This window comes from Microlunatus sp. M237 (assembly GCF_056896895.1).
Genome location: NZ_JBXHBL010000001.1, coordinates 849,895 through 960,388 on the forward strand (window position 1 = coordinate 849,895; position 110,494 = coordinate 960,388).

The 110,494-nt window shown below is 69.1% G+C and carries 111 protein-coding genes, 3 tRNA genes, 3 pseudogenes and 1 riboswitch (1 of these 118 cut by a window edge); of the genes and pseudogenes, 58 read left to right on the forward strand and 59 right to left on the reverse strand.

Annotated features, from left to right (window positions below; all coding sequences use genetic code 11):
* On the forward strand, window positions 1-335 hold the 3' end of the coding sequence (locus AC1XX3_RS04010; protein WP_483319781.1) for a protealysin inhibitor emfourin. Its footprint begins 1,018 nt before the window's first position; 335 of the gene's 1,353 nt are visible here — the last part of the coding sequence; the start codon falls outside the window, past its left edge; it ends in the stop codon at window positions 333-335.
* A gap of 61 nt (window positions 336-396) precedes the next feature.
* Window positions 397-936, forward strand: a complete 540-nt coding sequence (locus tag AC1XX3_RS04015) for an NAD(P)-binding domain-containing protein (protein WP_483319782.1) — start codon at window positions 397-399, stop codon at window positions 934-936.
* Window position 937: 1 nt separating this feature from the next.
* Here AC1XX3_RS04015 and metX read toward each other — a convergent pair whose 3' ends face one another.
* From metX to AC1XX3_RS04035, 4 genes are all read right to left on the reverse strand, one after another.
* Window positions 938-2,110, reverse strand: a complete 1,173-nt coding sequence (metX, locus tag AC1XX3_RS04020) for a homoserine O-acetyltransferase MetX (RefSeq protein ID WP_483319783.1) — start codon at window positions 2,108-2,110, stop codon at window positions 938-940.
* Window positions 2,111-2,115: 5 nt separating this feature from the next.
* Entirely contained in the window at window positions 2,116-3,432 is a 1,317-nt protein-coding gene (locus AC1XX3_RS04025; protein ID WP_483319784.1) for a bifunctional o-acetylhomoserine/o-acetylserine sulfhydrylase, read from the reverse strand.
* Between the two features lie 113 nt (window positions 3,433-3,545).
* A complete protein-coding gene (locus AC1XX3_RS04030) occupies window positions 3,546-5,072 on the reverse strand; it encodes a flotillin family protein (RefSeq protein ID WP_483319785.1) in 1,527 nt (508 codons plus the stop codon).
* Window positions 5,073-5,156: 84 nt separating this feature from the next.
* Window positions 5,157-5,648 carry a hypothetical protein gene (locus AC1XX3_RS04035; RefSeq protein ID WP_483319786.1) on the reverse strand — a complete coding sequence of 164 codons (492 nt, stop codon included), beginning with the start codon at window positions 5,646-5,648 and terminating at the stop codon, window positions 5,157-5,159.
* Between the two features lie 278 nt (window positions 5,649-5,926).
* Here AC1XX3_RS04035 and AC1XX3_RS04040 point away from each other — a divergent pair, with 278 nt between their 5' ends.
* From AC1XX3_RS04040 to AC1XX3_RS04050, 3 genes are read left to right on the forward strand one after another with little or no spacing between them, the layout of a single operon-like run.
* Window positions 5,927-7,207 carry an ABC transporter substrate-binding protein gene (locus AC1XX3_RS04040; RefSeq protein ID WP_483319787.1) on the forward strand — a complete coding sequence of 427 codons (1,281 nt, stop codon included), beginning with the start codon at window positions 5,927-5,929 and terminating at the stop codon, window positions 7,205-7,207.
* Between the two features lie 2 nt (window positions 7,208-7,209).
* Window positions 7,210-8,184: a carbohydrate ABC transporter permease gene (locus AC1XX3_RS04045; protein WP_483319788.1), complete on the forward strand. Its 975-nt coding sequence runs from the start codon at window positions 7,210-7,212 to the stop codon at window positions 8,182-8,184.
* Window positions 8,181-9,080 carry a carbohydrate ABC transporter permease gene (locus AC1XX3_RS04050; protein ID WP_483319789.1) on the forward strand — a complete coding sequence of 300 codons (900 nt, stop codon included), beginning with the start codon at window positions 8,181-8,183 and terminating at the stop codon, window positions 9,078-9,080. The genes AC1XX3_RS04045 and AC1XX3_RS04050 overlap by 4 nt, the downstream gene beginning before the upstream one ends.
* Window positions 9,081-9,098: 18 nt before the next feature.
* On the opposite strand, the gene AC1XX3_RS04055 is transcribed toward AC1XX3_RS04050, so the two are convergent.
* From AC1XX3_RS04055 to AC1XX3_RS04065, 3 genes are read right to left on the reverse strand one after another with little or no spacing between them, the layout of a single operon-like run.
* Window positions 9,099-10,112 (reverse strand): zinc-dependent alcohol dehydrogenase, encoded by a 1,014-nt coding sequence (locus AC1XX3_RS04055; protein ID WP_483319790.1) that lies wholly within the window; start codon window positions 10,110-10,112, stop codon window positions 9,099-9,101.
* A 31-nt stretch (window positions 10,113-10,143) separates the two neighbouring features.
* Window positions 10,144-11,004: a fumarylacetoacetate hydrolase family protein gene (locus AC1XX3_RS04060; RefSeq protein ID WP_483319791.1), complete on the reverse strand. Its 861-nt coding sequence runs from the start codon at window positions 11,002-11,004 to the stop codon at window positions 10,144-10,146.
* A gap of 38 nt (window positions 11,005-11,042) precedes the next feature.
* Window positions 11,043-11,825 carry an IclR family transcriptional regulator gene (locus AC1XX3_RS04065; protein ID WP_483319792.1) on the reverse strand — a complete coding sequence of 261 codons (783 nt, stop codon included), beginning with the start codon at window positions 11,823-11,825 and terminating at the stop codon, window positions 11,043-11,045.
* A gap of 48 nt (window positions 11,826-11,873) precedes the next feature.
* Here AC1XX3_RS04065 and AC1XX3_RS04070 point away from each other — a divergent pair, with 48 nt between their 5' ends.
* Window positions 11,874-13,589 carry an IlvD/Edd family dehydratase gene (locus AC1XX3_RS04070; RefSeq protein ID WP_483319793.1) on the forward strand — a complete coding sequence of 572 codons (1,716 nt, stop codon included), beginning with the start codon at window positions 11,874-11,876 and terminating at the stop codon, window positions 13,587-13,589.
* Window positions 13,590-13,591: 2 nt separating this feature from the next.
* On the opposite strand, the gene AC1XX3_RS04075 is transcribed toward AC1XX3_RS04070, so the two are convergent.
* From AC1XX3_RS04075 to AC1XX3_RS04110, 8 genes are all read right to left on the reverse strand, one after another.
* The gene (locus AC1XX3_RS04075; protein WP_483319794.1) at window positions 13,592-14,503 is read right to left on the reverse strand and encodes a cation diffusion facilitator family transporter; all 912 of its coding nucleotides are present in this window, start codon (window positions 14,501-14,503) and stop codon (window positions 13,592-13,594) included.
* Window positions 14,503-15,261 carry a cation efflux transmembrane domain-containing protein gene (locus AC1XX3_RS04080; protein WP_483319795.1) on the reverse strand — a complete coding sequence of 253 codons (759 nt, stop codon included), beginning with the start codon at window positions 15,259-15,261 and terminating at the stop codon, window positions 14,503-14,505. The genes AC1XX3_RS04075 and AC1XX3_RS04080 overlap by 1 nt, the downstream gene beginning before the upstream one ends.
* Window positions 15,228-15,620 carry an ArsR/SmtB family transcription factor gene (locus AC1XX3_RS04085; protein ID WP_483319796.1) on the reverse strand — a complete coding sequence of 131 codons (393 nt, stop codon included), beginning with the start codon at window positions 15,618-15,620 and terminating at the stop codon, window positions 15,228-15,230. The genes AC1XX3_RS04080 and AC1XX3_RS04085 overlap by 34 nt, the downstream gene beginning before the upstream one ends.
* 21 nt (window positions 15,621-15,641) lie before the next feature.
* On the reverse strand, window positions 15,642-16,730 hold the full coding sequence (locus tag AC1XX3_RS04090) for an LLM class flavin-dependent oxidoreductase (RefSeq protein WP_483319797.1): 1,089 nt from the start codon (window positions 16,728-16,730) through the stop codon (window positions 15,642-15,644).
* A 63-nt stretch (window positions 16,731-16,793) separates the two neighbouring features.
* Complete coding sequence (locus AC1XX3_RS04095; RefSeq protein WP_483319798.1) at window positions 16,794-17,336, reverse strand: cysteine hydrolase family protein; 543 nt, start codon at window positions 17,334-17,336, stop codon at window positions 16,794-16,796.
* A 2-nt stretch (window positions 17,337-17,338) separates the two neighbouring features.
* Complete coding sequence (locus AC1XX3_RS04100; protein ID WP_483319799.1) at window positions 17,339-18,817, reverse strand: purine-cytosine permease family protein; 1,479 nt, start codon at window positions 18,815-18,817, stop codon at window positions 17,339-17,341.
* Window positions 18,818-18,960: 143 nt separating this feature from the next.
* On the reverse strand, window positions 18,961-19,953 hold the full coding sequence (locus AC1XX3_RS04105; protein ID WP_483319800.1) for a Gfo/Idh/MocA family protein: 993 nt from the start codon (window positions 19,951-19,953) through the stop codon (window positions 18,961-18,963).
* A 50-nt stretch (window positions 19,954-20,003) separates the two neighbouring features.
* Window positions 20,004-21,290, reverse strand: coding sequence for an MFS transporter (locus AC1XX3_RS04110; RefSeq protein ID WP_483319801.1), 1,287 nt, complete (start codon window positions 21,288-21,290; stop codon window positions 20,004-20,006).
* Window positions 21,291-21,537: 247 nt separating this feature from the next.
* On the opposite strand from AC1XX3_RS04110, the gene AC1XX3_RS04115 reads away from it, so the two are divergent.
* The 9 genes and pseudogenes from AC1XX3_RS04115 (at window position 21,538) to AC1XX3_RS04155 (ending at window position 32,333) form a co-directional block, all read left to right on the forward strand.
* On the forward strand, window positions 21,538-22,398 hold the full coding sequence (locus tag AC1XX3_RS04115; RefSeq protein WP_483319802.1) for a sugar phosphate isomerase/epimerase family protein: 861 nt from the start codon (window positions 21,538-21,540) through the stop codon (window positions 22,396-22,398).
* A 65-nt stretch (window positions 22,399-22,463) separates the two neighbouring features.
* A complete protein-coding gene (locus AC1XX3_RS04120; RefSeq protein WP_483319803.1) occupies window positions 22,464-23,630 on the forward strand; it encodes a Gfo/Idh/MocA family protein in 1,167 nt (388 codons plus the stop codon).
* 16 nt (window positions 23,631-23,646) lie between these two features.
* The gene (locus tag AC1XX3_RS04125) at window positions 23,647-23,952 is read left to right on the forward strand and encodes an HAD family hydrolase (RefSeq protein ID WP_483320210.1); all 306 of its coding nucleotides are present in this window, start codon (window positions 23,647-23,649) and stop codon (window positions 23,950-23,952) included.
* A 98-nt stretch (window positions 23,953-24,050) separates the two neighbouring features.
* Window positions 24,051-24,620, forward strand: coding sequence for a hypothetical protein (locus tag AC1XX3_RS04130; RefSeq protein ID WP_483319804.1), 570 nt, complete (start codon window positions 24,051-24,053; stop codon window positions 24,618-24,620).
* Between the two features lie 12 nt (window positions 24,621-24,632).
* Window positions 24,633-27,398: pseudogene (gene fdh / locus AC1XX3_RS04135) on the forward strand (formate dehydrogenase); the annotation flags it as partial.
* On the forward strand, window positions 27,395-28,369 hold the full coding sequence (locus tag AC1XX3_RS04140; RefSeq protein WP_483319805.1) for a 4Fe-4S dicluster domain-containing protein: 975 nt from the start codon (window positions 27,395-27,397) through the stop codon (window positions 28,367-28,369). The pseudogene fdh and the gene AC1XX3_RS04140, both read left to right, overlap by 4 nt.
* Window positions 28,366-29,571: an NrfD/PsrC family molybdoenzyme membrane anchor subunit gene (gene nrfD / locus AC1XX3_RS04145; protein ID WP_483319806.1), complete on the forward strand. Its 1,206-nt coding sequence runs from the start codon at window positions 28,366-28,368 to the stop codon at window positions 29,569-29,571. The genes AC1XX3_RS04140 and nrfD overlap by 4 nt, the downstream gene beginning before the upstream one ends.
* Window positions 29,572-29,588: 17 nt before the next feature.
* Window positions 29,589-30,905: an L-lactate MFS transporter gene (locus tag AC1XX3_RS04150; RefSeq protein ID WP_483319807.1), complete on the forward strand. Its 1,317-nt coding sequence runs from the start codon at window positions 29,589-29,591 to the stop codon at window positions 30,903-30,905.
* Window positions 30,906-30,938: 33 nt separating this feature from the next.
* Entirely contained in the window at window positions 30,939-32,333 is a 1,395-nt protein-coding gene (locus AC1XX3_RS04155) for a hypothetical protein (RefSeq protein ID WP_483319808.1), read from the forward strand.
* Window positions 32,334-32,427: 94 nt separating this feature from the next.
* Here the strand turns inward: AC1XX3_RS04155 and AC1XX3_RS04160 are convergent, their stop codons facing one another.
* The 3 genes from AC1XX3_RS04160 to treS are packed head-to-tail and all read right to left on the reverse strand — an operon-like array spanning window position 32,428 to window position 36,371.
* Window positions 32,428-33,063 carry an MSMEG_6728 family protein gene (locus tag AC1XX3_RS04160; RefSeq protein ID WP_483319809.1) on the reverse strand — a complete coding sequence of 212 codons (636 nt, stop codon included), beginning with the start codon at window positions 33,061-33,063 and terminating at the stop codon, window positions 32,428-32,430.
* Between the two features lie 11 nt (window positions 33,064-33,074).
* Window positions 33,075-34,079: a selenide, water dikinase SelD gene (selD, locus tag AC1XX3_RS04165; protein WP_483319810.1), complete on the reverse strand. Its 1,005-nt coding sequence runs from the start codon at window positions 34,077-34,079 to the stop codon at window positions 33,075-33,077.
* Between the two features lie 21 nt (window positions 34,080-34,100).
* Window positions 34,101-36,371 carry a maltose alpha-D-glucosyltransferase gene (treS, locus tag AC1XX3_RS04170; protein ID WP_483319811.1) on the reverse strand — a complete coding sequence of 757 codons (2,271 nt, stop codon included), beginning with the start codon at window positions 36,369-36,371 and terminating at the stop codon, window positions 34,101-34,103.
* Window positions 36,372-36,536: 165 nt separating this feature from the next.
* Here treS and AC1XX3_RS04175 point away from each other — a divergent pair, with 165 nt between their 5' ends.
* The 4 genes from AC1XX3_RS04175 (at window position 36,537) to selB (ending at window position 40,174) form a co-directional block, all read left to right on the forward strand.
* Entirely contained in the window at window positions 36,537-36,815 is a 279-nt protein-coding gene (locus AC1XX3_RS04175; RefSeq protein ID WP_483319812.1) for a hypothetical protein, read from the forward strand.
* Window positions 36,816-36,912: 97 nt separating this feature from the next.
* Window positions 36,913-37,008: transfer RNA gene (locus tag AC1XX3_RS04180), tRNA-Sec, on the forward strand.
* 70 nt (window positions 37,009-37,078) lie between these two features.
* Window positions 37,079-38,410, forward strand: a complete 1,332-nt coding sequence (gene selA, locus AC1XX3_RS04185; protein WP_483319813.1) for an L-seryl-tRNA(Sec) selenium transferase — start codon at window positions 37,079-37,081, stop codon at window positions 38,408-38,410.
* Window positions 38,411-40,174: a selenocysteine-specific translation elongation factor gene (gene selB, locus AC1XX3_RS04190; RefSeq protein ID WP_483319814.1), complete on the forward strand. Its 1,764-nt coding sequence runs from the start codon at window positions 38,411-38,413 to the stop codon at window positions 40,172-40,174.
* A gap of 8 nt (window positions 40,175-40,182) precedes the next feature.
* Here selB and AC1XX3_RS04195 read toward each other — a convergent pair whose 3' ends face one another.
* The 5 genes from AC1XX3_RS04195 to AC1XX3_RS04215 form a co-directional block, all read right to left on the reverse strand.
* Window positions 40,183-40,734: a DUF1697 domain-containing protein gene (locus AC1XX3_RS04195; protein WP_483319815.1), complete on the reverse strand. Its 552-nt coding sequence runs from the start codon at window positions 40,732-40,734 to the stop codon at window positions 40,183-40,185.
* Between the two features lie 43 nt (window positions 40,735-40,777).
* The gene (locus tag AC1XX3_RS04200) at window positions 40,778-41,830 is read right to left on the reverse strand and encodes an aldo/keto reductase (RefSeq protein ID WP_483319816.1); all 1,053 of its coding nucleotides are present in this window, start codon (window positions 41,828-41,830) and stop codon (window positions 40,778-40,780) included.
* Window positions 41,831-41,857: 27 nt separating this feature from the next.
* The gene (locus AC1XX3_RS04205) at window positions 41,858-42,001 is read right to left on the reverse strand and encodes a hypothetical protein (protein ID WP_483319817.1); all 144 of its coding nucleotides are present in this window, start codon (window positions 41,999-42,001) and stop codon (window positions 41,858-41,860) included.
* A 112-nt stretch (window positions 42,002-42,113) separates the two neighbouring features.
* A complete protein-coding gene (locus AC1XX3_RS04210; RefSeq protein ID WP_483319818.1) occupies window positions 42,114-43,325 on the reverse strand; it encodes a permease in 1,212 nt (403 codons plus the stop codon).
* Entirely contained in the window at window positions 43,322-43,570 is a 249-nt protein-coding gene (locus AC1XX3_RS04215; protein WP_483319819.1) for a zinc-ribbon domain-containing protein, read from the reverse strand. Before AC1XX3_RS04215 ends, AC1XX3_RS04210 begins: the two co-directional genes overlap by 4 nt.
* A gap of 127 nt (window positions 43,571-43,697) precedes the next feature.
* On the opposite strand from AC1XX3_RS04215, the gene AC1XX3_RS04220 reads away from it, so the two are divergent.
* Entirely contained in the window at window positions 43,698-44,255 is a 558-nt protein-coding gene (locus AC1XX3_RS04220; RefSeq protein ID WP_483319820.1) for a GNAT family N-acetyltransferase, read from the forward strand.
* A 41-nt stretch (window positions 44,256-44,296) separates the two neighbouring features.
* Here AC1XX3_RS04220 and AC1XX3_RS04225 read toward each other — a convergent pair whose 3' ends face one another.
* The 5 genes from AC1XX3_RS04225 to AC1XX3_RS04245 form a co-directional block, all read right to left on the reverse strand.
* On the reverse strand, window positions 44,297-44,686 hold the full coding sequence (locus AC1XX3_RS04225; RefSeq protein WP_483319821.1) for a universal stress protein: 390 nt from the start codon (window positions 44,684-44,686) through the stop codon (window positions 44,297-44,299).
* Entirely contained in the window at window positions 44,683-46,182 is a 1,500-nt protein-coding gene (locus AC1XX3_RS04230; protein WP_483319822.1) for a tripartite tricarboxylate transporter permease, read from the reverse strand. The genes AC1XX3_RS04225 and AC1XX3_RS04230 overlap by 4 nt, the downstream gene beginning before the upstream one ends.
* Window positions 46,182-46,751 (reverse strand): tripartite tricarboxylate transporter TctB family protein, encoded by a 570-nt coding sequence (locus AC1XX3_RS04235; RefSeq protein ID WP_483319823.1) that lies wholly within the window; start codon window positions 46,749-46,751, stop codon window positions 46,182-46,184. Before AC1XX3_RS04235 ends, AC1XX3_RS04230 begins: the two co-directional genes overlap by 1 nt.
* The gene (locus AC1XX3_RS04240) at window positions 46,748-47,725 is read right to left on the reverse strand and encodes a Bug family tripartite tricarboxylate transporter substrate binding protein (RefSeq protein WP_483319824.1); all 978 of its coding nucleotides are present in this window, start codon (window positions 47,723-47,725) and stop codon (window positions 46,748-46,750) included. The genes AC1XX3_RS04235 and AC1XX3_RS04240 overlap by 4 nt, the downstream gene beginning before the upstream one ends.
* 86 nt (window positions 47,726-47,811) lie before the next feature.
* Window positions 47,812-48,219 (reverse strand): hypothetical protein, encoded by a 408-nt coding sequence (locus tag AC1XX3_RS04245; protein ID WP_483319825.1) that lies wholly within the window; start codon window positions 48,217-48,219, stop codon window positions 47,812-47,814.
* 218 nt (window positions 48,220-48,437) lie between these two features.
* Between AC1XX3_RS04245 and AC1XX3_RS04250 the strand changes: the two genes are divergently transcribed.
* On the forward strand, window positions 48,438-49,382 hold the full coding sequence (locus tag AC1XX3_RS04250) for an LLM class flavin-dependent oxidoreductase (protein ID WP_483319826.1): 945 nt from the start codon (window positions 48,438-48,440) through the stop codon (window positions 49,380-49,382).
* Window positions 49,383-49,435: 53 nt separating this feature from the next.
* Here the strand turns inward: AC1XX3_RS04250 and mgrA are convergent, their stop codons facing one another.
* Window positions 49,436-50,467, reverse strand: a complete 1,032-nt coding sequence (gene mgrA / locus AC1XX3_RS04255; RefSeq protein WP_483319827.1) for an L-glyceraldehyde 3-phosphate reductase — start codon at window positions 50,465-50,467, stop codon at window positions 49,436-49,438.
* A gap of 134 nt (window positions 50,468-50,601) precedes the next feature.
* Here mgrA and AC1XX3_RS04260 point away from each other — a divergent pair, with 134 nt between their 5' ends.
* The 3 genes from AC1XX3_RS04260 to AC1XX3_RS04270 are packed head-to-tail and all read left to right on the forward strand — an operon-like array spanning window position 50,602 to window position 53,602.
* On the forward strand, window positions 50,602-51,216 hold the full coding sequence (locus AC1XX3_RS04260; protein WP_483319828.1) for a TetR/AcrR family transcriptional regulator: 615 nt from the start codon (window positions 50,602-50,604) through the stop codon (window positions 51,214-51,216).
* A complete protein-coding gene (locus AC1XX3_RS04265) occupies window positions 51,213-51,968 on the forward strand; it encodes an ABC transporter ATP-binding protein (RefSeq protein WP_483319829.1) in 756 nt (251 codons plus the stop codon). Before AC1XX3_RS04260 ends, AC1XX3_RS04265 begins: the two co-directional genes overlap by 4 nt.
* A gap of 2 nt (window positions 51,969-51,970) precedes the next feature.
* Window positions 51,971-53,602 carry a hypothetical protein gene (locus AC1XX3_RS04270; protein ID WP_483319830.1) on the forward strand — a complete coding sequence of 544 codons (1,632 nt, stop codon included), beginning with the start codon at window positions 51,971-51,973 and terminating at the stop codon, window positions 53,600-53,602.
* A gap of 74 nt (window positions 53,603-53,676) precedes the next feature.
* Here AC1XX3_RS04270 and AC1XX3_RS04275 read toward each other — a convergent pair whose 3' ends face one another.
* Entirely contained in the window at window positions 53,677-54,582 is a 906-nt protein-coding gene (locus AC1XX3_RS04275; RefSeq protein WP_483319831.1) for an NAD(P)-dependent oxidoreductase, read from the reverse strand.
* 87 nt (window positions 54,583-54,669) lie between these two features.
* Here AC1XX3_RS04275 and AC1XX3_RS04280 point away from each other — a divergent pair, with 87 nt between their 5' ends.
* From AC1XX3_RS04280 to AC1XX3_RS04300, 5 genes and pseudogenes are all read left to right on the forward strand, one after another.
* Window positions 54,670-55,071, forward strand: a complete 402-nt coding sequence (locus AC1XX3_RS04280; RefSeq protein WP_483319832.1) for a winged helix-turn-helix transcriptional regulator — start codon at window positions 54,670-54,672, stop codon at window positions 55,069-55,071.
* Window positions 55,072-55,160: 89 nt separating this feature from the next.
* Window positions 55,161-55,598, forward strand: a complete 438-nt coding sequence (locus AC1XX3_RS04285; protein WP_483319833.1) for a YciI family protein — start codon at window positions 55,161-55,163, stop codon at window positions 55,596-55,598.
* Window positions 55,595-56,854 carry an RNA polymerase sigma factor gene (locus tag AC1XX3_RS04290; RefSeq protein ID WP_483319834.1) on the forward strand — a complete coding sequence of 420 codons (1,260 nt, stop codon included), beginning with the start codon at window positions 55,595-55,597 and terminating at the stop codon, window positions 56,852-56,854. Before AC1XX3_RS04285 ends, AC1XX3_RS04290 begins: the two co-directional genes overlap by 4 nt.
* Before the next feature lie 8 nt (window positions 56,855-56,862).
* Window positions 56,863-56,997: pseudogene (locus AC1XX3_RS04295) on the forward strand (NUDIX domain-containing protein); the annotation flags it as partial.
* Window positions 56,997-57,179, forward strand: a complete 183-nt coding sequence (locus tag AC1XX3_RS04300; protein ID WP_483319835.1) for a hypothetical protein — start codon at window positions 56,997-56,999, stop codon at window positions 57,177-57,179. The pseudogene AC1XX3_RS04295 and the gene AC1XX3_RS04300, both read left to right, overlap by 1 nt.
* A 65-nt stretch (window positions 57,180-57,244) precedes the next feature.
* Here AC1XX3_RS04300 and AC1XX3_RS04305 read toward each other — a convergent pair.
* Window positions 57,245-58,128: pseudogene (locus tag AC1XX3_RS04305) on the reverse strand (DinB family protein).
* 133 nt (window positions 58,129-58,261) lie between these two features.
* Here AC1XX3_RS04305 and AC1XX3_RS04310 point away from each other — a divergent pair.
* Both AC1XX3_RS04310 and AC1XX3_RS04315 read left to right on the forward strand, forming a co-directional pair.
* Window positions 58,262-59,158 (forward strand): phenylalanine 4-monooxygenase, encoded by an 897-nt coding sequence (locus tag AC1XX3_RS04310; RefSeq protein ID WP_483319836.1) that lies wholly within the window; start codon window positions 58,262-58,264, stop codon window positions 59,156-59,158.
* A 96-nt stretch (window positions 59,159-59,254) separates the two neighbouring features.
* Window positions 59,255-61,522 (forward strand): hypothetical protein, encoded by a 2,268-nt coding sequence (locus AC1XX3_RS04315; RefSeq protein WP_483319837.1) that lies wholly within the window; start codon window positions 59,255-59,257, stop codon window positions 61,520-61,522.
* Here AC1XX3_RS04315 and AC1XX3_RS04320 read toward each other — a convergent pair.
* The gene (locus AC1XX3_RS04320) at window positions 61,519-62,088 is read right to left on the reverse strand and encodes a hemerythrin domain-containing protein (RefSeq protein ID WP_483319838.1); all 570 of its coding nucleotides are present in this window, start codon (window positions 62,086-62,088) and stop codon (window positions 61,519-61,521) included. The genes AC1XX3_RS04315 and AC1XX3_RS04320 overlap by 4 nt on opposite strands.
* A 134-nt stretch (window positions 62,089-62,222) precedes the next feature.
* On the opposite strand from AC1XX3_RS04320, the gene AC1XX3_RS04325 reads away from it, so the two are divergent.
* Complete coding sequence (locus AC1XX3_RS04325; RefSeq protein WP_483319839.1) at window positions 62,223-63,671, forward strand: Nramp family divalent metal transporter; 1,449 nt, start codon at window positions 62,223-62,225, stop codon at window positions 63,669-63,671.
* 12 nt (window positions 63,672-63,683) lie between these two features.
* On the opposite strand, the gene AC1XX3_RS04330 is transcribed toward AC1XX3_RS04325, so the two are convergent.
* The 4 genes from AC1XX3_RS04330 to AC1XX3_RS04345 are packed head-to-tail and all read right to left on the reverse strand — an operon-like array spanning window position 63,684 to window position 69,779.
* Window positions 63,684-65,465 (reverse strand): hypothetical protein, encoded by a 1,782-nt coding sequence (locus tag AC1XX3_RS04330; protein WP_483319840.1) that lies wholly within the window; start codon window positions 65,463-65,465, stop codon window positions 63,684-63,686.
* Entirely contained in the window at window positions 65,462-67,294 is a 1,833-nt protein-coding gene (locus AC1XX3_RS04335) for an outer membrane protein assembly factor BamB family protein (protein ID WP_483319841.1), read from the reverse strand. Before AC1XX3_RS04335 ends, AC1XX3_RS04330 begins: the two co-directional genes overlap by 4 nt.
* Window positions 67,295-67,308: 14 nt before the next feature.
* On the reverse strand, window positions 67,309-69,006 hold the full coding sequence (locus AC1XX3_RS04340) for a hypothetical protein (RefSeq protein ID WP_483319842.1): 1,698 nt from the start codon (window positions 69,004-69,006) through the stop codon (window positions 67,309-67,311).
* A complete protein-coding gene (locus tag AC1XX3_RS04345; protein WP_483319843.1) occupies window positions 68,994-69,779 on the reverse strand; it encodes an ABC transporter ATP-binding protein in 786 nt (261 codons plus the stop codon). The genes AC1XX3_RS04340 and AC1XX3_RS04345 overlap by 13 nt, the downstream gene beginning before the upstream one ends.
* Window positions 69,780-69,933: 154 nt before the next feature.
* On the opposite strand from AC1XX3_RS04345, the gene AC1XX3_RS04350 reads away from it, so the two are divergent.
* The 3 genes from AC1XX3_RS04350 to AC1XX3_RS04360 all read left to right on the forward strand — a co-directional run bounded on the left by AC1XX3_RS04350 (window position 69,934) and on the right by AC1XX3_RS04360 (window position 72,354).
* On the forward strand, window positions 69,934-71,103 hold the full coding sequence (locus tag AC1XX3_RS04350; RefSeq protein WP_483319844.1) for a sensor histidine kinase: 1,170 nt from the start codon (window positions 69,934-69,936) through the stop codon (window positions 71,101-71,103).
* Window positions 71,100-71,777, forward strand: a complete 678-nt coding sequence (locus AC1XX3_RS04355; RefSeq protein ID WP_483319845.1) for a response regulator — start codon at window positions 71,100-71,102, stop codon at window positions 71,775-71,777. The genes AC1XX3_RS04350 and AC1XX3_RS04355 overlap by 4 nt, the downstream gene beginning before the upstream one ends.
* A 91-nt stretch (window positions 71,778-71,868) precedes the next feature.
* Entirely contained in the window at window positions 71,869-72,354 is a 486-nt protein-coding gene (locus AC1XX3_RS04360) for an OsmC family protein (protein WP_483319846.1), read from the forward strand.
* Between the two features lie 71 nt (window positions 72,355-72,425).
* On the opposite strand, the gene AC1XX3_RS04365 is transcribed toward AC1XX3_RS04360, so the two are convergent.
* From AC1XX3_RS04365 to AC1XX3_RS04380, 4 genes are all read right to left on the reverse strand, one after another.
* A complete protein-coding gene (locus AC1XX3_RS04365) occupies window positions 72,426-73,166 on the reverse strand; it encodes a glycoside hydrolase family 16 protein (RefSeq protein ID WP_483319847.1) in 741 nt (246 codons plus the stop codon).
* Window positions 73,167-73,240: 74 nt separating this feature from the next.
* Window positions 73,241-73,762, reverse strand: a complete 522-nt coding sequence (locus tag AC1XX3_RS04370) for a P-loop nucleotide/nucleoside kinase family protein (protein ID WP_483319848.1) — start codon at window positions 73,760-73,762, stop codon at window positions 73,241-73,243.
* A gap of 47 nt (window positions 73,763-73,809) precedes the next feature.
* Entirely contained in the window at window positions 73,810-75,018 is a 1,209-nt protein-coding gene (locus AC1XX3_RS04375; RefSeq protein ID WP_483319849.1) for an SRPBCC domain-containing protein, read from the reverse strand.
* The gene (locus AC1XX3_RS04380; protein WP_483319850.1) at window positions 74,999-75,364 is read right to left on the reverse strand and encodes an ArsR/SmtB family transcription factor; all 366 of its coding nucleotides are present in this window, start codon (window positions 75,362-75,364) and stop codon (window positions 74,999-75,001) included. Before AC1XX3_RS04380 ends, AC1XX3_RS04375 begins: the two co-directional genes overlap by 20 nt.
* Window positions 75,365-75,485: 121 nt before the next feature.
* On the opposite strand from AC1XX3_RS04380, the gene AC1XX3_RS04385 reads away from it, so the two are divergent.
* The 3 genes from AC1XX3_RS04385 to AC1XX3_RS04395 all read left to right on the forward strand — a co-directional run bounded on the left by AC1XX3_RS04385 (window position 75,486) and on the right by AC1XX3_RS04395 (window position 78,477).
* Complete coding sequence (locus tag AC1XX3_RS04385; RefSeq protein ID WP_483319851.1) at window positions 75,486-76,484, forward strand: hypothetical protein; 999 nt, start codon at window positions 75,486-75,488, stop codon at window positions 76,482-76,484.
* A 25-nt stretch (window positions 76,485-76,509) separates the two neighbouring features.
* Window positions 76,510-77,205 (forward strand): alpha/beta hydrolase, encoded by a 696-nt coding sequence (locus AC1XX3_RS04390; protein WP_483319852.1) that lies wholly within the window; start codon window positions 76,510-76,512, stop codon window positions 77,203-77,205.
* Between the two features lie 780 nt (window positions 77,206-77,985).
* The gene (locus AC1XX3_RS04395) at window positions 77,986-78,477 is read left to right on the forward strand and encodes a hypothetical protein (RefSeq protein ID WP_483319853.1); all 492 of its coding nucleotides are present in this window, start codon (window positions 77,986-77,988) and stop codon (window positions 78,475-78,477) included.
* A gap of 41 nt (window positions 78,478-78,518) precedes the next feature.
* Here the strand turns inward: AC1XX3_RS04395 and AC1XX3_RS04400 are convergent, their stop codons facing one another.
* Entirely contained in the window at window positions 78,519-78,935 is a 417-nt protein-coding gene (locus AC1XX3_RS04400) for a restriction system modified-DNA reader domain-containing protein (RefSeq protein ID WP_483319854.1), read from the reverse strand.
* A gap of 193 nt (window positions 78,936-79,128) precedes the next feature.
* On the opposite strand from AC1XX3_RS04400, the gene merB reads away from it, so the two are divergent.
* Window positions 79,129-79,788 (forward strand): organomercurial lyase, encoded by a 660-nt coding sequence (gene merB, locus AC1XX3_RS04405; protein WP_483319855.1) that lies wholly within the window; start codon window positions 79,129-79,131, stop codon window positions 79,786-79,788.
* 9 nt (window positions 79,789-79,797) lie between these two features.
* On the opposite strand, the gene AC1XX3_RS04410 is transcribed toward merB, so the two are convergent.
* Complete coding sequence (locus AC1XX3_RS04410) at window positions 79,798-80,358, reverse strand: dihydrofolate reductase family protein (RefSeq protein ID WP_483319856.1); 561 nt, start codon at window positions 80,356-80,358, stop codon at window positions 79,798-79,800.
* Window positions 80,359-80,493: 135 nt separating this feature from the next.
* A complete protein-coding gene (locus AC1XX3_RS04415; RefSeq protein WP_483319857.1) occupies window positions 80,494-81,075 on the reverse strand; it encodes a dihydrofolate reductase family protein in 582 nt (193 codons plus the stop codon).
* Window positions 81,076-81,599: 524 nt separating this feature from the next.
* On the opposite strand from AC1XX3_RS04415, the gene AC1XX3_RS04420 reads away from it, so the two are divergent.
* The 3 genes from AC1XX3_RS04420 to AC1XX3_RS04430 all read left to right on the forward strand — a co-directional run bounded on the left by AC1XX3_RS04420 (window position 81,600) and on the right by AC1XX3_RS04430 (window position 84,186).
* A complete protein-coding gene (locus AC1XX3_RS04420) occupies window positions 81,600-82,196 on the forward strand; it encodes a helix-turn-helix domain-containing protein (RefSeq protein ID WP_483319858.1) in 597 nt (198 codons plus the stop codon).
* A 77-nt stretch (window positions 82,197-82,273) separates the two neighbouring features.
* Window positions 82,274-83,251, forward strand: a complete 978-nt coding sequence (locus tag AC1XX3_RS04425; protein ID WP_483319859.1) for an NAD(P)/FAD-dependent oxidoreductase — start codon at window positions 82,274-82,276, stop codon at window positions 83,249-83,251.
* A 77-nt stretch (window positions 83,252-83,328) separates the two neighbouring features.
* Window positions 83,329-84,186: a class I SAM-dependent methyltransferase gene (locus AC1XX3_RS04430; protein ID WP_483319860.1), complete on the forward strand. Its 858-nt coding sequence runs from the start codon at window positions 83,329-83,331 to the stop codon at window positions 84,184-84,186.
* 496 nt (window positions 84,187-84,682) lie between these two features.
* Here AC1XX3_RS04430 and AC1XX3_RS04435 read toward each other — a convergent pair whose 3' ends face one another.
* The 4 genes from AC1XX3_RS04435 to AC1XX3_RS04450 all read right to left on the reverse strand — a co-directional run bounded on the left by AC1XX3_RS04435 (window position 84,683) and on the right by AC1XX3_RS04450 (window position 87,290).
* Window positions 84,683-85,309 carry a TIGR03086 family metal-binding protein gene (locus tag AC1XX3_RS04435; RefSeq protein ID WP_483319861.1) on the reverse strand — a complete coding sequence of 209 codons (627 nt, stop codon included), beginning with the start codon at window positions 85,307-85,309 and terminating at the stop codon, window positions 84,683-84,685.
* A complete protein-coding gene (locus tag AC1XX3_RS04440) occupies window positions 85,306-85,455 on the reverse strand; it encodes a hypothetical protein (RefSeq protein WP_483319862.1) in 150 nt (49 codons plus the stop codon). The genes AC1XX3_RS04435 and AC1XX3_RS04440 overlap by 4 nt, the downstream gene beginning before the upstream one ends.
* A gap of 596 nt (window positions 85,456-86,051) precedes the next feature.
* Window positions 86,052-86,124, reverse strand: a tRNA-Lys gene (locus AC1XX3_RS04445).
* 179 nt (window positions 86,125-86,303) lie between these two features.
* On the reverse strand, window positions 86,304-87,290 hold the full coding sequence (locus AC1XX3_RS04450) for an alpha/beta hydrolase family protein (protein WP_483319863.1): 987 nt from the start codon (window positions 87,288-87,290) through the stop codon (window positions 86,304-86,306).
* Between the two features lie 99 nt (window positions 87,291-87,389).
* Between AC1XX3_RS04450 and AC1XX3_RS04455 the strand changes: the two genes are divergently transcribed.
* Window positions 87,390-87,665, forward strand: a complete 276-nt coding sequence (locus tag AC1XX3_RS04455; protein WP_483319864.1) for a hypothetical protein — start codon at window positions 87,390-87,392, stop codon at window positions 87,663-87,665.
* Window positions 87,666-87,706: 41 nt separating this feature from the next.
* Here the strand turns inward: AC1XX3_RS04455 and pdxR are convergent, their stop codons facing one another.
* Window positions 87,707-89,119, reverse strand: coding sequence for a MocR-like pyridoxine biosynthesis transcription factor PdxR (gene pdxR, locus AC1XX3_RS04460; RefSeq protein WP_483319865.1), 1,413 nt, complete (start codon window positions 89,117-89,119; stop codon window positions 87,707-87,709).
* 66 nt (window positions 89,120-89,185) lie between these two features.
* Here pdxR and AC1XX3_RS04465 point away from each other — a divergent pair, with 66 nt between their 5' ends.
* Both AC1XX3_RS04465 and AC1XX3_RS04470 read left to right on the forward strand, forming a co-directional pair.
* Window positions 89,186-90,232 (forward strand): aldo/keto reductase, encoded by a 1,047-nt coding sequence (locus AC1XX3_RS04465; RefSeq protein WP_483319866.1) that lies wholly within the window; start codon window positions 89,186-89,188, stop codon window positions 90,230-90,232.
* A 113-nt stretch (window positions 90,233-90,345) separates the two neighbouring features.
* Window positions 90,346-91,815: an MFS transporter gene (locus AC1XX3_RS04470; protein ID WP_483319867.1), complete on the forward strand. Its 1,470-nt coding sequence runs from the start codon at window positions 90,346-90,348 to the stop codon at window positions 91,813-91,815.
* 3 nt (window positions 91,816-91,818) lie between these two features.
* On the opposite strand, the gene AC1XX3_RS04475 is transcribed toward AC1XX3_RS04470, so the two are convergent.
* Window positions 91,819-92,280 carry a DUF3817 domain-containing protein gene (locus AC1XX3_RS04475; RefSeq protein WP_483319868.1) on the reverse strand — a complete coding sequence of 154 codons (462 nt, stop codon included), beginning with the start codon at window positions 92,278-92,280 and terminating at the stop codon, window positions 91,819-91,821.
* A 400-nt stretch (window positions 92,281-92,680) separates the two neighbouring features.
* Here AC1XX3_RS04475 and AC1XX3_RS04480 point away from each other — a divergent pair, with 400 nt between their 5' ends.
* Together AC1XX3_RS04480 and AC1XX3_RS04485 are read left to right on the forward strand one after the other, a co-directional pair.
* Window positions 92,681-93,586: a manganese catalase gene (locus AC1XX3_RS04480; RefSeq protein ID WP_483319869.1), complete on the forward strand. Its 906-nt coding sequence runs from the start codon at window positions 92,681-92,683 to the stop codon at window positions 93,584-93,586.
* Between the two features lie 93 nt (window positions 93,587-93,679).
* A complete protein-coding gene (locus AC1XX3_RS04485) occupies window positions 93,680-94,444 on the forward strand; it encodes a polyamine aminopropyltransferase (RefSeq protein WP_483319870.1) in 765 nt (254 codons plus the stop codon).
* Here the strand turns inward: AC1XX3_RS04485 and AC1XX3_RS04490 are convergent.
* Complete coding sequence (locus tag AC1XX3_RS04490; RefSeq protein WP_483319871.1) at window positions 94,435-94,878, reverse strand: hypothetical protein; 444 nt, start codon at window positions 94,876-94,878, stop codon at window positions 94,435-94,437. The two genes, AC1XX3_RS04485 and AC1XX3_RS04490, sit on opposite strands and share 10 nt — an antisense overlap.
* 121 nt (window positions 94,879-94,999) lie before the next feature.
* Between AC1XX3_RS04490 and AC1XX3_RS04495 the strand changes: the two genes are divergently transcribed.
* Both AC1XX3_RS04495 and AC1XX3_RS04500 read left to right on the forward strand, forming a co-directional pair.
* Window positions 95,000-95,551: a hypothetical protein gene (locus tag AC1XX3_RS04495; RefSeq protein ID WP_483319872.1), complete on the forward strand. Its 552-nt coding sequence runs from the start codon at window positions 95,000-95,002 to the stop codon at window positions 95,549-95,551.
* A gap of 98 nt (window positions 95,552-95,649) precedes the next feature.
* Window positions 95,650-96,465, forward strand: a complete 816-nt coding sequence (locus AC1XX3_RS04500; protein ID WP_483319873.1) for an SDR family oxidoreductase — start codon at window positions 95,650-95,652, stop codon at window positions 96,463-96,465.
* Between the two features lie 46 nt (window positions 96,466-96,511).
* On the opposite strand, the gene AC1XX3_RS04505 is transcribed toward AC1XX3_RS04500, so the two are convergent.
* The 5 genes from AC1XX3_RS04505 to AC1XX3_RS04525 form a co-directional block, all read right to left on the reverse strand.
* Window positions 96,512-97,369 carry an aldo/keto reductase gene (locus AC1XX3_RS04505; RefSeq protein ID WP_483319874.1) on the reverse strand — a complete coding sequence of 286 codons (858 nt, stop codon included), beginning with the start codon at window positions 97,367-97,369 and terminating at the stop codon, window positions 96,512-96,514.
* 72 nt (window positions 97,370-97,441) lie between these two features.
* Window positions 97,442-98,677 (reverse strand): nickel pincer cofactor biosynthesis protein LarC, encoded by a 1,236-nt coding sequence (larC, locus tag AC1XX3_RS04510; protein WP_483319875.1) that lies wholly within the window; start codon window positions 98,675-98,677, stop codon window positions 97,442-97,444.
* Window positions 98,677-99,360, reverse strand: coding sequence for a nickel pincer cofactor biosynthesis protein LarB (gene larB / locus AC1XX3_RS04515; RefSeq protein WP_483319876.1), 684 nt, complete (start codon window positions 99,358-99,360; stop codon window positions 98,677-98,679). Before larB ends, larC begins: the two co-directional genes overlap by 1 nt.
* Window positions 99,353-100,213 (reverse strand): ATP-dependent sacrificial sulfur transferase LarE, encoded by an 861-nt coding sequence (gene larE / locus AC1XX3_RS04520; protein WP_483319877.1) that lies wholly within the window; start codon window positions 100,211-100,213, stop codon window positions 99,353-99,355. The genes larB and larE overlap by 8 nt, the downstream gene beginning before the upstream one ends.
* Before the next feature lie 78 nt (window positions 100,214-100,291).
* Complete coding sequence (locus AC1XX3_RS04525; protein WP_483319878.1) at window positions 100,292-100,675, reverse strand: DnaJ family domain-containing protein; 384 nt, start codon at window positions 100,673-100,675, stop codon at window positions 100,292-100,294.
* A 99-nt stretch (window positions 100,676-100,774) separates the two neighbouring features.
* On the opposite strand from AC1XX3_RS04525, the gene AC1XX3_RS04530 reads away from it, so the two are divergent.
* From AC1XX3_RS04530 to AC1XX3_RS04545, 4 genes are read left to right on the forward strand one after another with little or no spacing between them, the layout of a single operon-like run.
* On the forward strand, window positions 100,775-101,473 hold the full coding sequence (locus AC1XX3_RS04530) for a hypothetical protein (protein WP_483319879.1): 699 nt from the start codon (window positions 100,775-100,777) through the stop codon (window positions 101,471-101,473).
* Window positions 101,470-102,357 (forward strand): EamA family transporter, encoded by an 888-nt coding sequence (locus tag AC1XX3_RS04535; protein ID WP_483319880.1) that lies wholly within the window; start codon window positions 101,470-101,472, stop codon window positions 102,355-102,357. Before AC1XX3_RS04530 ends, AC1XX3_RS04535 begins: the two co-directional genes overlap by 4 nt.
* Complete coding sequence (locus AC1XX3_RS04540) at window positions 102,354-102,737, forward strand: YidH family protein (RefSeq protein ID WP_483319881.1); 384 nt, start codon at window positions 102,354-102,356, stop codon at window positions 102,735-102,737. The genes AC1XX3_RS04535 and AC1XX3_RS04540 overlap by 4 nt, the downstream gene beginning before the upstream one ends.
* Window positions 102,734-103,057, forward strand: coding sequence for a YidH family protein (locus AC1XX3_RS04545; protein WP_483319882.1), 324 nt, complete (start codon window positions 102,734-102,736; stop codon window positions 103,055-103,057). The genes AC1XX3_RS04540 and AC1XX3_RS04545 overlap by 4 nt, the downstream gene beginning before the upstream one ends.
* A 21-nt stretch (window positions 103,058-103,078) precedes the next feature.
* Here the strand turns inward: AC1XX3_RS04545 and AC1XX3_RS04550 are convergent, their stop codons facing one another.
* Window positions 103,079-103,420, reverse strand: a complete 342-nt coding sequence (locus tag AC1XX3_RS04550) for a metallopeptidase family protein (RefSeq protein ID WP_483320211.1) — start codon at window positions 103,418-103,420, stop codon at window positions 103,079-103,081.
* A gap of 315 nt (window positions 103,421-103,735) precedes the next feature.
* On the opposite strand from AC1XX3_RS04550, the gene AC1XX3_RS04555 reads away from it, so the two are divergent.
* A complete protein-coding gene (locus AC1XX3_RS04555; RefSeq protein WP_483319883.1) occupies window positions 103,736-105,064 on the forward strand; it encodes an SH3 domain-containing protein in 1,329 nt (442 codons plus the stop codon).
* 123 nt (window positions 105,065-105,187) lie between these two features.
* A riboswitch (ZMP/ZTP riboswitch) is annotated at window positions 105,188-105,265 on the forward strand.
* 16 nt (window positions 105,266-105,281) lie between these two features.
* A complete protein-coding gene (locus tag AC1XX3_RS04560; RefSeq protein WP_483319884.1) occupies window positions 105,282-106,142 on the forward strand; it encodes a bifunctional 5,10-methylenetetrahydrofolate dehydrogenase/5,10-methenyltetrahydrofolate cyclohydrolase in 861 nt (286 codons plus the stop codon).
* Window positions 106,143-106,145: 3 nt separating this feature from the next.
* Here the strand turns inward: AC1XX3_RS04560 and AC1XX3_RS04565 are convergent, their stop codons facing one another.
* The gene (locus AC1XX3_RS04565) at window positions 106,146-106,334 is read right to left on the reverse strand and encodes a hypothetical protein (protein WP_483319885.1); all 189 of its coding nucleotides are present in this window, start codon (window positions 106,332-106,334) and stop codon (window positions 106,146-106,148) included.
* Window positions 106,335-106,459: 125 nt separating this feature from the next.
* On the opposite strand from AC1XX3_RS04565, the gene AC1XX3_RS04570 reads away from it, so the two are divergent.
* A tRNA-Glu gene (locus tag AC1XX3_RS04570) sits at window positions 106,460-106,535 on the forward strand.
* A gap of 387 nt (window positions 106,536-106,922) precedes the next feature.
* Here the strand turns inward: AC1XX3_RS04570 and AC1XX3_RS04575 are convergent.
* Both AC1XX3_RS04575 and AC1XX3_RS04580 read right to left on the reverse strand, forming a co-directional pair.
* A complete protein-coding gene (locus AC1XX3_RS04575; protein WP_483319886.1) occupies window positions 106,923-107,834 on the reverse strand; it encodes an SDR family NAD(P)-dependent oxidoreductase in 912 nt (303 codons plus the stop codon).
* Window positions 107,831-108,517, reverse strand: coding sequence for an NAD(P)-dependent oxidoreductase (locus AC1XX3_RS04580; protein WP_483319887.1), 687 nt, complete (start codon window positions 108,515-108,517; stop codon window positions 107,831-107,833). Before AC1XX3_RS04580 ends, AC1XX3_RS04575 begins: the two co-directional genes overlap by 4 nt.
* Before the next feature lie 12 nt (window positions 108,518-108,529).
* On the opposite strand from AC1XX3_RS04580, the gene AC1XX3_RS04585 reads away from it, so the two are divergent.
* Both AC1XX3_RS04585 and AC1XX3_RS04590 read left to right on the forward strand, forming a co-directional pair.
* On the forward strand, window positions 108,530-109,099 hold the full coding sequence (locus AC1XX3_RS04585) for a TetR/AcrR family transcriptional regulator (RefSeq protein WP_483319888.1): 570 nt from the start codon (window positions 108,530-108,532) through the stop codon (window positions 109,097-109,099).
* A gap of 356 nt (window positions 109,100-109,455) precedes the next feature.
* Window positions 109,456-110,310, forward strand: a complete 855-nt coding sequence (locus AC1XX3_RS04590; RefSeq protein WP_483319889.1) for an alpha/beta fold hydrolase — start codon at window positions 109,456-109,458, stop codon at window positions 110,308-110,310.
* Window positions 110,311-110,494: the final 184 nt, after the last annotated feature.

Here is a 110,494-nt window from a genome sequence, read left to right on the forward strand (position 1 = left end):
CCTGGGCCGAGGTCGGTGTGCCGGTCGCGGCGGAGTCGGAGCCGGCCCCGATTCCGGTGCAGCATGTCGCCGTGGACCATGTCGCCGTACGCCGCACGGGCGGCTTCGCCGGAATGGTGCGCTCTGCTGAGCTCGATCTGAGCGCAGCTCCGTTCGGCGACGAAGTCAGGACGCTGCTCTCCACCGTGGATCCGGCGCTGCTCAGCGCCGGCACAGCTCCGGCGCCGGACCGGTTCGTCTACACCGTCGAGTACGGGGAGCAGCAGCTCATCGTCCCCGAGCAGGACCTCACCCCGGAACTGCAGCGCGTGGTGCAGATCGTGCTCGGGAACTGACGCGCCGAGGTCGCTGGTCGTCGCGCGCCGGGTCTGCGATGTCGTGCTCTAGCATGACCGAATGCCCCCTGAACGAGAGTTCCCACGGTCGATCGGGGTTCTCGGGCTCGGTCCGGTGGGACTGCCCCTGGCCCATCGCATCCTGACCGGACTACCGGCGCCGACCAAGGTGACGGTCTTCGGGCGCGCGACGAACGCGATGAGGGCGCTCGCGGACCGCGGTGCGCAGTGTGCGGTCAGCGCCGCCGACCTCGCCGCGCGGAGCGAGGTGGTGCTGGCTACCGGCGCGAGCCTCGACGACGTGATCCGGCTGCTGCGTGGGCCGTCGGGGTTCCTCGCCGGTGTGCACAGTCGCACCACCATGCTGCTCACCATGCAGGTCCCGTTGGAGCGGATCGAGGAACTGGCCCGCACGCTGAACCACCAGACGGCCGGCATGCTCCGGCTGGTGGATGCTCCCCTGTCGAGTCCGACCAGCCCGACGGAGTCCAGTTTGATCAACGTGGGCGGGCACGCCGCCGACGTCGCGCGGGTCACCCCGGTGCTGCAGCTCTTCGGCTCCGTGGTCCACGCCGGCCCGATCGGACACGGCGCGCGCTGAGTCAGCGCGGGTCTGGCTCGGCGAGCAGGCCGGTCAGCACCTTGGCCACCGACGCCATCTCGATCAGGAACCCGTCGTGGCCGTAGTCGGAGGCGATCAGCTCGAGCGGCAGCGCCCCGGGGATCTCAGCGGCCATCAGCTCGCTGAGGTCGGGAGGATAGAGCCGGTCGGAGTTCACAGCCGCAACAGCCGTACGCGCGGTGACGCGGCGCAACGCGGCCGGCACACCGTTTCGGCCCCGACCGACGTCGTGGCTGTTCATCGCCGACGTGAGCACGACGTAGGAATTGGCGTCGAAGCGGCCCACCAGCTTGTCGCCGTGGTGCTGCAGATAGCTCTCCACGGCATAGCGGCCGCCACGCATCGGATCCTCCGCCCCCTGGGCCGCCCGGCCGAACCGTTCGTCCAGCTCCAGGCGGGAGCGATACGTCGTGTGAGCGATACGCCGGGCCAACGCCAGACCGCGCCACGGCCCTTCGGCCGCGTCGTAGTAGTCCCCGTCGCGATAGAGCGGGTCGGCCCGGATGGCCTCGATCTGACTGGTGCACCAGGCGAGCTGGTCCCCGGTGGTGTACGGCGTGGTGGCCAGCAACAGCAGTCGACGCACCCGCTCGGGCGTGGTCACCGCCCACTCCAGGGCTCGCATGCCCCCGGCCGACCCACCGACCACCGCCGCCCAGCGGTCGAGGCCCAGTGCGTCAGCCCACGCTCGCTCCGCCTGGACCTGGTCGCGCGTGGTCAGCAGCGGGAACCGGCTGCCCCACGGCCGGCCATCGGGAGCGGTCGAGGCCGGGCCGGTCGTCCCCTGGCAGCCGCCGAGGATGTTCGGGGCGACGATGAACCACCGAGCGGGATCAAGCGCCCGCCCCGGTCCGACCAGTCCGTCCCACCAGCCGGCGGTCGGGTGACCGGGACCGGCCGGACCGGCGACATGGCTGTCGCCGGTCAGGGCATGCAGCACCAGCACGGCGTTGTCGCCGGCCGGGGACAGCTCGCCCCAGGTCTCGTACGCGATCCGGACATCCGGCAACGTCGCGCCCGACTCGAGCTGAAGCGTCCCGACGTCGACGAACCGGCGCCGACCCACCGGGTCGGAGTCCCGCCAGGCTCGGGCGGCCGGCGGCGGGGATATGACGTTGGTCGCGACGAGCGGGTCGTCGCCACCGGTACCCACGACGACTAGTCCACCTTGGCGGCGCGGAAGCCGGCTTCCAGGTCGGCGAGGATGTCGTCGATGTGCTCGATGCCGACAGCCAACCGGACCAGGCCTGGCGTCACCCCGGAGGCGAGCTGCTCCTCCGGCGACAGCTGGGAGTGGGTGGTGGAGGCGGGGTGGACGACCAGCGACCGTACGTCACCGATGTTGGCCACGTGACTGTGCAGCTCGAGTGAGTTGACGAAGCGCTTCCCGGCCTCGACGCCACCCTTGATCTCGAAGGCGAGTACGGCGCCGGCGCCGAGTGGGGCGTACTTCTGGGCGCGGTCGTACCACGGGCTGCTGGGCAGTCCGGCGTACGCGACGCTCTCCACCTCGTCGCGACCCTCGAGCCACTGCGCCACCCGGGTCGTGTTGCTGACGTGGCGTTCCATCCGCAGGCTCAGCGTCTCGATGCCCTGCGACAGCAGGAAGGCGTTGAAGGGCGAGATGGCCGGGCCGAGGTCGCGCAGCAGCTGGACCCGCGCCTTGAGGACGAACGCGAGGTTCGCACCCAGCGGGCTTCCGACGCCGAGGTCGCGGGCGTACACCAAGCCGTGATAGCTGGGGTCGGGGGTGTTGAACTGCGGGAACCGCTCGGGGTCGGCTGCATAGTCGAACCGGCCACTGTCGACGATGACGCCACCCATGCTGGTGCCGTGGCCGCCCATGTATTTCGTGGTCGAATGCACCACGATGTCGGCGCCCCACTCCAGCGGGCGGACCAGGTACGGGGTGGCGACGGTGTTGTCGACGACGAGCGGCACCCCGACCTCGTGCGCCACCGCGGCGACGGCCTCGATGTCGAGGATGTCCTGCTTGGGGTTGGGGATCGTCTCGCCGTAGAACGCCTTGGTGTTCGGCCGGACGGCGGAGCGCCAGGACGCCAGGTCGTCGGGATCCTCGACGAAGGTCACCTCGATGCCGAGCTTGGCGAAGGTGTAGTGCAGCAGGTTGTAGGTGCCACCGTAGAGGCTCGGGCTGGCCACGATGTGCGATCCGGCCTCGGCGAGGTTCAGCAGAGCCAGCATCTCCGCGGCCTGGCCGGAGGCCACCAGCAGTGCGCCGACGCCACCCTCCAAGGAGTTGATCCGCTGCTCGACCACGTCCTGGGTCGGGTTCATGATCCGGGTGTAGATGTTGCCGAACTCCTTCAAGGCGAAGAGGTCGGCGGCGTGGTCGGTGTTGCGGAAGGCATAGGCCGTCGTCTGATAGATGGGCAGCGCGCGGGCCCCGGTGGCGGAGTCGGGCTGCTGACCGGCGTGGATCTGCCGCGTCTCGAATGACCAGTCATTGCTCATGGCCCGACGCTATCTCTGCCGCCTGTCGCCGGGGAGGCGTCTCACGTTCCGGATCATCACAGACAGCGAGGGCGCACCGACCGAAGCCGGTACGCCCTCGCAGGTGGTGCTGCTCAGCTGTGGTTGACGGGATCACCCTGGAGCACGGGATCACCGGTTCCGGTCGCGGACCCGGTGTACTTGTGCACGATCGACTCCAGATCGACGCCGGTGGTGTTCTTCAACAGCTCCATGGTCTGGACGATGCTGCTCGTCACCTGCTTCGGCAGCTGCCCCGCGCCGTCGGTGGAGACCACGGTGAGCTTGTCGATGTTGGCCATCGGCGCCGCCACCTCCTTGGCCACCTGCGGCAGCACCTCGATGAGCATCTGCAGCACAGCGGCGTCGTTGTATCGGGCGAACGCCTCGGCCCGCTTGTTCATCGCTTCGGCCTCGGCGTTGCCGGTGGCCAGGATCGCGGCTGCCTGCGCCTCGCCCTCGGCGCGGGTCGCGTCGGCCTCGGCCGTACGGCGAGCCTTCTCGGCCTCACCGCGCTTGGCGCCCTCGATCGCCTCCGCCTCGGCCTGTGCCGAACGCCGTGACTTGTCGCCCTCACCGGTCAGGCGTGCCTTCTCGGCGTCGGCCTGGGCGGCGGCGATGGCCGCGGCCTTGCGAGCATCTGCCTCGAAGATCTCGGCGTTGCGCCGACCTTCGGCCTCGGTCTCCACCCGGTAGCGCTCCGCGTCGGCGGGCTTGCGCACCTCACTGTCGAGCTGGCGCTCCTTCAGCGCGGCCTGACGGACGGCCACCTTCTCCTGTTCGGCCAGGATGGCCTGGTCGCGATCGGCCTGGGCCAGCGGTCCGGCGGCCGCCGCCTGGGCCTGGGCCGCGTCGGTCTCAGCCTTGATCTCGGCCTCCTTCAGCGCCAGCTGGCGCTGCGATACGGCGATCTCCTGCTCGGCCACGATCCGAGCCTGCTCGGCCGCCTGCCGGGCAGCGGCCTCGGCCACCGCGGCGACTTGGCCGACCTTGGCCGACTCGGGCCGGCCGAGGTCGGACAGGTACGAGCCGTCGTCGGTGATGTCTTGGATCTGGAAGGTGTCGAGCACCAGGCCCTGACCGGTCAGGGAGGTTTCGGACTCGTCGGCGACCCGCTGCGCGAACGCGGCCCGGTCCCGGATGATCTGCTCCACCGACAGCGAGCCGACGATCGACCGCAGCGACCCGGCCAGGGTCTCCTGGGTGAAGGTCTCGATCTCGTCCTGCTGGCTGAGGAAACGCTGAGCGGCGGCACGGATGGAGTCCTCGTTGCCACCCACCTTGACGATGGCCACGCCGTCCAGGTTGAGCTTGACGCCCTGACCGGAGACCGCGCCGCGGATCTGCACCATGATCCGCCGGCTGGACAGGTCCATGGTGTGCCGCTTCTGGACGAACGGGACCACGAACACGCCACCGCCCATGACGACCTTCTGGCCGGAGAGCTCCTTGGAGACGACACCGGTCTCCACGTTCTTGACCGGCTTGCCCTTGCGCCCAGTGACGATGAAGGCCTCGTTCGGCCCTGCCACCTTGTAGCGGGTCGTGATCAGGGCCAGCAGCAGCACGACCACGACGATCAGGCCCACCACCGCCAACAAGGTGGGTGTGAACAGCTCCATGTACTTCTCCTTCGGATAACGGGCGTCGAGCGGTGACTGACAGGCAGGGGGCGGCCGTCGGTGGCCGCCGGGACGTGCGAACGGCTAGCTCCGGGGCTCCACCATGACCGAGGTCGCCGACAGGATGGCGATGACGGTGATCGGGGTGCCGGCGGGCAGCGGGACGGCGGCGCGGGCGTTCAGCTTGGTGATGTGCCCGGCCTCGACGACGCTGACCTCGCCGTAGCCCGCGGCCGGAATGTCACTGATCACCGTGCCGGTACGCCCGGTCAGCGCGGCCGTCGACACCGTGGCCTCGTCCCCACCGTTACGCAGCTTCAGTGACAACCAGCCCACGCCGGCACCGACGGCGATCCCCGCGACGATGCCGGACCCGATGGCGATCCCGGTGCTGTCGGTGCTGTCGACGACCAGCGCACCGACGAAGCCGAAGGCACCCAGGAATCCGGCCAGCGCCGCGCCGGAGAAGAGGTCGCCGCCGAAGCCCTCGAATGCCCCGTCGAGCACGTCGCCCAGCACCAGGGAGAGGACGAGGAGAGCGATCCCGACCGCGCCGATGATCAAGAAGGCGGTCATCTGAGGTCTCCTCCGTCGGGCACGCGGCCGGGGTGGCGCGGCGGGCAGGCCTGCATCTTACGCGTCGAACCGGCCAACTTCGGCCATTCTCGGCCAACGGCCGACGATCGCCCGTGCCGCAGACCAGCCATGATCAACAACACGGACCGGTCAAGAACCTGTGAATTTCCTTGGCGCCGCATCACGTCTTGGTGATCTTGGCTGCGATGTCCTTCCCTCGACGTGGGTGCGGTCGTACAGTGTCGTCATCGCTGACGCCTCAAAGGAGATGGTCCGTCATGAGCGGTATTTCCCGCCGCACGCTTCTCGCCGGTGCCGCGGCACTGGCCACCGCGGGTGTGACGGGCTGCAGTCGAAGCCCGTCCATCTCGCAGGACCCCAACGAACTGGTGCTCTGGTATTGGACCCGCTCCATCAGCGAGAAGCTGCTGGACGTGGCCCGCGGACAGATCCCCGGATCGGACCGACGGCTACGGACCGACGTCATCGGCGGTGGGTTCGACACCAAGCTGAGGACGAGCCTGGCTGGGGACGCCTATATCCCTGATATCACCGCACTGAACTCCAACGTGTCGATCTATTTCCCGAATGAGGACAAGTTTCTTGACCTCAACGAGTTCGGAGCTGCGGAGAAGAAGGCCGACTACCTCCCCTGGAAGTGGGACCTCGGCACCACCCCGAGCGGCCGGATGTGCTTCTGGCCGATGGACACCGGGCCGACCGGCTTGTACTACCGCCAGGACCTGTTCGAGAAGGTCGGTCTGCCGACGTCGGTTGAGGACGTCACCGAGGAGGTCCGCACCTGGGAGGGCTACGTCGAGGTCGGCAAGAAGCTGCGCGCTGACGGGGACATCGCCATCGCGGCCAACGCGACGGCGGTGTTCAACGCGGTGATCAACTCGAGCACCGAACGATACTTCGCTCCCGATGCCACCGCGCTGTTCACCGAGTCGGACAGCACTGTGCGCAAGGCCTGGGATGTCGCCGTCGCTGCCGCACAGGCCGGGGTGACGGCCCAGCTCGGGACTGACACCGACACCGAGCAGAACTCCGCGTACTCCGGCGGGAAGATCGCCGCCAGGGTCGAGGCGGTGTGGTGGGCCGCCATTCTCAAGGACCTGGCCCCCGACACCAAGGGTCGTTGGCAGGTGGCCAGCCAGCCCAATGTCCCCGGCAACAGCGGCGGTTCGTTCCTCGCGATTCCAACCACCTGCAAGGACCCGCAAGCGGCTTACGACTTCGTCACCTGGTTGACCAGTCCCGAGCACCAAGGTGACGCGTACGAGGAGCTGGAGCTCTACCCGTCGGCGGTCGCGGCGCTGAACGACCCCGATCTGCCGACCGAGGACGAGTTCTTCGCCGGGCAGGACATCTTCACGTTCTTCGGCGAGTCCGCCAAAGCGGTCCCCATCTCCTTCGTCAGCCCGTACGAGAGCCTCGTCTCCAGCCCGCTGACGATCGAGCTGACCAACGTGGACGCGAATGGCAAGGATCCCGACCAGGCGTGGTCCGACGCCATGGTCATCGTGAACCGGCAGCTCGACAAGAAAGGGCTCTGACCATGGTCACTACCGCCGCGTCCACGCTCACCCCGACCAGTTCGCCACCACCGCGCGGGGAGCCCACCCGCCGCGGTCACCGGATCCGCGACCACCTGCCGCAGTACGCGGCCATCTCGCCGTTCTACATCCTGTTCGCCGTCTTCGGGCTGTTCCCGATCGGCTTCTCGATCTATCTGTCGTTCCAGGACTGGGACGGCATCGGCGACATGACCTTCGTCGGTCTGGCGCAATATCAATACCTGGTGACCGACCCCATCTTCTGGCAGTCGGTCTACAACACCTTCGTCATCTTCGTGATCTCCACCGTGCCGATGCTCTTCATCGCTCTGCTGCTGGCCTTTCTGCTCCACCAGCGGCTGCGGTTCAAGAGCGCCTACCGGGCGGCGTTCTTCATCCCCAATGTCACCTCCATGGTGGCGATGGCGCTGGTCTTCGGTTCGGTGTTCTCCGACTCGTTCGGCCTGGTCAACTCCGCGCTGACCTCGCTGCAGGCCACCCCGGTGGCCTGGTTGTCGTCGGAATGGGGCATCAAGGTCACCATCGCCGCCATCGTCATCTGGCGCTGGACCGGCTACAACGCGATCATCTATCTCGCCGGCCTGCAGGCCATCTCCACCGACATCTACGAGGCGGCCCGGATCGACGGGGCCAACACCTGGCAGATCTTCACCCGGGTCACGATCCCCAATCTGCGACCGGTGATCGTGTTCACCGTCATCACTTCCACCATCGGCGGGCTCGGGCTGTTCACCGAACCACAGGTCCTGCTCGGCAACAACGGCGGACCGGGCCAGTCCGGACTGACCATCGTGCTCTACCAGTACGAGCAGGCCTTCGACAGCCTCGACTACGGCTACGGCTCCGCCATCGGCTGGGGTCTCTTCGTCATCGCCGGGGTGGTCGCCGCCCTCAACTGGTGGCTGACCAAAGAACGTGAACCTCGCCGCGCCGCATGGAAGGTGGACCAGGCATGAGTGCCGTGACCCAGTTCAAGGGCGCCGGAGTCCAGCTCGACGACCCGACGCGCGACACCCGAGTGGCCAGGCGACGTACTCGCGCGGAGGCCGCTCTCACCCATGCGGCGCTGATCGTCGGGGTGCTGTTGTCGGTGTTCCCGTTCTACTGGCTGGCGGTGATGTCGACCAACACCACCGCCGACATCTTCGGCTATCCGCCCAAGCTGTGGTTCGGCGACAACTTCGGCGCCAACATGACCAACCTGTTCACCAGTGTTGACCTGTTGCGCTCCGTCGGGATCACGTTCGTCGTCGCAGCCAGCAGCGCGGTCCTGGTGATGTTCTTCGACTCGTTGGCCGCCTTCACCTTCGCCAAATATGACTTTCCGGGCAAGAACGTGCTGTTCATCATCGTGCTGGCCACCTTCATCATTCCCGGCCAGCTGTCGCTGGTGCCGAGCTTCGTGCTGATGTCGGAGTTCGGCTGGATCGGCAGTCTCAAGGCACTGATCATCCCGGGTGCCGCCAACGCCTTCGGCATCTTCTTGCTGCGACAGTTCGCCCAGAGCTCCATTCCGGACTCGCTGGTCGAGTCGGCGGTCATCGACGGAGCGGGGTTCTGGCGGACCTACACCAACGTGGCCATCCCGATGCTGCGCGGCGGTCTGGCGTTCCTGGGCATCTTCACCTTCATCACCGCCTGGAACGACTACGTCTGGCCGCTGATTGTGATGATCGACCCGCAGAAGCAGCCGTTGCAGGTGGCCCTGGCACAGCTCAGCACGGTCTACGCCACCGATTACGGCATGGTGATGGCGGGCGCGTTCATCAGCGTCCTCCCGCTGATCGGCATCTTCCTGATCGGGTCACGGCACTTCATCGCCAACATCGCGGCCGGCGCGGTCAAGGGCTGAGCGCAGCGCCCGGGCTCGTCAGCGCCGGGGATCCACCTGGAATTTGGGGCCCGAGCCGGGCTCGGGCGTACGCTCCCCCGCCAGCACGGGCGCCAGCTCGGTAAGCCCGATGGTGGCCGCCACCAGCGGTCGCGGGTCGACCGCGCCGGTGGCGTACGCCGCGACGGCGGCGTCCAGGCCCGGTGAGGCGCTCAGGATGCCGACCGCGGTGACGTCGGCGAGGGTCAGCGAACGGGCGTCGAGCAGGCTGGGGCTCCCGGCCAGTCCGACGAACACCACCCGTTTGCCCGGTTCGACCAGCTCGACCGCCAGCCCCGGCAGCTCCGCGGCGTTGGACGCGTCGACCACTGCGTCGAAACCGAGCCGGGGCAGCTCGGCTCGGGTCCAGCTGCGCCGGAACCCGAGCGACCGCGCGAAGCGCAACGAGTCCGCGGAGACGCCCAACAGGTGCACCTCGGCCCCGGCGGCTCGGCCGAACAGGGCGACCAGGAGACCGATGGTGCCCGACCCGAGAACGAGCAGCCGCTCGCCCGGGCCGACCTCGGCCGCCTGCACGGCGCGCACCGCGTTGCCGCCCGGCTCGACCAACGCTCCCGCCACCGGATCGACGGTGTCGGGCAGTGCCCGCAGGGCGGTGACGGGTACCAGCAGCTGTTCGGCCAGGGCACCGTGCCAGCCGTGGCGGATGCCGACCTCGAACCGGTCGGCACAGACGTGCTGGCGGCCGCTGCGGCAACGGGCGCAGGACCCACAGCCGAGCATGGTGTCGCCGGTGACCCGGGTCTTGAGCCAGTGGACCGGCACACCGGCACCAACGGCGGCCACCGTCCCACTCCACTCATGCCCGGGCCGCAGCGGGTAGGCCGCGTGACCCTCGTGCAGATAGGCCATCTCGCCGCTGTAGAGCTCCACGTCGGTGCCACAGACCCCGGCCCGCTCCACGTCAACCACCACCTGACCCGGGCCGGCGGTCGGCGGCTCGACCTCGCGCACCTCGCAGGTGCGCGGGCCGGTGAGGACGAAGGCCCTCACACCCACACCGCCGACTGCCTGCCCGGAAAGGTCATCGAGGCGCGAGCACCGTCTGCTGCTGGACGCCCAGCCCGTCGATGCCGAGCTTCATCACATCGCCGGCCTGGAGATAGATCGGCGGCCGGAAGCCCATACCGACGCCGGGCGGGGTGCCGGTGTTGATCAGATCGCCCGGTTCCAGCACCAGGAACTGGCTCAGGTAGTGCACGATGAAGTACGGGTCGAAGATCATCGTCGCGGTCGAGCCGGTCTGCCGGCGGACGTCGTTCACATCCAGCCACATGCCCAGCTCGGACACGTCGGCGATCTCGTCCGGCGTACTGACCCAGGGACCGCACGGGTTGAACGTCTCCGCCGACTTCCCCTTCGACCACTGCCCGCCGCGCTCGGTCTGGAAGGCGCGCTCGCTGACGTCGTTGACCAGCACGAAGCCGGCGATGGCGTCGCGGGCGTCCTCGACGCTGTCCAGATAGCTGGTCCGGCGACCGATGACGATCCCCAGCTCGACCTCCCAGTCGGTCTTGGTCGAGCCGCGGGGAATCCGGACGTCGTCGTTCGGCCCGACCAACGTGTTCGGGGACTTGGTGAACAGGATCGGCTCGGCCGGCACCGCCTGGCCGGTCTCGGCGGCGTGGTCGCTGTAGTTCAGCCCGATGCACAAGATCTGGTGGGGGCGGGCGATCGGGGCGCCGATCCGCTCACCGGCGAACGCGGTGACCTGGCCGGCCGCCGACCGCTCCTCGACGACCGGGCGCAGCCGCTCGATCCCGCCGGAGCCGAAGAACTGCTCGTCGAAGTCGGGAACGACGTCAGACACGTCGACGTAGCCGTCCTCGTGGACACGGACGACCGGCTTCTCGGCACCGAGATCGCCGATACGCATGAGCTGCATGAACACTCCATCTATGGGTTGGTTGGGGCAAAGCTGGGTCAGGTCGCGAGGATGGCACGGATCACGGGCAGCTCGGCGACCAGCTCCGACACCGGGGTGCGGTAGGCCAGGGCGCTGATGCTGACCGCTCCGCTGGGTCGGGCGGGCGACGCCCAGAACACCGGTACGGCCAGGCAGTTGATCCCCGGCTCGTTCTCCTGCTCGTCGAGGCTGTAGCCCTGGGCGCGGATGCGGACCAGCTCGGCGTGCAGGGCGGCCACCGAGGTGAGCGTCCGTTCGGTGAACCGGGTCAGCCGCTGCCCGGCGACCCAGTCCCTGACCGCCGCCCGGTCCGGCAGGGCGAAGGCGAGCAGCATCTTGCCCACCGCCGTCGAGTGCGCCGGTTGCCGGCCACCCACAGTGGAGGCGAGCTTGATCGCCCCGGCGGGTGGGTCCACCTTGGAGCGGTAGACGACCGTGTCGCCGTCGAGGACCGCGTAGTGGGTCGTCTCGCCGAACCTGGCTGTCAGCTCTTGCAGCAGCGGGAGTACCCGTTGGTGCTCCGGCCGGGCCTCATGATGGGCGAAGGCGATCCGGATCAGCTCGTCGCCGAGCACGTACTGCCCCCGGCTGCCTTGACGGGCGAAGCCGGCGCGGCGCAGCGAGACCAGGGCGCGGTGGACGGTCGGCTTCGGACTGTCCACCTCCCGGCTCAGCTGGTCCAGCCCGACGCCGTCCGGGTGATCGGCCAGCGCCGTCAGCACCGCCAGCACCCGGTCAGAACCCACCAGTCGCGATCCCGGGCCGGGTTCCGCGATCTGGGGCTCTGTCGTAGCATGCATGGCGTTCCAAATCGTAGAGCGTCGTTCCGAGAATTGGAAAGAGGGTCCATGCCCGAGCAGCGCAGCTCCCAGTGGTACGCCGGCACTGACCGCAATGCCTACATCCACCGGGCCTGGATGCGCCGCGGGTTGCCGAGCTCTGCGTTCGACGGGCGCCCGCATATCGCCATCGCCAACACCGCCTCCGACCTCACCCCGTGCAACTCCCACCTCGACGAGCTGGCCGAGAGCGTCAAGCAGGGGGTGTACGCCGCCGGCGGCATCCCGCTGAACCTGCCGGTGGTGTCGCTCGGCGAGACCCTGGTCCGCCCCACAGCGATGCTGTGGCGCAACATGGCGGCGATGGCCACCGAGGAGTTGCTGCGGGCCAACCCGATCGACGGGGTGGTGCTGCTGGGTGGCTGCGACAAGACGATCCCGTCGCTGCTGATGGCCGCCGCCTCGGTGGACCTGCCGGCCCTGGTGGTGCCCGGCGGGCCGATGCTGACCGGCACGTTCCGCGGTCAGGCGCTCGGCTGCGGGACCGACGTCTGGCGGCTGAGCGAGGAGGTGCGGGCCGGAACGCTGTCCGAGGAGGCCTTCACCCGGTCGGAGTCGTCGATGATCCGCAGCCGGGGTCACTGCAACACGATGGGAACCGCGTCCACCATGGCGCTGGTGAGTGAGGCACTCGGGATGATCATGCCCGGCCTGGCCGGGACGCCGGCGCCGGACTCACGACTGCTGGCCGCGTCCCACGACGCGGGCCGACTCGCGGTGGAGCTCGTCGCCGCCGAACGCCGCCCGTCGTCGGTGTTGACCCTCGGCTCGTTCCACAACGCGATCGTGGCCCTCGCCGCCATCGGCGGCTCGACCAACGCCGTCGTGCACCTGCTGGCCATCGCCGGCCGACTGGGCATACCGCTGACCTTGGACGACTTCGACCGGATCGGGTCGCGGGTGCCGCTGCTGGTCGACCTGCAGCCGGCCGGCCGGTTCCTGATGGAGGACTTCCACCGCGCCGGCGGGCTGCTCGCCGTGCTGCGCGAGGTGCGTGACCTGCTGGACCCCTCGGCCCTGACCGTCACCGGCTCGCCGTTGGTCGACTATCTGGCGGACGCCCCGATCTGGGACCCGGAGGTCATCCGGCTGCGCCGCACGCCGCTGCAGAACGAAGCCGGCATCGCCGTCCTGTACGGCAACCTGGCGCCGCGCGGGGCCATCGTGAAGCCGTCGGCCGCCTCGCCGCGGCTGCTGGAGCACCGCGGTCGCGCAGTGGTCTTCGACTCGGTCGAGGACATGCACGCGCGGATCGACGACCCGGACCTCGACGTCGACGCCGACTCGGTCCTGGTGCTCAAGGGCTGCGGACCCAAGGGCTATCCCGGGATGCCCGAGGTGTCGAACATGCCGTTGCCGCAGAAGCTGCTGGAGCAGGGCGTCCGCGACATGGTGCGGATCTGCGACGGGAGGATGAGCGGCACCGCGTACGGCACGGTGGTGCTGCATGTCACCCCGGAGGCGGCTGCCGGCGGCCCGCTGGGGCTGGTGGAGAACGGCGACTACATCGTCCTCGACATCGCCGGCCGGCGCCTTGAGCTGGACGTACCCGCCGAGGAACTGGCCGCGCGAACGCCCAACGCCGCCACCCTCGCCGGCTTCGCCGCCCCGGCACGCGGGTGGGAGCGGCTCTATGTCGACCACGTGATGCAGGCCGACACCGGGGCCGACCTGGACTTCCTGGTCGGCTCGAGCGGCGATGCGGTCTCCCGCGAGTCGCACTGACGTCAGGCGTGGGACCGGTGCTCGTGGTCCAGATGACCCTCAGGCTCCAGCTGGAAGGTGCAGTGCTCGAGCGCGAAGTGCTCACCGAGGCACTCCCCCAGCTGGTCCAGCACCTCCCCCGACCGACCGTCGGCGATGCAGGTGGCGTCGACCACCACGTGCGCCGACAGCACCGGACTGCCACTGGTGATGGTCCAGGCGTGCAGGTCGTGTACGTCCACCACGCCGGGCACCTCCACGATGTGGTCGCGGACCTGGTCGAGGTCGACGCCGCGGGGCGTGGCTTCCAACAGCACGTCGACCACCTCGCGCAGCAGCGACCAGGCCCGCGGGATGATCATGGCGAAGATCGCCAGTGAGGCGATCGAGTCGGCCCGGTGCCAGCCGGTCAGCAGGATCACTCCGGCGGCGATGATCACCGCCACCGACCCGAGCAGGTCCCCGACCACCTCGAGGTAGGCCCCGCGCAGATTCAGGCTGGTTGCGGCACCCCGACGGAGCACCAGCAGGCCGGCGAGGTTCACTACAGCGCCGACGACCGCGACCGCCAGCATCAGCGGCCCGGCGATCTCGACCGGCTCGTCCCACCGCCGGATCGCGGTCAGCAGCACCCAGACCGCGACGGCCACCAGCAGCAGCCCGTTGAGCAGCGCGGCCAGCACTTCGGCCCGCTGCAGTCCGTACGTCCGTGCGCTGGTGGCGGGACGGGCGGCCAGGACGGTGGCGATCAGGGCGATGACCAGGCCGGTGGAGTCGGTCAACATGTGACCGGCGTCCGCCAGCAGCGCCAGCGATCCGGACAGCAACCCGCCGATGACCTGGAGGACGAAGACGCCGGCCGTCATGGCGATGACCACCACCAGCCGCGATCGTTGCCGGCCGGTGGCGGTGTGGGACGTGTGGTCGTGGCCCATCAGCGTTCCGCCCGGTCGCAGCCGCAGTCGGCGCAGCAGCCGGGTTCGACTGAGGCGCTGCCGGCCAGGGCCGAGGTGTCCGTGGTGAGGATCGCCGAGGCTGGGGTGCAGCAGGCGTCGCCGCGCCAGGCCGCTACGCCTTCGCGGATGGCGACGACGGCCACGACCAGCGCGACCACCGGGTCCGCCCAGCTCCAGCCGAGGGCGCTGTTGAGCAGCAGACCCGCCAGCAGCACTGCTGACAGCCAGGCACACAGCAGGGTCTGCTTGGAGTCGGCCACCACGCTGGCGGAGCCCAGCTCGCGGCCGGCCCGACGCTCAGCCAGGGACAGCAGCGGCATCACCACCAGACTGACCGCTGCCAGCGCGATACCGACGACGCTGGACTCTGCCTCGGTGTTCCCGAGCAACCGCCGGACGGCGTCCAGTCCGACGTAGCCGGCCAGCAGGAAGAAGGAGACCGCCACCGTCCGCAGCGCTTTCCGCTCCCGCACTCGTGGGTCAGCTCCGGCGTACTGCCAGGCGATCGCCGCCGCGGACAGGACCTCGACGCAGCTGTCCAGACCGAAGGAGATGAGCGCACTCGACGACGCCCGGCTGCCGGCCAGGATGGCAACGATGGCCTCCACCACGTTGTAGCCGATCACTCCGGCGACGAGCAGACGGACGCGGCGGTGCAGCAGCGCGGTCCGGGCGGAGGTGACGGGCACCAGCAGGTCGGTCATCAGGCCGACACCGGCGCGGCGTTGGTCGGACACAGCTCAACGGCGTCGCCGGTCACCGACAGCAGCCGCTCTGCAGCGCCGAGCAGCTCCATCAGCTCTGGCGCGGTGGCGAGCGCATAGACCGAGCTTCGGCCCACGGTGCGTACCGAGACCAGACCGCAGTCACGCAGGCAGGCCAGATGGGCGGACGTGGTGCTCTGGGCCAGGCCGACATGAGCGGTGAGGTCCACGACACGGTGCTCGCCGAGAGCGAGATGCCGCAGGATCAGCAGGCGGGCCGGGTCGGCCAGACTGCGGAACAGCGCCACGGCGCCACTCGGGTCGAACTCGGTCGAGGCGTCGGCCGCCTCGGCCAGCTCGCGCAAGTCATTCGCCGCCTCATTCATCGCCATGAGACGATGACATCGCAGAACTCAGGTAGTTGTCAACCGGTCCAGTGCGGTGGCGGACAGCATCTCGCCGGCGAGCAGCCGTATCGTCTGCACCCGGGTCTCCGCGCGGCGGGGGTCGGACTCGTCGAACGATCCGGCCACCGGGTTGACCATCACCTCGTCCACGTCGAAGGTCTCGGCCAGCGTCCGGAGCTCGGCAGCAGCCTCGATCGGCGAGCCGATCACCCAGCGCTGCTTCATGTCCTGCACCAGCGGCAGGTGCGCCGCCGGCACCTCGACCCGCTCGGCCTCTTCCACCGACAGCTGCGGCTGCATCGGTCCGCCGGTCCGCAGTGCGAGCATCCCGAGCAGCTGTGGCAACGCCAACCGGTCGGCCAGCTCGGTGGTCTCGGCCACCACGGCGTTGACGGTGAGGAAGGTCCGGGGCTCGGCCAGCAGATCCGACGGCTGGAAGCTGGAGCGATAGGTGCGCAGCGCCTCAGCGGTGCCCTGGCCGGAGAAGTGGTGGGCGAAGACGTACGGCAGGCCCTTGGCCGCGGCCAGCTCGGCGGAGTACATCGAGGAGCCGAGCAACCACACGGTCGGGATGCTGGACGCCTGGGGGGTTGCTTTCAGACCGTACGCGCGGCCCTGGAGATCCAACGCGACGCCATCGGCATCCATCAGCGCGATCACGTCGGAGACGTAGTCGGGGAACCGGGTGATGTCCTCGTCGCCACGACCCGCGCCGGTCCGCAGGGCCCAGCTGGTCACCGGGTCGCTGCCGGGCGCGCGGCCGATGCCGAGGTCGATCCGACCCGGGAACGCCGCCTCCAGCAGGGCGAACTGTTCGGCCACGACCAGCGGGGCGTGGTTGGGCAGCATCACGCCGCCCGAGCCGACCCGGATCCGATCGGTGGCCGAGGCCAGCATCGCGATCAGCACTGGCGGGTTGGTGGCGGCCACGGCGGCCATGTTGTGGTGCTCGGCGACCCAGTACCGCGCATACCCGAGGCGGTCGGCCACCTGGGCCAGCTCGATCGACGCCTGTACCGCGTCGGCGGACGTCTGGTCACCGCGGACGGGAACAAGGTCGAGGACGGACAGGGCTGCGATCGGGCGTGGGCTCACACCAGGTCAACACCGCGTCCGGTCAGGTATTCCAGCCCGGTGGCGATCGACGAACGGTCCCGCTCAGACCTCGACCTCAGCCGCCGAGGTCAAGGTGATCAGCGGGGCGTACAGACTCATCGCCGTCAGGGCTCGGGTGTTGTCGGCGTCGCTGGCCCCGGCGCACCCGTCGGTCACCACCTCCACGCGGATGCCCGCGTCCGCCGCGGCCAGAGCGGTGGAGAGTACGCAGCAGTCCGTGGACACCCCGGCCAGCACCATCGTCGCGTCCGGACCGAGCAGGGTGGCCAGCTCGTGGTCCCACTTGCCGAACGTCGTCCGGGTCACCACCGGGTGTCCGGCCACGGCCAGCTCGGGCGCCAGGTCGTAGAGCGGGTCCTCGGGTGGCACCAACGCGAACGGCCACTGCTGGTAGTAGGGGCGCCAGGCACCGGCCGGTCGGCGCGGAGCGACGAAGCGGGTGTACGCCACCCGGTCACCGAAGCGCTCCGCCAACGCCGTCACCACCGGCACGATGGTGTCGAACTCCGGCGCGGCCCAGTCGCTGTCCGGGCCACGGAAGATGGTCTGCAGGTCGACGACGACCAGCCAGCGCGAGCCGCTCACCGCTATGCGCCCACCGTCGCGTGGGCCCGCTCCTGGGTCCGGACCGCGCCGCGACCCAGTGCCAGATAGCCGGCGAAGCCGATGACCAGCGCCACCAGCACCCCGAGATTGGCGTACGCCCAGCCGCCCTCACGGCCGCCGAGTCCGGTGGCCCCGAGCAGATAGCCCTGCCAGCCGAGCCAGCCGGCCATCGAGTTGGTGACCAGACCCCAGCCGACCACGGTGGCCACGACGATCAGGCCGATCGGCAGCCAGCGGATGTCGCCGTAGCGCCCCGTCCGGTCGAACAGGTCGGTCTCGGCGTAGTCGGCGTGCCGCAGGACGAGATCGGCGATGAAGATGCCGCACCAGGCCGCGACCGGGACACCCAAGGTGATGAGGAAGCCCTGGAAGGGCCCGAGGAAGTCGCTGGCGAAGAAGACGAGATAGACCGAGCCGATGATCATCAGCACGCCGTCGATGCCGGCCGCGACGTAGCGCGGAACCCGCAGCCCCGCGCTCAGCAGGGCCAGCCCTGAGGAATAGATGTCGAGCACGGCCCCGCCGACCAGGCCGAGCACCGCGACGACGGCGAACGGCACCAGGAACCACGTCGGCAGGATCGAGGTGAGCGCCCCGATCGGGTCGGCGGCGATGCGTTCGTTGAGATCGGTCGAGGAGCCGGCCAGCAGCACCCCGAAGATCAGCAACAGGACCGGGGCCAGGGACGAGCCGAACGTGGTCCAGCCGACCACCCCGCCGCTGCCGGCCGACCGAGGCAGATAGCGGGAGTAGTCCGCTGCCGCATTGACCCAGCCGAGGCCGAAGCCGGTCATCATGAAGATCAGCCCGCCGATCACCGAGGGCGCCGAGCCGGCCGGGATCGCAGCCACCGTGGCGATGTCGATCGACCCCAGCACCAACGCGACGTAGACCACGGTCAGCACACCGGTCACCACAGTGATCACCAGCTGCATCCGCATGATCACGTCGAACCCTGCCACCCCACCGGCGATGATCAGCGCCGCGACCACCACCAAGGCGATGACCTTGGTGGTGGTGCCACCGGCGAAACCGAGCTCGGTGAAGACGGTCGAGGTGGCCAGCACGGCCAACGCCGTCAGGGCCGTCTCCCAGCCCACGGTCAGCAGCCAGGAGATGACCGACGGGACCCGGTTGCCGCGAACACCGAACGCGGCCCGGCTGAGCACCATGGTGGGCGCGGAGCCGCGCTTGCCGGCCAGCGACACGATGCCGCACAGCAAGAAGGAAGCCACGATGCCGACCACCCCGACGACTACCGCCTGGGTGGCGGAGATCCCGAAGCCGAGCACGAAGGAGCCATAGCTGATGCCCAGCACCGAGACATTGGCGCCGAACCAGGGCCAGAACAGGTCACGCGGGCGGCCCTTGCGCTCGTGCTCCTCGATCAGGTTGATGCCGTTGAGCTCGACGCTGAGGCTTTTCGCCTCCGGAAGGCTGCGCGGGTCGAGGGTGGTCATCGGAAACCTTTCGGTGCGGGCCAGCCGGCGCCGCCATCACCGCCGGCGCGAGGACCCGGCCACCAAGGGTCAGGTCGACTCGACCGTAGGACCGGCCGCGGAGGCTGTCAACGAGGTCTAGGTCACTGCCGTTGGCAGCGGTATCACTGCCGTTGAGAGCGGTGACCGGCCAGCAAGGCGTCCATCACCTGCGCCGTCCGCAGCGCGGTGTGCCCGGTGCTGGCCGCGGTGCCACGACCCAGCAGCTCATCCACGATCTGCTGGATCAACGGCAGCTGCACCGGGTCCGGGTAGGGCGCCCGGATCTCCTCGAGGGTCTCGTCGGTCGTCAATCGCAGTGGCTCCTGACCGAAGCAGGAGAACCGCAGCACGCCGCCGGTGCCGACCACCTCGATCTCGTCACGGACATCGCCCGCCGCGTAGTCCCACAGCCCGACACCCTGCACTCCGGAGGCGAAGGTGAAGGTCGCGGTGACCAGGTCCTCGGCCGCGGACACCTCAGATCGACCGGTCGCCGTGCCGTGCACCTCGGTGACCGGCCCGAACAGCCAGTCGAGGGCGTCGAGCGCGTGCGATCCCAGGTCGACGAAGTGACCGCCGCCGGAGATCTCCGGCTGTAGCCGCCACGGCAGCTCCGCGCCGAGAATGTCCGCGGGGCGCTGGTTGCGCACCACCACTGACCGCACGGTCCCGAGCCGGCCCGTGTCGAGCAGGTCCTTGACGGTGGCGAAACGCGGCATCGCTCGCCGGTAGTAGGCCACGAAGAGCGGGACTCCGGCCGACTCGCAGGCGGCGATCATCTTCTCGCACTCGGCGGAGGTCCGTGCCATCGGCTTCTCCACGTACACCGGCTTGCCGGCCGCCGCGACCGCCACCGCATAGTCGGCATGGGAGTCCGGCGGGGTGGCGATGTAGACCGCGTCGACCTCCGGGTCGGAAATCAGCTCGTCGGCGTCGGCATACCAGCGAGGGACGCCGTGCCGTCGGGCGTAGTCCTGGGCCAGGTCGGCGCTGCGGCGCATCACCGCCACCAGCTCGGAGCCCTGCGCCTGCTGGAATCCTGGGCCGCTCTTGCGTTCGGTGACGTTCCCGACGCCGATGATGCCCCACCGGATGGACTCGCGCTGGACAACCATGGCGGGCAGCCTAGTGCCGTCCGCTCCGCCCACTGCGGCAGCCCTCAGCGTCAGCGCACCGCCGGTGCCGCATTGGCCTCCACCGTGGCCGCGGCCGTACGCCAGTGTCCCTGGCTGGCCAACGCGACGCCGCAGGCGAGGGCCACGCCGATGGCGGCGCCGCCGAAGGACCAGCCCAGACCGTGGAAGTCGATCAACAGGCCGGCCAGCGCGGTGCCCGCCGCGGCGCCGGTGGTGTTGGCGGCGGACAGGAAGGCCTGCGCCTCGTTCAGCCGCGAGGACGGAGCCAGGTGGTCGAGCAGAGCCTGCTGCATGATCAGCGTCGGCGCGATGGTGAGACCGGTGACGAACAACAGCGGCAGCAGCGCCCACAGCGAGACGATCTCAAAGGTGAGCATCAAGGCCATCAGCGAGAGCGATACGGCGAAGACCGCCAGCATGACCGGGACCGCGCGCCGTTCGGTGAAGCCCCAGTGGCGGGCACCGAACGCCAGCCCGCCGACGGCGCTGCCCCCGGCGATCGCCGCAAAGAGGATGCCCACCTTCTCGGTGCTCCCGAGCACCTCGCCCGCGGTGGCCGCCATGGAGGTGTCGAGCTGTCCGAAGCCGGTGCTCAGGGCCAGCATCGTGACCAGCACAGCGGCGACGCCGGTCGCCGCCAGCGCAGAACGCGGCACACCGGCGTCCACCCGCACCTCGGTCCCCTTCCTCCGATCCGGTCGGGAGGCTCGTGCCGCCGCGGTCCGGCAGTAGGCCACGCCGCCACCGGCCATCAGCAGCGCGGTCACCAACAGCGGCACCACCGGTGCGGTGAAGGCCAGCAGCCCTGCGAGCAGCAGCGGGCCGCCGACGAAGACCAGTTCGACCGCCGTCGCGTCGAGGGCGAAGGCCACCCGCCGCGACGCCAGGTCGGGAAAGATCACCCGCCAGGCGGCCCGAATGGCGGGACTCATCGGGGGATAGAACACGCCCGCCAGCGCCGCGAGGATGACCAGCGTCACGATCGGCGCGCCGGAGATCGTGGCCAACGCCACAGCGACGAGGAACGAGGCACTGGTCAGCGAGGTGGCCAGCAGCACGCCGACCTGGCCGAACCGGTCCATCAGCCGGCCCCACAGCGGTGTGCCGGCGGCGGACCCGATCGCGAAGGCGCCGGTGACGAAACCGGCCAGGCTGTATGCCGACCGTTCGTGCTCGACCAGCAGCAGGATGGCCAACGGCGCCATCGACACCGGCAACCGGGCGACGAAGGCGGCGAAGAAGGGACCCGCCGCGGGTCCGTACCGCAGCAACCGGACGTAGGCACCAAGCCCTGTGCCCATCTCCTGGCTGTTCACGTCACCACTCCATCCACGCCGCACCGGGCTCTGCAGCACGCGGACGGGTCAAGACCTCTGCCACGCCCGGACCGGCGCGGCACCCGTCGATGGTAGCCGCCGCGATCCAGTCGGGCCCCTCGACGACGCCGCACGGCCCGGGATGGCAAATAGTGGCAATCGGTTGCCATTCCCAACCGGGGCTCCGTACATTCGTCGCGACACCACCCACACCGGCAGGGCTGCCGGCGTGCGCGAAGGAGAAGACATGGCCACCATCGGCGTACAGGCAATGATGCTCAAGGACAGCGTGGCGGAGGTGGGAGCCTTCGAGACGCTGCGGAAGATCAGCGACATCGGCTACCACGCCGTGGAGGTCTCGCAGATCCCGATGACGCCGGAGACGGTGGCCGAGCTTCGGAAGGCCCGCGAGGAGCTGGGCATGGACATCGCGTCGCTGTCGGTGTCGATCGACTCGCCCCCCGGTGCGCCGAACGACTCCCTCGACCGCGACTTCGACAAGATCGTCGCCGACGCACAGACCGTGGGCGCCTCCATGCTGCGGATCGGGATGCTGCCGCTGCCTGCGCTGCGCTCGCTGGACACGGTGCTGGACTTCGCCCGGCGGGCCAACGGCTACGCCGAGCGCTTCGCCGATGTCGGCATTCGCCTCTACTACCACAACCACCATGTCGAGTTCACCAAGTACGACGGGCGCTACCTGCTCGACCTGATCGCGGAGAACTCCCCGGCGATGGGCCTGGAGATCGACGTCCACTGGGTGCAGCGGGGCGGCCTGGACCCGGTTCGGACGATCGACAAGTACGCCGGTCAGGCGGCCATGATCCACCTCAAGGACTACCGCATCGGCCGGGTCCCCGAAGAGGCCTTCGCGATGCTGGCCAACGGCGACCATGCCGGCTTCTTCACCCACTTCCGCGACGTGGTGCAGTTCGCCGAGGTCGGTGAGGGCAACCTCGACTTCGCCTCGATCATCGAGCACAGCCTGAGCGCCGGCGCGGAATACCTGCTGGTCGAGCAGGACCAGCTCTACGGGCGCACGGTCTGGGAGGCCCTGCAGATCTCGTACGACAACCTGGTGGCCCTCGGCCACGCCGACCTCTTCTGAGGGGTTTTCGCTCCTCCTGCAGCGATGCAGGTCCACTGGCACACGACGTGATGGAGATTCAACAGATGAGCACCACAGTCCGACTCGGCATCATCGGCTTCGGCACCCAGGGCGGCATGTATGCCACCTTCCTGCGGGACGGGAAAGTGCCCAACATGGAGATCGGCGCGCTGTGTGACATCGACCCGGCCAAGAAGGAGCGGGCGGCCACCGAGCATCCGGGCGTGCCCTTCTATGACGACTATGTGGCGATGCTGGAAAGCGGCGACGTCGACGCCGTCGTGACCTGCGTCCCGCACTACCTGCATCCCGAGATGGGCATCGCCGCCCTCTCGCGCGACATCCACGCGCTGGTGGAGAAGCCGGCCGGCGTCTACACCAGCCAGGTGCGCGAGCTCAACGCGTTCGCCGCGACCAAGCCCGAGCTGTCCTTCGGGATCATGTTCAACCAGCGCAACAACCCGCTGTACAAGCGGCTGAAGGAGATCGTCGACGCCGGCGAGATCGGCGCCATCCGGCGGACCAACTGGATCATCACCACCTGGTGGCGGCCGCAGGGCTACTACGACCAGAGCGCCTGGCGCGCCACCTGGGGCGGCGAGGGCGGCGGCGTGCTGGTCAACCAGGCACCGCACCAGCTCGACCTCTTCCAGTGGATCTGCGGCGTACCGAAGACCGTCTACGCCAAGGTCGCGTACGGCTTCCGCCGTAACATCGCGGTCGAGGACGAGGTCACCGCAGTGGTGGACTACGGCGGCGGCGCCACCGGCGTCTTCGTCACCGCGACCCACGACATGACCGGCACCGACCGGTTCGAGATCCTCGGCGACGCGGGCAAGATCGTCGTCACCGGCAGCAAGACCGCGACGGTGACCCGCCTGGTCAAGCCGGAGGTGGAGATCAGCAACAGCATCGCCCCCGAGGACGTGGCCAAGCTCTTCCGCGGCCAGGTCAAGACGTCTGACTACTACACCGACGAGGTGATCGAGTTCCCGTCCGAGTGGGGCGGCCAGCACGCCGGCGTGCTGGAGAACTTCGCCGCCAACATCCTCGACGGCACCCCGCTGCTGGCACCGGGCTCGGACGGCATCAACGGCGTCCGGCTGGCCAACGCCATCCACCTGTCCAGCTGGACCGGACGTGAGGTCCCGCTCGAGTTCGACGAGGACGAGTATCTCGCGGAGCTGAACAAGCGGATCAGCGAGGAAGGCCAGTTCCCGACCCGGAGCTGACCGGCTGACCTGGGTCATCGGAGCCGAGGATCGCGTCACCGGCGCCGCGACCTCGGGCGACGTCGACGCCGCCAAGCCGTCGCCCGACCTGATGCTGACCGCGATGCAGAAGCACGGCCTCGATCCGGCCCGGACGGTGGCCGTCGGTGACACGGTCTGGGACGTCAAGTCCGCCCACGACGCCGGCATCCGCTGCATCGCGCTGGCGTGCGGCGGGATCTCGCGCCAGCAGCTGACCGAGGCCGGGGCGGACCAGGTGTACGAGGACCCGGCCGACCTGCTCGAGCACTTCGACGCGTCCCTGCTGGCCACGCTGGCCTGACGCGACGACCGTCCCGCTGCCCGCAGCGGTTACGCCCGGACCTCACGGGTACTGACACCCGCGCAGGGCGCGGCTAGGGTGAGCGGTAGGAGGTTGGGATGGACATCCGCAAGACCTTTCTGGAATGGCCGGTCCTCCGGCAGCTGACGGGCTCCGACCCGCTGGGCCGCGGTGCGGCTGTGCAGTCGGCTCACACCCGCGCCTCGGAGCCACGGACCTCGACCGCCGACCGGGTGGTGCAGAGCATCTGCCCCTACTGCGCGGTGGGCTGCGGCCAGCGGGTGTACGTCAAGGACGAGAAGGTCGTGCAGATCGAGGGCGACCCGGACTCCCCCGTGTCGCGCGGTCGGCTCTGCCCGAAGGGGTCGGCCAGCAAGCAGCTGGTCACCAGCCCGGGACGAGCCACCACGATGCTCTACCGCCGGCCCAATAGCACCACCTGGGAGAAGATCGGCGTCGACGAGGCGACTGAGATGATCGCCGACCGTATTGTCGCGTCGCGGAACCGGTGGTGGCAGGACCGCGACGAGCACGGCGCCCCGCTGCGCCGCACCATGGGGATCGCCGCCCTCGGCGGCGCCACCTTGGACAACGAAGAGAACTACCTGATCAAGAAGCTGTTCACCGCGCTCGGTGCCATCCAGATCGAGAACCAGGCCCGTATTTGACACAGCGCCACGGTTCCCAGTTTGGGAGCCTCGTTCGGCCGGGGCGGCGCCACCGGCTTCCTGCAGGATCTGCAGCACGCTGACTGCATCGTCATCCAGGGTTCCAACATGGCCGAGTGCCATCCGGTGGGATACCAGTGGGTGATGGAGGCCAAGGCGCGCGGCGCGAAGGTCATCCACATCGACCCCCGGTTCACCCGGACCTCGGCGACGGCCGACACCCATGTCCCGATCCGCGCCGGCAGCGACATCGTGTTCCTCGGTGCGGTGATCAACTACATCCTCAGCAACGAGAAGTACTTCCACGAGTACGTGGTGGCCTACACCAACGCCGCGACGCTGGTGACCGAGGACTTCCGTGACGTCGACGACCTGGACGGCGTGTTCTCCGGCTACGACCCGGAGACGGGCACCTACGACACGACCAGCTGGGCGTACGAGGGTGCCAACACCGCCGCCGAACGCGGGCAGGACGACGCCGGTGGCCAGGGCGGCGAAGGCACGGAGTCGTCCGGGGACCGAGGCGCCGGACAGGAGCTCGGTGGCCACGGCGCCCCGTTGTCACACGCCGACGTGGAACGAGACGAGACCCTGCAGCACCCGCGGACGGTGTTCCAGGTGCTCAAGCGGCACTACGCCCGCTACACCCCCGAGCTGGTCCAGGAGGTCTGCGGCATTTCCGCGGAGCAGCTGGCGGAGGTCTGCGAGGCGGTCACCGAGAACAGCGGTCGGGAGCGCACCACCACCTGGGTGTACTCCGTCGGCTGGACCCATCACACCGTCGGCGTCCAGTACATCCGCGGGTCGGCGATCATCCAGCTGCTGCTGGGCAACATGGGCCGACCCGGCGGCGGGATCCTCGCGCTGCGCGGGCACGCCAGCATCCAGGGCTCGACCGACATCCCCACCCTGTTCAACCTGCTTCCGGGCTATCTGCCGATGCCCAAGGCGGGCGAGCACGACACGCTGGACGACTACGTCGCCCAGATCGCCAGCCCGGACCAGAAGGGCTTCTGGACCAACGCCCGCACCTACACCGTCAACCTGCTCAAGGCCTGGTGGGGAGACGCGGCCACTGCCGAGAACGACTTCGCGTTCGACTATCTGCCCCGGATCAATGGTGACCATGGCACGTACTCCACCGTGATGTCGATGCTCCGCGACGAGATCGACGGCTACTTCCTGCTCGGCCAGAACCCGGCCGTCGGCTCAGCCCACGGCCGGATGCAACGGCTGGGTCTGGCCCACCTGAAGTGGCTGGTCGTGCGCGACCTGAACCTGATCGAGTCGGCCACCTTCTGGAAGGACGCCCCGGAGATCGAGACGGGTGAGCTGACGACGACGGACATCGACACCGAGGTGTTCTTCTTCCCGGCCGCGGCCCACGTCGAGAAGGGTGGCACCTTCACCCAGACGCAGCGGATGCTGCAGTGGCACCATAAGGCGGTCGACCCGCCGGGTGACGCCCAGAGCGAGCTGCAGTTCTTCTACCTGCTGGGCCAGAAGCTGCGTGACCGGCTCGCCGCCTCCACCGACCCGCGGGACCGGCCACTGCTCGACCTGACCTGGGACTACCCCACCGAGGATGGGGAGATCTCTGCCGAAGCGGTACTGCGCGAGATCAACGGCGTCCATCTCAGTGGTGCGAAGCAGGGCCAGACCTTGACCGGCTTCAACGAGATGGCCCCGGACGGCTCCACCTCCGGCGGCTGCTGGATCTATTCCGGCGTCTACGCCGACGGGGTGAACCAGTCAGCGCGCCGCAAGCCGGGCCGGGAGCAGTCCTGGGTGGCTCCGGAGTGGGGCTGGGCGTGGCCGATGAACCGGCGCATCCTCTACAACCGGGCGGCCGCCGACCCGGACGGCAAGCCGTGGAGCGAGCGCAAGGCGTACGTCTGGTGGGACGAGGACCAGCAGAAGTGGACCGGTCACGACGTACCCGACTTCGAGCTGACGAAGCCCCCGTCGTATCGGCCGCCCGATGGTGCGGCCGGACCGGCGGCGCTGCGTGGCGACGACGCGTTCATCATGCAGGCCGACGGCAAGGGCTGGCTCTATGCACCCACCGGACTGGTGGACGGACCGCTGCCGACGCACTACGAGCCGCACGAGTCCCCGGTCAGGAACCCGATGTACAGCCAGCAGGCCAACCCGACTCGCGAGGTCTATCGGCGGACCGACAACTACTCGAACCCGTCCGGGAACGAGGCCGGGGCCGAGGTGTTCCCCTACGTGTTCACCACCTACCGGCTGACCGAGCACCACACGGCGGGCGGCATGTCGCGCTGGCAGGCGTATCTGTCGGAGCTGCAGCCGGAGTTCTTCTGCGAGGTCTCCCCCGAGCTGGCCCGCGAGCGCGGACTGGTCAACAACGGCTGGGCCACGATCATCACCGCCCGGACCGCGATCGAGGCCCGGGTGCTGGTCACCGAGCGCGTGGTGCCGCTGCGGGCCGGCGGCAAGGTGATCCACCAGATCGGGCTGCCGTACCACTGGGGCGTTGGCGGCGACGCCCTCGTCAGCGGCGACTCGGCCAACGACCTGTTCGGTGTGACCCTGGATCCGAACGTGCACATCCAGGAATCCAAGGTCGCGTCCTGCGACATCCAGCCGGGCCGGCGTCCCCGTGGTCCCGCGCTGCGGGAGTACGTCGCGGGGTATCTCCGCCGAGCCGGTATCACCGTCGACACCGGCAACGAGCTGCGCAACGTGGCCGACCCGGCCAACGGTGCCGGGTCAGACTCAAACGGCCAACCGGTCGGGGATGGAGCGCCATGAGCACCCAACCGTTCGGCTCGTCGGACCCCCTCGGCCCGGCGGCGGACGCCGGCTGGGAGGACCCGGAGGTCCGGGTCGGGTTCTTCACCGACACCTCGATCTGCATCGGCTGCAAGGCCTGTGAGGTCGCCTGCAAGGAGTGGAACGGTGTTCCCGACGACGGCTTCACCATGCTCGGCAGCTCCTACGACAACACCGGGCAGCTGAGCGCCGACACCTGGCGGCACGTGGCCTTCATCGAGCAGCGCAAGCCGCTCGGGGCTCAGGACACCGGCGTCACCATCGCTGTGCCGCAGACCGCGACCCAGCCGGAACGGGCGAAGGTCGACCTCGGGATGCCCGCCTTCGACCTGCCGAGCTCGTCGCCGGACGCCGCGGAGCGTACCGACTTCCGCTGGCTGATGTCGTCGGACGTCTGCAAGCACTGCACCAACGCGGCATGCCTGGATGTGTGCCCGACCGGCTCGCTGTTCCGCACGGAGTTCGGCACCGTGGTGGTGCAGGAGGACATCTGCAACGGCTGCGGCTATTGCGTGGCCGCCTGCCCGTACGGCGTCATCGACCGGCGGATCGGCGATCAGAACACCAAGAATGTCGGCATCGCGCAGAAGTGCACGCTGTGTTATGACCGGCTCAAGGACGACCAGACGCCGGCCTGCGCCAAGGCCTGCCCCACCCAGTCGATCCAGTTCGGCACCCTCTCGGAGCTGCGGGAGCGGGCGGTGGATCGGGTGGCCACGCTGCACCAGCACGGCATCGCAGACGCGCGACTCTACGGCGAGGACCCCGAGGGCGGCACCGGGGGTGCCGGTGCCTTCTTCCTGCTGCTGGACGAACCCGAGGTGTACGGCCTGCCGCCGGACCCGATCGTCACCACCGCCGACCTGCCGCGGATGTGGAAGCACGCCGGACTGGCCGCGGTCGGCTTGTTGACCGCCGCGGTCGCCGCCTTCGCCGGGGGGCGGCGATGAGCAACCCCAGCCACGGCCCCGGCTCCCCGACACCGGAGTCCGCTGCCAACCCGCCGGACGGGGCGGCAGGCCGGCAGGCCACCGTCGGCACCGGCGGTGGGGGCAGCGCCCGGGCGGCCGATACGCGGCTGAACGAGCGACCGGGTTCGGGTCGGGGCGGCCGACGACGTGGTGGCCGTGGTCGCGCCGAGGAGAAGATGGTGCCGGACGCCACCTTCACCTCCTACTACGGTCGGCCGGTGGTCAAGCCGTCTCCGTGGGCGGCCGACATCCCGGCGTACCTGTTCCTGGGCGGCGTGGCCGCCGGCTCCTCGCTGCTCGGTGCCGGCGCCGATCTGACCGACCGCCCGGTGCTGCGTCGTTCGGCCCGGATCAGCGCCCTGGGCGCGATCAGCGTCAGCCTCCTCGCACTGGTGCACGACCTCGGCCGACCCTCCCGCTTTCTCAACATGCTGCGGGTGATCAAGCCCACCTCCCCGATGTCGGTGGGCACCTGGGTGCTCACCGCGTACGGTCCGGGCGCCGTCGTGGCCGGTGGGGCGGAGATCCTGGCGCTGTTGCCGTTCCGCATCCCGGTGGTCAGCCGGCTGCTCGAGCTCACCGCCCGACCGGCCGGGATCGCCGCCGCCGGCATCGCGCCGGCGGTGGCGTCCTACACCGCAGTGCTGCTGACCGACACGGCCAGCCCGGCCTGGCACGACGCCCACCGCGAGTTGCCGTTCGTGTTCGTGTCCTCTGCCGCCGCTGCCTCCGGTGGGTTGGCGATGATCACGTCTCCGGTGAGCGAGACCGGCCCGGCCCGCCGGCTGGCCGTGGCCGGCGCCATCGCCGAGCTCGCCGTCGAGCACCGGATGGAGCGGTCGATGGGCCTGTCCGCGGAGGCGCTGCACACCGGCACCGCGGGTCGGCTGATGACGGCGAGCAAGATCCTGACCGGTGCCGGAGCGCTCGGCACCGTCGTCCTGGGCCGCCGCAGCCGGCTGGCGGCCGCTCTCAGTGGAGCCGCCCTGCTCGCCGGCTCGGCCTGCACCCGGTTCGGAGTGTTCGAGGCCGGTCAGGAGTCGGCCCGAGATCCCAAGTACACAGTCGTTCCGCAGCGGGAACGACTCAACCGCCGCCGAGCGGCACAGACGACCCGCGGCTCCGAGACGGGTCCCGCGGCCGGGGAGCCCGCCCGCACCACGCCACCCGCAGGCTCGTAGCCGCCCCAGGAGGTCCGATGAGCACCGCCCGCACCACCGGCTCGACCACCGACAACCCGACCCGCGGTCGCTGGGGCCTGGTCGCCGCCGCTCTGCTGCTGCAGTTCTCCATCGGCGCCGTCTACGCCTGGAGTGTGTTCAGCAAGGCGCTCCAGACAGCAGAACCGTTCCGACTGGGCAAAGTCGAGTCGACCCTGCCCTTCGAAGTGACGATCGGGATGATCTTCATCGGCACCTACATCGGGGGAAGGATCCAGGATCGGCGCGGACCGCGCACGGTGGCGATCATCGGTGGCGCGATCTACGGCGCGGGCGTCATCGTGGCATCGTTCGCCGGGGACGCCTCCCAGCTCCCGTTGCTGGTGATCGGTTATGGCGTGATCGGTGGCTTCGGCCTCGGCCTGGCCTACATCGTGCCGATCGCCATGCTGCAGAAGTGGTTCCCCGACCGCCGAGGACTGATCACCGGCCTCGCCGTCGGGGGCTTCGGCTTCGGTGCGGTGCTGACCGCGCCCATCGCGCAGTGGCTGATCAACCGCAACCCCGAGACCCCCACCTCGGCCTTCCTGCCGCTCGGGATCGGCTATCTGATCTGCTCCGTGGCCGGTGCGTCGTTCTTCCGCAACCCACCCGCGGGCTATTCGGTCCCCGGGTACGTCCCCGCCACCTCGGGACGGGTCGTCGACAGCGGCCGGGACTACTCCCAGGGGGAGGCGCTGCGGACCTGGCAGTGGTATGCCCTGACCGCCATCCTGACTCTCGCCGTCGTCGCGGGCATCTCCTTGATCTCGCAGGCTGCGGCCACGGCCACCGACGTCGCCGGCTACACCGCCGCCGGCGCGGCTGCCGCGGTGGGGGTGCTGGCGATCTTCAACGGGGCGGGCCGGGTGGTGCTGGCCGCCCTGTCGGAGCGGATCGGCCGGATGCCGACCTTCCTGGTCATCCTCGCCGTGGAGGGCCTTGGCCTGCTGCTCCTGCCGCACGTCTCCAACCAAGCGCTGTTCTTCGCCCTGGCCGCCCTGATCTACCTCTGCTATGGCGGTGCGTTCGGCACCATGCCGGCCACGGCCGGAGACTTCTTCGGGGTGAAGAACGCCGGCGGGATCTACGGGCTGATGCTGATCGGCTGGAGCCTGGGGGGTGTCGTCGGGCCGCTGCTCACCTCGTCGCTGATCGGCAGCACCAAGAACTACACCTCCGCCTACACCACCATCGGCATCATCACGCTCATCGCCTGCGCCCTGCCGCTGGTCACCCGGATGCCTCGGGTCCGCCGCGACGCGGACGAGGGCGCGCTCGGGTCCGACGACGCCGGTCAGGCCACGACCAGCTAGGGTGAGTGGAACAACGCTTGACTAGAATGGGACATGCATGTTCCACTTGTTGCTGTGCTGCAACGTCGCTCATTCCTCGCTCGGTGCACCGGTCTGCAGATCCTGAGCCTGGTGATCGCTGCCGGCGCGGTCGCCGTCCGGTGGGCGACCGGCTCGATGCAGAACTACGTGGTCCCGCCGGGTCTGGTGCTGCTGGTGGTGGCCGCCGCGATGCTGCTGGCGGTGCAGCGTCCCCTCACCCTCGCTCTGTCGACCCTGGCCGCCGGGGCGGTGGTGTTCCAGCTGCTCGACTCCGGCGTGCTGGACCGGCCCAGCAGCGCGCTGGTCGGGGCGGCGCTGTGGGTGCAGCTCATCGCGGCGCTCGGAGCGCTGATCACCGGAGTGGTCGCGTTACTGGCGCAGGTCCGGATCCGGCGCTGGCGACGGCACGACTGGGCCAGGACGGCCCAGGTGGCCGGTCTGCTCGTGCTGGCTCCCGTCTGCGCGGAATACCTGGCGGCCTACGACGACTCGACCGGCGACCCGGTCCGCCTGCTGGCCAATCTGCTGGTCTTCGTGCCCCTGTACGGATGCCCGGCCCTGTTGATCCGCGAGGTCGCGCGCCGACGCCAACTCCGATGGCGGGGGATGGTGCTGTTGGCCACCGCCTTCGGGCTGGTGCAGGCAGGCCTGGTGGACCAGTCCCTGTTCAGCGCTGACTACCGGCAGATCGAGGGGTGGGACGAGACATACCGGGCGACCCTGATCGCTCCGCTGGGAATCAGCGCATTCAACCTGGTCAACTTCGTCGGCGGGCACGTCGTCTTCAGCATCTGCGCACCCATCGCGCTGGTGGAGGGTGCGCGGCCCACGACGGCGGAGGTGCCCTGGCTGAGCCGGTCCGCTCTGGCCGTCGTGGCGGTCTTGTACGTCGGCGCCTCGGCTCTGGTCCTGTTCGGACACCTCACCTCCGAGGCCGCGCACGCGTCGATCGTGCAGGTGGTGGTGTCGCTGCTGCTGGTCGCCGGCCTGGTGCTGGCCGCGGTGCTTCTGCCGCGGCCCGCCCGCTCGACCGCTGAGGGAGTGGCCCCGCGGCCCTGGGTGGTGCTCGCGGTGCTGCTGGTGCCGGCCATGGTGCACGCGTTCGCCGCGGAGACCTGGACCGGGGTCGCGATGGCGACCACTGCGCTGGCGGGGGCGGGACTGCTGCTCGGGCGCTGGTCGCGGTCGCGCGGGTGGGGCGCCGGTCAGGTCGCCCTCGCCGCTGCGGCACCTCTTCTGGTGCGTGGGCTGCTCGCCTTCACCTACGACCCGCTCGTCGGCGAGGTGGCGAGGTCGGCGAAATACGGTCACAACATCGCCATGCTGGTCATCGTGCTGGCCGCAGTCGCGCTCACCCTGCGGCGGCACACAGCAGACCGCGTCGGCAGCGTCTCCAGCAACCACTGACGCCACCCGCGTCGTGCCCGAGGTCGCCGCGCCGAGCCGCGCGGGTTCTGCTGCAGCGCCACCGATCCGACGGCGCCGGTCAGGCCGCGACCCGCTAGTCCCCTGTTGAGTCCCGCGCCCGGCTCTCCTGAGCGGCACGGGTCTGCCAGCCGCGGCGAGCCGCCGCGCTACGCCGCCGCCGAGCCCTGGCCAGCTCCGCCAGCTTTGCCTCCTCGGCCCGCTCCTGCCGCTTCCGGGCGTTGTCCGCTCGGCGGAGCTCGCGTTCCACCACTGCAGCTGAGCGCACCGGCCAGACGTAGTCGTGATCGTCGGGCACGTCGGGGAACAACGCCCGGTAGTGCTCGGGCTCCTTGCGCACCAGCGCGGAGCGGTGACTACGCTGCACCGCCGGGTCGAACAGCCAGCCGGGCAGGGCATCGGCGGCGGTCAGCTCGGCGTACGTCCGCAGCCGAGGGATCCCCGCGGTGGCCAGGTCGGCGGTGATGGTGGCGGCACAGGTGTCGTCGAAGCCACGCTCCAGCCAGACCTCGCACATGGTGACCCCGTAGCGGCCCAGCGCCTCCTCGTACCCCTTCCACATCAGCACCGCCGGGTGCGAGGACCAGGCATAGCCGGGCACGGTGAGGGCGCGGACGATCTGGATCACCTCGACCCGCTGCTTGCCGAGCCTCTTGGTGTCGAGTGCCCGGGCTGTCGCCTCGAAATCCGCGTAGGGCACGAAGGTCTGCATCGCAGGGCAGGTCAGCGAACGACGAGGGTGTGGTCCCCCGCCGCGACGACCTCGCCGATGACCGAGGCACCCGGGATCTCGCCGACCACCAGCAGCCCGCCGCTGGTCTGGGCGTCGGCCAGCAACAGCAGCTCATCCTCGTCGACGCTCGCATCGAGGTGATCGCGGACCCAGTCGAGGTTGCGCCGGGTGCCGCCGCTGACATAGCCGTCGCGGAGCGCGTCGCGGGCACCGTCCAGATAGGGCACCGCCGCCGCGTCGATCCGCAGCGTGACCCCCGAGGCCCGACCCATCTTGAAGGCGTGCCCGAGCAGCCCGAACCCGGTGATGTCGGTGGCGGCGCGAACACCGGCGGCGACCGCCGCGGCCGAAGCGGCAGCGTTCAGTGCCACCATCGAGGCGATGGCCTGCTCGAACACCTCGCCGGTGGACTTGTGCCGGTTGTTCAGCACCCCGACGCCGAGGGGCTTGGTCAGGCTCAGTGGCAGTCCCACCTGGGCGGCATCGTTGCGCAGCAGCCGATCCGGGTGGGCCAGCCCGGTGACCGCCATGCCGTACTTCGGTTCGGGGTCGTCGATGCTGTGTCCGCCGGCCACGTGACAGCCGGCCTCCCGGCCGATGTCCATGCCGCCACGGAGCACCTCGCGCAGCAGCTCGCCGGGCAGCACGTCACGCGGCCACCCCACCAGGTTGACCGCGACCACCGGCCGCCCGCCCATGGCGTAGACGTCGGAGAGGGCGTTGGCGGCGGCGGTCCGGCCGAAGTCGTACGCGTCGTCGACCACGGGCGTGAAGAAGTCGGCGGTGGAGATCATCGCCTGGTCGTCGTTGATCCTGACCGCGGCCGCGTCGTCGCCCGAGTCCAGCCCGACCAGCAGCTCGGCTGAGGTCCACGGCGTGAGGCCGGCCAGGATCTGCTCCAGCTCACCGGGAGGGATCTTGCAGGCGCAGCCGCCGCCGTGGGCGTACTGGGTCAACCGATAGGTGGTCGACTGAGTGGTCGTCGTTGGACTCATGACGTCACTCTACGTATCGACTCACGTGACCGGCGAGAGCCCCGCCTCCTCGATGATCAGCGCCACCCCACCGAAGGCGCCCAGGCTGATCTTCATGCTGTTGTCGGCGTCGACCGTGGTCAGCTCCTCGCCGGTGGCCAGGTCCCTGACCAGGCCACCCACGGGCAGCTCCGGTGACGTCACGACGCCACCGATCTCGCGCTCGGAGAAGTTCAGCACGGTGACCTGGATCGCCCCCACCGCGAGTCGGTTGACCATCACCAGCATCGCCGGCTCCGGCACCTCCGGTACGTCCAGCAGCATGCCGGTGGCGATGCCGTGGTCCTCGCGGACCTTCAACATCGCCGACAACCTGGCCGCGAACGAGTTCGGGTCTCTGAGCTGGTCCGGCAGCGTGCCGTAGAGCGAGACCGCCTTGGGCATGCCCGAGGACGAGTGCACAGCCTCGGGGTCCCAACCCATCAGGTCGTGGGCCCCTCGCTCGATCCAGCGGGTGTCGCCGCTGCTGATCAGCGACTTCACCTCCGCCCGGTCCAGGGTCAAGGTGCCGCACAGGTCCCAGCCGGACAGGGCGAAGACCCCGGGCTGCAAGGCGTTGTACATGGCCAGCAGCAGGTGCGCCGACTTGATCCGCTCCACATCGCTGTCCTTCAGCTCGGCCAGGTCGTGGATGCCGAGGGTGGCCGCGATCATCGAGGCCGAGGTGCAGGCGATGCCGTTCTGGGTGAAGATCGCGTTGTACGGTCCCGCTTCGCCGGTGAGCTTCTGCCGCAGGGTCTCGCGGATGCTCTCGGCCATGTCGCTGCCGGTCATCTCCACCCCGCCGAGGGTGTAGAGGTCGTCACCGTGCGTGGTGGCGAAGTGCACCAGCTCATAGGTCAGCTCGTCATGGTTCTGCAGCGCATGCACCAACGAGGCCTGGTCCAGGCCGATCCGCAGCCCTTCGCGCAGGGTGAGGCGCAGGAACTCGGTGTCCCCGGTGGCGAAGGCATGGTGGTATCCGGGCCGGGTGACGAAGTCGTAGGACAAGTCGGGTCCGGACCGCGACGTGGCGTAGATGTCGTCCATGGTCAGGTTCAGCTCCTGGAAGGTGAAGCCACCCACCTTGCGGACCATGGACCCGATCAGCTGGTTCGCCGTCTCCGACAGTGGGTGACCTTCGGACCAGGCAGGTGACTCCTCGGCCGACTTCTCCACCCCGAGGAACCCGTTGGCGTCCAGCCGGAGGCCGCCGGAGCCGAGGTCGATCAACGAGTGCAGCGCGTCACCCATCACCAGCCGGATCCCCGCGAACGTGGGATCGAGCCAGTTGATCGAGGGCTGACCTGACTTGAAGTAGTGCAGATAGACCCAGCGTCGGGTGACCCCCTTGGTGTCGACCACCTCGGGCGTGGCGCTCCAGTTGGTCTCCTTGACGCCCGGCTCGTAGAAGATCACCCGCTGCAGCTGGCCGATGATGTAGCCGGCCTCCTGCAGCTTGGTCTCGCAGTCGGAGTCGAGGTTGACCGAGTCCTGGCCCTCGGCGACGTCGGGGAGCAGACCCCAGTCCTCCTCGGGGATCTCGACCATGTGGTAGATCCCGGGGTAGTCGCGGTAGTTCATCTCGGCGAGGCGGAAGTCAGCGCCCTTGCCGGTGTGCCCGGGGATGATGTCGTCGATGATGGTGCCGCCGTGGGCCGCGGCCGACTCGCACATCGTGCGGAAGTCGTCTTCGGTGCCGAACAACGGGTCCATGGCCATGCTGATCCGGTCGAAGTGACCGTCGATGCTCGGGGTCGGGTCCCAGCCGCTGATGCCACCGGCCATCTTCACCGGACCGGTGTGGATCGCCCGGATCCCCACCTCCTCGAACGCGGCCCACAGATCCTCCGACCCGAGCGCGGCCAGGAACGACTGGTTCTTGCCGGTGATCAGCGACAGCGGATAGGCGGTGAACCAGACCGATGCGGTGTCCACCGCATGCCGCGGGTTGGGATGCGCGTACGGGTTGTTCCACATGCTCGACTGCCCGGCGAGCTGGCGCGCCATCATCACGGCGTCACCCAGCATCGACTGGTTCACCAGCCACTCGACGTACGCCTTGTTGGTGCCGATGGCCTCGAACGGCGGCATCAGGTCGCCGCTGAAGGTCAGCTTGCGCCGAGCCCGCGGTCGCAGCCCACGAGGCCGCGCCGGGTAGAACTGCTCGTCGAAGTTGATGTCGGTGGTCACCTCGCCGTCGCCGGCGCGCGGATCAACCACCCCAGGCGCTGGGATGGCGGGAATGTCAATCTTGGTCGGGTCGTCGGTCATCGACTCCGCTACCCCTCTTTCGGGTCGTCAGTGACACCATCGTGTCATCTCGCTCAGGCGGAAGCACGGCTGGGCCAGGCCTCGAGCGGGGCCCACGGCTACGATGCCGCGCATGGCCTCGCAACCGGTCGATCCGACCGCGCCGCCGACCCGTGGGAGCCGCAGATGATCAGGGCAGGCTCGCCGTGGGCGGTGCGTGCGCTGCTGGTCGGACTGGTGCTGGCGCTGGTCGGCCTGCTGCTCGCCCTTGTCCTCTTCCCGGCGATGCTGAGTGACCCACTGCCCGGGCAGTCCAAGGACCCGCACGGTCTGCTGCGCCTGGGCCTGTGGACCGCCGTCGTGCTGGTCTTCGCCGGGTCGGCGACGTTCGTCGTCTCGCTGGGAAGCCTGATCGTGCGCGGTGTGATGTCGGCGGTACGGCCGACCAACGTGGGCCCGCGCTAGACACCCGTCGACTGCCGCGGCGGCACCTGTTGTAATGGACGCCTCGCGCCGGCGCGACCTGGTTCGGCTTCGGCCGGCGCGACCGAGTCGGTCCGAGGGAGGCGTACAGGTGCCTGGTGGCCCTCCCGGTCTTCAAAACCGGTGAAGTCGAGTATCTCGGCTTGGCGGGTTCGATTCCCGTCCGCCTCCGCCACGTGGGTGGTGCCGCGCGAGTGGGCCTCGCCCGGCGGTTGGCTCACCCGCACAACGGGAAAGGTGAGGCCATGACCGACACCTCGGAGCAGTCGGCGGTGGACCCCCGCCGTCTCGTGCCCCGCACCGACCTGCTGCTGCGCGATCCCCGGCTGCAGGCTGCGACGGCCACGCTCGGATCCGCCGTGGTCAAGGGTGCGGTCACCGCCACGCAGGCTGAGGTCCGCAGCGGCCGGATCCCACCCGAGCAGGCCGTCGAGGCGATCCTGGCCGCACTGCCCACCTCGCTCAGCTCCACGCGGCCCGTGATCAACGCGACCGGGGTGGTGCTGCACACCAACCTGGGCCGGGCGAGCCTTTCCGCCGGCGCCGTGGCCGCGATGGTGGCAGCCGCCGGCTATGCCGACGTGGAGTTCGACCTGGCCACCGGACAGCGTGCCCGCCGTGGGCGTGGCGCCCTCGCGGCGCTGCAGCAGGCGGTTCCGGCGGCCGAGTCGGTGCTGGTGGTCAACAACGGCGCCGCCGCCCTGGTGCTGGCCACTACGGCGCTGGCCGCGGGCCGCGAGGTGATCATCAGCCGCGGCGAGATGGTCGAGATCGGCGACGGTTTCCGGCTTCCCGAGCTGATCACCTCCACCGGCGCCCGGCTCCGCGAGGTCGGCACCACCAACCGGACCTCGCTGTCCGACTACGCCGCCGCGGTGGGCCCGGACACGGGCTGCATCCTCAAGGTGCATCCCAGCAACTTCCGGGTGGAAGGCTTCACCGGGGCGGTCGAGGTCGACGAGCTCGCCCGGCTCGGCGTCCCGGTCGTCGCCGACCTCGGCAGTGGGCTGCTCCGACCGGATCCGCTGCTCCCCGATGAGCCGGACGCCGATACCGCGTTGCGCCGGGGCGCCTCGCTGGTCACCGGCAGCGGGGACAAGCTGCTCGGCGGACCACAGGCCGGTCTGCTGCTGGGCAGCGCCGAGGTGGTGGAACGGCTCCGCCGCCACCCGCTGGCCCGGGCCCTCCGGGTCGACAAGCTGACCCTGGCCGCCGTCGAGGCGACGCTACGGGGACCACGTCCCCCCACCTGGGTGGCGCTGCGGGCCGCCCCGGCCGAGCTCCGCCGTCGGGCCGTACGGCTGGCTGAGGAGCTGCGCGGGCAGGGTCTTGACGCCGAGGCCGTCCCCGCCGACGGCGCCGTGGGCGGCGGCGGGGCGCCGGGGATGGTGCTGCCGGGCTGGGCCGTCAGCCTGCCCGAGACGTACGCCCGAGAGCTGCGGCTCCAGTCGCCGGCCGTGGTCGGTCGAACCGAGCGCGGCCGCTGCCTGCTGGACCTGCGCTGCGTCCCGGTCGAGGCGGATGAGGTGCTGTACGACGCCGTCCTCGCCGCCGGCGAGCGTACGGAAGCCGGCTAGATGCACGTCGTCGCCACCGCCGGGCACGTCGACCATGGCAAGTCCACCCTGGTCCGGGTCCTGACCGGGATGGAGCCTGATCGGTTCGCCGAGGAGCGCCGCCGCGGCATGACCATCGACCTCGGCTACGCGTGGACCGACGTCGGTGACCAGACACTCGCCTTCGTCGACGTCCCCGGGCACGAGCGCTTCATCGCGACCATGCTGGCCGGCCTCGGTCCCGCGCCGGCGGTGCTGTTCGTGGTCGCCGCCGACGAGGGGTGGCGCCGTCAGGCCACCGAGCATCTCGCCGCCGTCGACGCCCTCGGGCTACGGCACGGGCTGCTGGTCGTCAGCCGCAGCGACCTCGCCGATCCCGGTCCTGCACTGGCCGAGGCCGGCGGGCGGCTCGCCGACTCCAGCCTCGGTCCGGTGCCGGCGGTCGCGGTGTCGGCGGTCACCGGCGAGGGGATGGCTGAGCTGCGTACTGCCCTGCTCGCCCTGACTGACACCCTGCCGCCCGCCCGGACTGATGCCCGGGTGCGGCTGTGGGTGGACCGCGCCTTCTCGATCCGCGGGGCGGGCACGGTGGTGACCGGAACGCTCACCGCCGGCACCCTGCGGGTCGGTGACCAGCTGGCGCTCGGGGACCGGCTGGTCCGGGTCCGAGGGCTGCAGACTCTCGGCCAGCAACACGACGAGGTGCCCGCGGTGGCCCGGGTCGCGGTCAATCTGCGCGCGGTCGAGGTGGACGCCGTCGGCCGCGGTGTGGCGCTCCTGACCCCGGACCGTTGGCGCTTCACCGACGTGGTCGACGTCCGCTGCACACCGGTCGACGCCACCGTCGCGGATCTGCCCGCAGAGCTGGTGCTCCACCTCGGTACGGCCGCCGTCCCGGTCCGGCTACGCCCCCTCGGCGGCGCGATGGTCAGGCTGACTCTGGCCGACCCACTGCCGATCGAGGCCGGCGACCGGCTGGTGATCCGCGACCCCGGCCGACATGCCGTCGCCGCCGGAGCCCTGGTGCTGGACGCGGACCCACCGACGCTCACCCGACGCGGCGCGGCCGCCGCCCGAGCCCAGGCCCTGGAGAGTCCGACCAGCACCGCGCTGCCCGAGCAGGTGCGCCGACGTGGTGTGGTCCGGCGCTCCGACCTGGCCGCGGTGGGCGTACCCACCGACGACACGACCGGCGTGCATGTCAGCGGTGACTGGCTGGTGGACCCCGATCGGTGGCGAGCGTGGCAGGGGTTGCTGCGGGCCGCCGTCGAGGAGCGAGCGCGGACCTCCCCGCTGGATCCTCGGCTGAGCGTCGAGGCGGCACGGCGGAGCGTTGACGTACCGGACCGGGCACTGTTGCTCGCCGTGGCCGACGCGGCCGGACTGGTGCACGCCGACGGCCGGATCGCAGCCGAGCAGCCGCCCGCCGGACTGGGCCCGGCCGAGGCCGGACTGCAGGCTCTCGAGGAGCGGCTGCGCGTGCGGCCGTTCGCCGCCCCGGAGAAGCCGGAGCTGGATCAGTGGGGCCTCGGCGTGGCCGAGCTGGCGGCGGCGGAACGGATCGGACGGCTGGTCCGCCTCGGCTCCGACGTGGTGCTGCTGCCGACCGGGCCGGCGCTGGCGATGCGAGTGCTGTCCGCATTGCCGCAGCCCTTCACCACCAGTCAGGCCCGGCAGGCACTGGACACCACCCGCCGGGTGGCCATCCCGCTGCTGGAGCATCTCGACCGCCGCGGCTGGACCCTCCGGTTGGACAGTGGGCATCGCCGGGTCAACCGCGGCTGAGCCAGCTTTCAGGGATGTGACGGTGTGGTCAGGTCGACCAGTGCCCGCAGCGTGCGCCAGTTGCGGGCCGTCCCGTCCGTGCCCAGCCGTTTGAGCACCGCCACGTGCGGGCCCCGGCTGGTGTGCATGGTGTCGCCGTAGCGGACGACGAGCTCACGACCCCGAACCGCCAAACCATCGTCGCCGTAGTCCGCGGCCAGCATCGTGGCGACGTCCTCGGGCGAGGGTTCCCGGCTCAGGTGCAGCACGTGCACCGCTGTGGGTCGGTTCGCCGCGTCCTCGGGGAACGGGCACCAGTCGAGTACGGCGCGGAGCTCGGCGGGTGATCGGACGATCACCGGCACCTCGACTCCGAGCCGCTGTCGCAGCACCTCGTGCACCGCCAGCGACACCGTCTCGGGCTTGCGATGAGCGGAGTCGGCGACGACGTTGCCGCTCTGGACGTACGTCCGCACATCACGGAAGCCGGCCTCGGTGAGGGCGGCGCGCAGCTGTGGCATGTTGACCCGGTTGTGCGAGCCCAGGTTGATCCCGCGCAGCAGCGATACCCAGACCGTCATCGGAGCCGCCCACCTGAGCTCGGCTCGGCCAGCGCCGCCACGCTCAGTCGAGGTGTGGCGCGATCAGACTCAGGTCTGCCGCGCTCAGCCGGTCGCTGGAGGTGTTGCGCTGGTGCCAGTACGGGTAGCGCAGCGGCTCGGCGCTGACGGCGTCCAGCCGGGCCATCTCCTCGACCGACAGCTTCAGCTCCGCGCTGGCGAGGTTGTCGATCAGCTGCTCCTCGGTGCGGGCGCCGACGATCACCGACGTGACGGCGGTCTTGCCGATCGTGTACGCCAAGGCGACCTGCGCGGCCGACACGCCACGGCCCTCGGCGATCTCCACCAGTGTCTCGATGGTGTCGTAGAGCTTGTCCTCGTCGTGCACCGGCGGCTCGCTCCACTCACCCAGGTGGCGACTCCCGGCCGGCGCCTCCACCCCGCGGCGATACTTGCCGGACAGCAGGCCGCCGGCGATCGGGCTCCAGACGAGGATGCCGAGGCCCTGGTCGATCGAGACCGGCACCAGCTCGGTCTCAGCGTCACGGGCCTGCAGCGAGTAGTAGATCTGCTGGCTGACAAATCGCTCGAGATGGTTGCGGTCGGAGGTCCACAGCGCCTTCATCAGGTGCCAGGCGGCATAGTTGGACGCGCCGATGTAACGCACCTTGCCGGACTGGACCAGGGAGTCGAGGGCGCTGAGCGTCTCCTCCAGCGGGGTCTGCCCGTCCCACTCGTGCACCTGGTAGAGATCGATGTAGTCGGTGCCCAGCCGGCGCAGGCTCGCCTCGGCGGCCCGGATGATGTGGTGCCGCGACAGGCCCGCGTCGTTGGGTCCGTCGCCCATCGGCATCCGGACCTTCGTCGCGACGAGCACCTCGTCGCGGTCCTTGCCCAGAGCCTGACCGACGATCTCCTCGGACAGACCGTTGGAGTAGACGTCGGCGGTGTCGATCAGATTGACCCCGGCGTCCCGCGCCAGGTTGATCTGCCGTCGCGCCCCGTCGACGTCGATCTGGCCCACTGCCGCGGCCCAGCCACTGCCGCCGAAGCCCATGGTGCCAAGCGTGATCGTCGAGACGCGTAGACCCGACCTGCCGAGCTGTCGATACTCCATGGCCGAAGTCTAGGATCTGCGGCTGGGTCAGCGCTTGCGGGTCTGCTGCTGCACCTTACGCAGGCCGTCTTTGATCTTGCGCTGGTTCTCCGGCTTGCTGAGCTCGCGCTGGGCCACCTGGATGACCTTGGCGACGACGGCGCCCTTGACGAGTCCTCTGATCAACCGCATCTGATTCTCCTCTGCTTCAACCGATCACGGACGTGGCCGGTTTGGACCTCGACTCTACTGCGCACAACTCTCCCCTGGCCGGCCTCAGGGGCCGGTCCGGGTCGACTCAGGGTCAGGCCGCGACCGTCAGCAGACCGCCGGCCACCACGGCCATGGCCACGGTGGCCCCAGCCGTCGCCGCAGTCACCCGCCAGCCGAGGGCCCGTCCGACCATCACCGCAGACGGGAGGCTCAGCGCAGGCAGCGCGATCAGCAGGGCGCCCAGCACCCCCGCGCTTGCGCCGGCCGCCGCCAGGGCCAGCACGATGGGGATCTCCCCACCCGTCGGCAGCACCAGCACCACGCCGACTGCGGCGGCCACCAGCACCGCGATAGCACCGCCCTCGCCGAGCAACCGGCCCAGCGGCTGGCCGACCAGACCGACGGCGAACACCACCACCAGATATTCCGGCACCAGCACGATCACCAGCCGACCGAAGCTGCGGAGCAACCGGCCGGGGATCTCCCGCGTCGCCAGGTCGGGACCAGGCTCAGCCATCGCCTCGCGGACTGACGCATCCGCGCGTCGTAGTGCGCCGTCCCCTCGAGCCGACCTCCCCGTCCCGACGACCGCCGACCCCCCCGTCCCGACGACCGCCGACGCCCCCGCCCCGACGACCGGCGACGCCCCGACGACGGCAGAAGTCCCCGTCCCGACGACGGCCTGCCGACGCAGCCGCCGGTCGGCCAGCTGACCGATCAGGGCGCTGACCCCGACCACCAGCGCCAGCCCCAACACTGCCCTGACCACCACCCAGGGCCAGGGAGCCACGATGGCGAGGAAGACCAGCACGGCGGGGTTCAGCACCGGATTTCCGAGCCAGAAGGCCAGGGCCGCCGAGGTCGGGACGCCTGCGCGCCGCATGGTCACCGTCACCGGAGCTGTGCAGCAGGTGCACATCATCGTGGGCAGCGAGGCCAGGCCGCCGGCCACGGAACCGCCGAGGGGCGTCCGCCGGGCGAGCACCCGCAGCAGCCACCGCCGCGGCACCAGCACGTCCACGCAGGCTGCGACGACCAACGCCACCAGCAGCGCCTTCCAGACGGCTTCGGTGTAGAGCCAGGTGAAGTGCCAGGCCCGGGCCAACGGGTGCTCTCCCTCGCCGACGAGCAGCAGGGATGACCCTTTCCAGGTTCCGGAGGCGGCCAGGCCCGCCACCCGGTCGGCGTACGGCAGCCACTTGGCCCAGCTCAGTCCGACTGCGGCGATCGCGAGGGCGAGCACGGTCAGCAGGACAGCGCTCCGGCGTCCGGGTGCCGTCGGAGCCAGCACCTCGCCACTCATCGCAGGTCCGGTCCCACCTGGTTCGCGGCGGCCTCCGCCTGCTCGCGAGGGACCTCCAGCACCCGACCGCAGTTTGTGCAGGTGTCGAGATAGCGGGTCCCGACCGGGAACAGCGGGATGAAGAACAACGAGAACTTGCGGACCCGCTTCACCAGCTGGTGTGCGGCGTTGACGCCGCAGCGCTCGCAGACGAACACCAGGGTTGACAGCAGGGTCTCCGAGACTCCCAGTCCGAAGATCAGCACAGCGGCACCTTCCCTCGACACGAGCCCGAGCCGGACCCGCGAAGGTGTTACCCGCCCGAACAGCGGTTACACGGCGCTCCGCCTGCGGTCAGCCCGCCAGAGGGTCTGCCCGGTCTAGCCTGAGCTGGTGGACACCGTAGGCAGCCGACTCCGACCGACCACCGAACCAGAGGTGGTGCTGCGCGCCTTCCACCAGGAGGATGTGCCGGCGTTGTTGTTGGCCTTCGGCGACGAGGACATGCGGCGCTGGGCGCCGGGCCCGGCGGTCGGCCCCGACGGTGACGCGTCGGCCGCAACCGCGGCCTGGATCGCCGGCCGCAACGACTGGAGCAGCGGCGAGTACGCCAGCTGGGCGGTCGCTCGCACCGGCGGCGAGCTGCTCGGCTCGGTCTCCCTGCACAAGGTGGACCTGGAGCAGGGCGACGCCGAGGTCGGCTACTGGGTCGCGCCGTGGGCCAGGGGGCGACGGCTGGGCTCGCTGGCATTGACCACGGCGTCCGAGTTCGGCTTCACCGAGCTGGCGCTGCATCGGATCCACCTGTTCCACGCGATCGAGAACCCGGCGTCCTGCCGGGTCGCCGACCGGGCCGGATTCCTGCTGGAAGGCACCCTCCGGGAGTCCTACCGCTATCCCGACGGCCGCTATCGCGACGAGCATCTGCACGCCCGGTTGGCGTCGGACTGAGTCGGGTCGCGGACCGCGCCTTCGGCCTCGATCGCCAGGGTTCAGGGCTTGACACTCAGCACCGGGTGGCTGGCGGTGAGCAGGATCCGACTGGCGGCACTGCCCAGGATCAGCTTGCCGAGCTGGGTCCGGCGGCGTAGCCCGATCACGATCAGCGCGGCACCCACCTCGGTGGCGACCGCGTCCAGCTCCTCGGCCACGTCCAGTCCGCTGAGCTGGCGCAGTTCGGTCGGGATGTCCAGCGCTGCCAGCTCCTGGCGCAGCTCCTCGGCGCCGGCTCCCTGCAGATAGCGCTCGTCCACCAGGGAGTCACCCCGGGTGGTGTTCACCACCACCAGCCGCGCCCCGCGCTGCCGCGCCTCCTCGATGCCCTGGGCCAGCGCGGCCCGGCCGGGTGGGGTGGGAACGTACCCGACGACAACTGCACTCATGCGGTGACTCCTTGGCGACGACGACGGAGCAGGCGGACCAGCGGTGGGCCGGCCACAGCCAGCAGAGCCACCAGCAGCACCACCCGACTGAACCAGGAGTCGACCAGGGTCGACAGGTCGCCGTCACTGATCGCCAGCGCCCGGCGCAGGTTGGTCTCAGCCACCGGGCCGAGGATCAGCCCGATGACGGCGGGGGCGACCGGCCAGCCGTAGCGGCGCATCACGAAGCCGAGCAGGCCCAGGATCAGCAGGATGATCAAGTCGAACGGGTCGGCGTTGACTGCGTACGACCCGAGTGAGGCGAACAGCAAGATGCCGGCGTAGAGGTACGGCCGCGGGATCTTCAGCAGCTTGACCCAGATGCCGACCAGCGGCAGGTTCAGCACCAGCAGCATCAGGTTGCCGATGAACAGCGACGCGATCAGCGTCCAGACCAAGGTGGACTCGGTGGTCAGCAGCGTCGGGCCCGGCTGGATGCCATAGCCCTGGAACGCCGCCAGCAGGATGGCTGCGGTGGCGGAGGTGGGCAGACCCAGGGTCAGCAGCGGGACGAGGACCCCGGCCGCTGCGGCGTTGTTGGCCGCCTCTGGCCCGGCCACCCCCTCGATGGCGCCGTGGCCGAATTCGTCGGGATGCTTGGTCAGCTTCCGCTCGGTGGCGTAGGACAAGAAGGTGGGGATCTCAGCGCCGCCGGCCGGCAGCGCCCCGAACGGGAACCCCAGCGCCGTCCCCCGCAGCCACGGTTTCCACGAGCGGCTGAAGTCGGCACGGGTCAGGAACGAGCCGCTGCTGTTCATCACCTGCACAGGGCCGTGCCGCAGCCGCGACGCCACGTGCAGCGCCTCGCCCACCGCGAACAGCGCCACGGCGACGATCACCACGTCGATGCCGTCGGCCAGCTGCGGGATGCCGAAATTGAACCGCTGCTGCCCGGTCAGCAGGTCGGTGCCGACCAGACCGAGGAACAGCCCGATGCAGAGCGAGGCCAGCCCTCTGATCGGTGAGGAACCGAGCACCGTGGCAGCGGCCAGAAAGGCCAGCAATGCCAGCGCGAAGTAGTCCGCGGGCCCGATCATGATCGCGAGCTTGACCACGGTGGGCGCGACCAACGCGAGCAGCAGCGTGGCGATGGTGCCGGCGACGAAGGAGCCGATGGCCGCGGTGCCGAGGGCGGCCGCGCCCCGGCCGGCCTTGGCCATCTTGTTGCCCTCCAGGGCGGTCATGATCGAGCTCGACTCACCGGGGGTGTTGAGCAGGATCGAGGTGGTCGACCCGCCGTACATGCCGCCGTAGTAGATGCCCGCGAACATGATGAAGGCCGCCGTCGGGTCGAGGACGTACGTGATCGGCAACAGCAACGCCACCGTCATGGCCGGGCCGATGCCCGGTAGCACGCCGACGGCGGTGCCGAGCAGCACACCGAGCAGGGCGAAGAGCAGGTTGATCGGGGTCGCCGCCTCGGCGAACCCGTTGAGCAGCTGGCTGAGCGCTTCCATCAGATCCCGCTCGCGGCGAGCTCGAGGAGGATGCCACCGGGCAGCACCACCCCCAGGGCCTTGACGAACAGCAGCCAGATGACGACCGAGACGATGCCACCGGCCAGCAGCGGGCGGACCACGCCGCGGGCGCCGAGGGCCCAGGCCACCACCCCGAACATCAGCGTGACGGCGAGCGGCCAGCCGATGACGTTGATCAGCAGGGCATGGGCCCCGAAGGCGAGTGCGATGATGCCGACCGACCGCCAGGAGGTGGGTGCGTCGGGGTCGATGTCCTCCCCTGCCTCGGCCGGTCCCTGGTCGCCGAAAAGGATCCGGACGGCCAGCACGGCACCGACCACGGCGGTCGCGGCCCCGACCAGGTACGGGAAGAACCGCGGCCCGACCGTGTTGGACGATCCCGGGACGGCGATGCTGCCGGCGTCGATGATGACGTACAGACCCAGACCCAGCAGCACGACGCTGAGGGCGAGCTCGCCGTAGTTTCGCGATGATGCGCGATCGCGGGCAGGCTCGCGGTCGCTCTCGGTCACGTCGGTAGCACCGCCGCGGGTGGGTGCCTCGGTCATATCAGCCCGATCTCCTGGAGGATGGTCCGCACGCGCTTCTCCTCATCGACCAAGAAGGTGTCGAACTCGGCGCCGGTGAGGAAGGTGTCGTCGAAGCCGTTCTTGGCGAGCACGTCCTTCCAGTCCGCCGTGTCGTGCGCCCGGGTCACCAGGTCGATCAGGTCGGCCTCGGCCTCGGGGTCCATCTGGGGCCGGGCCATCAGCGCCCGCCAGTTGGAGACCACGACGTCATAGCCCGCCTCAGTGATGGTCGGGACATCGGGTACTTGCGCGGAACGCTGCTCGCTGGACACGGCCAGCCCTTTCAGGTCGCCCGACGTGACCTGTGGTCCGTACTCGCCGACCCCGGAGATGCCGGCAGCCACCTTGCCGCCCAGCAGCGCCGCGAGCGACTCGCCACCGCCGGAGTATGGGATGTAGTTGATGTTCGTGGCGTCCACCCCACCGGCCTGGGCCAGCAGCCCGGCCAGGATCTGGTCGGTTCCACCGGCCGAGCCACCGGCCACCGGCAGCTGTCGGGTCTTGGTCTTCCACTCCTCGACGAAGTCCTTGAGTGTCTCGTACGGCGAGTCGCGGGGAACGACGATGAGCTCCGGCTCGCCGAGCAACCGGGCCACCGGAGTCACCTGGCTCAGCTTCACCTGTGACTTGTTGATCTCGACGGCGCCCACCATCACCAGGCCCATCATCATCAGCAGCGCATCGTCACTCTCCCGGCTGAGCTGGCCCAAGCCGATGGTGCCGCCCGCACCCTCCACGTTGAACACCTGGACGTTGCGCGCCAGGCCGGTGGACCGGATGACCCGCTGCAGCAGACGAGCGGTGGTGTCCCAGCCACCACCCGGGCTGGCCGGCGCCATGATCCGCAGCCGGGAGAGATCGCCGGGCTTGGCCACGGTTCCCGCGCAGCCCGCGAGGGCGAGCACCGGCGCACTCAACGCGCCGGCGAGCACGGTTCTTCGGCGAACGTCCACACCACTCCTGCCTCGTACGTCGTGTCTCGGTCGGGCGCCGAGGCGTCGATGGAACTGACCAGAACCGGCTCAGGTGAGCGCGCTGGTCAGGCGCGGTGCAGCAGCCCTCGCAGACCGGTGCTGCGCTTGCCTCCGGCGGCGCTCCACTCCGGCGGCGCGGTGTAGTCCGGCTTGTCGGCCGGCGTCTCGGTCGCGATCCGGGTGCGCAGGCCGGGAATGCTCAGCAACGAGCCGGTGCAGTCCTCGGCGCGCGGCTGCAGCTCCCCTTCGATGCCATAGCGGGTCAAGGTCATCTCCGCAGTGCAGCGCGTGCCCATGTCCAGCTCCATCACCTCGCAGCCGTAGCACTTGATCAGCCCTTCGGTGACGACCACGTCGGGGTTGTTCTGCGCGAGCCGCGCTTCGCGCTCATTGGCGGTGGTCGTGAAGGCCGCGATCGCCGAACGGTTCCAGCACGGAACCCCGTCGCCACCATCTTTGGTATCGACACGCATGGAATCTCCTGACGTGAGACGTTGAGCCTCGTCGCATCCACATCTTCTACCTCGGAACTTACCCGCTGGGACGTGGTTCTCGGCACGTTTGCCGGTCAGAAGTGGTCCGGATCGTGACGCAGTCCCACGCTGGCTCACATTTCAGCCCCGGCGAGGGACCCAGCGGCGAGGAGTGCGATGCCGGCACGGTCGCGCGGTGATGCTGCGATGCTGAGCCCATGACCTCCATCAAGCTCGGCATCCAGCTGTTCTCCCAGTGCGAGGACTGGCAGACGGTGCTCTCTGCGGCCCGGCTGGTCGACGACCTCGGATACGACTACCTGATGATGCCGGACCACCTGACGCCGCTGCACGGACCCGAGGACGCGGTGATCTTCGAGGGCCTGACCGCGATCGCAGCCCTGGCCGCGGCGACCCGCTCCGTCCGCCTCAGCCTCCTGGTCGGCTCCAACACCTTCCGCAACCCGACGGTGATGGCCAAGGCGGTCACCACCATCGACCACATCAGCGGTGGCCGTGCCGTGCTCGGTCTCGGCGGCGGCTGGCACGCCCGGGAGCACGAGGCCTGGGGGGTCGACTTCGGGCGCAGTCCCGGTCAGCGTCTCGACTGGCTCGACGAGGCGCTCTCGATGATCGCGCCGCTGCTGCGCGGCGAGACCATCACCCACGCCGGCGACCGCTACCGCGCCGAGAACCTGATCTTGACGCCGCGGCCGGTCCAGGACCATCTCCCGATCATGGTCGGCGGAGTCGGCGAGCAGAAGACGCTGCGGACGGTGGCGCGCTACGCCGACCTGTGGAACGCCCAGGTGAACCTGGACAACGCCCAGCACAAGATCGACGTCCTCACCGCGCACTGCGCCGACGCCGGCCGGGACCCGGCCGAGATCGAGTTCATGATCGACTGCGGGCCCATGATCAGGGACACCGACACCGACGCCCACGCGGCGGCGGTCGCCATCGCGCGGGCGAACGGCGCCACGCCGCCGGACCCGTCGAGCTCGTTCCACTGGAGCGGCACCGTGGAGCAGGTCGCCCAGCGGCTCCGCACCTATGTCGACCTCGGCTTCACCACCATGACCTGCTCCATGCAGCCGCCGTACGACGAGGAGACCATCACCCGGCTGATCCGCGAGGTCAAGCCGCTGGTCGAGGCGGGCTGACCCTTCGGCCGGCTCGCCCGGATCAGTTGGCGAACCCGCTGGCCGGCAACGCGTTATCCGGTGGAGCTGCGGGCACCTGCCCACAGGTCCACGCCGGACTCGACGGCGTGCTGGTCGATCTCGGCCAGCTCGTCGGGCGTGAAGTCCAGTCGACCGACCGCGGCGACGTTGTCCTCGAGCTGCTTGACGCTGCTCGCGCCGATCAGGGTGGAGGTGACGCGCGCGTCGCGGAGCACCCAGGCCAGCGCCAGCTGGGCCAGCGTCTGGCCACGACCGGAGGCGATCTCGTTGAGCGCCTTGACCCGCTCCAGGTTCTCCGGGCTGATCGCGTCCTGCGACAGCGACTTGCCCTGGGCGGCTCGGGAGTCTTCGGGCACACCGTTGAGATAGCGGTTCGTCAGCAGCCCTTGGGCGAGTGCGGTGAAGGCGATGCAGCCAACCCCCTCCTGCTCCAACACGTCGAGCAGTCCCTCTTCGATCCAGCGGTTGAACATCGAGTACGAGGGCTGGTGGATCACCATCGGCGTACCCAGGTCGCGCAGGATCGCCGCTGCCTGGGCGGTGTGCTCGGGCGAGTACGACGACACTCCGACGTAGAGCGCTTTGCCGGCCCGGACGGCGGCGTCCAACGCCCCCATCGTCTCTTCCAGCGGCGTCTCGGGATCGGGACGGTGGTGATAGAAGATGTCGACGTAGTCGAGCCCGAGCCGGGTCAGCGACTGGTCCAGGCTGGCGGTCAGATACTTCCGCGAGCCCATGTTGCCGTACGGCCCCGGCCACATGTCCCAGCCGGCTTTGCTGGAGATGACCAGCTCGTCGCGGTAGGACGCGAAGTCCTCGGCCAGGATCCTGCCGACGTTGCGCTCGGCTGCCCCGTACGGCGGGCCGTAGTTGTTGGCCAGGTCGAAGTGGGTGACACCAAGGTCGAAGGCGCGGCGCATCACCGCGCGCTGGGTCTCGATCGGCTTGTCGTCGCCGAAGTTGTGCCAGAACCCGAGCGACACCGCCGGGAGCTGGAGACCGCTGCGGCCGCAGCGTCGGTAGGGCTGCACGTCATAACGGTCGGGGTCGGCAAAGTAGGACATGACGCCACGCTAACCGACCAGGCCGGGCGACCGGCAGCCGCACACCGAGAAGCTCAGCAACGAGCTCCGGCGGCGTCAGACTCCGCTATCTTGGCATCAATGCCAAACTATTGGTTCAGATGCCAGGAGGTGGGATGGGTGCCGTTCGCAGGCCGACCCTGACGCAAGAGGTGCGCCGACGCCGGATCATCGATGCGGCGATCGACTGCCTCGCCCGCGACGGATGGCATGGCACCACGCTGGCCACGATTGCGGCCGAAGCCGGGATCAGTCGCGGTTTGATCTCGTATCACTTCGACGGTCGCGATGACCTGTATGAGGCAGTTCTCGAGAGCGTGGTGGCCACGGTCTTTGCCACCGGGTCGGAGGAGATGCAGCGGGGCATCGACGTGGCGCCAACGGCGGCCACCAAGCTGCAGGCGTACATCGAGGGCAATCTCCGGTTCATCGGTGCGCACCGGCGGGAGATGGCCGCCCTGGGGCAGGTGATGCCGAACCTGCGGGGCAAAGATGGCGCCCTGCACGCCAGTACCGATGCGGAGGAGCCGATCATCGTCGGCACTGCGCTGCTGTTCGAGTACGGCCTGAGCACGGGCGAGTTCCGGTCGGTGGATGCCCGTCTGACTGCCTACACGTTGCGTCGCTGCATTGACGGGGCAGCGTTGAAGATCGTCGCCGACCCCGACTTCGACGTCGACGGCTACGCGCGCGAGCTGACCTCCCTGTTTCTCCAGGGAGTCCAAGCATGACCACGGAGGTCGCCCCGGCTGTCCAGCTCAGCAGGCTCACCAAGCGCTTCGGCCACCACGTCGCCGTCGACGGGATCGACCTGACGGTGCCCTCGGGCACGTTCTACGGCATCGTCGGCCCCAACGGAGCCGGGAAGTCGACGACGCTGCTGATGATCGCGGGATTGCTTGCCCCCGATTCCGGTTCCGTCACGGTCGCGGGAGTGGATGCCGCCAGGGACCGTGATCAGGTGCTCGGTGCGCTGGGGATCATGATGGAAGGTCTCTCCCTCCCGGAGCGGTTGACCGGCGCGGAACTTCTCGAGTACACCGCCCGCCTGCGTCGGATCGGGGACGGGTGGCCGGAGCGCGCCGCCGATCTGCTGGAGGTCTTGGGCCTCGACAGAGCCCCATCGACATTGATCGTGGACTACTCCACCGGGATGCGGAAGAAGATCGGGCTCGCGATGGCTCTGTTGCACCGCCCCCGCGTGCTCTTGCTCGACGAGCCCTTCGAGGCTATCGACCCGGTATCCGCGAGGGCCATCGAAGGACTTCTTGATCAGTTCGTGGCTGGGGGTGGCACGGTCCTGCTATCGAGCCACCTGATGGATGTCGTGGAGCGTATCTGCGACCGGGTGGCGCTGATCAAAGACGGCCGCATCCTCACTGAGGGCACCGTCGGCGAGGTCAGGGCGGGCCGCACACTGAACGACACGTTCGTGGAGCTCGTCGGCGCTCCCGTGCAACGCGAGCTCACGTGGCTGGCGTGAGCATGAGCGCGACGTTCGCGTCGATGCGATGGAGGATCATCCGGCACGGCCCACACGACGAGCGCGGCTTCGGTCTCGTCGTCGGCCTGGTCGCAGCATCCGGGGTCATCGTGCTGGCAGCACTTGGACGCGCTGGCACACTGCACCCGAGCTGGCTGACCGTCGGGATCTTCCTGTTCGGCGTGACCTGGTTGATCGGCCCGATCCTCCTTCCAGGATCATCACCGACCCTGGATCCGCAGTGGTTTCGGACGCTGCCCAGGAGACCACGCCAGATCGCCCGGGAGCTCGCGCCGAGCGAGGCGATCAGTGTCGGTACGATCCTCACCGCGCTAGCTCTGAGCAGTTTTCTCATCGTGGCGGCCGGCCACGGCCCGGTGGCCGCCATCGTCGCGGTGGTGGCCATGGCCGTGCAGTTGCTCTTCCTGCTCTGGCTCGGACGATGTGCTGCGGCCGTGGTCGCCGCTCTGCTCCGCTCGACAGGGGGGACGTGGCTGGCGGCGGTGCAGATGTCGGTGCTCCTCGCGATCTCCTTCGCCGGCTGGGTCCCAATCGCCGCCCTGGTGCTGCCCGATCTCGGCGAAGGTGGAACGGAGCTCGTCACCCCGTCGGTGGCGGGCGCGGTGCCCACCGGAATCGAGAACGTACTGCTCTTCTTGCCGACGGGGTGGGGTCTCGCCGCCGTGCTCGCCGTGACCACCTCCGCCCCGCTGGTCAGCGGGGCCATGCCCTTGCTGGGACTCATCGTGGGCACGCTCTTGCTTCGCGGCATCTGGATCGCGCTGACCGCACGTGCGCTCAGCAAGCCCCCAGCCCGAACGCCGAGTAACGTCACCGCAAGGCCCAGCGCGTCCACCCGGAAACCGCGACCCGGTGGGGCGACACGGGCCGTGACCTCCCGCGAGATCAAGACATGGTTCCGGGACCCGCACCGCAGACTCGGGATGATCCACGCGTGGATCACCCCGCTGCTGATGGTCGCCCTCGTTGCGCCGACAAGTTGGTCGTGGTCGCTTCCGTTCATCGGGGTCATGGCTGCCGCGCTCGGCGCGATGGTCGCCGTGAACACCTACGCCCTCGACGGCACCGCGTTGTGGCAGCTCCTCACCACTCCGGGAGCGATTCGCGCCGATGTGCGCGGCCGACCAGTCGCCTGGCTGTTGCTGTTCGGTATCCCCACCTTCGCTCTGACCCTCGTGCTGTGCGTCGTCAGCGAATCGCCCCTATCGGCGGTCGCGTCCGGAATGACCCTCGCCGCCATCGGGGCGGCCTGCGCGGGCGCCCCTTTGCTCGGCGCGCTGATGCCTGCCATCGGCGCAGACGCGCGCGAGCGCGTGTCCTCGACGAGCCGCACCGGCAATGCCGCTGGCGCGCAATACACGGCCTTCGCCGCCGTCGGCGCGGTCGCCGTACTGCCTCTGCTCCTGATCAACCTCGGCGCCGCGGAACCCACGTGGCTGATGCACGTCTCCCTCGGCGCGATCATCGGTGCGGGAGCAGCAGTCGGTTTGTCGATCCTGACCCGCGCCCGCCTGCAACGATCGGGACCTGCCCTGCTCGCTGCGATGGAATCGGGCGACATCGCCCGGCTCCGAGACGGACCACGCGCGTCGAAGGCGACCCGCCGGTCGTGAAGTGCGCCTCGCCGACGGGCAGTTCATAGATCGAGTCCGCACAAGGACGGTGGCGCGCCATGCGGACGTCACTCCTACGCCGACTTCGGCTCCGCTGCGACCCGGAAGCTCTCGTAGATCCGCGAGAATCCTTCGGAGCCGTGTCCGGTGCCAACCTGCTGGGTGATCAGTCCCTGTACCGCGGCGATCGTTGCCGGGTTCACGCCCTGCTCATCGCTGGCGCGCACAATGTGAGACAGGTCGGAGAAGTCGAGGCTCTGCTGGCCGGCAGCGGTGTAGTCGCCGCCGTCGATGATCTGCGCGAAGCCGGCGAGCCCTTCGGTCATGGCGCTGATGAAGGGGATCGTGCGGGCGGCGAAGTCCGTCGCGGTCATGCCAACTGAGCCGACCATCGCCGCGCCGTGGATGAAGCCGGCGAACATCTGGTACATCCCGGACAGCATGGCCAGATCGATCAGCGACGCCCTGCCCGCGTCCGAGCCGTCGAAGATGCTCGTAGCCCACGTGTCGAGGACCGAGCGGTGCTCGTCGAAGACGGACCGCGCGCCGCTGTAGAAGACTTGCGCGGCAGGTGACCCGATCATGCCGGGCACGGCCACGATCGCGCCGTCGAGAAAGTCGATGCGGTGCTCGGCGGACCAGGCGGCCAACTCTCGTGCCTCGGTCGGGGTGGTCGTGGTGAGGTTGATCAGCGTTCTTCCGCGCAGCCGGTCGACGACAGGGTCGAGGGTTTCATGCACCGAGGAGTGCTTGAGCAGGCAGGCGATGACCAGCGGTTGCGCGGAGACTGCATCCGCGACGGTTGCGCCGCGCTGTGCGCCATGATCGACCAGGTCTGTGTCGCGGTCGGCGGTCCGGTTCCATACGGTCACGGGGTGGCCGGCCTCGAGAAGCTTTCCGGCGAGGGCGCTGCCCATCGCCCCAAGTCCGAGCATCGTGACGCCGGATCGTGGTGCAGCGGTTGTGGTCGGTGAAGTCATGCGTCCATGCTGACCGGCACCCGCGGCAAGTGGGAAGTACCCACTATCTTCTTCGGTACTTACTGTTTGGTTAGTGAGGAGATCGGCATGGCAAAGGGACCCAGGTCGGGGCCGTACGTCTGCGGCATCGACGCCGCCCTGGACGTCGTGAGCGGCAAGTGGAAGGGCCTGGTTCTGTGGGAGCTGTCCACCCACGGCATCCGGCGGTTCGCCGAACTCCGTCGCGGACTGCCGGGCGTCAGCGAGAAGATGCTCACTCAGCATCTCCGCCAGATGGAGGAGGACGGTCTTGTCCACCGGGAGGTCTATGCACAAGTGCCACCGAAGGTCGAATACTCCCTGACTGAGGCAGGCACCTCCCTCAACGAAGCGCTCCGCCCGCTCGGGGCATGGGGTCAGGAACGACTCCGCCGAGAACGCCTCGAAGTCACAGACTCAGACGCCCCTCAGAACGATGGCTCCAACAACGTCACAACCCGCACCACCTAGCGCTTGCCGGGTCACGCGCCGAGCCGGGAAACTCATTCCGCCCGCGCGCCGGGCGATGTCGATGCCGACGACTCGGTTACGACGTCTCGGTGGAGGCCACGCCGGACCTCCGCACCCACGAGAAGGAGCTCACCGTGAAGTACGTCATCCTGATCCACTCCAACCCGCAGCCCTGGGGACACCCGACCGGAGACTTCGTCGCCGAGAACCAGGCCTTGCCGCAGGAGCAGCGCGACGCCTTGACCAGCGACTTCGACGCCCTGCTGCAGCAGATGTCGGAGAACGGGGAGCTGCTGAGCGGCGAGGCGCTGGGTGATCCCACCACCTCGCGGCTCTATCGCTGGGAGACCGGCCGGCCGCTCGCCACCGACGGTCCGTACTCGGAGGCGAAGGAGCACCTGGCCGGCTTCTTCTTGATCGATGTCGAGAGCCAGGCTCGCGCCGAGGAGATCGCCACCCGGTTCAGTGGCCCTGGAGAGACGATCGAGCTGCGGCCCGCGATGTGGCCTGGTGGCGACGACCAGTGACGCCCGGGGAGCTCGAGGACGTGTGGCGACGCGAGTCGCCGCACGTCCTCGGCGCCCTGCTACGCCGCCACCGTGATCTGGGCGACTGCGAGGACGCGGCGCAGGAGGCGCTGGAGGCTGCCGCCCGCCAGTGGCCCGACCAGGGCGTGCCGGAGAACCCCCGGGGCTGGCTGATCCGGGTCGCCTCCCGGCGGCTGGTCGACCAGCGGCGAGCTGCGTCGGCGCAGTTCCGGCGGGAGCAGACCGTCGCCCGTGGGCGGTCCGCAGCCGCGCTGGTCGCACCTGCCGCCGACCAGGATGAGCCGGTCGACGACAGCCTGCAGCTGTTGCTGCTGTGCTGCCATCCGGCGCTCACCCGCCCGTCCCAGGTGGCCCTCACCTTGCGGGCCGTATCGGGGCTTCCCACCGCGGCCATCGCTGCCGCGTTCCTGGTGCCCGAGACGACGATGGCGCAGCGGCTCAGCCGGGCCCGGAGCACCCTTCGCTCAGCCGGCGCGCGATTCGAACTGCCGGAGCCAGACGAGCTGCCGCAGCGGGTGGCCGCGGTCCTCGACGTGTTGCATCTGATGTTCAACGAGGGCTACACCCGCCACGCCGGAGACGCCTTGGTCGACCAGTCCCTCACCTCGGAGGCTATCCGCCTCACCCGGCAGCTGAGTGCCCGCCTGCCCGACCACGCCGAGCTGTCCGGCGCTTTGGCGCTGATGCTGATCACGCAGGCACGTGAGTCCACCCGGACCGACGACCACGGCGACCTCGTCGCGCTGGCGGACCAGGACCGCCGACGCTGGAACCAGTCGCTGATCACCGAGGGGGTACGCATCCTGGAGCAGGTGCTCCCCCGCGGACATGTCGGCCGCTACCAGCTCGAGGCCTCCATCGCCGCCGTGCACGCGGAGGCGACCCGCTGGGAGGACACCGACTGGCCACAGATCCTCCTCCTGTACGAGATGTTGGAGCACACCGCACCAGGTCCGGCGGTCACCCTCGGCAAATCCGTCGCGCTGAGCATGGTCGCCGGTCCGGCCCAGGCCCTGCAGCTCGTCGACCGGCTGCTCCTCGAGCCCGCCCTGCAACGCCAGCACCGCCCGCATGCCGTCCGGGCGCACCTGCTCGAACTGACCGGGGACCCCGCGGCGGCCGATGAGTACGTCGTCGCCGCCCGGCTGACAGCGAGCGTGCCGGAGCAGCGCTATCTGAACCGGCGGGCCGAACGGCTGCGGCAGGCACGCCGGGCCGGCGGTGCTGGGCGCTGACCGGCGACATCCTCGAGCCCGGTGAGTCTCCCGTCGTCGGGGTGTTGCGGGAGCTGACGGAGGAGACCGGCGTGACAGGCAAGGTCGAGCGGCTCGCTCTGCTCACGACCGGCGAGCCGGTGACCTACCCCAACGGTGACGAGTGTCAGTTCGTACTGATGGTCTTCCGCTGCGCTCGGTCTCCGGGGACGCCAGACCCGACCAGGACGAGTCCACCGATGCAGCCTGGTTCGAGTTCACCGACCTCCCCGATGACCTGCCGGCCGCAAACCGCCGCCGCCTCCACGCCGCCCGTGACGCGGCCGGTCAGCCGATCCTCGAGTGATCTCCTGACTGGTGGTCAGGGCAGCAACGCTGCCTGGTTCTGGACCAGGCTGAGGCCCACCGGGCTCAACTGTCGGCCGTCGCCGCGATCGCATCGAGGTCGCGTACGGCGTAGCGGTGGTGCTCCCACTCCTCCTCGAGGATGACGTGCAGACAGGACAACGTGGTCTCCGGATAGTCCGGCGCCCACGGGTTCCTCCGGGGCGTCGCCAGGTCCGCTGCGGTGACCGTGGCGAGGAAGTCGCGCACCAGCTGCTGGTGCTCCGAGCGAACCTGGCAGATGTCGGCGTACGACGGCTCGTGGTGAACACGGACAGATCCAAGCCGTCTTCCTCGGCCTGGGGTCCCGCCAGCCCCAGGGGGTGGAACGGCTGGTCGAGCTCCAGAATCGCCCGACCCAACCACGTGTCGGTGGCCAGCACCAGGTGTCGCAGGGTCTGGGCGAAGGACCACTCACCGCTGACCGAGACATCCACGATTCCGGCGGGCATGGTGGCGACCCGCTCGAGGGTGGCCGCCCAGGTCCGCTCGACCGCGGCCCAGGCCGCGCGCAGGCCCTCGGGGTCCGTGGCGCGCCGCTCGGCGCGGCCCGGGAACCGACGGTTGAGCTCGGCCTCCACGAAACCGATCACGTCGACCCCATTGACCCGGAGGAAGCTGGTGCCGTCCGACAGCCAGGGAGCGTCGATGTCGAGCTCACGCACCTCCACCCCTCGCATCACGGCTCCCGACAGATCGGCCTCGACGAAGCGCGCCCCGCGCAGATCGGCCCCGACGAACTCCGCGCCCTGCAGCTGATTGGACTTGGTGAAGGTAGTCATGCAGTTCTCCGGCTCGATCGGGCGAAACCTGGCGATCAACACGCTAATGCCAGTGTGGGCGTCTGCGCGGCTGTCGCCAGCAGGAGACGTCCTCGCAGTCGCGACTGCTGGCCTCTGGGCCTGGCGCATCCGATGTGCGAACCTGGGAAAAGGACCACCACCTGAGGTCCAGCGGCCGTCGACGTCCGTGATCCGGCCAGCGACGGGACCGTCCGCACTCCCGACGCGCACAGCGACGTCCGGTCACCCCGGAGGCACAGCGATGTTCGAAGAAGGCCAGCTCTACGCACCCGTCACCCGGACCGACGACGGGAACATCACCGTCCATCTCGGCGACAACCACCCGGGCGCCGTCGACCCGAACTACCGCGCCCGGCGCAACGCCTTGGCCACGCTGGCCCTGGAGTGGCAGCCGGGCACGCCGCCGCCGACGGCCCCATACACCGCGGCCGAACACGAGGTCTGGCGGATCGTCTGCGCCGAGCTGCATGAGCTCCACCAGCGGCTGGCCTGCACCACCTATCTGGAGGGCAAGGACCGGCTGCAGCTGCCGGAGGACCGGATCCCGCAGCTGGTGGACGTCAACGAGGCGCTGCGCCCGCTGACCGGGTTCTCCTACGTCCCCGCCGCCGGGCTGGTCGCGCTGGAGGACTTCTACGGCTCGCTGGCCGACGCCGTCTTCCACTCCACCCAATACGTCCGCCACCACTCGGTCCCGCTCTACACCCCCGAGCCCGACGTGCTGCACGAGGTCTACGGGCACGGCAACTGCTTGGCCCACGACCGGTTCGCCGCGCTCTATCGGGCGGCGGGCGAGGCAGCCCGCCGGGTCCGGACGCTGCCGGCGCTGGAGTTCGTGTCCAAGGTGTTCTGGTTCTCCCTCGAGTTCGGCGTGCTGCGCGAGGCAGGGACGGTACGCAGCTATGGTGCCGGGCTGCTGTCCTCCTACGGCGAGATCCAGCAGGTGGAGCGTGCCGACCTGCGACCACTCGACATCGCCCGGATGGGCGTGCAGACGTACGACATCGCCCAGTATCAGCCGGTGCTGTTCTGCGCCGACGGGTTCGCGCAGGTGGAGGACGTGGTCGGGGAGTTCTTCAGCGAGGTCGACGACGAGGAGGTGGCCCGGCTGCTGCACGCGCCGTCGACCGCCGCCTGACGGCCCGGTGCCCGCCTGCGCGGGGGTACGTCGTAAGCGGCCCCGCGCGGCCGGGACCTATATCCTGCGAGCGCTGTCGACCGCTGGAGGAAGTTCATGCTGCTCACGAGGGGCGCCCTGCCCGCTTCGGGCGATCCCGCGGACGCCGCTTCGGCACGTCAGACGAGCCCATCGCGCCTGCGCGACCGCCTCTTCGGTCGTTGGGGGTGGCCGATCGCCACGATGATCACCGTCTTGCTGGCCGCGCTGATCCCACTGGCCTTCGACCCGCGCTTCTATTTCCTCGGCGACACCCAGGTCGGCGCCTTCGGCCAGTGGTACCACCTCGGCGCCAAGCTGCGCAGTGGCCAGTGGCCGCTGATCGATCTGCAGGCCTGGCACGGTGGCAACTACGTGGCCGAGGGCCAGTGGGGCCTGTTCAGCCCGCTCACCATGGCCATCGGCCTGGCCGCCACGGTGATCACCGACGCTGTCGTCTTCGTCACCGCGATCAAGTTCGCGCTGCTGGTCACCGCCGCGCTGGGGGTCTTCGGTCTGGTCCGGTCCTATCAGGTGCCGCCGTACGCGGCGTACCTGGCCGGTGTCACCGTCACCCTGGGTGGCGCGACCCAGTATCTCGACGCCCCGGACTGGGTGACAGGGCTGATGGTGTGGGCCCTGCTGCCGGGTGCCTGGTGGGCACTGCGCAGGCTCGCCCTCAGCGGTGGGGGGCCGCTCGCGGCGTTGATCTTGGGGATGCTCACCGTGACGGTCGGCTACGTCTACGGCACCATCTATCTCGCGCTGGTGATCATCGCCTGCCTGGTCGACGCCCTGCTGGCGCGCAACCGGGCCGGCGCCCTACGGGTGTTCGGCGTCGGCGTCTGCTGTGCGCTGGTCGCGGTGGCCGTCTATCTCCCAGGCGTGCTGTCGGCCCCGGTGACGACGCGGGCGGGATCTGAGGTGCTGAGCACGGGGCGGCTGCAGGGGGACCTGCCCGGTCTGGTGTCGTCGATGATCCCGACTGTGCTGTCGCCGTCGTCACCGGCGCCACCCGCCGTGGTCTTCCCCGCGCATTACACGGTCTGGTTCTTGGCGATGTTCGCGTGGCTGGACCTCTCCCGGGCGCGTGCGGTGATCCGGCAGCTGGTCGGGCTGCTGGTCGTCGGCGGCGTCGCCGTCTTGTGGGTGCTCGGCCCCAATCAGATCGGACCACTGCGCTGGCCCATCCGGGTGATGCCGGTGGTGACGCTGGCCGTGGTGGTGCTGCTGGTGGTGCTGTGGTCGAAGGCAGGTCTGGCCGCGCCGTCGCTGTCCCGGCTGGTGGCCAGCCTGGCCTGGACCGGGTTCGGGGCGTATCTGGTGATCGCACGGTTCTGGGAGTTCCGGGCGATGGTGGTGCTGAGCGCGATCGTCGTCGCGGCCGGTCTGGCGCTGGCCTGGTGGCTGACCCGCCAGGCCGCCTTGGGCACTGGCGGCCGGTTCGGCCGGACCCGGGCCGGCGTCGCGGTCTTCCTCGCACTGTGGAGCGTCGGCGTGATGGGGGTGCAGCACCACTACTACCCGCAGCCCACCGCCGTCGACCGGCATATGCCGGCCGACATCGCCGGCTATCGCACGCAGGCACCGGGCGCCGTCGGCGACGTCATGGTGGTCGGTGACCCGGAACTGGTCGTCCTGACGAACCCGGAGAGCGTCTCGGACCTGCTGATCGCCAGCTCCTGGTATGTCAACCCGCACCCGGTGCAGAACGTCTACTCCACCATCGGCTTCACCGCGTTCAACGAGCGCTACTGCATGCGGTTCGACGGAGCCACCTGTGCCGAGCTGCTGGACACCTTGTTCTCCCCCGAACCGGTCACCGGCCGGCTCCGGGTCGACCTGCTCTCGATCAGCACCCTCCAGATCGTCCGGGATCGTCCCGGCGCCGGCCTGACAAAGACGGTGCCCGCGGGCTGGCGATTGGCCGGCGAGACCGCCGCGACCGTCACCTGGGTACGCGAGCAGCCACTTCCCAGCGCCGGTGGGGTGGTGTGGACCTCCCCCGGTCTGTCGGTCACCGAGGTCGCCACCGGCACCTCCGAGGTGCAGCTCCAGATCGACTCAGTTGCACCGTCAGGCGGCACCGTCGTGTTCAGCCGGCTGGACTGGCCCGGATACCGCGTCGACGGCGCGACCTTCGCCCCGTTGACCGACGGGTATCTGATCAGTGTCCGCGTGCCGGCCGCGGCGTCGGGCTCGACGATCACCCTGACGTACGCACCGCCCGGATGGCCGGTCGAGCTGGCTGCACTCGGCATGGGGGTGCTGGGAGCCGGAAGCTGGACCTGCTGGTGGGCTGTCGCCCGCATCCGCCGCAAGACGGCCCTGTCGGGGTCGCGCTAGCCGGACGTGTTCCGCTTGGCCAGGCTGTCTCGGAGCCGGTCCACCAGGCCGACGCCCGGACCCACGAGCTTGTGGAAGACCTGGTTGTTCGGCGCACCGGGATGGGGTCGGGTCGGGGCCACCTTCTTGGCCAGCTCCACCTTGTGGGCCATCTCGACCAGCTCATCGCGCGGAATGCGGGTCCGCAGCTGCGGGAACTGGTCGGACTCCTCGTCGTCGATGTGATCGCGGAGGATCTCCTCCAACTCCTGCATCAGACCGCGGAACTCAGGTCCACCTGCGTCGGCGCCCTCGAGCTTCTTCATCGTCTGTTCGAGCTCTTTGTGTTCCTTCGTGTCGTGCTCCACCGCCCCGTCACCGTCAGGAAGGTGCTTGCGCATGGCGGGATAGACATACATCTCCTCCGCCACCGAGTGCCGGACCAGCTCGCTGATCACCGTGTCGGCGAGGTCGCGACACTGCTCGGCGTCTGTCGTGCTCTTGATCTGGTCCACCAGATCAAGGACCTCGTGGTGGTCCGCGGTGAGGACGTCGACGACATCCTGCTCGGCCGGTGCTTCAGTCATGGTGCGCTCCAGACGGTTGAGGGACAGTCCCCGATCCGTTACCCGGACAGGCCGCCCCAAAACCCTGAGATGGCCGATCATCAGCAGTGCCGTTTGACCCTTGCCGGACGGTGACCGGTCTGTCACCATGACGTATGGCCGTCACCGAAGACGCGTACGGGGGCCGCACCGCCGGCTCTGCCGCCGATGCATTTCCCACCAAGAACCATCGCCGACCCGAGGTCCGCGATCTGCCCGATCCCCCAGCCAAGTATCGCAAACTGATCGGGCCCGGCATCATCGCGGCCGGCGTGGGGCTCTCCTCGGGCGAGTTCATCATCTTTCCCTACATCGCCTCCCAGGTGGGTCTGATCTTCGTCTGGGCGGCCCTGGTGGGGCTGGGCACGCAGTACTTCATCAACCTGGAGATCGAGCGCTACACGCTGGCCACCGGCGAGACGGCGCTGACCGGCTTCAGCCGGTACTGGAAGCACTGGGGTCTGGTCTTCGCTCTCCTCACCTACTTCGCCAACCTGTGGCCCGGTTGGGTGACCAGCAGCGCCACCCTGATCTCGTACATGCTCGGCGGTACACCTCGGTTCATCGCCATCGGGATGCTCGTCGCCATCGCTCTCATCCTCACGCTGGCCCCCGTCATGTATGTCGCGCTGGAGCGGGCCCAGATGCTCAAGGTCGCGGCGGTGGCGCTGTTGTTCATCATCGGCTCGATCGTCGCGGTCGGGGCGGCGGCGTGGTCAGACGTGCCGCAGGTGATCACGAACCCCGGACTGCCGGTCGAGCAGCTCGGGTTCGCGGTCCTGCTGGGAGCGCTGGCCTTCGCCGGCGCCGGTGGCGGCCAGAACCTGGTCCAGTCCAACTGGATCCGGGACAAGGGCTTCGGCATGGGCGAGTACATCCCCCGCCTGGTCAGCCCCATCACCGGGGCACCCGAGGCGAAGCCGAGCACCGGCTACATCTTCGAGCCGACCGAGCAGAACCTTTCCCGCTGGAAGGGGTGGTGGAAGTTCTCCAACATCGAGCAGATCTTCACCTTCGTGCTGATCACCTTCCTCACCATCATGTTCACCTCGATCCTGTCGTATTCGACCGTCTACGGCCGGGAGGGTCTGGTCAACGGCATTGGCTTCATCAAGACCGAGGGCGAGGTCCTGGGCGAGCGGGTCGGTCCCTGGTTCCGCTACTTCTTCTGGATCGTCGGCGCCTTCTCCTTGTTCACCGCGGCATTGGGGATCGTCGACTACACCAGTCGGCTGGCAGCCGACGTGATCAAGACCAGCTATGCCCGCAACTCCAATGAGTCCAAGCTCTATGCGTGGCTGGTGTGGGGGCTGGCCGCCGTCGGCATCATCGTGCTGTTGGCGGGCTTCGACCAGCCCATCGCACTGCTGGTGATCGCCGCTGTCGTCGGCGGATTCATGATGTTCATCTACTCGGGTCTGCTGATCCTGATCAACCGCAAGCTGCTGCCGGCCGCGATCCGCATCCGCGGTGTGCGGCTGGTCGCGTTGTGCTGGTCCATCGCGCTGTTCGGGACGCTGTCGTTCTTCACGTTCCGCGCCCAGCTGGCCAGATTGTTCGGCTGAGCGCTGCTCTGCTCAGCGGGCAGGCCGACCGGCGCGGGGGCGCACCGCACGCCCCCGCGCCGCGAGGGATAGACCGGTGAAGGCAACGGCCATGACCAGCGAGAACCCGAGGAAGCTGTCGCCCACCTGCTCGGCCACGGCCAGGTCCAGGTCGGAGCGGCCGCCGAGGAGGGCGACCTGGGCGGCGAAGCTGACACCGACCAGGCTGCTCGCCAGGGCCAGCAGCACCCGGCTGGGCTGGGGAAAGCCGGCCGAGTCACCCCGGGTGAAGCCGTTGTCGGTCAGCAGCCGCCACAGCAGACCGACCAGCAGGGCCGCGCTCACCCCGGTCAGGGACACCACGGACACCACGGGCTCGGTCACCCAGGCGCGATACGGGTAGACGAGCGTCAGCAGCAGCACCCCCGATAACGCGACCTGCGCGTCGAGGGTGAGCCGGCGGCGCCAGGCCAACCAGCCGAGCAGCAGCACGGTGGCCACCGTGACCGCGGTCAAGATGTCGTCGGTACGGGTCAGGACGCGGAAGAACTCCAGCACCGAGGCGGCGCCGAACATCACCGCGAAGGAGGCCAGCAGCACGGCGACGAGCCGGCGTCCCCGACTCGCCATCCGCACCGCGGCGGCCAGCGCCAGCACGCTCCCTGTCACCGCGAGCACCATGGTGATCGACGTACCTCCGAACTCGCGGACCTCACGGGCGAGGTCGATCTGGCCGAATGCACGGACCACCACGGAGGCGAGCAGCTGCACGCTGATGCTGCCGCCCACGAGCAGGGCCAGCAGCCAGCCGTAGCGCGACCACACCGGCAGCAGGTCGTCCGGATCGGGCCGACGGGCCGCGTCGCCGCGCGGGATCCGGTCCGCGACCGTGGTCATCGCGGCGCAGGCAACGAGCACGACGGCTCCGACGACCGCGCCCACCACGACCTCGCGCGGCAGCACCGGCTCGCTGCGGCTGGTCAGCCGGGCAGCGTCCTGCACCAGGCGCGCGACCACCAACAGACCGAGCACCGATGCACTGACCAGTGCGGTGCGACGACTGCGATGCCGGTCCACGCGCTGCCACACCCCGGTCGCGGTCCAGGTGGCGGCAGCGGTGGTGATCTCCACCAGCGCGGCGCCCGCCAGCACCGCGACCGGTACGGCGACCGCCCACAGCGGTCCGGTGACGCGGCTCAGCTGACTGAGCTGAATGGTCGGCGTCACCTCCCGCTCAAGAGCGAGTCCCACGGTCTGGAACACCACCACCGCATGTCCGATGATCGCCAGGCTGATCACCAGCTCCCACCATCGAAACGTCGACCGCCAGCGCAGCAGCACGAACACCGGCAACAAGGCGGTCAATCCGATGATCACCGCATCGGCCTGACCCGGGTCCGCCCAGTCCACCGGGTGCAGCAGGACCGCCATGGTGAAGACCGTGGTGGCGATCCGCAGCGGCGCCCGAAGATGGAGTCCGGCGGTGAACAGACAGCTCAGGGCCAAGATCATCCCGACCAGCACGAGCGCGAGTGCGGACGCCGGCAGGGTGAGGTTCGGCGGGGAGAACAGCAGCCGATCGCCGCGGCGCAGCAGCCCGGCGAACGTGGCCGCGATCATCAAGACGGCGTACGCGGCGATGCAGACGCCCGCGATCATCCGTAGCCCGGGCGGCCACCCATCGGCGCGGAGGTGCCCGGACCGGACCGGGTCGACGACAGTGCGGACGACAACGAAGCGGACCAGCTCGACGGCCGACCGAAGTCGAGCACCCCGCGGCCGCGGGGTTGTCGGCAGCGGCAGGGCGCCGGTCACCGGGCTCCTCCGATCGACTCGACCCGCAGGGTGTTGTCGCCGGCCGGGTAGGACATCACCCAGAGTCGGCCGGCGGCGCAGCCCGCGGAGCGTACGTCAGTGGCCCGAGCCTGCAGGCGCCACCGCTGGTGCACCCGGCCGTCCGGGCCGACCGAGGCTAGGTCGGCGCCGACGAATGCGAATGCCGGCGGATCGGCGGCGGAATCGGCACCGGCACAGGTCGCCCCCGCGGCGCTCGCCCCCGGCAACGTCCAGCGAACCTCACCGGTCTCGAATGAGCGGGACTCGAGGGCACCATCGACGTCGACCCAGAGCTGACCGAACGCCGACGACACCGCGGTGAGTCCCAAGCCGACGGGTCGGTCCCACCGCCGGTCGCCAGTGCCCCGGTCGTACGCCTGCAGCGCACCGTTGGTGGCGAGCACGACTTCGCCCTCAGTCACCACCAGCCCGGTGATGAACTGCGATCCTGCGTCGACGTGCCACCGCTGGGAGCCCGAGGCGACGTCCCAGGCGGTCAGCCCCGCTCCGGTGTCCACGGCGGCCAGCACCAAGCCGTCCGTGGCCAGCGCACTGTGCACCCCGTGGTCGAGCTGGTCACGCCACAGCCGCGCGCCGGTGGTGACATCGAGCACGACCACCTCACCGCTGACCGTGCCCACCGCGACCATGGTGCTGCCGACGGCCACCGGTGCAGCCACTGCCACGTCGTCGAGCGGGACGCTCCAGCGGAAGTCACCGCCGGCCTCGTACGCCACCAGCGTCCGCTGGGTGGTGGTGACGAGCACCAGCGAGCCGATGCTCGTCATGGTGACCACCTCGCCGCCCGGGCGCGCCCACCAGTGCGACCACAGCGACCCGGGACGCAGCGTCAACAGGCCACTCAGCTCGCGACCGTCGGCCTGCGGGAAGGCGATCACCCCGTTGGCAGCGACTGCGGGCGGCTGTCCGGCGAACACGTCGGACGTGTCGGCGCCGAAGGTCGCGTCACCGCCCAGCACCTCCTCGGACCGCACCGTCCAACCGAGCATCCCGGAGGCGTCGAGTGATGCGGCGGCGAGGTCGGCTGCGGCGACGTTCGTGGCGGAGGAGGCGGGCACCACGGCGTAGCGCGATCCGCGGAGACTCCCCCGCTCATCCACGACACCGCGGCCGGGACACCACACGTCGACCTTGCGCCAGGTGCTCTGCTCGGCGCCGCCGATCAGCTCCGTGGTCGACTCCACTCGGAGGCATCCCTCGGCGGCCTGGGTCCGGTCGATCGGCGCGGTGGCGCGGGAGGTGTTGCGATAGCTCAACGACACGTCGGTCGGCTTGGCGAGTGCGGCGCCGGAGCTGGACCAGGTCTTCCCCACCGCGACATCGGCGGGCAGCTCGAGGAAGTTGGCGAACGAGATGCCGAGGTCCTCCCAGTCCTGGACCCGCAGCCACACCCCGTCGTCGCTGATCGTGCGGATGCGATAGCGGGACGGCGCACTCAGCCCGGCCGGGACCACGGCTTCGCGCCACCATGATGCCTTCTGCGCCCCTTCGGCCGGGAGATCGAGATAGGTGAAGGCGGCCGGTGACATGGCGAACGCGATCGAGCCGCCCTCGATCCGCGACGTCTCCTGCATCGCCCGACGCGTGGTCCACTGTTGGGTGACGCTGACGGGCTGGCGGGTGCCGTCAGCCGGTACGTACGACCGGGCGGCCGACGGCGCCGGCTCGGAGGTGACGGTGGTGCTGTGGACGGCAACCGCGAACCACGCCAGCAGTGCCGGGACGACGAGGGCGACCGCCCACGACTCCCAGCGGCGCGACACGGGCGTACGTCCGGCGACTGGCATCGCCGATCACTATGTCACCCGCGGGGTCGTGCCGCGATCTTGGTCTGACGTTCCTTCTGACGCGTGCTGGCCAGCTGCTGCTCGCCCTTGAGGGTGCTCTTGGCGAGCCAGTCCAGTGCACCCCGCGAACTGCCTCGGAAGACCTGGCCGTAGCGGATCCGGGAGTAGACATCAGGCATCCGCTGACCGAGGTAGGAGATGGCGACCTTGCCGAAGAGCCAGGCTGCGAGCCAGCCGTTCAGCAGCCCGACCACGACCGAGACCACGGTCATGGCGACGGACGGCAGCATGAAGCTGAGCGCGACGGCGGCGGCCGTCGGCAGCACGCCGACCACCGTCAGGACCAGCGCCACCCACACGTGGAGCCCGATGTTGCCGTTGGCGTCGTTCGGTCCGACCCGTCGCCGGGGATCCACCCCCGGCGAGACGCCGACGGCGGACGTGATCACCGCTGCGCCGCTACCGGCTCCGAAGAGGGCGGGCAGCGCCGCCAGCACCACGGGCGTCACCCAGAACTGTCGGGTCAGCAGCACGAACACTACGGTGATCAGCAGCGCGTGCGGCATGAACACCAGCAACGTGGCCCACTGCCGGCCCCGGATGTCGGAGCGAATGGACGTACGGTCCTGCCCGACGATGGCCAGCCAGACGGCCGTGCCGTCCTGACCGAAGAGGTTGAGCGAGGCGATGCTCATCATGAACGCGACGATCAGCCCCGAGAAGGCGGCGAGGACCGCGTAGTCGCCGCTGATGAGGGCAAAGAAGCCGATCGCGATGCCGGTCCAGACGGCGGTGCGCAGCTCCAGCACCCGCCACGGGTCGCGGGTCCACTGGCGGTACTCCTTGCCGATCACCGCGCCGAGCTGCGACTTCGGAAGGAATCCACCCCCGTCGACGAGACCGGCCGACAGCCGCCGCCCGGTGCGCCGACGCGCCGGCGCCTCCGTCCGAGGAGTCAGCACCGCGATGGTCGCGATCACCAGCACCGTGTCCAGTCCGGCCAGGGCGGCGAGCAGCAGCGCGGCCGAGAACCATCGGCCGGCGGCAGCCTGCTCAATCGCCAACAGCGGCCACGAGCTCGGAAAGGCGTCGAGGACCGTGGTGATCATTCCGGCGGGCAGACCGTCACGCAGCAGCGCCGGCAGGCTTTCCACGGCGGCTTGGACGACCATCCAGCCGGTGAACGCGGCGGCGAACATGAGGCCGAACTGGATGCCGGCGATCTCCACGCCGATCTTGGATCGCATCGCGGCCCCCAGCAACCCATACACGAGTCGCGAGACGGTGATCGAGAAGACCCAGGTCAGGGGCGCTCCGACCAGCACGATCACCACGGTGACCGGGTCGAGCAGCACCGCGTGCACCGCCGCGGCCACAAAGGCCAGCGACACGTACGCCGACGCGATGCTGACGAAGGTCGCCACCAGGAGGCTGCGGCTGAGTGCGCGGCGATCGATCGGTAGCAGCGCGAAGTAGTCAGGGCGCAGGGCGCCGCTACCGCTGAGCAGGACCGGGCCGAGGGCCGTCCCCAGGAACCACCCGGCGAAGGCCAGGGTCAGCACCGAGTGTCGGACGTCGTCGCTCGAGGCTGCGGCCGCAGCCACCCAGGTCCCGAGGACGAGAGCAGCCCCGATCGCCCAGCCTGCCCGACGCAGGCCCCGGGAGCTGTTGCGCAGCAGCGTCAGCTTCAGCGCGATCATCAGCCGATCCACGACAGCTCCTCATCGGCGATGGTCGGGGATCCGACGAGTTGGACGAAGCGGTCCTCCAGCGAGAGGCCAGCTCGCACCTCGTCAAGAGTGCCGTCGGCGACCACCCGCCCCGCGGCGACGATGGCGACGCGGTCACACAGCTGCTCGACCAGGCTCATCACGTGGCTGGAGATCACGATCGACCCGCCGGCGGCCGTGAACCGCCGCAGGATGCGGGTCAGCACGGTGGCCGAGACCGGGTCGACCGCTTCGTACGGCTCGTCCAGCACCAACACCGACGGCGCGTGCAGCAAGGCGGTCGCCAGACCGATCTTCTTCCGCATCCCGGTGGAGTACTCGCCGACGAGCGTGCCGAGGGCCTCGGCCTCCTCGAGCTCCAGGATGCGGATGAGCTCAGCACTGCGACTGGCGACTGCGGCGGCGTCCAGGCCGCGGAAGCGGCCCCAGAAAGCGAGAAGCTCACCACCGGTCAACCGCTCGGGCAGGGCAAGCCCGTCGGGCAGCACTCCCAGTTGTCTCTTCGCCGCCACCGGGTCCAGCCACACGTCGGTTCCCTCGACGAAAGCGTGACCGGAGCTCGGCCGCAGCAGCCCCACGGCCATGGACAAGGCCGTGGTCTTGCCGGCGCCATTGGGCCCGACCAGGCCGTAGAGGGAGCCGCGCGGCACCCGGAGGGTCACGTCGTCGACCGCTACCTTCTCGCCGAACTCGCGCCGAAGGTCGACCAGCTCCAGCGGGAAATCGACCGGGTCAGAGGAGATTTCTGAGGACATGCCGAAAGTCTGCGGTCGTCCCCGCCCGGCGCGCATCGCCGTGCCGGCCAGAACCCGTGCCATCTAGGTGGCCAACTGGCCACAACTGTCGGCCGATCGGCTCACGCAGGGCCACAGGCGTCACGGCCCGAACCATTCTCCGTATCCTCATGCCATGACGCGGGCACGGTTGGCGGATGCGATCTTCGTCGGGGCCGCACTTCTCTACGTCTACGTCACCGCGCAGGCTCGGGACTCCTATCCGTTCATCTCAGCCTGGTACTGGCCGATCGACATCGCGTTGGGCGTGCTCGCGGCCGCGATGCTGTGGTGGTGCCGCCGGCATCCGGTCCTGATCGGCGTGCTGCTCGTCATCCCTGGGACGCTCTCGATCTGCGCCGCGTTTGCGGTGCTGGCCGGCATCTATCGGCTCGGATCGTTCGCCCCGCCGCGGATCTCCCTGCCGTTGGTGGGACTCCACGTCGGCTGCGCGCTGCCGTACCACTGGGCGGTTCCCGTACCCGGCATGTCCTTGGCCGTCTGGCTCGTCGTCGTACCGCTGATGTATCTCCTCTGCATCAGCTTCGGTTTGCTGTCCCGCGCCCGCCGACAGGTGATCGAGGGGTTGCAGCAGACGGCCCGGGCCGACCACGAGCGTTACCAGCTGCAGCTGTCCACCCTGCGCCGCGACGAGCGGGAGCGGATCGCGCGCGAGATGCACGACGTGCTCGCACACCGCATCTCGTTGCTGTCGGTGCACGCTGGGGCGTTGGAGTTCCGCACCCAGGCTGCGACCGAGGCGGGCCAGCGACCGTTGACAGACGCCGAGATGCACGAGGCTGCGGTGATCATCCGCGAGAACGCCCATCTGGCGGTCGAGGAACTGCGGCAGCTCCTGTTGATCTTGCGAGATGAGGGCGTCGATCCGACCGCGCTCAGCGCGGCTCCCCCGCATCCCCAGCTCGCGCAAGTGTCCAACCTGGTCGAGGAGGCAAGACGCGCGGGCCAACACGTCGACATGATCATCGACGACTCCGCCGGGGCGGGTGTTCGAGCGTCGGTGCAGCGCACCGCGTACCGGATCGTGCAGGAGGGCCTGACCAACGCACGCAAGCACGCACCGCACTCGCCGGTCACCGTCGCGATCCGCAGCGACGACGCCCACCTGTACGTCGAGGTCCGCAATCCGGTCGCCCTCGGTCTGACCCAGACCGAGATTCCTGGCGCCGGGACCGGGCTGGCGGGACTGAGTGAGCGGGTTCGGCTGGACGGAGGCCGGATGTGGCACGGCGTGACCGGCGGGGTGTTCGCGCTCAGTGGCGACATCCCGATCGGCACACCATGACCGAACCAACGCCGGTCATCCGCGTGCTCCTGGTCGACGACGACCCGCTGGTCCGCGCCGGACTGCGGTTGTTACTCGGCGGTGCCGCCGACTTCGAGCTGGTCGCCGACGTCTCCGACGGCGACGAGGTGCTCGACGCCGTACGCACACACGAGCCGGACGTGGTGCTGATGGACGTACGGATGTCCCGTGTCGACGGCATCACCGCCATCCGCCTGCTGCGGACGGCCGGGCTGGTGAAGCTGCCGGCCGTGATCATGTTGACCACCTTCCGGACCGACGCCACAGTGCTGGACGCGCTCCGCGCCGGTGCAGCGGGCTTCCTGCTCAAGCACACACCACCGACGGCCATCATCGAGTCCATCCGGACCGCCGCGGCCGGGCTGCCGACCGTCTCACCTGACGTGCTCCGTCAGCTGATCGACCACGTCGCTGCGGCGGAGCCCGCTCCCGAGCACATCCTTGACCCGCTCGAGCCGCTCACCGAGCGCGAACGCGAGGTGGCGATGGCCGTGGCCGAGGGTCTTGGCAACGCGGAGATCGCCGAGCGGCTGTATCTGTCGCACGGCAGCGTCAAGGCGCACATCTCCAGCGCGCTGACCAAGCTGTCGGTGGAGAACCGCATCCAGCTCGCGATCCTGGCCTACGAGGCCAGGCGAGCCGACGGCGGCTAGGGCCGTTTCGCGCGCCGCTTTCGCCGTTGCGTGCCATGCTCACTGATATGGAAGCTTCACCATCGCGCGGAGTCCGCGCGGAGTCTCGGCCGTGACCAGGGCCCATACGTACTCCGTCTCACTGACGTGGACCGGCAACCAGGGGGCCGGCACGGCGGGCTACCGGCACTACTCACGCGACCATGTCGTGGCCACAGGAGAAGCACCGCCCATCGCCGGATCCTCCGATCCTGCCTTCCGCGGCGATCCACACCGATGGAATCCCGAGCAGCTGCTCGTCGCCTCGCTGTCACAGTGCCACCTGCTCTGGTATCTGCACCTCGCCAGCCAGGCGGGCATCGTCGTGATCGACTACCGCGATCAGGCAACAGCCACCATGGAGGAGGAAAGCTCGGGTGCCGGCCAGTTCGCGGAGGTGACCCTCCACCCGCGAGTGGTGATCACCACCGACAGCGATGCCCAGCTCGCCGAGCGCCTCCACACCGACGTCGGCGACTACTGTTTCATCGCGCGATCGGTCAACTTCCCTGTCCTGCACCGCCCCACGATCGTGACGGAGTCCAAAGGGCTCAGCTGATCAGCAGCGTGCCGCACTCCAACCGGAGCCGTTGCGGACCAAGGCGACCCGGTACGCCCGGCCATCCCGTCTCAGCGCAGCGTCAGCTCAGGCGAGGTGACCTTGACCCAGTCGACCACCATGGTCGCCGGCAGGGCCGGAATCACGGCCGCGTTCCCCGGCCAGGCACCGCCCACGGCAAGGTTCAGCAGGAGGTAGAACTCGTGGTCGAACGGCCACGGACCCGGCACGTCAGCGGGGGTCAGCTGGTGGTACGGCTGCTCGTCCAGCAGCCACTGCACCCGGGTGGGCGACCAGCGGACGGCGTAGTGGTGGAACTCGTCAGCCAGTGGCCGACCTAGGTCGTACGGACGTCCCGCACCACCGTCAAGCCCGCTGTAGCCCGGACCATGGAGGGTGCCGTGCACTCGGTCCGGGTCGATCGCGACGTGCTCCATGACATCGATCTCGCCGCAGTCGGGCCATCCCCGCTCGTCGATATCGTGACCCAGCATCCAGAAGGCCGCCCACGTTCCCGGCTCACTCGGAACCTTGATTCTCGCCTCGATCGTGCCGAAGCGAGCCGTGAGGCGGCCCTTGGTGATGAGGCGGGCGCTCGTGATGCGGCCGTCGGCCCCGCGCAGCGCGGTGATGGCGAGGTGCCCGTCGCCGGTCAGCGCAGCGTTGTCAGTGGAGTCGGTGTAGTGCTGTTGTTGCTGGCAGCCCCAGCCGCCGGCGCCGAGTTCGTGGCTCCAGCTGGCGGAGTCTGGCGGGCAGCCGGCCGGACCGTTGCAGTCGTCACACCAGGTCGTATCACCGTCGGAGGCAGCCACGCCATTCATTCTCCGCCCACCGGCGCCGGTGTCCATGTGATCAAGGCAATTCGACTTGCGTCCATCCCCGGTGATCATCCCCCCGCGGTTGCCCGGACAGCTTCAACGATCCGTGCGGCAGCGACCTGCGGGGAGACAGCCATCGTGTCGATCATCAGGTGCTGTCGGTCCCACGGTTCGTACTCACGGCCGGAGACTGCATCCCAATCCGGCTTGACCAGACCCTCGACATCGGTCGGACGGTTCTCGACCCGGCGGCGATGCTCAGCGAGGTCGGGACAGACGATCTCGACCTCGACCAGGCCGGCGCCGGCGGCCGCAGCTGTGGCGACCCAGGCATCGCGGGTGAGCGCGCTGGGGTTGACGCACTCCACGATCACATCCTGACCGAATCGCAGCTGCTCACCCGCGATGGCATGCGCGACGGCGTACCCCGCTGGTCCGACGGGATGGGACAGCGTCGACCAGTCGACGATCGCCTGCTCGATCCGGTCCACCCGCAGATAGGTGGTCGACAACTGCTCCGCGAGGATCGTCGCGATCGTGGACTTGCCGGTGGCCGGGAGGCCACCCACTACGGTCAGCACAGCGGTCATCACCGCATGATGTCACCGCACGAGTCGGAGCGAGGCGACCGGCGCGGTCAGCCCTGGGGATCAGTGTCGCGGTGACGTCGCGCGAAGGTCAGGTGGATGACTCCACTCGGTGAGGTCACTGCTTCGATTCCGAAGCGCTGCTCGAGTCCCTCCAGACCGTCCCAGAGGCGTTCACCCCGGCCGAGGAAGATCGGTACGACGACGATGTGCATCTCGTCGATCAGGTCTGCCTGCAGGAACTGTCGGACCGTCGAGGCGCCGCCTCCGATGCGGACGTCGCGACCTTTCGCCAGCCCGCGGGCCAGCTCGAGTGCCTCGGCGGGTTCCGCGTCGACGAAGTGGAAGGTGGTGCCTCCGTCCAGCTGCAGTGGCGGGCGAGGGTGATGGGTGAGGACGACCACCGGGGTGTGGAAGGGCGGGTTGTTCCCCCACCAACCTCGCCACTCGTCGTCGGGCCACGGACCGCCCTTCGGCGCGAACTTGTTACGTCCCATGATCTCCGCTCCGATGCCACCGGCCCACCGGCCCGCGAAGGCCTCGTCGATACCCCTCGTGCCTTCCTGCGCTTGGTGAAAGCCCATCTGCTGGAAGGTGCGGGTCGGCACCGCCCACTCGACGAGGCGACCTCCGGCATGGCCGAACGGCGCCTCCAGTCGCTGTCCTTCGCCGACACCGAAGCCGTCGAGGGAGATCGAGAAGTTGTGTACGCGGACGCGTGACGTGCCCCGCTCTTCCGGCACTCGATCAGCAACCTGACTGGTGGCTGTCGTGGCGAGGTCGTCGACGTAGGTCGCCAGATTGCCCAGGGTCTGCTCGCCGCCCTCGACTGCGTGATAGATCTCCACTGCCCGGTCGCGGAGCTCCTTGGTCGGGAACACCGTGCGCATCACGATCTTGGTCGCGTCGCCGTCCGACTCGAACGTCAGGACCGACTCGAAGGCGTCGGGGTCATCGCGGGACTCGCCGTGCAGCAGCGCGATCCGCTCTGGTGGGACGATCTCGCGCCAGGTGATCCATTCCTGGTAGTCAGTCCCGTCCGGTCCGTGCATGACGAAGTCCCACGTTCCGCCGGTACGGAACTCGAAGGATCGGGTGGTGGTGGAGAACCCGTTCGGTCCCCACCACTGCGCCAAGTGCCGAACATCGGTGAACGCCTCAAACACCAGCTCTCGAGGTGCGCCGATGAGCCGAGAAACCATGACCTCGCGCTCCATGATCGCGGGGTCGGTCGTGCTGTCACTCCTGGTCGTTGCCATCCGATGACTCCTCTCGTGATGTCTCTCTCAGATCCCGTACGTAGTCGTCCAGTCGGTCGAAGCTCTCGCTCCAGAACTGCTCGAAACCCCCCAGCCACTCGTGCACCGGGCGCAGCCCACGGGCATCCAGGTCATACAGCCGCTGCTTGCCTGCCTCGCGGACCTGCACCAGTCCGACTTCTCGAAGCACCCGCAGATGCTTGGACGCCTGCGGTTGGGTCATCTGCAGATCCCGCGCCACTTCGCCCACCGGGCGCTCGCCGCCCTTCAGGAGGACCAGGATGTTGCGCCGCTGGGGCTCGGCGATCGCGTTGAACGCGTCCGAGGTCGTTGCTGCCCGTGCCATGACAACATCATATTCCCATATGGGAAAACATCAAGTCTTTCGGTCAGCCGGCACCTGGCGCCAGCGCGGCAGCGGCATCGCGGCCGGCAAGGCCCCGGTCCATGACCACTACGATCAGCCCATGACCAGCGCCGCTTTCCCGTCACCGTCTGTTGCCCCGATGTTCGGACCGTACGGGGTGTCCGCGTTGCGGCATGCCGACCGCTTCGCTGACCTGGGTGCCGACAGCGCCTGGTTCCATGGCTTCGACGGTGACGCCTTCGAACTATGCGAGCGCCACGGGATCCGAGCCTGCGTTGAGTTCCCGACGTTTCGGGCAGACCTGAACGCCCGTCCGGAGCTGACCCCTCTCGGTGTGGATGGCCGCCCGGTCCGGCACGGCGATCTTGTCCAAGGCGTGTGCCTGTCCCAGCGCGAGTTCCTGGCCGAGGTCGAAGATCATTTGGTGGTTGGCCTGCGCACGTACCAGCCGGCCGGGGTGTGGCTGGATTACCTCAGCGGAGCCGGTTGGTTCGAGACGCCCGAGCCGGACCTGCAGGAAAGCTGCTTCTGTGTCGACTGCCTGGCCGACTTCGCCGCGGCGACGGGCATCGACGCGTCCCCCGCCCAGATTCTCACCGTGCACGCCACGGCATGGACCGCGCGCCAGTGCGCCCGGGTCGCCGAGTTCGGCGCCCACTACGCCACGTTGATCCGCAACGCCCTACCCGACTGCGTGGTCGGCGCCTACATGTGCCCATGGACTCCGGACGAGCACGGGGGCGCGCTGCGTCGGGTGTTCGCTCAGGACTACGACCTGCTGGCCCCCAGCATCGACGTCTTCACCCCATTGGTCTACGCCACCAAGAGCGGCCGACCGGCATCGTGGGGCCGGGAGGTCTTGGAGGCCAGCGCCGGGTTCGTTCCGGCCGACCGAGTCGTGCAACTGATCGGCGACGCGCTCGACGGTCCGGCTCCGCTGCACGAGTTGGCCGACGCCACCGTGCCCTCGTGGGGGCTGCAGGTCTTCAGCGGCTCACAGCTCTTCGACGACGCCCCGCTAGGCGACGCCTTCCGAGCCGCGGTGACGCGCCTGCGAGAGCAGCTGTCATGTCCTGAACCGCAGCAGCAGATCTCCTAGCGCCGATTCGGCGTAGCGTCTGGGCATGACTGCAGACGAGCCCGGACCCCAGCAGGCTCATGCTGATCCGATGGCGGGAGAACTCGTCACGGAGACGTTGGCGTATGACGGCGGCCGCCAGGTCACGGTGTACGTGCCGCCGGTTCCCGCTGAGTTCGTCGTGTTCGCCGGTGACGGCCAGCTGATCTCGCAGTGGGGCCCCGTTCTCGAGGCAGCCGACGTACCGCCGACCATGATCGTCGGCGCGTACCACACTGACGACCAGGACGAGATGGCGCGGATCCGTGAATACTCACCGTCGTTCGACGAGGAGCGGTTCGCGGCCCACGAGAGCTTCTTCGTCGGCGAGGTCCGCAGCTGGGTAAGTTCGCGCTTCGGTCTCGCGCTGCCCGCTGAACGTACTGCGGTGTGCGGCGTGTCGGCGAGTGGAGAGCTCGCGCTCGCCATGGGCCTGCGGCACCCCGGCCGCTACGGCGCGATCTTCTGCGCCTCGCCCGGCGGTGGCTATCAACCGCCTGCCGTGATGCCCAGCCCTCTTCCGCGCGTCTATCTTGTCGCCGGGACGCAGGAGCCGTGGTTCCTTGAGAACGCCACCCGCTGGGCGGATGCGTTGCGAAGTGCCGATGCCGACGTCGTGATGACCGAACGGATTGGCGACCATGGCGACCCGTTCTGGCAGGCGGAGCTTCCGCTGATGGTGGACTGGGCATATGACCGCTGAACCCGCCACGGGCCAAAGGATCGACTGGAGTGTGGTGACTCGTGATGGGTGGGTGAGGCCGACAGCTACGCCACCGCATTGGAGCAGGATCAAGATTCTCCGGCTCGAACGTCGATAAGAGCTGCTTCACCGCGGTTACGGGCTGCGGTGGTGCGGAGCATGGATGAGACGTAAAAGGTGACGGTCGGCGAGGGAGCCCGGCGATGAGCCGCCGAGTGCAAATGCTGCGACTGATCACCCACTGGCTCACGCAAGTAGCCATGGCTCGGAGCAGAGGACGAGAAAGGGACGGCGACAGCGCCGTGAGGTAGTTCGCGTGCCCTGCATCCAGGGTCGTCCACGCCGATAGTGCTCGCCCGCCAACTACGTATCAAGGCGGTGGCTCAGGCCCCACCGGCCGTGGGCACGCAGTCACATCTCCTCGCAGTGTTGAGTGCCTTGCAGGTGAGAACTGCGACGCTTGCGACGGCGCCGACGATGAGCGCGAGGACGACTTCTGGGGCGGCTAACGCGTACCTCGATGACCCAGGACATCGATATGGGTCGCAGATTCGTCCGATGAGACCGACTCTGGCGCCGGAGTCCGCTGCCGCCGGCCGGATGGCACTTCCCCGCCCTCACCATCGTGGCTCCACTGGCCCGCGTGCCAGCGCCGTGGAGGCGAGAGACCAGGTGCTCTTGCCGCCCGGTGAGTCGACCTTGCCGTCGCACGTCGAGAATCGCTCGTCGAAGTGTCCTGTCCGCCTGCGATTGCGTCGCAGCCTGGCCTAGGGTTGAGAGGTGGTCGTCAACACTCATGAGCGGCTGCTGGCAGCTCCCCCGGGAGCTGTAGGTCAGCTTCTCGACAGTCTTGGCGGCCCGGATGATCGTCTGTGGCCCGCGCGGCGATGGCCCGCCCTGCGTCTCGACCGACCGTTAGGCGTCGGCGCGCGCGGGGGTCACGGGCCTATCCGCTACCAGGTCGAGGCCTACAGCGCCGGCTCGACCGTTCGCTTCCAGTTTGAACGACCTTCTGGCTTCCACGGTTACCACGAGTACGTCGTCATCCCGCGATCCCCGGGCACGCTCCTGCGCCACTCACTGGTGATGCGGACCAGCGGCATCGCGCGTCTCACCTGGCCGCTGGTCTTCCGGCCATTGCACGACGCACTGCTGGAGGACAGCCTTGATCAGGCGTCGGCGAACCTCGGTCTGCCGGTCAAGCAGCGCCACCGATGGAACCGCCGCGTGCGACTGCTGCGACTCATCGCTCGCGGGCTACGCAGGCAGTAGCCGACCGTGCTGCGGGCGTACGCAGCCGCGTCGCCGAAGCCTCAGTTGAGCGAGCTGTCGCGGAGTTCTCGGAGCGTCTTGCCCGACGGTTCATGAACCCAGCCGCCCCAACCGTTGATCTTGGAACCGACGAGCTCGCTCAATGCGGTCGAGGGCGACTGGTACCGCTTGATCTGCGTCGAGATCCATCCATCGGCCGTCACCACTGCTCGGTAGACGCGGTCGCCACGGGCCTTGCGATGAGCCAACACGTCTCCTGGCGAGATGAGACCGGCGTGGATGAGCTCCATGAGGCTGCCGCTGACATAGTCACTCGGGGCCAGGGGCGCTGAGTTGGGCACAGTTCTCTTGCTGTCAAGGCCAAGGAGGATACGAAGGACCTCGTTCGGTTCCCGGAAGCCGTGAGCGTTCTTCTCAAGCAGGCCGTAAACGTCCTCATCGACGCTGATCGTCCGCATCGTGTCTCCTCTGCGTACTGACGAACTTTGAGATTAGCGCAGATCGAGGAATGAAGATGTCGCCGCTGGGCACGGGTGGCCAGCGCGGACGGACAGCATTGCTGGGGCGTCGGCAGTAGCCGCATGTGGCGGAGCGCCCACTTCGCCGGCCTCAGTCTGGCCTTCCCCTCGTGAAGGGGTGGATGATGACGCTGTGGAGCTCGAGGACCTGCGGCTGGCTGTGTACAACGAATTCGCCGAGACCGGACGACCGCCCCTGGCCGGCGCGATCGCCCAGCTCCTGAACTTGACGCCGACCCTGGTGCACGCCGGTCTGGCCGAGCTCGCCCGCGAGCGCCACCTCGTGCTCGACGAGCACGGCGAAGTCGTCATGGCGCACCCCTTCTCCGGGGTGCCCCTTGGTTTCGCTGTGATGGGCGCCAGCACCTTGTATTGGGGTGGCTGCGCTTGGGACTCCTTCGCGTTGCCTCACGTGCTTCCCGAGCAGGCTCCTGTCCTGGTTTCCACCCGGTGCCCGGCGTGCGCCCACCCACATGCCTGGAACGTAGGTCTCGAGACTCCCCCAGCGGGCGAGCAGGTGGCGCACTTCCTCGTTCCCGCCGCTCGGATGTGGCAGGACGTCCGCTACACCTGCGACCACCAGCGGATCTTCTGCTCCGAGACGTGCGTCGAGGCCTGGCTGACACAGCACGAGCTGCCGCGGGGATACGTCATGGACCTGCCCACGCTCTGGCGCTTGGCCGCACACTGGTACGACGGCCGGCTCGCGCGCGGCTACCGGCGCCGGGACCCGGTCCGGGCAGCGGACTACCTACGCGGTGTTGGCCTGTCGGGGTCATTCTGGGGCCTGTGACAGGCGCGATCAGGCGTGGAGCCGGTAGCGCAGGTGGACGACTGAGGACCAGGTTTGGAAGTCGACCAGCGTGAGGTCGAGGTGGAGTCCCGGCGGCAGCAGGTGGGTACCAGCGCCTAACGCCACCGGCGCGACCCAGAGGTCAAGCTCGTCAACCAGCTGAGCGCTCAGCAGGGACGCCATCAGGTGAAGTGAGCCCCAGATGAGGAGCGTCCCGTCGACCTCGTCCCGGCGGCGGCCGACGTAGGCCACCGCATCGGTGACCACCTGGGCAGGCTCGAACCCCTCCCAGGGCGCGTGTCTGAGCGATCGGGAGAACACGACCTTGGGCAGGGTGTTGACGTGTTCGGCGACGGGCAGGTCGGCGAAGGGCCAGACAGTCACGAAGGACTCGTAGGTGTGGCGGCCGAGCAGCACCTCGGTCACGGACGGGAGGAACCGCTGGTTGTACTGCATGCTCGCTTGGTCTGCTTCGTCGGTGACCGCAGCGAAGATCTCTTCTTCGCCGCTCGTCCCCGCGGCGAAGCCGTCCAGGGACATCCACTGCTGGGCTATCACGCGGGCGCTCATGGCTGGAGAACCTCTCGGTAGGTGAGGACTAGGTTGATCGGCACAGCGGCCACGAGATGGAAGGTGCCTGCGCGATGGTCACCTCGCGCTCGGCGTGGCCGAGGCAGCCATGCTCACCGTCGTTGAACCCGCGGCTCAGGACGCCGGCCGGTGGGCTGCGGGGGTTGGTGCGTAGATGACCCGAATCACCCCGGTCGGGAACACCTCGGTCGCGGTCAGGGTGAAGTGGTAGGGCTCGTCACCGTCGTCGAAGAGACGCCGGCCCTTGCGGGCGGCCACCGGGTGCACGAGGAGGTGGAGCTCGTCGACCAGTCCGGCGGCGAGGAGCTGCTGAACGACCGAGATCGATCCGGGAACGAGGACACAGGTCACGTCCGGGTCGGCCTTGAGCGTGGTGACGGCTGGGATGAGGTCGCCGTCGATCAGCTCGGAGTTCCGCCAGGTGAACTCCAGCGGTTGGCGGCTGACCACGATCTTGCGCAGGTCGCCCAGCTGTCGTGCGAAGGGCGCGTCATCCTCGCCTGCGGCCTCGCGGTCCGGCCAGGCTCCCGCGAAGCTGTCGTACGTCTTGCGGCCGATGAGCAGGACGTCACTGGAGTCGTAGTCCTCGCTCACCGCTCGGCCCATGTGCTCGTCGAAGTACGGCAGGTGCCAGTCGATGTCGATCTCGGGTATGCCGTCGGCCGAGATGAACAGGGTGGAGACGAGTTTGGCCACCGTAGTGGCTCCTTTCCCGTAGTTGGTGGAAGCTCGAGGGCCCTTCGGCCGAGAAGCACGGCGCTGGCTCGCCGGAGCCAACTGGAACTTTCCTCAGATTCTCCGGGTGCTTGCAGCGCGCCGTCGAGGGTGACGAACGCGTTGGCTGAGATCAGTACGGGTCCTCCTCCGTTTCTGCAGCTGGTGGCTGAGCCATTCATCGTGCTTTCCGCCGACCGTGAGAGCTGCTGACCTCAGGAGTCTTGCTTGCGGAGCGCCCCGTGCCAATCGCCTGTCGACGATGGGTCAATCGCTCGCCGACGACCTCGGCGTGCCCGCTGGAGCGAACCCGTGGCGGTCACGGAGCTTGTCCCAGCTCCGGTGGAGCCATGCGGGTCGTCGCCCTCCCGCGGAAGTCGACCGAGACGAACCAGGGTCGATACGCCCTACGGACTTCGGTAGCGCCGCAGAGGGCTTCCGAGGTGTGTGCCGCTACTGCAGCTGCGGCACGGGGTCAGGCGATTTTCGGAGGATAGGTTGTCGGAATGAGTTCGAAGGATCCTGGCGTAGGTCTGTCGGAGGTGGTGCGGCAACGCATTCGCGGGTTGCGCCAGGCTCGGGGGTGGAGTCTGGATGCGTTGGCGGCTCGCTGTGAGCTGAGTCCATCCACGCTGAGCCGCATCGAGACCGGACAACGCAGCATCGGGCTCGAGCAGCTGGTGTTGCTGGCTCGCGCGTTGGGGACGACCATCGACCACCTTGTCGCATCTGACCAGGACGATGACGTGGTCATTCGTCCCGTCTCGCATCAGGAGCCGGGTTTGACTACCTGGGCGCTGTCCCGAGAGTCACCGCAGCCAGGCAGGTCGCTGGTGGCCAAGATGCGCATCACCGGTCAACGCCGCCACGGGCCCGGATACCTGGCGGTGCATCCGGGCCGCGAGTGGTTCATGGTGCTGTCCGGAACGGCACTGCTGCACCTGGGCCAGCGCAGGATCACGGTCGAGGAGGGTCAGGCCGCCGAGTTCGACACGATGACCCCTCACTCCATCGGCACCGAGGACGCCGAGCTGGAGATCTTGACCATGTTCGACGCCAGCGGCGAGCAGGCCCACCGCCACTCGACGACTCCTGAGGACTAGAACCGCCGCAGAACGACTTCTTGCGGTTTGCGCAAGAGCCCTTGGATAAACAGCATGACCTGGCGAACCATAGGGGTATGCCTGCTGAAACCATCGCCCCCGACCAGTACGTCGACCGGTCACCGTCGCGAGCTTCCTATGACGTCGCCGTGATCGGGGGTGGGGCTGCAGGGCTTAGCGCCGCGGTCGCGCTGGCTCGGTTCAGGCGTTCAGTTGTGGTGGTTGACCAGGGCAGCCCGCGCAACGCCCAGGCGGGTCACGTCCACAATCTGCTGACTCGCGACGGCGCGTCACCCGCGGAGTTGTATCGCATCGGGCGGACTGAAGTCGCTCGGTTCGGTGGTGAGTTCGTCGCGGGGACCGTACGGGCTGTCCGTGGCAAGCTCGGCGCGTTCACGCTGGAGCTGCAGGACCAGAGCACGGTCAGTGCCGGCCGGGTGATCGTCGCCTCGGGCGCCTGGGACGAGCTGCCCGAGGTGACCGGCCTGGCCGAGCGGTGGGGCCGAGACGTCCTGCACTGCGGGTTCTGCCACGGCTATGAGGTGCGCGACCAACACGTGGGTGTACTCGCCACCGGCCCGATGGCCATCCACCAGGCCATGATGTTCCGCCTCCTCACCCCACAGGTGACCCTCTTCACGCACGCCGCGCCACCCACGGCCGAGCAGGCCGACGACCTGACCCGACGCGGCGTCTCCATCGTCTCCGGAACGGTGGCGGAAGTGCTCAGCGACCACGACCACCTCACCGGCGTCCGGCTCGCCGACGGCGCCCGCGTCACCATCGATGCACTGGTCGTCGCGACAGTCGTGCATGCTCGCGCCGACTTCCTCGCCCCCCTCGGTCTCGTCCCCACCGACTTCGCCGTCAACGGACACACCGTCGCAACCCGCATCGAAACCGGACCGAACGGCAGCACCGACGTACCGGGGGTGCGGATCGCCGGCAACACCAGCGAGCCAATGGCTCAGGTAGTCAACTCTGCAGCCAGCGGACTCGCCGCAGCGTCGGCGATGGTCGGCGAGTTCGTGTTCGCACAACTGGGAGAGCGGTGACCGCCGCCATGAACCAGCCAAACGACCCGACCCTCCACCAGCCCTCCCACCACGGACGGGGAATCGACCAAGTTCGAGTGCTTGACCTGGACACCGAGGTTTTCGCCAGGCACACCGCGGCCATCACCGCCTGGCTACCAGTGGGTCCGGCGCCAACAGAGATCGTGGACCTCGGGGCTGGGACCGGGGCCGGCACCTTCGCCCTGCTTCGCCGGTTCCCGCACGCCCACGTCACCGCCGTCGACTCGTCGGCGGACCATCTGGACCTCCTTCAGGCACGCGCCCGCTTCGAAGGCCTCGGCCACCGGGTCCGCATCGTCCAGGCCGATCTCAACTCGACAACCTGGCCCGACCTCGGCACCCCTGACCTGGTGTGGGCGTCGGCCTCCGTCCACCACCTGGCCGACCCCGACCGGGCCCTTCGTACCGTCCGGGACCTTCTTCGGGCAGACGGGCTGCTGGTCGTCGTCGAGCTCTCCGGACTCCCCCGGTTCCTGCCGCCCAACGCGCCCGAAGAACGCCCCGGGCTGGAAGAACGCTGCCACGCCGCGACCCAGCACCTGCTGGCTGCTCAGCTGCCGCACCGCGGAGCCGACTGGGGACCCACACTGACCGCAGCCGGCCTCGTCCTCGAGGACAAGCTCACCATCGACGCAGAGGTCAGCACCACCCAGAGCGACGCCGTCGCGCCCTACGCACTCACCGTCCTCCAAGGCCTCCGTCGCGCAGCCGCACAACACCTGCCAGTCGACGACCTCGCCGCCTTGGACCGGCTCCTCGACCCCACCTCACCCGGCAGCATCCTGCGTCGCCCTGACCTTGCCGCGCGCACCACCCGAACCGTCTGGGCCGCCCGCGTCAGCAACGACACCACCGAGGACCCAGCGAGTGGTTCTCCGCCGACGCAGTCGCGGCGAACTGTCAGCGAGTGCTAGGAAACTCGCGACACGGACTGGAGACGATCCTGACAACATTCCTCCGTTCGCAAGTGCCTCGAGCCCGCGGCAGCTGTCGAGCAGCGTGCTGCACGCCATCAGCGCCCGGGCCGCAACAGGGGTCGAGCGCCTGGCCTCACTGCAACCGCGACACCGTTGCCGCATGACACGATGCGGGATTTACAACCACCCAGCTGCAACCGGCACCGTGGAAGCGGATGCCAGCCGTGAGTCTGCGGCCATGATCTTCTTCGTCAGGAGTGGCAAATTGTCGGCGCTCTTCTTCGGGCGCCAGGCAACTTGCCTCTATTCGGTGGCGATTCGGTCTCGCCTGCAAGACGACACCCGACTGCTGCAGTCGCTCAGGGACCTGCTCAACCGAAAAAGGTGGGCTGTCATTGTCAGTACCTACCAGACACGGCGCTGCTCACGACTGCAGTGCTGGGCACGCAGGGGTCAGCTCTGGCTTCGCGTGCTCATGGTCTCGCCCCGCCCTCTAGCGTGGTTGTTGGTGCGGGTCGCGGCCGATGAAGGCGAGGAGCCGGGTCTGTGGGTCCGCGTCGTCGGGCACGTGGACGCGTGGGCCGTATTGGCCGCTGGCCCGCAGGACCTCGTCGAAGGACTCCATGCCGGCGAGCATCATCGCGCAGCGCTCGGGGTCGAGGGTGTCATCCTGACCGGTCGCCCGTGCCAGATCCCAGCTGTGCATGAAAACGTCGGCGGCGAAGAAGCGGGAGATCGCCTGCGACAGCGGCAGATCTCCGGTCTGCGGGTGAGAGAAGACCTTCTCCCGTGTGGCCGGATCGTCCAGAACAGCCTGAACGCCCGCACTGAAGGTGCGCCAGGCGCCAACAGGATCCTCCTCGACATCTGGTCCGGTGGGCAGGCTGATTCCTGAGCCTTGCTGAAGAAAGGATGGGAACCACTCGATGAGGTGGCGGACGACGTCGCGGGCCGTCCACCCAGAGGGCGGGGCGGGCTGCTCCCAGTCCGTGTCGCTGCGCACATCCTCCACCAGCGCAGTGAAGCGGCCGGCGAGTTCGCGGTACTCATCTGCGGGGTCTTGGTCGGGTGTCATCGGTGCTCCTGGTCGGTTTCGGCTGGTTGACCGGGTGACGGTCACTCCAAGACTTGATAGGTGAGGTGGGTGACGCCGTTGCCCTCGACAACGGGAGCGTTCGGCAGGACCGGCACGCGGTCGACCACGATGGCGTCGAGTAGGCCGAGGGTGAGGCACTGTTCGGCAATGTCGGCGCTCGCGACAGCCACTGCCCTCTCCCCGGCGACCCTCTGAGCCTGGTGGATGGCGCTGGCGACGCTTTCGGTCGCGAACGTGAACTGCGCCTCGCAGGTAACCCCAGCCATAGGGGGTCTGGTGCGTGACACGAACGCCGGCGCGAAGGCGGGGATGCCGGCCCTCCCAACCATGGGTGAAGTCGAACAATCGTCTCCCGGTCACCAGCGCACCCGTTGCGGCGAACCCGCCTCACCGTGGGGATCCTCATGCTCATGCAGACCGAGCTACGAGGCCGAACTCATCGGCCACCACCACCCAACGTTCCGAGAGGGCGCAGCGCCATCACAGACGGCGTGCCTCCAACCACGGCCATCTGCGGGGCCCGGTCACCGTCGACGTTGGACGAGTACCGCTCGTGGCTACGCCACTGGGAAGCTCAGCCGCTCGGTTCGACCTGCCGGAGTTGGCCACTCGAGCGTGGCTGGCGGGACCGCAGTAACGGCGAGGCCTTCCGGCGCGTGCGCGGCGAACCGCCGGCAACCTCGCGCGCTGGACTCCTACGTGCGTCCCCAGTCACCGCTCTGAGGGTCTGGCACCGGTTCCCAATCGCGCTGACCAACCGCCCTTGTGGGCCCCGTGGGACTCGAACCCACAACCCGCGGATTAAAAGTCCGCTGCTCTGCCAATTGAGCTAGAGGCCCCAGACATCGGCACTTTCGTCGGAACGACCCTAGGGAGACCCCTAGGGACAACCGGCGTGGCCCAATCTGCCCGGGGACCATCATGGCAGATGGCGGGGAGATCCCTCGACTGAGGAGCCGGGGCCGCCCGCTACCCAGCGCAGGTCTCGCCGTCGGCGATCTGGTGCCGCCTCGAGTACCTAGCCGAAGAGAGCGCACGCCAAGTCGGCGATGTTGTCGTGAACTGCTGACCGGGTGACGTCGGCGGGGTCGCTGAACACCTCCGGCGCCTCGTGAGCCCCCAACGGTGTTGGTTCGGGCAGGAACACATAGTGGCCGGCGTTCGGATGGACGATGCGGAGCTGGCTGCCCGGTAGCCGCTGGTGCAGCCACTGTGAGCATTCCGGAGCGGGTGCGATCGTGTCCGCGCCGCCGACAGCGATCCGGGTGGGCCTTCGAACCCCTGCCAGACTGGCAGCTGCGAGACCGCGCACCGAACGCCCCGGCGCGAGGATGAGGGCAGCTTTGATCCGGTCATCGAGGTAGGAGTCACTACGACGTTCCCAGGCTGCCGCGAAAGCCGGACTTGTCCGCAACAGGTGAGGGATTCGGTCAGCGAGGTCGGGGAATTCTCGTGGTCCCCTCACTGGGCTCTGCTCCGGATTTCGGGCTTCGAACTGGCTGTACGCGACCCGAGCTCCGATCGCGAGCATCGCCGTGTATGCCCCGGCAGAGAAGCCGGCGACGTAGGCGTCGTCTTGAATCGGCCCGCGCAGTGCCGTGCGCCAGCTCGGGTCGTCGAGCAGAGCGCTGAGGTCACGGGCGCGTTCCCACAGGCAGAGGAACCCCTCCGCGCAGTAGGGCTCGCTGCCGGTGTTGCCGTGGTGGTCGACTCCGAGCACGACGTAGCCCTTGCGGGCGAGCCGGGTGGCGAGCCAGCCAAGCCCGTGCGCCACGCCCCCGGTGCCGTGGGACAGCAGGACGAGGGGCGACGGCTCGCCGCGTTTCAGCAGCTTGGCGCCCGGGATGACCGGGTCGCTGCGGAACCAGGGATGCGCTTCGCCGACGAGCGGACCGAGCTCGGCTGTCGGATACCAAGCCGACCATCGCAATGGCCGCCGGCCGGTCCCGCCCCAGTTCAGTCGGCGCGGGTCGGACGAAACGCCCTCGGCGAAGCCCACGCGCATTCCCGCAGCGTAGTCGGAATGCGTAACTCATCTGGGCCCAGACACAGGCGAGGCTCACGTCGTGGTGAGATTGCGATCGTGCTCGGTTGTTGGATCACCATGGCTGGCTCAGCTGGGGTGGGAAAGTCCACGCTGGCCGCGCTGATCGGGGCGGCGCTGCGCCGCGACGGCACCATGGTTGACGTCTTCGCCGAAGAGCATCTGTTCACCCGGGCCGAGGTCGCGGCCGTGGCTGAAGGCTTCCGAAGCCACGGCTATGCGTGTCCGGAGACCTTCGAGAATGGAACACCATGCGCAGGCGTCACCCGGCCTCGGGTGACGTCGTGGCGCTGGTCGGGCTCTGCCGAACCAGCACCGGCAGCAGATAGACGTTGAGCTGCACCTTGGCCTCGGCGGTCGTTCTTTCACTCGTGGTGTCAGCGTCTGCGGATGGCGGAGGCCAGCAGCGTGATCGCTTGTCGTTCGGATCCGTCCCGGAGGTTTCCGTAGCCAAGGACCAGTGCAGGCTCGTTCGCCGGCTGGAGGCGATAGCGGGCCGCATCGACTATGCCGACGCCTCTCGAACCCGCGCGGCGGACTACGGCCGCGGAATCGACACCCGGCGGCAGCTGCAACATCAGGTGGAGCCCGGCCGCCATTCCGGACACTCTGCATTCGGGCAGCAGCTCGGTGATCGCCTCCACCACGGCCTGCCTGCGGCGGCGGTATCGGGACCGCATGGCCCGTAGATGTCGCTCGTAGTCCCCGCTGGTGATCATGGTGGCGAACGCCTCGACCGTGAACGTCGAAGGCCCGACTCCTCGATCAAGGTCGTTGGAGAGAATGCTCCGAAGCAACCATTGCGGCACAATCACCCAGCCCAGCTCCACCGCCGGGCTGAGCGACTTCGACACCGACCCGACCAGAGCGACCCGATCCGGTGACATTCCTTGCAGACTGGACACCGGGCGACGGTCGTAGCGGAACTCAGCGTCGTAGTCGTCCTCGATGATCAAGCCGTCGACCCGATCGGCCCAGTCGATCAGCCGGAGCCGTCGTTCGGCTGCCAGCGCTACTCCCATCGGGAACTGATGCGCCGGAGTGGTGATCACTGCCCGGACGTCGCGGTGCCGATCCAGCTGCTCGACGCAGAGCCCTTGATCATCGACCGGGACGGGGACCAGCTCGAGACCGGCCCGTCGCGCAGCATCCCGCAAGCCGGCCCAGGACGGATCTTCGACCGCGACTCGGCGATGGCCCAGTTCGACCAACAGTCGGGCCAGCCAACCGGTTGCCGCCGCGGCACCGGTGCTGAGGCTCAGTTGCGTCGGGTCTTCCCGGACCTGGCGGGTCCGGCGAAGATAGTCGGTCAGCGTCACCCTTGCCGCCGTAGTGGCCAGCAAGGAGCGTCCGGTGAGCAGGTCGTTCTGCAGCCCCATCACGGCCCGCCGGTAGGCGTCGACCCACCGCGTCCGCGGGAACGCCGCGAGGTCGGGTACGCCGGGGGACAGATCGTGCGGCGGCCGTCGTTGGACGGCACGGTGCGGCGGGGTGGGCGCCGCCGCTGCCTGCCGGAGTCGACGGACGCGAGTGGCGGACCCGGTGGTGGCGGCCAGGTAGCCCTCAGCAACGAGCTGGCCGTACGCCTCGGTCACCACCCACCGGGAACAACCGAGCTCGGCGGCCAGGACACGACTGGGCGGCAGCGCGATCCCGGCGGGCAGGCGGCCGTCCCGGATCGCATCGCGGAGCGCGGCGCCCACGCGTCTAGTCAGCGGCCCGGCAGTGTCACCCAGGTCCAGCACAAGTCCATCGGCCAAGACAGCTCGGCCGGGCGTCGACTGTGACATTGGTCTGGAATCTCCCGTCTTGATTGGCCGAGGACTCCGGACCAATTACGCCCTACGTTAGCGGGCATGGAAACCAGAATCTTGCACAGTGGCACGACCGATCTCGAGGTGAGCGCCCTTTGTCTCGGCGTCATGATGCTCGGCGTCAGGGAGGATGAGACGACGTCGTTTGGCATCCTCGATCGCTTCTACGAGGGCGGCGGCCGGTTCTTCGACACGGCCAACAACTACGGCGCCTGGACCGAGGGGAGCCTCGGCACCCGGACCGGGGACAGCGAGCGCCTGCTCGGGCGCTGGATCGCCAGCCGCAAGGTCGCCGACGAGGTGGTGGTCGCCACCAAATCCGGCGCAGGGAAGCTGGACCCGGCCCGGCCGCTGTCGGGTGAGCCGCCGACCAACTACGAGGGCTTGGCCCCGGAGGTCGTCCGGCGCGAGATCACCGAGAGCCTGCACCGACTGGGGCTGGAGCGGCTGGGCGTCTACTACGGTCACGTGGACGACCGGCACCGCGACATCACCGAGATCGCCGACACGTTCTCTGCCCTCGTCGAGGAAGGCCTGGTCGCGGTCCCCGGTATCTCGAACACCGCCACCTGGCGGCTGGCAGTTGCCCGAGCCCACAGCATCGGCCACGGCCGCCCGGAGTTCGGCGCCTGGCAGCAGGAGCACTCGGTCTACTGGCCGAAGCCGGGGACCGAGGAGAACACCCTGGTGACCCCGGAGGCGATCGACTACGCCGCCGATCATCCCGAGCTGACGATCATGACGTACTCACCGCAGCAGGGCGGGCAGATTGCCCGGCCGTGGTTGCCGATCCGGCCACCGTACGATCATCCGGGCAGCGTCGAGCGGTTGCGGATCGCCCATGCGATCGCGCACGACCAAGGCGCCACCGCCAACCAGGTGATCATGGCCTGGCATCTGCAAGGACCGCGCAGCAACGTGGTCTATCGGGCCGGCAGTGACCGCAGCCGCCTCTCCGACCTGCCGGAGCGACGAGCACAGCTGATCCCGGTCTTCGGAGCCAGTTCGGTCGCCCAGGTGGACGAGGCGCTGGGCACCCTTGACGTCAAGCTGACCGACGAGCAACTGGATATGTTGGACACCCCATGAGCCACGCACGATGACGTCGCGCAGATCGCCGTCGCTATCACCACACTCCCGCCTTCCTGAGAAGCGACCACTTCGCTCTAAGAGTTTTCACAGGAGTCGACTACGTTGGTGAGGTGACCGAGAGCCAACCCGAGTCTGCTGCCGATCCGGCCCGCTGGCGGGCGCTGTGGGTGTGCCTCATCGCCGGAGCCATGACCCTCCTGGACGTCAGCATCGTCAACGTCGCGCTCCCCACCATCCGGACCGGCCTCGGCGCTGATGACAGTGACATCCAGTGGATCGTCGCAGGCTACGCCCTCGCCTTCGGCGTCATCCTCGTACCGGCCGGCCGGCTCGGCGACGCGCGCAGCCGACGGGTCATCTTCATGGTCGGCGTGGCTCTGTTCACCTTGTCGAGCGCGGCCGCGGGTGCCGCCCCAGCGCCCAGCTGGTTGTCACTCGCCCGGGTCACCCAGGGACTGGGCGGCGGCATGATCGCGCCGCAGGTCTCGGGCTTCATCCAGAACCTGTTCACCGGGCGGGAGCGCGGCCGGGCCTTCGGACTGTTCGGCGCCTCAATCGGCATCTCCACCGCGATCGGCCCGCTGCTCGGTGGCCTGCTGGTCAACCTCGGGGGTGACGACTTCGGCTGGCGGCTCGTGTTCTACGTCAACGTTCCCGTCGGGATCGTGCTGCTGTTCCTTGCTCCGCGGTTCCTGCCCACAGCCAGCGGGAGCCGGCAGCAGTCGCTCGACCTGGTCGGGGTGCTGCTGTTCGCCGTCGCCCTGCTGCTGATCTTGTTCCCGCTGGTCGAGGGCCAGCAGGGCGAGTCACTCCGCAGCCGCCCCTGGTGGCTGCTGATCCCCTCGCTGATCCTGCTGGCCGCCTTCTTCTTCTGGGAGCGCCGCGAGAGCAGCCGGGGCCGTGAGACGCTGATCGATCTCGGTCTGCTGCGCGTCCGCTCCTACGTGGCCGGCGTCGCGCTGGGTACGTTCTACTTCGCCGGTTTCACCTCGATCTTCCTGATCATCACCTTGTATCTGCAGGTCGGCCTGGGCTATTCGGCCCTCGAAGCCGGCGCAACTCAGCTGCCGTTCGCGATCGGGTCGGCGGTCGCCGCCTGGCTGGGCGGGCGCCTGGTCCAGTACTACGGCCGGTTGCTCGTCGTGCTCGGCCTGGTCGGCGTCACCGTCGGACTGATCGCCATCGACCTGCTGGTCCCCCACCTTGACGGCTCCGTGGGCATCAAGCTCGCACCGGCCCTCCTGCTCGCCGGCTTCGGCGGCGGGTTGGTGGTCTCTCCCAACGTCACCCTGACGCTGGCCGAGGTCGACCCGGCCCAAGCCGGCTCCGGGGGCGGCATGCTGCAGACCGCGCAACGGGTCGGATCCGCGATCGGGGTGGCGCTGGTCCTGGCCCAGTTCTTCACCACCATCGCCAGCACCCGCGGCGACTATGCGGCCGCACTCTCGCTGAGCCTGCGCACCACCGTCGCGTTCGTCGCTGTGTCGCTCGTCCTCGGGCTCATCGACCTGTTCGTCCGGCGCACACGTCCCTCACCGCGGACGCAGCCGCCGCCCACGAGCCGCACCGCACAGCAGTAGGACTCAGTTGAACCACTGCGTGGGCGGACCGAGCGACAGCAGCACGGCGAAGACCACCACGACCACCAAGACAGCGGCGACCGCGGCTGCGCCCAGGTGGCGCAGCATCCACGCCTGCAACCGCTCGAGCGGGCCGACCGGCTGCTCTCCGCCGGCGGCGAGGCGCCACCCGCCCGCCAACCGTCCCTGCGCGTCGAGGTGTCGCTCCACCCAGATGGTGGCGTACGGGATGACGGCCGACGCGATCACCAGTGCCGTGGTCTTTGCCGGCCACCGATGGTTGACCGCGCTGAAGACGCCGACCACGACGTAGACCAGGAACACGAACCCGTGAACGCCGCCGCCGATCCGCACTCCCAGCTCGGTGGTGTGCGTCACGTACTTCAAGACCATGCCCAGCAGCAGGAGCGTCCAGGTGACGGCCTCGGCGATGGCGGTTGTGCGGAACAAGGTGCGCGGTGACACGGGAACTTCCTTCGGCAACGGGTCGAAACAGGGTCACCAGTGTCCCAGGCTGCGTCGCCCAGACCAACTCCTGAAACAGTCCGAGACCCGATCGAGTGGTCTTGGCCTCCTGCCCTCCACGAAGATGATCATGAACTGCCTTGAGTGCTGCGATCTGCCACATCCTCTCAAGATGATCTTGGTGTTGCGACGTCGACGACAAGCGAGAAGCCCGCTCGAAGGAACCCTCGAAACGAATCACACTCATGTCACGCGCGAACGCACGCTCACCGGCGGCCCCCGTCCTACGACACCAGCTAGCCCACCCCGCGGCCGCTGACGCACTCAGCCGGAATCTCCGAGGGGCCGTTTCGGCCGGCCCCGATCCAACGCCCCACCCCGCCGGGATCAGCGATTTTCAGTGGACCGCCTCGAAAAGGAGATCCGCAGGTTTTTTCACAAACAGGAACTTCAATACAAGTCCACGCCAGACCACTCCGACCCACTCTTCGCCCGCAAGCTCCAGGAGGTCCTGGGCGGGCAGTACGGCGAGATCAGTGTCGCGATGCAGTACGGGTTCCAGGCCTGGAACGTCAAGATCCCCGGCAAGTATCGTGACCTGCTGTTCGGGATCGGCGCCGAGGAGTTCGGCCACGTCGAGATGCTGGCGATCATGATCGGTCAGCTGTTGGAGAAGGCCCCGGCCACCGACACCGAGGCTGCGGTGAAGTCCGACCCGGTGATGGCCGCGGTCATCGGTGGGACCGACATCCAGCACGCGATTGTCGCCGGCGCCGGTGCGCGGCCCGTCGACAGCAACGGCAACCCGTGGCAGGGCAGCTACATCACCGCGAGCGGCAACCTGATGGCCGACTTCACGGCCAACGCCAACGCCGAGATGCAGGGACGCCTCCAGGTCGCCCGGCTCTATCACATGACAGACGACAAGGGCGTCCAGGATCTGCTCTCCTTCCTGCTGGCTCGCGACACCATGCACCAGAACCAGTGGACGGCAGCCATTGCCGAGCTGCAGGCCGAAGGTCAGGAGTCGTTGCCGGTGCCGAGCAACTTCCCGCTGAACAAGGAGGAGCGCAAGGTCAGCTACCAGTACCTCAACTTCTCCGACGGCGCAGCGGCCGCCGAGGGCAGCTGGGCCAGCGGTCCGACGCCGGACGGCCACGGCGAGTTCTCCTACCACGACGGTCCCACCACGACCGCCCCGATGCCGGGTACGCCGACGCCGGACCCGCGGCTGTACGGCACCACCCAGCTGCCTAACCTGATGGAGAAGGGCACGGCCAAGATCAAGGACGCGATGGGCAAGTGAGCACCGCCGGTCGCTGACCGACACCGTAGGACACCGATGCGGTCGGGTCGGGCAATAGGCTGATCCCGACCGCACCGGTGATGGAGGATGCAGATGGCAGCAGGATTCGCCGAGCTCGACTGGCGGCAGACCCCGATGGGTGAGATCAGCCTGCGACGGCGGCTCGAGCTCTCCCTCGGCGTCGACGTCTATGAGGTGCGCCTGGGCGAGGAGTTCTTGATGTCCAGCCTGTTCACCGAAGCCGAGGAGCAGCTGGCCCGGCTGGGGCTGGCGGCTTTGACCGCGCCCGGGCCGGTGGACGTGGTGGTCGGCGGTCTCGGTCTGGGCTACACCGCCAGGACGGCGCTGGAAGACCCGCGGATCGGATCGCTGTACGTCGTCGATGCCCTGGCTGCCGTGATCGACTGGCACGAACAGGGCCTGCTGCCCCACTCCACCGAACTGACCGCGGACCCCCGGTGCCACCTGGTGGAAGGAGACTTCTTCGCCACGGTGGCCGCCGACGGGCTCGGCGGCGAGGCACCTGAGCGCTGGCACGCGGTGCTCCTTGACATCGACCACACCCCGCATCATCTGTTGCACCCCAGCCATGCGGCGTTCTACACCGCCGAGGGCCTCAGCCGCTTGGCCGCCCGGCTGCACCCTGGTGGCGCCTTCGCCTTGTGGTCCGACGACCCACCCGACGCCGGCTTCCTGCAGACGATGGGCCAGGTCTTCGTCGCACCGCAGGCGCATGTGGTCGCCTTTCCCAACCACTACACGGGTGCACCGTCGACCAACACCGTCTACGTCGCCACGACCGAGCCAGAGAGCACCGATCCTGGAAGCACCGCTCCAGGAAGCACCGCTCAGAGATGAGACGTGGTCGCGGTCGGATCGTCCCAGCCGAGGTTGCGAGCCATCCGCTCGAGCACGCCGACGGTTGCGGCGTACTCCTGGTCGGTGATCCCCTCGGCCACGACGGTCCGGGTTCGCCCGACCACCTCCCCGAGCCGGCCGAACGAGGTGCGACCGCGCTCGGTGAGCGCGTAGCTATCACCGACCAAGCTCACCCAGCCGCTGTCCACCAGCTCGGTCAACTGGTCGAGCGTCGACTCGGGCTCGTCGGCGATCACGAACGGGGCGATGGCGGACTCGAGCTGGTCGCGGCCGGCGGGTTCACTGAGCAGCAGGTTCATCAGCTGCCACTGCCGGCGCGTCACGCCGTGCTCCTCCACGATGGCATCGAACCGTTCGTCGATGAGCCGGTCGACGAGCTTGAGCCAGTATCCGATCGGTCGAGTGGCGGTCATGGAGTGACTCTACCGATCCAGCGCCGAGGATGTTTGTCACCAGAGGCGACGGGTACCCAGCCAGCGAACCAACCTCGACCGAAGCCTGACCCAAGACGACCCCAGATTCCAAGGAGAGAACGTGAACGTCTTTTCACGCGCACTGCACGACGTGGGACTGTCCGCCTGGTTCGGAGGCACCCTGGCCAACGCCGTGGCGCTGAACCGCGCGGCGGCCCACACCACTGACCAGACCAGCACCGGCGCCGTCACCAACGCCGGCTGGGACGCCTGGACGCCAGTCAACGCCGCCGCGATCGGCGCTTACGTGTTCGGCTCCATCGGCCAGCTCAAGGGCAACGCCGACCGGGTGGCCGCGCAGAAGGGTGTTGCCCCGATGGCGGTCACCAAGACCGTGGTCAGCTGTCTCGCCCTGGGCGTCACCGGCTACAGCCGGGTGCTCGGCAAGCGGGTGTCGGAGGCCGGCGGTGTCCCCGCGGAGTCCGGCACCGAGCCCAGCAGCCGGACGCCCGACGACGTGGCGGCCGCTCAGAACCAGCTCCGGCTGCTGCAGTGGGCCATTCCGGCTCTCACCGGTGCGCTGGTCGTCATCAGCGCCTTCGCAGGTGAGCAGCAGCGGCCCGAGCCGGTGAAGCGCGGCATCGCCGCCAAGTTCAACCCGCTGGCGAAGTGACGCCTGAGCGACGTCACTGAGCCGGCAACGCCGTCATCCGAAGGACCGGGCCCGCAGCGTGAGCCCGGTCCTTCGGCGTCTCGATCCAAGGAGCAAACATGAGCGTCAACACCAACCCGTCCTTCGCCCCCCGTACCGCGATCGTCACCGCCGGCGACTCGGGCATCGGCCGTGCCACGGCCGTCGCCCTGGCCAAGGCGGGGATGGACGTCGGACTGACCTGGCACAGCGACGCCGACGGCGCGGAGGAGACGGCGGCGGAGATTCGCACCCACGGGCGCACGGCGGTCGTCGCGCAGCTCGACACCACCGACGCCCCCGCGTGCGGCGACGTGATCGACTCCCTGGCCGAGGAGCTCGGCGGGGTCGACGTCTTCGTCAACAATGCCGGCACCGGCGACAGCACGCTGTTCGTCGACCTCGATTACGACACCTGGCGCCAGATCGTGAGCGCCGACCTCGACGGCGCCTTCGTCTGTCTGCAGCGGGCCGCTCGCCGCATGGTGAGCGCCGGGCATGGCGGCCGGCTGATCGCGGTGACCAGTGTCCACGAGCACCAGCCACGGGTCGGCTCCAGCGCGTACGACGCGGCCAAACACGGCCTCGGCGGCCTGGTCAAGACGATGGCTCTCGAGCTGGGCCAGTACGGCATCACCGCCAACTCAGTCGCACCGGGTGAGATCTCCACCCCGATGACCGGACAGACGGACGAGGACCCGACCGCTCAGCCGCGGCCCGGAGTCCCGCTGGGTCGCCCGGGAGACGCCCGCGAGGTGGCAGCGGTGATCGCGTTCCTCGCCTCGCCGGCGGCCGGCTATGTCACCGGCGCGTCGTGGGCGGTGGACGGCGGAATGCTGCAGATGGGGCCGCAGGCCGGCTCGCACCTTGAGTCCGACGCCTGGCGTCAGGTCTAGCCCGTGCAGGACCCGGCCGGATGCACCGGCCGGGTCACGCCCGAGATCAGACGAACAACGGCTCCAGGCCCCAGGTCCGCTCCAGCTCGGCCATCGCCGCGTCGTCGGGCCGGGACTCGAACCGTTCCGCCGCCGCCAGCACGGTGGGCAACACGTGGATATCGCCGACGGTGTTGAGATAGATCCCCGGGCGGCCCAGCACCCAGCTGACCGCGGTGTGGATGGCCTCCGGGTCACGCAGCGGCTCGTACCAGGTGGCGGCAGTGGCCTCCCGATCTCCCCACGGCGCCTTGGTGACCGCCTTGATCGTCTGCATGGCGACGTTGCGTTCCGCACAGATCTGGGCCAGGGCATCGAAGTCGGCCAGATAGTTCGCGTTGCGCGACATGGCGAAGTTGTACGGCAGCAGCACCGAGTCGAAGTCGAACTGCTCGAGGGAGCGCCGGTGCTGAGCCGCCACCGTCACCCCGTGACCAGTGACCCCGATGTGGCGGACCAGGCCCTCGTCTCGCGCCTGAACCGCGGCCTCCAGCGCCCCGCCGGGTGCGAACGCGGTCTGCCACTCATCCTCCTCCACCAGGTTGTGCAGCTGCAGCAGGTCGACGTGGTCGGTGCGCATCCGCTCCAGTGAGCGACAGATCTCCTCGTACGCCTCCGCGCGGGTGCGCTGGCCGGTCTTGGTCGCGAGGAAGTAGTCGTCGCGGTGCTGCTCCAGGTGGGGGCCGAGCCGCAGCTCCGCGTCGCCGTAGCTATGGGCGGTGTCGATGTGGTTGATGCCGTGGGCGCGGATCAGCTCCAGTGTCGCATCGGCCTCGTCCTGGGTGACCGAGCCCAGCGCCGCGGCGCCGAAGATGATGCGGGTGCTGTTGTGACCGGTCCGACCGAAGGGGAGCAGAGGAATCATGGGGCCATTGTGCTCCTCCGGGTCCTCCCCGTCTGCCCGGGCCGGCATTTGCTCCTCGTCGGCTCGGTCGGGTCAGCCGCGCGCGGACCTTGCCGTCCCCGGCAGCGGTGCACCCACCGTCAGACCCGCGGCCGCGGCGGCAGCCACTGCCTCGGCCAGCACCACGTGCTGCGGCCGGCCACCGGCGCCGGCCAGGTCCGCGACGGTGTCGAACTCGGGGCTCGCCTGCATGATCACGCCGTCTCGGTGCGCCAGCTTGACCGCCACCGAGCCGCCGTCCACCGCCACGTCGGCCCAGGCACGCGGCAGGGCGTACTTGCGCAGGGTGTGCTGGCGTACCCCGATGGTGCTGGTCCCGGTCAACATGGCGTCGCGCAGCTCGGCCGCACGGCCGGGATGGCACAGCACGCTCAGGGTGTGCGCGGGGCGGCCCTTCTTCATCAGGATCGGCACCAGCCAGGCGTCGGACGCGCCCAGGGCCAGCAGCCGACCGAGGACGTCCGGCCAGACCCGCGGGTCGAGGTCATCGACGTTGGCCTCGAGCAGCACGGCAGGATCGCCGTCAGCCGGCTCCGCAGTGCCCGCCGCTCCCGTCGTTCCGAGGACGACGCGGGTGACGTTGGCCCGCCCGGGGAAGTCCTTGCTGCCGGCCCCGAGACCGATACCGCTCATCACCAAAGACGGCAGCTCCTCACAGGTGGAGCAGAGCGCGGCGAGCAGGGCCATCCCGGTCGGGGTGGTCAGCTCACCTTCGCCGCCGGCGGTGATCCGCCAGCCACGGGCCAGCTGGGTCACAGCCGGGACCGGGACAGGAATCCGCCCGTGGGCAGCGCGGACGTGACCGGACCCGACGGCCACCTGGCTGGCACTGAGCGTCTCGACCCCGAGGTCGTGCAACGCGGCGCAGACGCCGACCACGTCGGCGATCGAGTCGAGCGCACCCACCTCGTGGAAGTGGATCTCCTCGGCCGAGACCCCGTGCACCCGGCCCTCGGCCTCGGCCAGGGTCTCGAACACGGCCAGGGCGTCGCGCCGGACCCGCTCCGCCAGGTCCGCCTCAGTCAGCATGGTGCGGATCGTCCGCCAGGTGCGGTGCGGTGGGTCGTCGACTCCCACCTCCACGTCGACCTTCGCCGCAGCGATCCCGGCCCGGGTGACGGGCTGCCGGGTCAGCGTGACCGAGCCGGGGATGACCGCGTCCACCGCCCGCTGCAGCACCTCAAGATCAGCCCCGGCGTCGACGAGTGCGCCGAGCAGCATGTCGCCGGCCACTCCGGCGGAGGCATCGATCCAGGCGTGAGTGGTCATCAGTGGTCCTCCGGGTGTGGGGCGGCGATCTGGGCGGCGAGGTGTCCTGCGCCGTAGCCGTTGTCGATGTTGACCACCCCGACGCCGGGAGAGCAGGCGTTGAGCATGGACAGCAGTGGGGCCAGGCCGGCGAAGGCAGCGCCGTAGCCCACCGAGGTGGGCAACGCCACCACCGGAGCGCTGACCAGGCCGGCTACCACGCTGGGCAGGGCCCCATCCATGCCGGCGGCGACCACGATGACCCGGCCGCGGCGCAACTGGTCGAGCCGGGACAGCACCCGGTGCAGGCCCGCCACACCGACGTCGACGACGAGCTCGGTCGGTCGGCCGAGATAGCGGGCGGTCAGCTCGGCCTCACGGGCCACTGGCAGATCAGTCGTCCCGGCCGAGACGACGATGACCAGCCCACCGGTCGGTGCGGGCGGCTCCGGCGGCCAGGCGAGGAGTCGGGCGGCGCGATCGTCGTAGGCATCGGGGAGCTCGCCCAGCACGGCCTCGGCGTGCTCCGCCGAGGCGCGGGTGAACAGCGTCGCGCCCTCGCCACGCTCGCGTACGGCCACCGCGATCCGCGCCACCTGGTCAGCGGTCTTGCCCTCACAGAAGATTGCCTCCGGATAGCCGCGGCGGCGGGTCCGTTCGAAGTCCAAGGTGGCGAAGCTCTCCACCGATCCCGGCTCAGGCATTGGCCTGTCCCAGCACGGTGAGAGTGAAGGTGCCCGACTGCATGCCCCCGAGGTCGACGGCGGCGAATCGGAAGCCGGCCCCCGTCACAGCACGGCGCACCTCGGTTCGCAGCGGGTCAGAGACCGCCCGCACCAGGTCGGCGGCCGGCAGCTCGATCCGGGCGATGTCGCCGTGGTGACGAACGCGGAGGTCGGCGAAGCCCAGTCGGCGCAGCGCCGACTCGGCCTGGTCGATCTGGTGCAGCTTCTCGGGACTGACCTGCTCGTGGTGCGGGATCCGCGAGGCCAGGCAGGGGGCGGCTGGCTTGTCGGCGCACGGCAGCTCCCAGAACCGCGCCAGCCGCCGTACGGCCGCCTTGTCCAGGCCGAGGTCGGCCAGCGGGCGCAGCACCCGGTGCTGGGTCGCGGCCTGAGCGCCGGGCCGGTCGGGCCGGCGTGCGTCGTCGGCGTTCTCCCCGTATGCCACCGCGTCGAGCGCCTGCGCTGACACGACATCGTCGCCGATCCGGGTGAACAGCTCGTCCTTGCAGTGGAAACAGCGGTCCGGGCCGTTGGCCTGGTATTCCGGCCGGTCACCCTCGAACGTCTCGATCTCGACCACCCGCGCGCCGATGACCCGAGCCACCTGATGCGCGGCCTCGCGCTCCTCGGCAGCCAGGCTCGGCGAGACCCCCAGAATGGCGACCACCCGCTCGGGACCCAGCACCCGGACGGCGCCGGCCAGCAGCGTGGCTGAGTCGACGCCCCCGGAGTACGCCACCCCCAGGCGGAGGACTCCCACGAGGGCGGCACTCAGCCCAACGAGGAACTCGTCGGCGAACGCAGCCTCGGGCGACTGCTCGGTGATGGTCATGGGAGTCCCTTCCGATCGATGCCGGCGGCGACGATCGGGCCCTAGTCTGCCTTGCCGAGCGGCGGGCGGGACCCGGGGTCACCGACTCCTGCGCCGCTCCCGCCAGCGGGACACCACGGCCTCAACATCGATCACCTTGGTGACCAGCAACGGACCGTCGACCCGACGTCGGTGCGAGTCGCGGATCCGGTCGTTGAGCGCATCGACGATCTCACGCACGTCCTCCTCGCGCCGCACGTCGGCCACCGTGTCGTCGATCTCCTCGGCCTCCTTGCGCAGCATCAGCGAGGTGGGCAGTAACGGCTTGATCTGCTCCCGCTCGATCAGGCCCTTGACCCACCAGTTGGCGTCGTCGCGACGGAGGTCCCGCAGCGGTTTCCCGCTGCCGGGCAGGTTGTCGAACTGGCCCTTCTCCTGGGCCTCGCGGATCTGCCGGTCGATCCACGACTCGTACGGGCTCATCGGCGCCACCACCTCGGGGCAGTCGAGTGTCGTCGGGCATCTCATTCTAGCGGCGCTCGATCACTCGGCGCCGGAACCGCGTGTGGCAGGCTGATCGGCATGGATGCGTGGAGCGTGGGGCTGGCCGCCCTGGTGGTGGTCGGGCTGGTGGTGATCATCTACGGCGCGCTGTCGGACCGGCGCAAGAACCAGCGGCGCGCCGAGGAGATGCTCGCTCCGCCACGGCGTGACATCCCCCAGTTCAAGCCCGATGCCGCGGCGCCGAGCTATCTGTCGGAGCTGCAGGCCCGGCGGACCCCGGAGGACGCGGCGTCGCTCGAGCTCGGGCCGGCGGAGCGGGAGTCGCTGAAGCGCCGGTTGCAGGACCCGGCCACGGTCACGGTCAAGGCCGGTTACGCCGGTCGAGATTTCGTCACCGATCCGCGGTCCGGCTGGGCCGTCGTGCCCGATGGCCGCGTGCTGGTCTGCGGTGAGCCCGTGACCTCGATCCGCGAGTTACTCCCGGTGGCGGAGAAAATGATCATGACCCGGACCCCGCTGGTGGTGGTGGCACCGACGTTCGCCGACGAGGTGGTCGCGACCTTGGCCGTCAACCACATCCAGCGCACGATGCGCCTGCTCGCGGTGACCGCCGACGACGCTGCCCGCCAGACGGTGGCCGACACCACCGGTGCAGCGGTGCTGACCCGCTCGGACCTGCAGTCGGGCTATCTGCTGCCCGAGCACCTCGGCACCTGCACCCTGTGGGTCAGCGACGCCAAACGCAGCTATCTGCTGACCGGAGCCGATGCCCGGTGAGCACCCGCGACCCCCGCTGGGCGTACCTCGCGGTACTGGCCCCGATCATCTTCGGCACGACCTATGTGTTGACCACCCAGTTCCTGCCACCGGACCGCCCGCTGCTGGCCGCCACGGTCCGCTCCCTGCCCACCGGGCTGGTCCTGGTGCTCGGCAGCAAGTTGCCGCCGGTCGGCTGGCGAGCCCGGTTCGTGCTGTTGTCGGTGCTCTACTGCTCGGCCTTCTTCCCGCTCCTGTTCGTCGCGGCCTATCGACTGCCCGGTGGCGTGGCCGCGGTGATCAACTCGCTGACGCCGATCATCGTCGTGCTGCTGTCGGTGCCCTGGCTCGGCCAGCGCATCCGCGGGATCCAGCTCGTCGCCGGCGCCCTCGGCGTGGTCGGTGTCGCGCTGCTGGTGCTGCGATCCAACGCCAGGCTGGACGCCTGGGGGCTGCTGGCCATGCTCAGCTGCGTGATCATGATGGGGGTGGCCACGGTGCTGACCAAGCGCTGGGGACATCCACCGGGCTTCACCGCCATGCACTTCACCGGTTGGACGTTTCTGCTCGGCGGGCTCACTCTGTTGCCGTTCACCTTGATCATCGAAGGTCTGCCGGACTCGCTCAGTGGCCGCAACATCGCCGGCCTGATCTATCTGGTGCTGATCAGCGGCATCGTCGGCTACGCGATGTGGTTCTGGGGACTCCAGCGACTGCCGGCCGCCTCGGTCACGTTCCTCAGCCTGGTGAATCCGGTGGTCGCCGCGGCCCTCGGCTGGGTCGTCCTGGGCCAGAGCCTCAACCTCTGGCAGGTGCTGGGCGCGGTGATCGTGCTCGTCTCGGTCGTCCTGGGACAATCGTTGCCGCTGCGACGCCAACGAGTCCCAGTAGCATCGCAGGCGTGACTCTTCCCCAGCCCGCCGACCGCCGTTGGCCACAGCATGTCTTCGGCGTCGGCAGCGAGCCAGACCCGCGGTTCACCTTCGCCAACGAGCGTACGTTCCTGGCCTGGATCCGTACCGGGCTGGGGTTCGTGGCGGCCGGAGTCGCCATCGCCGCCGTGGCCGGGCTCAACCCCGACCTGCAGCTCCAGGCCCGGCTGGCCGCCCTGGTGTTGATCATCTGCGGGCTGGTGTCGGGCGCGGGCGGATTCTCCCGCTGGATGCGCAATGAGCGGGCCCTCCGGCTGGGACAGCCGCTGCCCTCCTCGTTCGCGCTCGGCTTCGTCACGCTCGGCATCGTGGTCGTCGCGCTGGCCGCGCTCGTCGTGATCAGCCTGCAGTGAGCCTTCCGCTGTGGGACCCGGGCCTGCAGAACGAGCGAACCCGGCTGGCCTGGCAGCGGACCACCCTGTCCGGTCTCGCCGGCGGCCTCGTCATCGCCCGGCTGCTCGCCACCCGGTCCCTGCTGCTGGCCGCGGTCGTCGGCGCGGCCGCAGTGATCTGCACGCTCGGCTTGGGCTGGGTGGTCACCCGGCGCTACGCCGCCAACCAGCGGGCCCTGCACGCCCAGCGGCCGACGGCTGACGGACGGGCTCCGCTGGCGCTCACCGTGCTGACGGTGACCACCGGTCTCGGTGCGCTGGGCTATGTCTTGCTGACCTGAGGTCCCCGCCCCGGTCCGAGCTCAGGCGTAACCGAGCGCGTGCAACCGCTCGTCGTCGATGCCGAAGTGGTGCGCGATCTCATGCACCACGGTGATGTGCACCTCCTCGACCACGTCGTCCTCGGTGTCGCAGATGGCCAGCGTCGGCCGTCGGAAGATGAAGATGCGGTCCGGCAGGACCGCGCCGTAGTCACTGCCTCGCTCGGTCAGCGGGATGCCGTCATACAGCCCGAGGAGCTCCGGATCGTCAGCCGGCGCATCGTCCTCGACCAGGATGACGCAGTTGTCGATCAAGGAAGCCAGCTCCGGTGGCACCGAGTCCAGCGACTCGGCCACGAGCTGCTCGAAGGCCGCCACCGACATCTCGATGGCCACGTCAGTGTCCCGCCAGCAGCTTCATGCGCTCAGCCTAGCGACGCGGTCAGGACGGCCCTCGAGGAGAGATCACAACGGTGTGATCAACAATCACATCGCTGTAATTTTTGCAACTTGTTCGGCGTGTTGACTTGAAAATCAAGTCAGAAGTGTACTCACCACTTGTGGTTACGGCTGTGACGCAGTTAGAGTCCTGGGCAGATTGAGGTTGTTGTTACTCAAGTGAATCCGGGGGGAGGCAGTGGCGACACCCATACGCATGCACACCCATACGGTCCGGGAAGGCCGTTGAGGAGGAACGCAGTGAGCACCATTCGTACGTTGAGATCGGTGGGCGCCCTCGTGGCCTCAGCCGGTCTGGTGGTCGGTCTGACGGGGATCCAGACCGCCGCCGCAGATTCGCAGATGACTGCGAACGAAGGGGTCAACATCAGATCCGGCCCCAGCACCAGCACCAAGGTCGTCGGTGGTCTCTACCGAGGCCAAACCGTCACCACGCTGACCAGCAGCAAGGGTTGGACCAAGATCAGGTTCAACGGCTCGTCGGCCTATATCGCCAGCAAATACCTGAGCAAGAGCGGCAGCGTGCCGGCACCGACCACGGTCGACGGCGGCAGCGTCAAGCTCACCACCACCAGCCTTCGGGTTCGCAAGGGCCCAGGACTCTCCTACGGCGTGATCACCGTGATCGGGGACGGGTCCAAGGTCACGCTGACCGGCAAGGCCACCCGCGGCTTCGTCGAGATCACCATCGCCCGCACCCGCGGCTGGGTGAGCACGCAATACCTGGCGAGCTCCGCCACCGGCCTCCCCCGAATCATCGGCACGCGCTATGCGACCGCTGACCTGAACATCCGGACCACCCCCGACGACGACTTCCGCATCGTCACGGAGGTCAAGAAGGGCACCAAGCTGTCGGTCACCGGCACGACCAAGAACGGCCGGGCCCAGATCGTCTACGGCAACGCTGTGCGCTGGGTGACGGCGCGCTATCTCTCCAACCAGGCGGTGAGCAAGCCCAGCGCTCCAGCACTGCCGCGGATCGTGGGCACCCGGTACGCCACCGCAGACCTGGACATCCGGACCGCCAGCACGGCCAACCACAAGGTCGTCGGCGAGGTGAAGAAGGGCTCAGCGCTCAGCATCACCGGCGTGACCGCCAACGGTCGCGCACAGATCGTCTACGCCAAGACCGTTCGTTGGGTCACCGCGATGTACCTGTCGACCAAGAAGCCAACCACCCCCGGCAGCTCGGGCGGGACCGCCCCGTCGTACGCGGTCGAGAAGGGACTCAAGCCCAACGCGATCAAGGTGCACCGGGCCGCGCTCAAGGCGTTCCCCCAGGTGAAGACCTACTACGGGGTGCGACCTGACTCCATCCCCGACCACCCGTCGGGTCGGGCGCTGGACCTGATGATCCCGGTCTACGGCTCCAGCTCCGGACGGGCGCTCGGGGACAAGATCGCCGCCTGGGCCCGAGCGAACGCCGGCTCGTTCGACATCGAGTACGTCATCTGGAACCAGCGAATCTGGAACATCAAGCGGTCCGGCGAGGGCTGGCGCTACATGGCCGATCGTGGCAGCGACTCGGCCAACCACAAGAACCACGTACACATCACCGTCTTCCCCTGATCAAGGGCAAGACCCCAGACGCACGACGGCCGACGCCCGCCCGTCGGCGACCAACGACTCCTGCGAGGAGCGGTGGTCACCGGCGGGCGGGCGTCGGCGCGTTGTCGCGTCGGACGGTTAGTCTGGGCGCACACGACTGGCGCAGGTGGACCCACCACCGGGAAGTGACACGCCGGAGCATCGACCGCCTGGGTGCTCCCCCATCGAGGGAGTGCCCGTGACCACCACAGCAGGCCAGTCAGCAGCCCATCCTGCGACCCTGATGGACGGCGCCGCCGTCGCCCGTACGATCCTCGCCGAGGCGGCGGTGCGCGCCGCTGAGGTGCTCGGCCGGCGCGGGCGACCACCGTGCCTGGCCACGGTGTTGGTCGGCGATGACCCGGCCTCGCACACCTATGTCCGGATGAAGGTGAACCGATGCCGCCAGGCCGGAATCACCTCACGTCGTATTGATCTCCACGCCACGACGACCGCCGACGTGGTGGCCGTGCTGACCGGATTGTCCGCCGATGACACAGTGGACGGCATCCTGCTGCAGCATCCGGTTCCGGCCCAGATCGATGAACGGCTGGCATTCGAGGCGATCGCCCCGGGCAAGGACGTCGACGGCGTCACCGGTGCCTCCTTCGCGGCCATGGCGCTCGGCGGTCCGGGGTTCACCTCCTGCACGCCGGGAGGGATCCTTCGGCTGCTGGATGCCTACGACGTGGAGCTGACGGGCCGCCGCGCTGTCGTCGTCGGCCGCAGCCCGATCCTCGGTCGCCCGGTCGGCATGCTGTTGCTCGGTCGCGACGCCACTGTCACCTTCGCCCACTCCCGCACCGAAAAGCTGGCCGCCGTGGTCGCTGAGGCTGACGTGGTCGTCGCCGCAGTGGGTCGCGCCGAGCTGATCAAGGGAGCCTGGATCAAGCCGGGCGCCGTGGTCGTCGATGCCGGCTACAACGCGGGCAACGTCGGGGACGTCGAGAGCGCGGCCAGGGAGCGGGCGAGCTTGATCACGCCGGTGCCGGGCGGGGTGGGCCCGATGACCATCGCCGTCCTGCTGGAGCAGACCGTCACGGCGGCGGAGCGAGCCTGATCCTCAGGCCGCGAGCAACAGCGCCAACGCCGCAGTATCCACGTTGGTCTGCGGGTCGATCCCGGCTCGACTGACCAGGTGCGTGACGGTGCCGTCAACGTCCGCCTCGACCCATGCGGCGCGGTGGTCCAAGCCGAGGTGCGGCAGGCCGGGGAGAAAGACGCAGCCGGAGGCGACCTCGTAGTCCGGCACCGAGGTCAGCGTTCTCGACGGCGGATGCAGCACGAGCAGCCCCGGCGGCTGCGGTTTGGCGCCAGCCGCCCACGGCGGGGGGATTGGCCCGCAGCCCCTGACACGGCCTATAGTCTTTCGGTCAGGTCCCCATCGTCTAGCGGCCTAGGACACCGCCCTTTCAAGGCGGCAGCACGGGTTCGAATCCCGTTGGGGATGCCAGCAGAACTGCCTCCGACTAGGGCTTGCGGCGAAGGCCGGGGTGCTGACCGGTCGAACGGACCGGGTCGGGGACATATTCGGGACACACCCAGGGCTCAGCCTCGCCGGCGCTGAGTGCCTGGACCCACTGTCTGCGGACCCTGCAGGAGGGCGTCCAGGCGGTCGACGGCTTGGTTGGACCAGTCCTCGAAGATGCGGTCGTAGCGGGTCAAAGTGAAGACAACTCCGGTGACGTCACCTTCGCGGAGCAGATCTGCGCTGTCGTTGACTCGCCTCGTTGAACACCTCGCTCGCCCGTGGAGATGGTGATCGGGCTGCCCCTCACGCGTGGACCGGGAGACCTCATGCAGGGTGCGCCGTTCACCATCTTGGGGAGAAGCGGTGAGGTCACTCGCCGAACCCGAAGTGGCGGGCGCTGGTGGCCCACAGCTTCGTACGGGCGGCGCGGTCGTCGGTGATCGGCGGGGTGGCGGTCGGGGTGGCACGGACGAAGTACCGGCCGGTGATGCTGCTCAGCTCGGGATCGGTGGCGAGGCGTAGCGCTGCGGACGCGCCTTGTTCGGGGGTCAGCATCATGCCTCGGATCAGCCGAGTGAAAGGGGTGAGCAGGGGTGGGATGAGGTCGTCGATGATGTCGGTGTCCACGATGCCGGGGTGCACGGAGTTGACGGTGACTCCGTGCGGTCCCAGCTGTTGGGCTGCTTCGTAGCCGGCCATGACGGTGAGGAGCTTGGCGCGGGCGTAGGCCTCGAAAGGCACAAACGCGGCTCCAGGGTTCAGTGCGCGAAGGTCATCGAGCTGGTCGACGTCGAGGGTGACGGGGCGGGGACGACCGATGAGCTTGACCTGCCGGGTGTCGTTGAGGGTGTCAGAAGCGACGTTCACGATGCGCGCCCCGCCGCGCATGAGGGGATGGCGGAGGAGGAGGGTGAGGCCAAAGCCAGCGAGATAGTCGAGAGCGATGTGCATCTCGATGCCGTCATCAGACAGTCGGCGGTCAAGAAAGTGTGCGCCGGCGTTGTTGACCAGGATGTGCACCGCAGCGTACCGGTCTGCAATCTGGTGGGCCGCCGCGATGAGGTCGTCGCGTCGCGCGAGGTCGCCCTGAATCACGTGGATCACCTTGCCGACCTCGCTCTCGATCTGGTGTCGCAGCGGCGCAGCTCGTCGGGGGTCGCGGGCCACGGTGACCAGGTGAGCGCCGCGGCGGGCGAGTTCGAGGGCGATGACCCGCCCCATCCCCCCGGTCGCGCCGGTGACAACGGCGACCTGACCACCGAGATCGGTTTGGCCGGTCATCGGGCGATCCGGGGGAACGCGCGGACGAAGCGGGGCTGCTCGACCTCGGCGATGAGGAAGCGGGCGAGGTCGGCGCGTCCGATGGAGCTCCACACGTGGATGGGGAGGTCGGCGCCGACGCGGTATCGGTCGACCGCAGGGTTGTTCTTCAGCGCCGGCGGCCGGACGAGCGTCCAGTCGAGGTCGGAGGCGGTGATGAGGGATTCCATGGATTCTTTGTCCCGCAGCCGGTCGGCCACACCAGCCCAGACCGCGAGCGCATACAACGACCGGTCATGGGTCTCAGCAATGCCGTAAGCGCTGACCGCGACCAGCCGGTCGACTCCGGCCGCACCCATGGCCGGCACCAGGGAGCGAGCCGCGTCAGTGCAGACCGTGGTTGGACCTTTGGCTGCCCCGCCCAACGTGCTGATAACGGCGTCCGCCCCGGTGAGAAGCGATGCCAGAGTCACCTGATCCGCGAGGTCAGTCCAGACCCTCTCGGTCAGCCTCTCCTGCGGCGGGACGAACGATTGCGACCGCCGAACCAAGGCGATCACTTCATGCCCTCGACCGAGGGCCGCGTCGACGACGTGGCGGCCGGTGCGTCCAGTGGCGCCGAGGACGGCCATGGTCAACTTTGAGTCAGATTGTCTCATAGATGAAGGGTGACCCAGATGTCTTTCTGAGTCAATGTGTCTCATAGAGTGGGGTCCGTGTCGGTATCTGATGACCCTCGGGCGGTGCGGAGCAAGCAAGCGATCCTGCACGCAGCCCGCCAGCTCCTGCTCGAGCACGGGCCCGGCGCTGTCACCCACGTCCAGGTCGCCGAGCGATCCGGCGTGGGCCGGGCCACGATCTACCGGCACTGGCCGAAAGCCGACCAGCTGCTTGGCGAGGCGATGGCGACGGTGCCGATGCCGTTCTTCGCCGCCCCGACCGAGCCCGTACGGGACTGGCTGCGGACCGAGTTGACGGTTATCGCTCGTCAGCTCGAGCTGGACGACGTCCGCGCCGTCACCACCACCTTGGCCAACACCGCCTTATGGGACCCGGAGATAGATGCTCGACGTGCCAGGCTCGCCCAGGTCCTAGCCGAACGACTCGCCGCCGCCCTCGACCACGCCCAGACCCAGCGCCACCTCGAGCTCAACATCGACAGCACGGCTGCCGCTGCGCTGCTCCTTGGCCCGCTCTATTACCGCAGCACCATCGAGCACGCCCCTATCGACGACTCCCTCATCGACGCCGCGATCTCCTCCCTCGGGACCTGGACGCAGGACTAACCCGCGCCTGAACCCCTGAATGAGGGGATGGCTGTACGCCCTGCACGCCCGATCGGCGATCGGTCGTGGCCTGCCCTGGCAGGGCATTCACATGCTCGAGAGACTCCGCAACCGGGTGGTCGCGCTCAGGTGCGTGCGCCATGGACTGCCGCCCCATCACGCCCATCCAAGGGGCGGCCCGCCGGTGGCGCCGAAACATGGCAAGAACAAACAGCGCTTCGACCTCACACTGGCCGGCCACTTCGTAGCCAAGATTGACCGATTGGAATTCTTCCTCCTTCCCGCGGCTGGCCTGCCGGACAGCGAGTCGCGTACCGCCCTGATCTTCCGGCGTCGTGTCAGTCAGACTGTGAAGCATGCTCGACGACGAATACGTGGACGTCGGTGAGGGGGTCGTGCTCTTCGCCCCTCGCGGCGGCGATCCACGCCGCGGAAGCTTGCTGGTCATCCATGGCGGCCCCGACTGGGACCACAGCTACCTCCGGTCACCCCTGGAGCTGCTGACCGATCGACTGCACGTGGTGATGCCTGACCTGCGAGGGTGCGGCCGCTCAACCCGAGGGCTCGCTCCGGACCGGTACACACCTGACGCTGTCGTATCCGACCTGCTCGTTCTGCTCGATGCCCTCCAGGTAACCACGACAGCGGTCCTGGGTTTCTCCTATGGAGGGCTTCTCGCACAGCGGCTCACCTGCGCGGCGCCCCATCGGGTCAGCCGACTCATCGTGGCTTCGAGCAGCGTGCTGCCCGTAGAGGAGCAGCTGTTCGACGGCTGGACCGCTCGAGACCGTGCCCGAGCTGAAGAGGCGGCAGCGTGGACCGACCAGAAGAGAACCGGCGCCGACCTCACGCGGGCGGTCGCCGTCGCGGCTGCGGCCAGCAACGTGCACCGCACAGCAGCACGGTTGGACTATCTCAACCGCGTCGACCATGTGTGTTTCTCCGGCGACTGGCACGGCGCACGCGTCGCCGGGACCCTGCCATCAGCCCGGCTTCCCGACGCTGCTGAAGCGCTTGCTGCCACCGGCGTACCTATTCTGCTACTCCACGGGCGACAAGACATGATCTTCCCTGCCGCCCTCGCTGAGCAGGCCGCCCTGCGCCTACCCCACGCGCAGGCACACGTCATCGAGGACGCCGGCCACATGACACACCTGGACCAGCCCGAGAAGTGGCTCAGCGCCGTCCAACGGTTCTTGCTCGACCAGTAGGGGTCAATCCACACCTCAGCCGGCTCCGGAGCCCCGTCGCCGCGCTAACCAGCACACGCGTCGGACCCGAAACGCCTGGCACCCGCACCTCCGGGCTCTCATTGCCAGTCAGCACCACGCACACCGACTGGGTCGATCACGCCGTCCAACAACACCGGTCGAACGCCGACGACGTCAGGGCCCG

Bases quoted from the DNA above. Each gene is read 5' to 3' on its own strand.
- AC1XX3_RS04265 (WP_483319829.1), top strand. From the start codon at position 51,213: ATGACCACGGAGGTCGCCCCGGCTGTCCAGCTCAGCAGGCTCACCAAG.
- AC1XX3_RS04455 (WP_483319864.1), top strand. From the start codon at position 87,390: ATGGCTGGCTCAGCTGGGGTGGGAAAGTCCACGCTGGCCGCGCTGATC.
- AC1XX3_RS04120 (WP_483319803.1), top strand. From the start codon at position 22,464: ATGAGCACCACAGTCCGACTCGGCATCATCGGCTTCGGCACCCAGGGC.
- AC1XX3_RS04315 (WP_483319837.1), top strand. From the start codon at position 59,255: ATGCTGCTCACGAGGGGCGCCCTGCCCGCTTCGGGCGATCCCGCGGAC.
- AC1XX3_RS04200 (WP_483319816.1), bottom strand. From the start codon at position 41,830: ATGGAGTATCGACAGCTCGGCAGGTCGGGTCTACGCGTCTCGACGATC.
- AC1XX3_RS04410 (WP_483319856.1), bottom strand. From the start codon at position 80,358: ATGAGCGCCCGCGTGATAGCCCAGCAGTGGATGTCCCTGGACGGCTTC.
- AC1XX3_RS04370 (WP_483319848.1), bottom strand. From the start codon at position 73,762: ATGACCGCTGTGCTGACCGTAGTGGGTGGCCTCCCGGCCACCGGCAAG.
- larC (WP_483319875.1), bottom strand. From the start codon at position 98,677: ATGACCACTCACGCCTGGATCGATGCCTCCGCCGGAGTGGCCGGCGAC.
- AC1XX3_RS04385 (WP_483319851.1), top strand. From the start codon at position 75,486: ATGACCAGCGCCGCTTTCCCGTCACCGTCTGTTGCCCCGATGTTCGGA.
- AC1XX3_RS04485 (WP_483319870.1), top strand. From the start codon at position 93,680: ATGGCAGCAGGATTCGCCGAGCTCGACTGGCGGCAGACCCCGATGGGT.
- AC1XX3_RS04580 (WP_483319887.1), bottom strand. From the start codon at position 108,517: ATGAGACACATTGACTCAGAAAGACATCTGGGTCACCCTTCATCTATG.
- AC1XX3_RS04175 (WP_483319812.1), top strand. From the start codon at position 36,537: ATGATCAGGGCAGGCTCGCCGTGGGCGGTGCGTGCGCTGCTGGTCGGA.
- AC1XX3_RS04420 (WP_483319858.1), top strand. From the start codon at position 81,600: ATGAGTTCGAAGGATCCTGGCGTAGGTCTGTCGGAGGTGGTGCGGCAA.
- AC1XX3_RS04275 (WP_483319831.1), bottom strand. From the start codon at position 54,582: ATGACTTCACCGACCACAACCGCTGCACCACGATCCGGCGTCACGATG.
- AC1XX3_RS04250 (WP_483319826.1), top strand. From the start codon at position 48,438: ATGACCTCCATCAAGCTCGGCATCCAGCTGTTCTCCCAGTGCGAGGAC.
- AC1XX3_RS04400 (WP_483319854.1), bottom strand. From the start codon at position 78,935: ATGCGGACGATCAGCGTCGATGAGGACGTTTACGGCCTGCTTGAGAAG.
- AC1XX3_RS04590 (WP_483319889.1), top strand. From the start codon at position 109,456: ATGCTCGACGACGAATACGTGGACGTCGGTGAGGGGGTCGTGCTCTTC.
- AC1XX3_RS04160 (WP_483319809.1), bottom strand. From the start codon at position 33,063: ATGCAGACCTTCGTGCCCTACGCGGATTTCGAGGCGACAGCCCGGGCA.
- AC1XX3_RS04205 (WP_483319817.1), bottom strand. From the start codon at position 42,001: ATGCGGTTGATCAGAGGACTCGTCAAGGGCGCCGTCGTCGCCAAGGTC.
- AC1XX3_RS04230 (WP_483319822.1), bottom strand. From the start codon at position 46,182: ATGGAAGCGCTCAGCCAGCTGCTCAACGGGTTCGCCGAGGCGGCGACC.
- treS (WP_483319811.1), bottom strand. From the start codon at position 36,371: ATGACCGACGACCCGACCAAGATTGACATTCCCGCCATCCCAGCGCCT.
- AC1XX3_RS04355 (WP_483319845.1), top strand. From the start codon at position 71,100: ATGACCGAACCAACGCCGGTCATCCGCGTGCTCCTGGTCGACGACGAC.
- AC1XX3_RS04015 (WP_483319782.1), top strand. From the start codon at position 397: ATGCCCCCTGAACGAGAGTTCCCACGGTCGATCGGGGTTCTCGGGCTC.
- AC1XX3_RS04130 (WP_483319804.1), top strand. From the start codon at position 24,051: ATGGACATCCGCAAGACCTTTCTGGAATGGCCGGTCCTCCGGCAGCTG.
- selB (WP_483319814.1), top strand. From the start codon at position 38,411: ATGCACGTCGTCGCCACCGCCGGGCACGTCGACCATGGCAAGTCCACC.
- AC1XX3_RS04140 (WP_483319805.1), top strand. From the start codon at position 27,395: ATGAGCACCCAACCGTTCGGCTCGTCGGACCCCCTCGGCCCGGCGGCG.
- AC1XX3_RS04325 (WP_483319839.1), top strand. From the start codon at position 62,223: ATGGCCGTCACCGAAGACGCGTACGGGGGCCGCACCGCCGGCTCTGCC.
- AC1XX3_RS04070 (WP_483319793.1), top strand. From the start codon at position 11,874: ATGCCCGAGCAGCGCAGCTCCCAGTGGTACGCCGGCACTGACCGCAAT.
- mgrA (WP_483319827.1), bottom strand. From the start codon at position 50,467: ATGTCCTACTTTGCCGACCCCGACCGTTATGACGTGCAGCCCTACCGA.
- AC1XX3_RS04045 (WP_483319788.1), top strand. From the start codon at position 7,210: ATGGTCACTACCGCCGCGTCCACGCTCACCCCGACCAGTTCGCCACCA.
- AC1XX3_RS04115 (WP_483319802.1), top strand. From the start codon at position 21,538: ATGGCCACCATCGGCGTACAGGCAATGATGCTCAAGGACAGCGTGGCG.
- AC1XX3_RS04050 (WP_483319789.1), top strand. From the start codon at position 8,181: ATGAGTGCCGTGACCCAGTTCAAGGGCGCCGGAGTCCAGCTCGACGAC.
- AC1XX3_RS04530 (WP_483319879.1), top strand. From the start codon at position 100,775: ATGGATGCGTGGAGCGTGGGGCTGGCCGCCCTGGTGGTGGTCGGGCTG.
- AC1XX3_RS04245 (WP_483319825.1), bottom strand. From the start codon at position 48,219: ATGCGTGTCGATACCAAAGATGGTGGCGACGGGGTTCCGTGCTGGAAC.
- AC1XX3_RS04210 (WP_483319818.1), bottom strand. From the start codon at position 43,325: ATGAGTGGCGAGGTGCTGGCTCCGACGGCACCCGGACGCCGGAGCGCT.
- larB (WP_483319876.1), bottom strand. From the start codon at position 99,360: ATGCCTGAGCCGGGATCGGTGGAGAGCTTCGCCACCTTGGACTTCGAA.
- AC1XX3_RS04575 (WP_483319886.1), bottom strand. From the start codon at position 107,834: ATGACCGGCCAAACCGATCTCGGTGGTCAGGTCGCCGTTGTCACCGGC.
- AC1XX3_RS04035 (WP_483319786.1), bottom strand. From the start codon at position 5,648: ATGACCGCCTTCTTGATCATCGGCGCGGTCGGGATCGCTCTCCTCGTC.
- AC1XX3_RS04310 (WP_483319836.1), top strand. From the start codon at position 58,262: ATGTTCGAAGAAGGCCAGCTCTACGCACCCGTCACCCGGACCGACGAC.
- AC1XX3_RS04490 (WP_483319871.1), bottom strand. From the start codon at position 94,878: ATGACCGCCACTCGACCGATCGGATACTGGCTCAAGCTCGTCGACCGG.
- AC1XX3_RS04425 (WP_483319859.1), top strand. From the start codon at position 82,274: ATGCCTGCTGAAACCATCGCCCCCGACCAGTACGTCGACCGGTCACCG.
- AC1XX3_RS04280 (WP_483319832.1), top strand. From the start codon at position 54,670: ATGGCAAAGGGACCCAGGTCGGGGCCGTACGTCTGCGGCATCGACGCC.
- AC1XX3_RS04335 (WP_483319841.1), bottom strand. From the start codon at position 67,294: ATGCCAGTCGCCGGACGTACGCCCGTGTCGCGCCGCTGGGAGTCGTGG.
- AC1XX3_RS04260 (WP_483319828.1), top strand. From the start codon at position 50,602: ATGGGTGCCGTTCGCAGGCCGACCCTGACGCAAGAGGTGCGCCGACGC.
- AC1XX3_RS04195 (WP_483319815.1), bottom strand. From the start codon at position 40,734: ATGACGGTCTGGGTATCGCTGCTGCGCGGGATCAACCTGGGCTCGCAC.
- AC1XX3_RS04065 (WP_483319792.1), bottom strand. From the start codon at position 11,825: ATGCATGCTACGACAGAGCCCCAGATCGCGGAACCCGGCCCGGGATCG.
- selA (WP_483319813.1), top strand. From the start codon at position 37,079: ATGACCGACACCTCGGAGCAGTCGGCGGTGGACCCCCGCCGTCTCGTG.
- AC1XX3_RS04505 (WP_483319874.1), bottom strand. From the start codon at position 97,369: ATGATTCCTCTGCTCCCCTTCGGTCGGACCGGTCACAACAGCACCCGC.
- nrfD (WP_483319806.1), top strand. From the start codon at position 28,366: ATGAGCAACCCCAGCCACGGCCCCGGCTCCCCGACACCGGAGTCCGCT.
- AC1XX3_RS04075 (WP_483319794.1), bottom strand. From the start codon at position 14,503: ATGGGCCACGACCACACGTCCCACACCGCCACCGGCCGGCAACGATCG.
- AC1XX3_RS04030 (WP_483319785.1), bottom strand. From the start codon at position 5,072: ATGGAGCTGTTCACACCCACCTTGTTGGCGGTGGTGGGCCTGATCGTC.
- AC1XX3_RS04105 (WP_483319800.1), bottom strand. From the start codon at position 19,953: ATGGTTGTCCAGCGCGAGTCCATCCGGTGGGGCATCATCGGCGTCGGG.
- AC1XX3_RS04390 (WP_483319852.1), top strand. From the start codon at position 76,510: ATGACTGCAGACGAGCCCGGACCCCAGCAGGCTCATGCTGATCCGATG.
- pdxR (WP_483319865.1), bottom strand. From the start codon at position 89,119: ATGTCACAGTCGACGCCCGGCCGAGCTGTCTTGGCCGATGGACTTGTG.
- AC1XX3_RS04550 (WP_483320211.1), bottom strand. From the start codon at position 103,420: ATGTCGGTGGCGGCCTTCGAGCAGCTCGTGGCCGAGTCGCTGGACTCG.
- AC1XX3_RS04155 (WP_483319808.1), top strand. From the start codon at position 30,939: ATGCATGTTCCACTTGTTGCTGTGCTGCAACGTCGCTCATTCCTCGCT.
- AC1XX3_RS04025 (WP_483319784.1), bottom strand. From the start codon at position 3,432: ATGAGCAATGACTGGTCATTCGAGACGCGGCAGATCCACGCCGGTCAG.
- AC1XX3_RS04465 (WP_483319866.1), top strand. From the start codon at position 89,186: ATGGAAACCAGAATCTTGCACAGTGGCACGACCGATCTCGAGGTGAGC.
- AC1XX3_RS04320 (WP_483319838.1), bottom strand. From the start codon at position 62,088: ATGACTGAAGCACCGGCCGAGCAGGATGTCGTCGACGTCCTCACCGCG.
- AC1XX3_RS04270 (WP_483319830.1), top strand. From the start codon at position 51,971: ATGAGCGCGACGTTCGCGTCGATGCGATGGAGGATCATCCGGCACGGC.
- AC1XX3_RS04350 (WP_483319844.1), top strand. From the start codon at position 69,934: ATGACGCGGGCACGGTTGGCGGATGCGATCTTCGTCGGGGCCGCACTT.
- AC1XX3_RS04375 (WP_483319849.1), bottom strand. From the start codon at position 75,018: ATGGCAACGACCAGGAGTGACAGCACGACCGACCCCGCGATCATGGAG.
- AC1XX3_RS04380 (WP_483319850.1), bottom strand. From the start codon at position 75,364: ATGGCACGGGCAGCAACGACCTCGGACGCGTTCAACGCGATCGCCGAG.
- AC1XX3_RS04060 (WP_483319791.1), bottom strand. From the start codon at position 11,004: ATGCAGCTCATGCGTATCGGCGATCTCGGTGCCGAGAAGCCGGTCGTC.
- AC1XX3_RS04500 (WP_483319873.1), top strand. From the start codon at position 95,650: ATGAGCGTCAACACCAACCCGTCCTTCGCCCCCCGTACCGCGATCGTC.
- larE (WP_483319877.1), bottom strand. From the start codon at position 100,213: ATGACCATCACCGAGCAGTCGCCCGAGGCTGCGTTCGCCGACGAGTTC.
- AC1XX3_RS04225 (WP_483319821.1), bottom strand. From the start codon at position 44,686: ATGAGTGCAGTTGTCGTCGGGTACGTTCCCACCCCACCCGGCCGGGCC.
- AC1XX3_RS04085 (WP_483319796.1), bottom strand. From the start codon at position 15,620: ATGGCGATGAATGAGGCGGCGAATGACTTGCGCGAGCTGGCCGAGGCG.
- AC1XX3_RS04235 (WP_483319823.1), bottom strand. From the start codon at position 46,751: ATGACCGAGGCACCCACCCGCGGCGGTGCTACCGACGTGACCGAGAGC.
- AC1XX3_RS04150 (WP_483319807.1), top strand. From the start codon at position 29,589: ATGAGCACCGCCCGCACCACCGGCTCGACCACCGACAACCCGACCCGC.
- AC1XX3_RS04040 (WP_483319787.1), top strand. From the start codon at position 5,927: ATGAGCGGTATTTCCCGCCGCACGCTTCTCGCCGGTGCCGCGGCACTG.
- AC1XX3_RS04345 (WP_483319843.1), bottom strand. From the start codon at position 69,779: ATGTCCTCAGAAATCTCCTCTGACCCGGTCGATTTCCCGCTGGAGCTG.
- AC1XX3_RS04525 (WP_483319878.1), bottom strand. From the start codon at position 100,675: ATGAGCCCGTACGAGTCGTGGATCGACCGGCAGATCCGCGAGGCCCAG.
- selD (WP_483319810.1), bottom strand. From the start codon at position 34,079: ATGAGTCCAACGACGACCACTCAGTCGACCACCTATCGGTTGACCCAG.
- AC1XX3_RS04100 (WP_483319799.1), bottom strand. From the start codon at position 18,817: ATGACCACCCTCGACCCGCGCAGCCTTCCGGAGGCGAAAAGCCTCAGC.
- AC1XX3_RS04450 (WP_483319863.1), bottom strand. From the start codon at position 87,290: ATGCGCGTGGGCTTCGCCGAGGGCGTTTCGTCCGACCCGCGCCGACTG.